General features: G+C 51.1%; 97 protein-coding genes, 5 tRNA genes and 1 pseudogene (1 of these 103 running past the window's edge). 92 read left to right on the plus strand and 11 right to left on the minus strand.

Annotation, left to right across the window (positions count from 1 at the left end):
• Positions 1–280: 280 nt before the first annotated feature.
• The 4 genes from hisC to FYJ78_RS09185 are packed head-to-tail and all read left to right on the plus strand — an operon-like array spanning position 281 to position 4,958.
• Positions 281–1,339 carry a histidinol-phosphate transaminase gene (hisC, locus tag FYJ78_RS09170; protein WP_154621102.1) on the plus strand — a complete coding sequence of 353 codons (1,059 nt, stop codon included), beginning with the start codon at positions 281–283 and terminating at the stop codon, positions 1,337–1,339.
• 46 nt (positions 1,340–1,385) lie between these two features.
• Positions 1,386–2,687 (plus strand): GspE/PulE family protein, encoded by a 1,302-nt coding sequence (locus FYJ78_RS09175; protein WP_235899976.1) that lies wholly within the window; start codon positions 1,386–1,388, stop codon positions 2,685–2,687.
• A complete protein-coding gene (locus FYJ78_RS09180) occupies positions 2,680–3,735 on the plus strand; it encodes a type IV pilus twitching motility protein PilT (protein WP_154621104.1) in 1,056 nt (351 codons plus the stop codon). Before FYJ78_RS09175 ends, FYJ78_RS09180 begins: the two co-directional genes overlap by 8 nt.
• A complete protein-coding gene (locus FYJ78_RS09185; protein ID WP_154621105.1) occupies positions 3,732–4,958 on the plus strand; it encodes a type II secretion system F family protein in 1,227 nt (408 codons plus the stop codon). The genes FYJ78_RS09180 and FYJ78_RS09185 overlap by 4 nt, the downstream gene beginning before the upstream one ends.
• Before the next feature lie 215 nt (positions 4,959–5,173).
• Here FYJ78_RS09185 and nadE read toward each other — a convergent pair whose 3' ends face one another.
• Positions 5,174–7,063 carry an NAD(+) synthase gene (gene nadE, locus FYJ78_RS09190; RefSeq protein ID WP_154621106.1) on the minus strand — a complete coding sequence of 630 codons (1,890 nt, stop codon included), beginning with the start codon at positions 7,061–7,063 and terminating at the stop codon, positions 5,174–5,176.
• Between the two features lie 291 nt (positions 7,064–7,354).
• Between nadE and thrC the strand changes: the two genes are divergently transcribed.
• The 16 genes from thrC to FYJ78_RS09270 all read left to right on the plus strand — a co-directional run bounded on the left by thrC (position 7,355) and on the right by FYJ78_RS09270 (position 24,384).
• Positions 7,355–8,842 carry a threonine synthase gene (thrC, locus tag FYJ78_RS09195; protein WP_154621107.1) on the plus strand — a complete coding sequence of 496 codons (1,488 nt, stop codon included), beginning with the start codon at positions 7,355–7,357 and terminating at the stop codon, positions 8,840–8,842.
• Between the two features lie 316 nt (positions 8,843–9,158).
• Positions 9,159–10,775 carry a phosphoenolpyruvate carboxykinase (ATP) gene (gene pckA / locus FYJ78_RS09200; protein WP_154621108.1) on the plus strand — a complete coding sequence of 539 codons (1,617 nt, stop codon included), beginning with the start codon at positions 9,159–9,161 and terminating at the stop codon, positions 10,773–10,775.
• A 210-nt stretch (positions 10,776–10,985) separates the two neighbouring features.
• On the plus strand, positions 10,986–11,384 hold the full coding sequence (locus tag FYJ78_RS09205; protein WP_154621109.1) for a hypothetical protein: 399 nt from the start codon (positions 10,986–10,988) through the stop codon (positions 11,382–11,384).
• Positions 11,385–11,534: 150 nt separating this feature from the next.
• Positions 11,535–13,619: a sensor domain-containing diguanylate cyclase gene (locus FYJ78_RS09210; protein ID WP_154621110.1), complete on the plus strand. Its 2,085-nt coding sequence runs from the start codon at positions 11,535–11,537 to the stop codon at positions 13,617–13,619.
• Complete coding sequence (locus FYJ78_RS09215) at positions 13,616–15,022, plus strand: protein O-GlcNAcase (protein WP_154621111.1); 1,407 nt, start codon at positions 13,616–13,618, stop codon at positions 15,020–15,022. Before FYJ78_RS09210 ends, FYJ78_RS09215 begins: the two co-directional genes overlap by 4 nt.
• The gene (locus tag FYJ78_RS09220; protein ID WP_154621112.1) at positions 15,023–16,339 is read left to right on the plus strand and encodes a C40 family peptidase; all 1,317 of its coding nucleotides are present in this window, start codon (positions 15,023–15,025) and stop codon (positions 16,337–16,339) included.
• Between the two features lie 74 nt (positions 16,340–16,413).
• Entirely contained in the window at positions 16,414–16,908 is a 495-nt protein-coding gene (locus tag FYJ78_RS09225; protein ID WP_154621113.1) for a hypothetical protein, read from the plus strand.
• A 199-nt stretch (positions 16,909–17,107) separates the two neighbouring features.
• Positions 17,108–17,184 (plus strand) — tRNA-Asp (locus FYJ78_RS09230).
• A 4-nt stretch (positions 17,185–17,188) separates the two neighbouring features.
• A tRNA-Gly gene (locus FYJ78_RS09235) sits at positions 17,189–17,263 on the plus strand.
• 7 nt (positions 17,264–17,270) lie between these two features.
• Positions 17,271–17,344, plus strand: a tRNA-Cys gene (locus FYJ78_RS09240).
• Between the two features lie 12 nt (positions 17,345–17,356).
• Positions 17,357–17,431, plus strand: a tRNA-Gly gene (locus tag FYJ78_RS09245).
• 7 nt (positions 17,432–17,438) lie between these two features.
• Positions 17,439–17,512 (plus strand) — tRNA-Cys (locus FYJ78_RS09250).
• Between the two features lie 112 nt (positions 17,513–17,624).
• On the plus strand, positions 17,625–18,932 hold the full coding sequence (gene miaB / locus FYJ78_RS09255; RefSeq protein ID WP_154621114.1) for a tRNA (N6-isopentenyl adenosine(37)-C2)-methylthiotransferase MiaB: 1,308 nt from the start codon (positions 17,625–17,627) through the stop codon (positions 18,930–18,932).
• Positions 18,933–19,021: 89 nt separating this feature from the next.
• On the plus strand, positions 19,022–21,631 hold the full coding sequence (gene mutS, locus FYJ78_RS09260) for a DNA mismatch repair protein MutS (RefSeq protein ID WP_154621115.1): 2,610 nt from the start codon (positions 19,022–19,024) through the stop codon (positions 21,629–21,631).
• Positions 21,628–23,547 (plus strand): DNA mismatch repair endonuclease MutL, encoded by a 1,920-nt coding sequence (gene mutL / locus FYJ78_RS09265; protein WP_154621116.1) that lies wholly within the window; start codon positions 21,628–21,630, stop codon positions 23,545–23,547. The genes mutS and mutL overlap by 4 nt, the downstream gene beginning before the upstream one ends.
• A 39-nt stretch (positions 23,548–23,586) precedes the next feature.
• Positions 23,587–24,384 carry a class I SAM-dependent methyltransferase gene (locus tag FYJ78_RS09270; RefSeq protein WP_408014444.1) on the plus strand — a complete coding sequence of 266 codons (798 nt, stop codon included), beginning with the start codon at positions 23,587–23,589 and terminating at the stop codon, positions 24,382–24,384.
• Positions 24,385–24,461: 77 nt separating this feature from the next.
• On the opposite strand, the gene FYJ78_RS09275 is transcribed toward FYJ78_RS09270, so the two are convergent.
• Positions 24,462–25,598, minus strand: coding sequence for a M20/M25/M40 family metallo-hydrolase (locus FYJ78_RS09275; protein WP_154621186.1), 1,137 nt, complete (start codon positions 25,596–25,598; stop codon positions 24,462–24,464).
• 33 nt (positions 25,599–25,631) lie between these two features.
• Complete coding sequence (dcuC, locus tag FYJ78_RS09280; RefSeq protein WP_154621118.1) at positions 25,632–26,906, minus strand: C4-dicarboxylate transporter DcuC; 1,275 nt, start codon at positions 26,904–26,906, stop codon at positions 25,632–25,634.
• 350 nt (positions 26,907–27,256) lie between these two features.
• Between dcuC and FYJ78_RS09285 the strand changes: the two genes are divergently transcribed.
• The 30 genes from FYJ78_RS09285 to FYJ78_RS09430 all read left to right on the plus strand — a co-directional run bounded on the left by FYJ78_RS09285 (position 27,257) and on the right by FYJ78_RS09430 (position 64,092).
• Positions 27,257–28,921: a ribonuclease J gene (locus FYJ78_RS09285; RefSeq protein WP_154621119.1), complete on the plus strand. Its 1,665-nt coding sequence runs from the start codon at positions 27,257–27,259 to the stop codon at positions 28,919–28,921.
• A 228-nt stretch (positions 28,922–29,149) separates the two neighbouring features.
• Positions 29,150–30,385, plus strand: coding sequence for an MFS transporter (locus FYJ78_RS09290; RefSeq protein ID WP_154621120.1), 1,236 nt, complete (start codon positions 29,150–29,152; stop codon positions 30,383–30,385).
• Between the two features lie 228 nt (positions 30,386–30,613).
• Positions 30,614–34,006 (plus strand): DNA polymerase III subunit alpha, encoded by a 3,393-nt coding sequence (locus tag FYJ78_RS09295; RefSeq protein WP_154621187.1) that lies wholly within the window; start codon positions 30,614–30,616, stop codon positions 34,004–34,006.
• Positions 34,007–34,097: 91 nt separating this feature from the next.
• Entirely contained in the window at positions 34,098–35,324 is a 1,227-nt protein-coding gene (locus FYJ78_RS09300) for a D-alanyl-D-alanine carboxypeptidase family protein (protein WP_154621121.1), read from the plus strand.
• The gene (locus tag FYJ78_RS09305; protein WP_154621122.1) at positions 35,324–36,052 is read left to right on the plus strand and encodes a pseudouridine synthase; all 729 of its coding nucleotides are present in this window, start codon (positions 35,324–35,326) and stop codon (positions 36,050–36,052) included. Before FYJ78_RS09300 ends, FYJ78_RS09305 begins: the two co-directional genes overlap by 1 nt.
• Positions 36,049–37,296 (plus strand): BaiN/RdsA family NAD(P)/FAD-dependent oxidoreductase, encoded by a 1,248-nt coding sequence (locus tag FYJ78_RS09310; protein ID WP_154621123.1) that lies wholly within the window; start codon positions 36,049–36,051, stop codon positions 37,294–37,296. Before FYJ78_RS09305 ends, FYJ78_RS09310 begins: the two co-directional genes overlap by 4 nt.
• Positions 37,297–37,346: 50 nt before the next feature.
• Positions 37,347–38,645, plus strand: coding sequence for a 3-phosphoshikimate 1-carboxyvinyltransferase (aroA, locus tag FYJ78_RS09315; RefSeq protein ID WP_154621124.1), 1,299 nt, complete (start codon positions 37,347–37,349; stop codon positions 38,643–38,645).
• Between the two features lie 45 nt (positions 38,646–38,690).
• Positions 38,691–39,344 (plus strand): (d)CMP kinase, encoded by a 654-nt coding sequence (cmk, locus tag FYJ78_RS09320; RefSeq protein ID WP_154621125.1) that lies wholly within the window; start codon positions 38,691–38,693, stop codon positions 39,342–39,344.
• A 9-nt stretch (positions 39,345–39,353) separates the two neighbouring features.
• Positions 39,354–39,968 (plus strand): lysophospholipid acyltransferase family protein, encoded by a 615-nt coding sequence (locus FYJ78_RS09325; RefSeq protein ID WP_154621126.1) that lies wholly within the window; start codon positions 39,354–39,356, stop codon positions 39,966–39,968.
• Between the two features lie 153 nt (positions 39,969–40,121).
• Positions 40,122–40,949 carry a 4-hydroxy-3-methylbut-2-enyl diphosphate reductase gene (gene ispH, locus FYJ78_RS09330; RefSeq protein ID WP_154621188.1) on the plus strand — a complete coding sequence of 276 codons (828 nt, stop codon included), beginning with the start codon at positions 40,122–40,124 and terminating at the stop codon, positions 40,947–40,949.
• A gap of 2 nt (positions 40,950–40,951) precedes the next feature.
• Positions 40,952–41,995, plus strand: coding sequence for a 30S ribosomal protein S1 (gene rpsA, locus FYJ78_RS09335; RefSeq protein WP_154621189.1), 1,044 nt, complete (start codon positions 40,952–40,954; stop codon positions 41,993–41,995).
• Positions 41,996–42,113: 118 nt separating this feature from the next.
• Positions 42,114–43,508 carry a DUF512 domain-containing protein gene (locus FYJ78_RS09340; RefSeq protein WP_154621127.1) on the plus strand — a complete coding sequence of 465 codons (1,395 nt, stop codon included), beginning with the start codon at positions 42,114–42,116 and terminating at the stop codon, positions 43,506–43,508.
• 56 nt (positions 43,509–43,564) lie between these two features.
• Positions 43,565–44,893 carry a ribosome biogenesis GTPase Der gene (gene der, locus FYJ78_RS09345; protein WP_154621128.1) on the plus strand — a complete coding sequence of 443 codons (1,329 nt, stop codon included), beginning with the start codon at positions 43,565–43,567 and terminating at the stop codon, positions 44,891–44,893.
• Positions 44,893–45,489, plus strand: a complete 597-nt coding sequence (gene plsY / locus FYJ78_RS09350) for a glycerol-3-phosphate 1-O-acyltransferase PlsY (RefSeq protein ID WP_195847939.1) — start codon at positions 44,893–44,895, stop codon at positions 45,487–45,489. The genes der and plsY overlap by 1 nt, the downstream gene beginning before the upstream one ends.
• Before the next feature lie 142 nt (positions 45,490–45,631).
• Positions 45,632–46,078 carry an ACT domain-containing protein gene (locus FYJ78_RS09355; protein ID WP_154621129.1) on the plus strand — a complete coding sequence of 149 codons (447 nt, stop codon included), beginning with the start codon at positions 45,632–45,634 and terminating at the stop codon, positions 46,076–46,078.
• Positions 46,079–46,095: 17 nt separating this feature from the next.
• The gene (locus FYJ78_RS09360) at positions 46,096–47,394 is read left to right on the plus strand and encodes a homoserine dehydrogenase (RefSeq protein ID WP_154621130.1); all 1,299 of its coding nucleotides are present in this window, start codon (positions 46,096–46,098) and stop codon (positions 47,392–47,394) included.
• Positions 47,395–47,398: 4 nt separating this feature from the next.
• Complete coding sequence (thrB, locus tag FYJ78_RS09365) at positions 47,399–48,337, plus strand: homoserine kinase (RefSeq protein ID WP_328597693.1); 939 nt, start codon at positions 47,399–47,401, stop codon at positions 48,335–48,337.
• Positions 48,338–48,473: 136 nt separating this feature from the next.
• Positions 48,474–49,748: a tRNA nucleotidyltransferase/poly(A) polymerase-related protein gene (locus FYJ78_RS09370; protein WP_154621131.1), complete on the plus strand. Its 1,275-nt coding sequence runs from the start codon at positions 48,474–48,476 to the stop codon at positions 49,746–49,748.
• A gap of 44 nt (positions 49,749–49,792) precedes the next feature.
• Positions 49,793–50,311: a gamma carbonic anhydrase family protein gene (locus FYJ78_RS09375; protein ID WP_328597694.1), complete on the plus strand. Its 519-nt coding sequence runs from the start codon at positions 49,793–49,795 to the stop codon at positions 50,309–50,311.
• Between the two features lie 37 nt (positions 50,312–50,348).
• Positions 50,349–50,786: a nucleoside-diphosphate kinase gene (gene ndk / locus FYJ78_RS09380; RefSeq protein WP_154621132.1), complete on the plus strand. Its 438-nt coding sequence runs from the start codon at positions 50,349–50,351 to the stop codon at positions 50,784–50,786.
• Positions 50,787–50,798: 12 nt separating this feature from the next.
• Positions 50,799–51,293 carry a cob(I)yrinic acid a,c-diamide adenosyltransferase gene (locus FYJ78_RS09385; RefSeq protein WP_154621133.1) on the plus strand — a complete coding sequence of 165 codons (495 nt, stop codon included), beginning with the start codon at positions 50,799–50,801 and terminating at the stop codon, positions 51,291–51,293.
• 200 nt (positions 51,294–51,493) lie between these two features.
• Entirely contained in the window at positions 51,494–52,597 is a 1,104-nt protein-coding gene (locus FYJ78_RS09390; protein WP_235899980.1) for a L,D-transpeptidase family protein, read from the plus strand.
• Positions 52,598–52,646: 49 nt separating this feature from the next.
• Positions 52,647–55,319, plus strand: coding sequence for a DNA polymerase I (gene polA, locus FYJ78_RS09395; protein ID WP_408014441.1), 2,673 nt, complete (start codon positions 52,647–52,649; stop codon positions 55,317–55,319).
• A 1-nt stretch (position 55,320) separates the two neighbouring features.
• A complete protein-coding gene (gene mutM / locus FYJ78_RS09400) occupies positions 55,321–56,181 on the plus strand; it encodes a bifunctional DNA-formamidopyrimidine glycosylase/DNA-(apurinic or apyrimidinic site) lyase (RefSeq protein WP_154621136.1) in 861 nt (286 codons plus the stop codon).
• Complete coding sequence (coaE, locus tag FYJ78_RS09405; protein ID WP_154621137.1) at positions 56,178–56,783, plus strand: dephospho-CoA kinase; 606 nt, start codon at positions 56,178–56,180, stop codon at positions 56,781–56,783. Before mutM ends, coaE begins: the two co-directional genes overlap by 4 nt.
• Complete coding sequence (locus FYJ78_RS09410; RefSeq protein ID WP_154621138.1) at positions 56,767–57,375, plus strand: lytic transglycosylase domain-containing protein; 609 nt, start codon at positions 56,767–56,769, stop codon at positions 57,373–57,375. The genes coaE and FYJ78_RS09410 overlap by 17 nt, the downstream gene beginning before the upstream one ends.
• 24 nt (positions 57,376–57,399) lie before the next feature.
• Entirely contained in the window at positions 57,400–61,224 is a 3,825-nt protein-coding gene (locus tag FYJ78_RS09415; protein ID WP_154621139.1) for a PolC-type DNA polymerase III, read from the plus strand.
• Positions 61,225–61,261: 37 nt separating this feature from the next.
• The gene (locus FYJ78_RS09420) at positions 61,262–62,599 is read left to right on the plus strand and encodes a threonine/serine exporter family protein (RefSeq protein WP_154621140.1); all 1,338 of its coding nucleotides are present in this window, start codon (positions 61,262–61,264) and stop codon (positions 62,597–62,599) included.
• A gap of 27 nt (positions 62,600–62,626) precedes the next feature.
• Complete coding sequence (locus FYJ78_RS09425) at positions 62,627–63,493, plus strand: 4Fe-4S binding protein (protein WP_154621141.1); 867 nt, start codon at positions 62,627–62,629, stop codon at positions 63,491–63,493.
• Positions 63,490–64,092 carry an acyloxyacyl hydrolase gene (locus FYJ78_RS09430; RefSeq protein WP_154621142.1) on the plus strand — a complete coding sequence of 201 codons (603 nt, stop codon included), beginning with the start codon at positions 63,490–63,492 and terminating at the stop codon, positions 64,090–64,092. Before FYJ78_RS09425 ends, FYJ78_RS09430 begins: the two co-directional genes overlap by 4 nt.
• A gap of 108 nt (positions 64,093–64,200) precedes the next feature.
• On the opposite strand, the gene FYJ78_RS09435 is transcribed toward FYJ78_RS09430, so the two are convergent.
• Both FYJ78_RS09435 and FYJ78_RS09440 read right to left on the minus strand, forming a co-directional pair.
• The gene (locus FYJ78_RS09435; protein WP_154621143.1) at positions 64,201–64,482 is read right to left on the minus strand and encodes an acylphosphatase; all 282 of its coding nucleotides are present in this window, start codon (positions 64,480–64,482) and stop codon (positions 64,201–64,203) included.
• A gap of 70 nt (positions 64,483–64,552) precedes the next feature.
• Positions 64,553–64,888 (minus strand): hypothetical protein, encoded by a 336-nt coding sequence (locus FYJ78_RS09440; RefSeq protein ID WP_154621144.1) that lies wholly within the window; start codon positions 64,886–64,888, stop codon positions 64,553–64,555.
• 281 nt (positions 64,889–65,169) lie between these two features.
• On the opposite strand from FYJ78_RS09440, the gene udk reads away from it, so the two are divergent.
• Positions 65,170–65,784: a uridine kinase gene (gene udk, locus FYJ78_RS09445; protein WP_154621145.1), complete on the plus strand. Its 615-nt coding sequence runs from the start codon at positions 65,170–65,172 to the stop codon at positions 65,782–65,784.
• A 4-nt stretch (positions 65,785–65,788) separates the two neighbouring features.
• Here the strand turns inward: udk and FYJ78_RS09450 are convergent, their stop codons facing one another.
• Entirely contained in the window at positions 65,789–67,132 is a 1,344-nt protein-coding gene (locus tag FYJ78_RS09450) for an MFS transporter (RefSeq protein ID WP_154621146.1), read from the minus strand.
• A gap of 200 nt (positions 67,133–67,332) precedes the next feature.
• Between FYJ78_RS09450 and FYJ78_RS09455 the strand changes: the two genes are divergently transcribed.
• A complete protein-coding gene (locus tag FYJ78_RS09455) occupies positions 67,333–67,623 on the plus strand; it encodes a hypothetical protein (RefSeq protein WP_195847940.1) in 291 nt (96 codons plus the stop codon).
• Between the two features lie 130 nt (positions 67,624–67,753).
• On the opposite strand, the gene FYJ78_RS09460 is transcribed toward FYJ78_RS09455, so the two are convergent.
• Positions 67,754–69,232, minus strand: a complete 1,479-nt coding sequence (locus FYJ78_RS09460; protein ID WP_195847941.1) for a DASS family sodium-coupled anion symporter — start codon at positions 69,230–69,232, stop codon at positions 67,754–67,756.
• Between the two features lie 351 nt (positions 69,233–69,583).
• Here FYJ78_RS09460 and FYJ78_RS09465 point away from each other — a divergent pair, with 351 nt between their 5' ends.
• The 3 genes from FYJ78_RS09465 to FYJ78_RS09475 all read left to right on the plus strand — a co-directional run bounded on the left by FYJ78_RS09465 (position 69,584) and on the right by FYJ78_RS09475 (position 71,294).
• Positions 69,584–70,456 (plus strand): DUF5131 family protein, encoded by an 873-nt coding sequence (locus tag FYJ78_RS09465; RefSeq protein WP_154621148.1) that lies wholly within the window; start codon positions 69,584–69,586, stop codon positions 70,454–70,456.
• Between the two features lie 77 nt (positions 70,457–70,533).
• The gene (locus tag FYJ78_RS09470) at positions 70,534–70,917 is read left to right on the plus strand and encodes a C-GCAxxG-C-C family protein (RefSeq protein ID WP_154621149.1); all 384 of its coding nucleotides are present in this window, start codon (positions 70,534–70,536) and stop codon (positions 70,915–70,917) included.
• Positions 70,918–70,928: 11 nt separating this feature from the next.
• A complete protein-coding gene (locus FYJ78_RS09475; protein ID WP_154621150.1) occupies positions 70,929–71,294 on the plus strand; it encodes an ACT domain-containing protein in 366 nt (121 codons plus the stop codon).
• A gap of 84 nt (positions 71,295–71,378) precedes the next feature.
• Here the strand turns inward: FYJ78_RS09475 and FYJ78_RS13140 are convergent, their stop codons facing one another.
• The gene (locus FYJ78_RS13140) at positions 71,379–72,155 is read right to left on the minus strand and encodes an AraC family transcriptional regulator (RefSeq protein WP_328597699.1); all 777 of its coding nucleotides are present in this window, start codon (positions 72,153–72,155) and stop codon (positions 71,379–71,381) included.
• A 111-nt stretch (positions 72,156–72,266) separates the two neighbouring features.
• On the opposite strand from FYJ78_RS13140, the gene FYJ78_RS09485 reads away from it, so the two are divergent.
• The 3 genes from FYJ78_RS09485 to FYJ78_RS09495 all read left to right on the plus strand — a co-directional run bounded on the left by FYJ78_RS09485 (position 72,267) and on the right by FYJ78_RS09495 (position 74,403).
• Positions 72,267–72,575, plus strand: a complete 309-nt coding sequence (locus FYJ78_RS09485) for a hypothetical protein (RefSeq protein ID WP_195847942.1) — start codon at positions 72,267–72,269, stop codon at positions 72,573–72,575.
• Between the two features lie 34 nt (positions 72,576–72,609).
• Positions 72,610–73,479: a histidinol-phosphatase HisJ family protein gene (locus FYJ78_RS09490; RefSeq protein WP_154621151.1), complete on the plus strand. Its 870-nt coding sequence runs from the start codon at positions 72,610–72,612 to the stop codon at positions 73,477–73,479.
• Positions 73,480–73,719: 240 nt separating this feature from the next.
• Positions 73,720–74,403, plus strand: a complete 684-nt coding sequence (locus tag FYJ78_RS09495; protein WP_154621152.1) for a TerC family protein — start codon at positions 73,720–73,722, stop codon at positions 74,401–74,403.
• Between the two features lie 47 nt (positions 74,404–74,450).
• Here the strand turns inward: FYJ78_RS09495 and FYJ78_RS09500 are convergent, their stop codons facing one another.
• Complete coding sequence (locus FYJ78_RS09500; RefSeq protein WP_154621153.1) at positions 74,451–75,830, minus strand: DUF389 domain-containing protein; 1,380 nt, start codon at positions 75,828–75,830, stop codon at positions 74,451–74,453.
• A gap of 359 nt (positions 75,831–76,189) precedes the next feature.
• A pseudogene (locus FYJ78_RS13175) lies at positions 76,190–76,366 on the minus strand (BCCT family transporter); the annotation flags it as partial.
• 561 nt (positions 76,367–76,927) lie between these two features.
• Here FYJ78_RS13175 and FYJ78_RS09510 point away from each other — a divergent pair.
• From FYJ78_RS09510 to FYJ78_RS09650, 30 genes are all read left to right on the plus strand, one after another.
• The gene (locus FYJ78_RS09510) at positions 76,928–77,512 is read left to right on the plus strand and encodes a DNA-3-methyladenine glycosylase I (RefSeq protein WP_154621154.1); all 585 of its coding nucleotides are present in this window, start codon (positions 76,928–76,930) and stop codon (positions 77,510–77,512) included.
• A gap of 41 nt (positions 77,513–77,553) precedes the next feature.
• Positions 77,554–77,676, plus strand: a complete 123-nt coding sequence (locus FYJ78_RS13095; RefSeq protein WP_268878435.1) for a hypothetical protein — start codon at positions 77,554–77,556, stop codon at positions 77,674–77,676.
• 19 nt (positions 77,677–77,695) lie between these two features.
• Entirely contained in the window at positions 77,696–78,586 is an 891-nt protein-coding gene (locus FYJ78_RS09515; RefSeq protein WP_154621155.1) for a 3-hydroxyacyl-CoA dehydrogenase family protein, read from the plus strand.
• Positions 78,583–79,275 carry a Crp/Fnr family transcriptional regulator gene (locus tag FYJ78_RS09520; RefSeq protein WP_154621156.1) on the plus strand — a complete coding sequence of 231 codons (693 nt, stop codon included), beginning with the start codon at positions 78,583–78,585 and terminating at the stop codon, positions 79,273–79,275. Before FYJ78_RS09515 ends, FYJ78_RS09520 begins: the two co-directional genes overlap by 4 nt.
• Positions 79,276–79,444: 169 nt before the next feature.
• Positions 79,445–80,173, plus strand: coding sequence for a pyruvate formate-lyase-activating protein (gene pflA / locus FYJ78_RS09525; RefSeq protein WP_154621157.1), 729 nt, complete (start codon positions 79,445–79,447; stop codon positions 80,171–80,173).
• 96 nt (positions 80,174–80,269) lie between these two features.
• Positions 80,270–82,549 (plus strand): formate C-acetyltransferase, encoded by a 2,280-nt coding sequence (gene pflB, locus FYJ78_RS09530; RefSeq protein ID WP_154621158.1) that lies wholly within the window; start codon positions 80,270–80,272, stop codon positions 82,547–82,549.
• A gap of 237 nt (positions 82,550–82,786) precedes the next feature.
• Positions 82,787–83,482 (plus strand): phosphatase PAP2 family protein, encoded by a 696-nt coding sequence (locus FYJ78_RS09535; RefSeq protein ID WP_328597696.1) that lies wholly within the window; start codon positions 82,787–82,789, stop codon positions 83,480–83,482.
• Positions 83,483–83,709: 227 nt separating this feature from the next.
• Positions 83,710–84,171, plus strand: a complete 462-nt coding sequence (locus tag FYJ78_RS09540; protein ID WP_154621160.1) for a UPF0158 family protein — start codon at positions 83,710–83,712, stop codon at positions 84,169–84,171.
• A 30-nt stretch (positions 84,172–84,201) separates the two neighbouring features.
• Positions 84,202–85,299, plus strand: a complete 1,098-nt coding sequence (locus FYJ78_RS09545) for a DHH family phosphoesterase (RefSeq protein WP_154621161.1) — start codon at positions 84,202–84,204, stop codon at positions 85,297–85,299.
• A 247-nt stretch (positions 85,300–85,546) separates the two neighbouring features.
• Entirely contained in the window at positions 85,547–87,004 is a 1,458-nt protein-coding gene (locus tag FYJ78_RS09550; RefSeq protein ID WP_154621162.1) for a nicotinate phosphoribosyltransferase, read from the plus strand.
• A 25-nt stretch (positions 87,005–87,029) separates the two neighbouring features.
• Positions 87,030–87,887 carry a shikimate dehydrogenase gene (locus tag FYJ78_RS09555; RefSeq protein ID WP_154621163.1) on the plus strand — a complete coding sequence of 286 codons (858 nt, stop codon included), beginning with the start codon at positions 87,030–87,032 and terminating at the stop codon, positions 87,885–87,887.
• A 147-nt stretch (positions 87,888–88,034) separates the two neighbouring features.
• Positions 88,035–89,162: a tRNA guanosine(34) transglycosylase Tgt gene (gene tgt / locus FYJ78_RS09560; RefSeq protein ID WP_154621164.1), complete on the plus strand. Its 1,128-nt coding sequence runs from the start codon at positions 88,035–88,037 to the stop codon at positions 89,160–89,162.
• 80 nt (positions 89,163–89,242) lie between these two features.
• Positions 89,243–89,479, plus strand: coding sequence for a preprotein translocase subunit YajC (gene yajC / locus FYJ78_RS09565; protein ID WP_235899983.1), 237 nt, complete (start codon positions 89,243–89,245; stop codon positions 89,477–89,479).
• A 1-nt stretch (position 89,480) separates the two neighbouring features.
• On the plus strand, positions 89,481–90,080 hold the full coding sequence (locus FYJ78_RS09570) for a 5-formyltetrahydrofolate cyclo-ligase (protein WP_195847943.1): 600 nt from the start codon (positions 89,481–89,483) through the stop codon (positions 90,078–90,080).
• A complete protein-coding gene (locus tag FYJ78_RS09575; protein ID WP_154621167.1) occupies positions 90,071–90,781 on the plus strand; it encodes a PP2C family protein-serine/threonine phosphatase in 711 nt (236 codons plus the stop codon). Before FYJ78_RS09570 ends, FYJ78_RS09575 begins: the two co-directional genes overlap by 10 nt.
• Positions 90,782–90,838: 57 nt before the next feature.
• Positions 90,839–91,192, plus strand: coding sequence for a hypothetical protein (locus FYJ78_RS09580; protein WP_154621168.1), 354 nt, complete (start codon positions 90,839–90,841; stop codon positions 91,190–91,192).
• Positions 91,193–91,260: 68 nt separating this feature from the next.
• Positions 91,261–92,514 carry a protein translocase subunit SecD gene (gene secD, locus FYJ78_RS09585; RefSeq protein ID WP_408014446.1) on the plus strand — a complete coding sequence of 418 codons (1,254 nt, stop codon included), beginning with the start codon at positions 91,261–91,263 and terminating at the stop codon, positions 92,512–92,514.
• Positions 92,507–93,421, plus strand: a complete 915-nt coding sequence (gene secF / locus FYJ78_RS09590; RefSeq protein ID WP_154621169.1) for a protein translocase subunit SecF — start codon at positions 92,507–92,509, stop codon at positions 93,419–93,421. Before secD ends, secF begins: the two co-directional genes overlap by 8 nt.
• Positions 93,422–93,643: 222 nt before the next feature.
• Positions 93,644–95,614 carry a single-stranded-DNA-specific exonuclease RecJ gene (gene recJ, locus FYJ78_RS09595; protein WP_154621170.1) on the plus strand — a complete coding sequence of 657 codons (1,971 nt, stop codon included), beginning with the start codon at positions 93,644–93,646 and terminating at the stop codon, positions 95,612–95,614.
• A 13-nt stretch (positions 95,615–95,627) separates the two neighbouring features.
• Complete coding sequence (locus FYJ78_RS09600) at positions 95,628–97,853, plus strand: RelA/SpoT family protein (protein ID WP_154621171.1); 2,226 nt, start codon at positions 95,628–95,630, stop codon at positions 97,851–97,853.
• Between the two features lie 161 nt (positions 97,854–98,014).
• A complete protein-coding gene (locus tag FYJ78_RS09605; protein ID WP_154621172.1) occupies positions 98,015–98,473 on the plus strand; it encodes a Fur family transcriptional regulator in 459 nt (152 codons plus the stop codon).
• Positions 98,463–100,013, plus strand: a complete 1,551-nt coding sequence (gene hemZ / locus FYJ78_RS09610) for a coproporphyrinogen dehydrogenase HemZ (protein WP_154621173.1) — start codon at positions 98,463–98,465, stop codon at positions 100,011–100,013. The genes FYJ78_RS09605 and hemZ overlap by 11 nt, the downstream gene beginning before the upstream one ends.
• A complete protein-coding gene (hisS, locus tag FYJ78_RS09615; protein WP_154621174.1) occupies positions 100,003–101,268 on the plus strand; it encodes a histidine--tRNA ligase in 1,266 nt (421 codons plus the stop codon). Before hemZ ends, hisS begins: the two co-directional genes overlap by 11 nt.
• Positions 101,268–103,079: an aspartate--tRNA ligase gene (aspS, locus tag FYJ78_RS09620; RefSeq protein WP_154621175.1), complete on the plus strand. Its 1,812-nt coding sequence runs from the start codon at positions 101,268–101,270 to the stop codon at positions 103,077–103,079. The genes hisS and aspS overlap by 1 nt, the downstream gene beginning before the upstream one ends.
• A 94-nt stretch (positions 103,080–103,173) precedes the next feature.
• Positions 103,174–103,899 carry a WecB/TagA/CpsF family glycosyltransferase gene (locus FYJ78_RS09625; RefSeq protein ID WP_328597697.1) on the plus strand — a complete coding sequence of 242 codons (726 nt, stop codon included), beginning with the start codon at positions 103,174–103,176 and terminating at the stop codon, positions 103,897–103,899.
• Positions 103,900–104,023: 124 nt separating this feature from the next.
• The gene (locus FYJ78_RS09630) at positions 104,024–104,656 is read left to right on the plus strand and encodes a phosphatidylserine decarboxylase family protein (RefSeq protein ID WP_154621176.1); all 633 of its coding nucleotides are present in this window, start codon (positions 104,024–104,026) and stop codon (positions 104,654–104,656) included.
• Positions 104,656–105,366 (plus strand): CDP-diacylglycerol--serine O-phosphatidyltransferase, encoded by a 711-nt coding sequence (gene pssA, locus FYJ78_RS09635; protein WP_154621177.1) that lies wholly within the window; start codon positions 104,656–104,658, stop codon positions 105,364–105,366. The genes FYJ78_RS09630 and pssA overlap by 1 nt, the downstream gene beginning before the upstream one ends.
• Before the next feature lie 33 nt (positions 105,367–105,399).
• On the plus strand, positions 105,400–106,635 hold the full coding sequence (locus FYJ78_RS09640) for a glycosyltransferase family 2 protein (RefSeq protein ID WP_154621194.1): 1,236 nt from the start codon (positions 105,400–105,402) through the stop codon (positions 106,633–106,635).
• A 55-nt stretch (positions 106,636–106,690) separates the two neighbouring features.
• A complete protein-coding gene (queD, locus tag FYJ78_RS09645) occupies positions 106,691–107,074 on the plus strand; it encodes a 6-carboxytetrahydropterin synthase QueD (RefSeq protein ID WP_154621178.1) in 384 nt (127 codons plus the stop codon).
• 7 nt (positions 107,075–107,081) lie between these two features.
• A complete protein-coding gene (locus FYJ78_RS09650; RefSeq protein ID WP_154621179.1) occupies positions 107,082–107,813 on the plus strand; it encodes a 7-carboxy-7-deazaguanine synthase QueE in 732 nt (243 codons plus the stop codon).
• Between the two features lie 94 nt (positions 107,814–107,907).
• Here FYJ78_RS09650 and FYJ78_RS09655 read toward each other — a convergent pair whose 3' ends face one another.
• Complete coding sequence (locus FYJ78_RS09655; protein ID WP_154621180.1) at positions 107,908–108,732, minus strand: tRNA 2-thiocytidine biosynthesis TtcA family protein; 825 nt, start codon at positions 108,730–108,732, stop codon at positions 107,908–107,910.
• A gap of 189 nt (positions 108,733–108,921) precedes the next feature.
• On the opposite strand from FYJ78_RS09655, the gene FYJ78_RS09660 reads away from it, so the two are divergent.
• The 4 genes from FYJ78_RS09660 to FYJ78_RS09675 all read left to right on the plus strand — a co-directional run.
• A complete protein-coding gene (locus FYJ78_RS09660; RefSeq protein WP_154621181.1) occupies positions 108,922–110,568 on the plus strand; it encodes a putative manganese-dependent inorganic diphosphatase in 1,647 nt (548 codons plus the stop codon).
• 102 nt (positions 110,569–110,670) lie between these two features.
• Positions 110,671–112,974, plus strand: a complete 2,304-nt coding sequence (pcrA, locus tag FYJ78_RS09665) for a DNA helicase PcrA (protein ID WP_328597698.1) — start codon at positions 110,671–110,673, stop codon at positions 112,972–112,974.
• Positions 112,975–113,007: 33 nt separating this feature from the next.
• Entirely contained in the window at positions 113,008–115,026 is a 2,019-nt protein-coding gene (gene ligA, locus FYJ78_RS09670) for an NAD-dependent DNA ligase LigA (RefSeq protein WP_154621183.1), read from the plus strand.
• Between the two features lie 58 nt (positions 115,027–115,084).
• Positions 115,085–115,343: the 5' portion of a DUF488 domain-containing protein gene (locus FYJ78_RS09675; RefSeq protein ID WP_154621184.1), read on the plus strand. It continues 161 nt past the right edge of the window; 259 of the gene's 420 nt are visible here — the first part of the coding sequence; its start codon is at positions 115,085–115,087; its stop codon lies off the right edge, out of view.

Below are 115,343 nucleotides of genomic sequence, written 5' to 3' on the forward strand. Positions count from 1 at the left end.
CTTCTGATGTGGTATGATAGACATGGCGATCGGGTCTCCTTTTGTAGAAGTTTGTTGCAACCAATATTCTACGGGATTCGGTCGCTTTTGTATATCCCTCCAGTCTCACATCTATTGTAAACCTACACTTTCGAAAAATATTTTTATTTCTTGTTGATGTTTACAGATGTATGTTATAAATTTTTTATTTCGATGAGAAATGTATTTTTTCTTCATGGATTGAGATGTTATAATAAAACAGGTATCCACGGAGGAAAATCAAGATCGGAGGAATTTTATCATGAGTTTTGAGAAAAATATTCGGACCGTTGTTCCGTATACTCCCGGCGAGCAGCCGCAGCGTCGGGTCATTAAATTGAATACAAATGAAAGTCCGTATGCGCCTTCACCTAAGGTGGCTGAAGTGCTTCATTCGTTTGATGCTGATTCGCTGCGGCGTTATCCGCAGCCGGACTGCCATGTGCTTACGGAAGCGCTGGCAGCATATCATCATGTGGAGGAGGATCAGGTTTTTGTCGGGGTTGGTTCGGATGATGTCCTGTCCATGTGCTTTCTGACGTTTTTTGCCGGGGAAAAGCCGATTCTTTTTCCGGACATTACTTATTCGTTTTATGAAGTTTGGGCGGCGGTTTACCGGATTCCCTTTATCAAGGTGCCGCTGACGGATCAATTTGAGCTTCGGCCTGAGGATTATCGGCGGGAAAATGGCGGGATTGTTTTTGCCAATCCGAATGCGCCGACTGGGAAAGCTATGTCACTGACTGGTGTCGAGCAGATCATAAAGGAAAATCCGGATTCTGTCGTGATTGTCGACGAGGCGTATGTTGATTTTGGCGGCGAATCTGCATTGCCTCTCATTTCGCGTTATGACAATCTGCTGGTTACGCGGACCATGTCCAAGGCGCGGGCTTTGGCAGGGATGCGTATCGGTTATGCGCTGGGAAGTAAAAAGCTGATCCGCTATCTTAACGATGTCAAATTTTCCGTTAATTCCTATACCATGAATGCGCCGTCGCTGGCCGTAGGCGTGGCATCACTGGAAGATGAAAGATATTTCCGCGAAACCACGGCGAAAACGATTGCGACAAGGGAGTGGACTAAGGAGCAGCTGAAGAAGCTTGGTTTTTTCTTTCCGGATTCCCAGACGAATTTTATTTTTGCTTCCCGTCCCGGCACTTCAGCGGAGAGGCTGTTTGAGCAACTGAAGCAGCGGGATATTTATGTCCGGTATTTCCGTCAGCCTGTGCTGGATCAGTATCTTCGTATTACGATCGGCACGCAGCAGGAGATGGAAACGCTGATTCGTGAGTTGGAGACGCTGTTGAAAAAGAATTTCTAAAAATTTTCAGTCATGGCAGGAAACCGTAATTGTTTCATAGAAATGGATGGTTAGTAAAAACATCTTCTGTGAGAGGACAGTGAGCGAAATGCCATCCGAGGAAAATGTATGGCAGCTGCTGGTCGGACGCGGGCTTCACGAGATCCGACAGTACGGCAGCGGAGTGCGGGGGCCTGCAAGACTGTCGGCGATCGCCGGCATAGCGGATTTTCTGCTGGAGTCTGCGGCAGAACGGAAGGCCAGTGATTTGCATCTGGAGCCGTTTGAAGGGAAGTTGCGCATCCGATACCGGCAAGACGGAATCCTGATCGCGGATGCGTTTTCTCCTGTGCCATCGGAGCTGGCTGCAGCGCTGCTTTCCCGTCTGAAAGTTATGGGCGGCATGGATATTGCGCAGCATCGGCGTCCTCAGGACGGACATATCCGTTATGAATATCAGGGAATAAAATTGGATATTCGTGTCTCGGTCATGCCGGCTGCAGAGGGCGAAATGATGGTTCTGCGCTTCATGGATTTGGGCGGATCCGTACGAACGATTACGGAACTTGGCTTTTCGAAAGAAAACCGGCGGCGTTTTGAATCACTGGTTCATCGGCCGTCCGGGCTTTTGCCGATCTGCGGCCCGATGAATTCAGGAAAGACTACCAGTCTCTATGCGGCATTGCAGGAATTGAATCAGCCGGATCGCAATTTGATTACCCTGGAAGATCCCATCGAGCGTCAGCTTTCAGGGGTCAATCAGGTTCAGCTCAATGAAAAGGCCGGGCTGGATTACGCAGCCGGTCTTCGCGCTATTTTGCGGCAGGATGCGGAAACCATTCTGCTCGGTGAAATCCGTGATGAACAGACCGCAGAGCTTGCCGTTCGCATCGCTTTGACGGGGCATCTGGTCATGACTACACTTCATACGGAAAATGCGGTATCGGCGATTTTTCGCCTGTTTGAGATGGGGATTCCGCCTTATCTTATGGCTGCGACCTTGTCGGGAGTGGTCGCGCAGCGGCTGGTACGCTGCCTTTGCCCGCATTGCAAAGAAACATGGGAAGTCCGGCCGGGGTCTTCAGAGGCTGCTCTTTTCGGTGAGTCATATGTTTCAGGGATGCGGCTGTGGCGCGGTATGGGCTGTCCGCATTGCCATGGGACCGGGTATTCGGGGCGGATGGCGATTCAGGAAGTTTTGGTCGTGGATGCTGCTCTGAGGGAGGCGATCCTGACGCGGAGAGACCGCCGGGAATTGAGCGATCTGGCCATTCGCGCCGGGATGAAAACGCTTTGGCAGGACGGGCTGGAGAAGGCCGCAGCAGGTGGAACTTCACTGGCGGAAGTGAGGAGAGTGCTCTATGGATGAAAAAAGTCAGGACTGGGAGCTGCTCATCCAAAACGGTATCGCCCGGGAGGTATCCGATGTTTATCTGACAAGCGGGCAGGCCCCGGCTTATCGTATGGAAGGTGAAGTGACGCATGTCTGGTCGTTTTGCCTGACGGATGAAGTGGTGGAGTCAGCCTTGAGGAAAATGATCACGGAGCATCAGTATCAGGTACTGCAAAATTTGCGGGAATTGGACTTTTCCTGGACGTTTTCGGGGCGCCGCTTTCGCGGCAATGCCTATTATCAGCGAGGGCGCCTGGCTGTTGTTCTCCGCCTTTTGCCAGCCCGTATTCCTGACATGGCAGAACTTGGATGCCCTATGGCCTTGAGAAACTTGATCGGTGCGGATCGGGGACTGATTCTTGTCTGCGGCCGGACGGGCTCTGGAAAAACAACGACATTGGCATCATTTATTGATGAAGTCAATCATCGGCGCGGCGCACATATCGTCACGTTGGAAGATCCGATTGAATATCTCCATCGGCCGGAGAGGTGCTTTATCAGTCAGCGGGAATGGGGCAGGGATTTTCTCTCTTTTCCCCAGGCGATGCGAAGTGCCCTGCGCGAATCTCCGGATATTATTCTGCTCGGTGAGATTCGAGATCAGGATACTATGCGTACGGCGCTGATGGCCGCCGAGGCAGGGATTTTAGTCCTAGGGACTCTGCATACCGGAACGGCGGCGGATACCGTCCGGCGTATTGAAGGCATGTTTCCGCTCAATCAGCGAGATACGATACGCGATGCTGTGGCCGGAGTCCTGATTGGAATTTTTGCGCAAAAGCTATTGCCGCGCCGTGGCGGCGGCAGGGTATGCCTGACCGAGGTGCTGCTGACAGGAAACGCTGTACAGAATCTGATTCGGCAAGGCAAGTATAATCAGCTGGATTCCGTTATGCTGTGTCATCAAAAGGATGGCATGCAGACGCGGGAGCAGGCGCTGGATCGGTTGTATGCCAGCGGATTGATCACCCGTACGACCAGAGAAGAAGAGGCCGGCGAGGGTAAGGGAGGGGGCTGCGTATGACTGTTTTTGCCTATAAGGCGCGCAATCGCAGCGGAGAATCGTTTGCCGGGCAGCTTGAGGCAGACAGTCGGGAACAGGCGGCCAGAAAGATTCGTCAGCGCGGACTATGGGTATCGGGACTGAGCGAAGTTCGAGATAAATCCCTGCAGTCTGCGGCGCATCACCGGCTTTTTTCCGTTTCCGGTTCGATTCAGCCGGAAGAGGCGGCGGTATTTTTCCGGCAGATGTCCGTTCTTCTTTCTGCCGGTTTTCCTGTACATGAAGCGCTGGCTGTGCTGTGTCATTCCGGCGGTCCACTGCGCGTTCGTCAGATGGCGGAAACCGTTCATGCTTCGGTCTTGAGTGGAAAAACACTGCATGATTCACTGGGGGAGTTCCCCAAGGTGTTTTCCCGGCGGGTGATTCGTCTGGTACAGGTCGGGGAAGCCGGTGGAACATTGGATCTTATTTTGGAAGAAATCGCAGATTTTTTGGAAGAATCCTACAGGTCCCGGGAACAACTAAAATCCATGATGCTGTATCCGATGATTCTGATGGGAGCGACGTTGGCGGCGATGGGCTTCATCCTTTGGTTTGTTCTGCCGACGCTCGTATCTGCTTTGACGGAGCTTCATGGCGAACTGCCTTGGCCGACGCGCTTTTTGCTAGGGGGTTCTGCTCTCTTGCAGGAGCATACCGGAATCGTTTTGGCGCTGGCCGCAGCGGTGGTTTTGCTTGGCCTTGTTCTTGGTAAACAAGAACTGTTCCGTCTGCGGCTGGACCGAGTACTGCTTCATATTCCAGTCTATGGCCGGCTGATTCTTTTTTCCGACTGGATGATTGCCTCCGGAACCCTGGCCGTTATGCTTTCTCATGGGGTGCAGCTGACGGCGGCGTTGGATTTGCTGGAGGATGTATTTATCAATCGCAGTCTGCGTCAGGAGATCCGTTTGGTGCGGCAGGCGGTATCACAGGGACGTTCTTTGAGCGAGGCATTGCAGCATGAGAGCTGCTGCCCTACTTTGCTTCGGCAGCTGTATCTGGCCGGGGAACGCTCCGGTGAACTGGAAAAAATGATGCAGAAAGGGGCGGAAGCATGCGCTGTGATTTCCGGCAATGAATCGCAGCGTATGAAAGCACTGGCCGAACCGGCCGCTATTCTGATGGTCGGGGGTCTGGTCCTGTTCTTTGTGCTGTCCATTATTCTTCCGCTTCTGAATACTATGGACATGCTGACCGGATGATAGCTTCAGATTTCTTTCATTTCTTTGTGCTACCCTGTGGAACATAGGGAGATGATAGCTATGGAAAGAAATGAAACACCGCTTTCTATTAACGATATTACGTCGGATATTCTCAAACAAGTACCTGACGGACAGAAATCACAGAAGAAGCGTTAAAACGGCAAGAAAAAAGAAGGCATCAGGGCCTTCTTTTTTCTTGCCGTTTTGTCGGGAACTTACTGCTGCAGCAATGTGTTTTTCAGCTGGAGATATTTGCGGGTGTAATAGGGGCCGTTTTGTGCTTCACGGTGATCAAATCCGTATGCCCGGCGGCTGATGGCCAGGACGGGCGGTGATTGGATGCGCTTGGCGACAGCCATCCCCGTAAACAAATTCCACCAGCGTTCAAGGTCTTCAATAAACGATTGTGCTGTCGGGAAGTATTGCCTGACCAATCCGGGACGGCAGCCGAGATTTTCCTCCAATGTTCCCGCGGCATACCATTCCAAAATGTCCTGCGGTGAAGCTTTTTGCCATCGTTCGACAAAAGAGCGGAACAGGTAGTCATGATAGGGGTATTTCAGCGGATCGCCTTTTCCTTCATCGACATTCTGCTTGCTGGATAATTCCGCGCTCGGAACGATATCCATAATGCCCTGAGGGATTACCTCGCGCTGATAAACCGTCTGATTCATATAATCGGCCAGTTCGTAGATTTGGTATTTCCACAGATCGGCTAATGCAGCCAAAAAACCGCTTTGGTCACCGTAGAGCGTGGAGTATCCAACGGTTGTTTCCGCTTTGTTGGCGTTGCAGGTAAATCCCCCTCCAAAGGCTGCCGCGGCGCCTGCAAGGATGCGGGCACTGCGATCCCGGGCCTGAATGTTTTCCGCGACAAAGGAGGAAACATGCAGATGCGATTCTGCACCGTTTTTGAGCAAGACAACCGGTGTGTTTTCCAGCTGTTCGATCGTGTGGTCGACAGACTGCTGAATCGGAACGACCATGTATTGACAGCCAAGGTTTTCGGCTAGTGTGCGGCTCAGACCCTGAGTGGTCTGCGAGTTAAAGACGCTGGGCATATTGACCAGCAGAAGATTTTCCGGGCCGATGATATCTGCATACAGGGCGGCGGCTACGGCAGAATCGATCCCGCCGGAGATGCCGATTACGACTTTTTTCATATGGATATTTTCAAGAAAACGCCGGATCCCGTAATGAAGGGCGCGATAAATATGAGCAATCGGCGGCTCTGGCGGTGCAGAGGCAGGACGCTGGTTTTGGCCGTCAAGAGACACGACGGCCAGATCTTCCTGATACTCTGGGCTGACGGCATGGATGGTTCCGTCTTTTGTGTATGCTGTACTGGAACCATCGAAGGTATAGATGGTCTTTCCGTTGTTTTGCAAACCGATAGCGTTGACGTAGAACAAGGGGGCAGCCGCAGTTTTTGCCTGCCATCCGAAAACGCGGTTTCGTTTCTCGTTTTTTCCCAGGGTATAGGGGGAGGCTGAGATGTTGACGAAAAAGTCGATCGGATTATTCTGCCGCAATACCTCGAACGGTTGAAGTTCGTAATTATCACTCCATCCATCCTCGCAGAGAAGACAGCCGATGCTGTAGCGGGTATCACGAATCTTCAGAGAGACAGGGGAAATCAGATGGTTTGGCGTTGTTCCCAGCTCTCTTGCCAGTTTCTGCAGGCTGAAGAAATGACGGGTGTCATCGAATTCACGGTAATTCGGCATCAGGGTTTTGATGACATACGGATAGGGCATATTATCCGGTTGGATCAGATGCCCGTTCTGTGCAGTAAAAAAGGCGTTGTATTTGCGCACGCGGCCATCGTTGTTTTTTCTGGACCAGTCAACGGCAATATTGCCGAACATGACGACGATGCCATGGGAGGCGGCGATGATGTCCCTGCCAAAGGACTCGCAGTCCTGCAGGAAGGAGGTTTGTTCCCATGTATCACCGAGAAGATAGCCGGGAACGGCCATTTCGGGGAAAATGACGATATCCGCCCTTTTTTTGCGGGCCTCTTCGATCAGAGAAAGGATCCGGGCTGTGTTTTTATCCGGGTGTCCGGGAAGGACTTCCATTTGAGCCATGGCGATATTCAACAAAATCAAGCACTTCCTTTTACATAATCATGGATTTTCTATTCATAATATGCGATTTGTGTAATTTTTGTATAAAAAAGTATTTCGTTGACCGACAAATTTGTGTTTTCTATAGGATTCCTTTTTAATCTATGATATAATAAACTGCAAATACAGTCCAGCGGGAATTTGCCCGACGGCTTGTGATTTCAAGGCGGCGCAATGGAACAAACCGGTCTGTGATGCTGTGATACCCGGCCGCAGAGACGTTGTTGCGTTTTCGTTACAGGTTAGGAAAAGAAAGAGGCGATTGGTTTGAAGTATAGCAGTACAAGAGGCAAGGGAGCAGAAATCGATTCGGCGGAGGCGATCATTCGCGGATTGGCAGATGATGGCGGGTTGTTTGTGCCGGAGGAGATTCCCGCAGTGGATGAAGCGTTCCTCGCCTCTTTGCAGCAGCTTTCCTATGAAGAACAGGCAGCCAGAATTCTGGGGCTTTTTCTTACCGATTATACAAAGGAGGAGATTCGGGGCTGTGTCGATCGTGCCTATGGACATCGCAAGTTTGATACGGAACGCCGCGCTCCGGTCCGTACGTTTGAGGATGTCAGTGTGCTGGAGCTTTGGCATGGTCCGACGAGTGCGTTCAAGGATATGGCACTGCAGCTGCTGCCGCAGCTCATGAGCACCGCGCTGAAAAAAACGGGAGAGACGGAAGAGGTTTTGATTCTGGTCGCAACGTCCGGTGATACAGGAAAGGCCGCGCTGGAAGGCTTCCGTGATGTGCCACAGATTCGGATTATGGTCTTTTACCCAGAGGGCGGCGTCAGCCGGATCCAGCAGCTTCAGATGCTGACGCAGGAAGGGAAGAATGTCAATGTTACCGCTGTAAAGGGAAATTTTGACGATGCGCAAAGCGGCGTCAAGAAGATTTTCGGCGATGCAGAATTCAGCCAGAAGCTGGCCGGTTACGGGGTAAGGCTCTCTTCCGCCAATTCGATTAACTGGGGCCGTCTTGTACCGCAGATCGTCTATTATTTCAGCGCATATACCGAGCTGGTGAAAGCGGGAAAGATTCAGTCAGGCGATTCGGTGAACTTTTCGGTTCCCACAGGAAATTTTGGCGATATTCTTGCCGGCTTTTATGCGAAGTGCATGGGTCTGCCGATCCACAAGCTGATTTGCGCGTCCAATGCCAATAATGTTTTGACGGATTTTTTGCGCACCGGCGTTTATGACCGCAACCGCGATTTCCATAAAACGATCACGCCGTCGATGGATATTCTGATCTCAAGCAATCTGGAGCGCCTGCTTTATCATATTACAGGGGATGCGTTCCGGACTGCAGGCTGGATGCGGGATCTGCAGCTGCAGGGGCGGTACGATATTGGTGCGGAGCTTTTGAAAAAGATTCAGCAGACATTCTGGGCGGATTGGGTTAGTGATGAAGAAACAAAGGAGCTGATCCATCGGGTTTTCCAGTCGAAGCACTATATACCGGATACGCATACGGCAGTAGCATGGAACGTGGCGGAAAAGTATCATCAGTCGACGGGAGACGACCGTGCCATGGTCATTGTTTCTACGGCCAGCCCGTATAAATTTAATGGGAGCGTACTGGAAGCGCTGGGAGAGACGACCGCAGGTATGGATGAATTCCAGCTTTTGGAAACGCTGCAGGACAAAAATGATGCGCCGATTCCGGAAGGACTTGCTTCCCTGCGCGCCAAGCCAGTCCTTCATCATGGCGTATGCAGGCGTGAGGAAATGGAACAGGCTGTGCTGGCTTTTATTCGTTCGTAAGGCGCGCCTGTGTTTTTGCCGGTTCTTGTCATGATGCTTAAAATAAGGAAAGAAAACGACGAAAAGATAAGGAAAAATAGCGTAGATTGTCGAGGAATACGATACATTTAAAGTAATAAATATTTTTCTTTTCTTTTCATTCGTTTCTTCGTTTTGACAAATAATTTTGATAAATAATAGTTTAAAAATTAATTACAGCGGATAGTTGACATTTATGGAAAAATAAGCTAATATAATGCTTGTGATGAAGGGAACACGGGAATGTGAAATCCTTCTCAAGTAATTTATCAGTATTATGAAAGAGGTTGAATGTAAAATGGCAAACATCGATCTTACTCAGTATGGAATCACGGGCGCAACGGAAATCCTTCACAACCCTTCTTATAAGACGTTGTTCGAGGAAGAAACAAAAGAAGGTCTGACGGGCTATGAAAAGGGTCAGATTTCTGAACTCGGTGCTGTTGATGTAAAGACGGGTATTTACACAGGCCGTTCGCCGAAAGATAAATTCATTGTTGATGATGCGACGTCTCATGATACGGTATGGTGGACCTCGGAGGAATATCCGAACGATAATCATCGTGCTACGCCGGAAGCATGGAAGGCAGTCAAGGAAATCGCTAAAAAGGAACTTTCGAACAAAAAGCTGTATGTCGTTGATGGCTTCTGCGGCGCAAATAAAGATACGCGCATGGCAGTTCGCTTCATTGTGGAAGTGGCCTGGCAGGCTCATTTCGTAACGAACATGTTCATCAAACCGACGGCGGAGGAGCTGGAAAACTTCAAGCCGGATTTCGTGGTTTACAACGCTTCCAAAGCAAAGGTAGAAAACTATAAGGAACTCGGACTGCATTCCGAGACGGCCGTTGTGTTCAACCTGACGGAGCGTGAGCAGGTTATCATCAATACCTGGTATGGCGGCGAGATGAAAAAAGGCATGTTCTCCATGATGAACTATTTCCTGCCGCTCAAGGGCATTGCTGCTATGCATTGCTCCGCGAATACGGACAAGCAGGGTAAGAATACGGCGATCTTCTTCGGCCTTTCCGGTACGGGCAAGACGACGCTGTCTACGGATCCGAAGCGTCTGCTGATCGGCGATGATGAGCATGGCTGGGATGATGACGGTATCTTCAACTTTGAGGGCGGCTGCTATGCAAAGGTAATCAATCTGGATCAGGAGTCCGAGCCGGATATTTATGGCGCAATCAAGCGCAATGCGCTGCTGGAAAACGTTACGCTCGATGAAAACGGCCGTATCGATTTTGCCGATAAGAGCATTACGGAGAATACGCGTGTATCTTATCCGATTGATCATATCAAGAGCACGGTCAAAGGTTTTGTCAATGACCGCAGTGCTGCACCGGCTGCCAAGAGCGTTATCTTCCTGTCGGCTGATGCCTTCGGCGTTCTGCCGCCGGTTTCCATCCTGACTCCGGAGCAGATGCAGTATTATTTCCTCTCCGGTTTTACGGCGAAACTGGCTGGTACGGAGCGCGGCATCACGGAGCCGACTCCGACGTTCTCCGCTTGCTTCGGTCAGGCTTTCCTCGAACTTCATCCGACGAAATATGCGCAGGAGCTCGTAAAGCGTGTTAAAGCAAACGGCACGAAAGCGTATCTCGTCAACACGGGCTGGAATGGTTCCGGCAAACGTATTTCCATCAAGGATACGCGCGGCATCATTGATGCTATTCACAGCGGTGCAATCAACAACGCGCCGACGAAGAAGATTCCGTATTTCGATCTGGAAGTTCCGACGCAGCTGGAAGGCGTTGACACGAATATTCTGGATCCGAAGGATACGTATAAAGATCCGGCTGAGTGGGACAAGAAAGCAAAAGAGCTTGCTGGAATGTTCATCAAGAATTTCAGCAAATATACAACGAATGAAGCTGGTAAGGCCCTCGTCGCTGCCGGCCCGCAGCTCTGATTTCTTCGTTGCAGAAAAAGAATATCTTCACCGTGAAAGAGGGCTCCTTGCGGGCTCTCTTTCTTTCTGTTCATACAGGGGGTCAGGTGATGAGGATGCCATCGGATGAAGCGGTTCTGCAGTTGACAAGGAAGTCGATATTCGTTATTCTGAAAAAGAAGGCTTTTGTATTTTGGCAGTCCGTTGACTGCATAGCTGGGAGATGGTTTTATGCAGTTCGCAACAGAACAAGGGTGCGCGCTGATGCATTTATATCTGACGATTCATCCGAAAAAATCGCCGGCTTATGCTCCGGCAGAAGAGGGATATCTTTCGGATGAAGAGGAATCGCGTCTTCATCATTTGGCCGAGTTCATTCGCTTGAGCGAGCGCCGAAGGTACGCTGAATCGTCGGCAGATCCAGATGGCGTGTCAGATCATACCGAGTGGTTTTTGGAGGGCTGGCAGGATTTTGTAGAGCATTTCACAGAAAATGTGAATGGCGCAATCGAATTTGATGATAAAACCCTTCCGGATACGTTTGCAAAATTTCAGAACGATATCCGCCGTATATCTTCCCGTCCTTGTACGCAATGGGAGATTGAACTCGCGAAATCCATGAAATCGTAACGCGGCATATTGCCGTTGCCTGATGGCTGTCATTCTGCTGCAACCATCAGGTTTTTTTATGACAGAACGAAAAGGAAATTCTGTGTATGGAGACGAAATAAAAGAATCATACAGGTGTTTCGTGAACAACGAATGAAGTGAGGCGAAGAAATGCGACGGTCTATCAAGACAAAAATACTCATGCTTTGTCTTAGTGCGATGGCTGCGCTGGCGATAGCGCTCGGCGGGGTTAGTATTTTGTCCATCAATCGTTTGACGGGACAGCATGAGGCGGAGAATATGAACCGGATTGCGGAGATCCATCGTGAAACGATCAACCAGCATCTGATTCAAACCGAGGATATCGCTCATTTTGTTGCCGGTTCGGTCGGCAGCCGCGTTAAAAATCCGTTGTACATTCAAGATCAGGTCGTGCGCCGCCAGTTATGCAGAGACATTCAGGAAACCTTTACGGATGCAATCGGCGAGGATACTACCGTTTGCGCGTACTATCTTTATTATGCTGAGGATCTTGCCGGAACAAAGGACAATCTTTATATGGTGAGAGAACGGGAAAGCGATTCGTTTTCCGCAAAGGAAAGGAAGCCGGTTTCTTCGTATGCCGCTTCGGAAACCGAGCAGGCTAAATGGTATCGGGAACCGGTGAAGGAGGGCCGGGCAGTATGGCTGGATCCGCATTATTCGGAGGAACAGCAGAGGTATCTGATCTCTTACGTTGTACCGGTTTTTAAGGATGATACGCTCATTGCTGTAGTCGGAGTGGATTTGGATTTCGAAAAGATGATGCAGTGGTTCAGCGATATCCGGATCTATTCCAGCGGTTTTTGCTATTTATCCAATCTTTCCGGCACCATTCATTATCGGGCGGATATTCCAGGCGGGATTTCTGCCGATCATAATGGCCGGATGAAACTCAGTACAGGACAGCTCTGGGTGCCGAATACGGACAGCCATGAACTGGTCCGCTATCGTCTGGACGGGCGCGAATACGATGTCGCATCTTCCATGCTGCGCAATAATATGGCGTTTATGGTCATTGCGCCGGTTCAGGAAATCTATGAACAGGCATATCTTAATATTGCGCAGATGGTGCTGCTGTTTTTGCTGATTTTGGGGATTTTCGCGGTGATCAGCTATAAGATAACGCAACGGATGACCCGTCACCTGAACCATATCACAGAAGCCGCGCATGCAATCGCTGATGGCAGTTTTGACATTCATCTGCCGGAAACGGGCAATGATGAAATTGGTGAGTTGAGCCGTGCATTGAATCATACGACAAGAGAGCTCAAGGAATCCATTCAGGAAATGGAGCGGATGACTTTTCAGGATGCACTGACCGGTCTGTATAATCGTTTGGGAATTGATCGTTATACCAAGGAGTGGATCGAAGCGCATCCGGAATCTCCTGCCGTGCTCATGAGTCTGGATTTGGATGATTTTAAGTTTATCAATGATCTTTATGGTCATTCGGTTGGTGATGCAGCACTGCGCAGTCTGGCAAACAGTCTGCTGGAATCTTTTGGACAAAACGGCATCCTTGGCCGGAATGGCGGTGATGAATTTGTCGTCCTGCTGACGAATACCCGGGAGAGCGAGGCAACGGATCAGATCCGTTCCTTTATGAAGAAATCCAAGGGCTTCTGGGTGAATGGTGAGGAGAAGACTTTTACGATTTCTGTAGGATACGCATCGTATCCAAAACCGGCAGAGACGCGCAATATGCTGTTTCATCAGGCTGACGAGGCTCTGTACGCGGTTAAACTGAAGGGGAAAAATAACTTTGGCCCATACCGCGCCGATCAGGAAACGTTGAACCGTTCCCATTTGGGCTTTAATTTAAAGGATATCGGCCGTTATTTGCCCGGCGCTATTCTGGTCTATAAGGCGGAAGAGGAGGGACGGATTCTGTTTGCCAGTGATGAACTGGTTCGTATGACCGGATGTCGTGATATGGATGAGTTTATGGAGTTTACCGGCGGCTCGTTTGGCGGATTAGTTGCTGAAGCGGATTCCGGACGGATGGGGGCGTTTATCCAAAAACAGCTGTCGCAGGAGGGAAGCTCGGAGTATGCACGCTATCATATCCGCTGCAGGCAGGAACCGTATGTGGCAGTTGCTTCCCGCGGACGACTGGTCAGAAATCCGATTTATGGTATGGTATTTTATGTTTCAATATTGGAGGATAACGGACAGTGGAATGGGGAAAAGAACGGCGATGGAAACAACGAATGAAAAAAGGAGCAGCGGTGGTGTCCGGCTGTCTGGCTGTTTTTCTGATGGCCGGCCGTGCGGAGGTATCTGCCGCTCCGATTCCGCTGCGCGGTGTCGTAGAGGGATTCTATGGGACACCGTGGAGTCAGGAAGACCGGGAGGATATGATCCGCTTCTGCGGCGGCCAGGGATTGAACGCTTATATTTACGCACCGAAAGACGATCCATATCACAGGGCGCGCTGGCGTGAACCGTATCCGGAAGAGAAGCTGAGCAAGCTGGCGTCTTTATCGAAGCTAGCGAAAACTCAGGGCGTCCGCTTTATTTTCGCTATCTCGCCCGGTCTGGATATCCGTTTTTCAGGATATCAGGGGTTTATGGACCGGCTGGCCATGCAGAAAAAAATAGAGGCGATGTACCGGGTCGGCGTTCGCGATTTTGCGATTTTTTTTGATGATATTCCGGAAAAGAACGGCAAGGGGCAAGCGGATTTTTTGAACTGGATTGAGGCCAATGTCCTTCGCAAATATCCGGATGTGAATCCGCTGATTACTGTTCCCACGGAATATTTCCGGGCAGATATGGTCCGGGAGGGGACGCTTACGGATTACAGCCGTGACTTTTCATCCCGGCTGAACCGGGATGTTTTGGTGCTCTATACGGGGGACGCGGTGGTGGGAGACGGTCTTTCTGATGCGCAGTACCGCGAAATGATCAGGATATACGGCCGCAGTCTGGGCGTATGGTGGAATTATCCGGTCAGTGATTATAAGGAAAGCAAGCTGGCTTTAGGGCCGGTGGAAAAACTTCCGACGATGTCCAGCCTGCCGGCGATTTTTTTTAACCCCATGAAATATGAAACGCTTTCCCGTATCGCATTGGCTACTGGCGCCGCGTATGCAAAAGATCCGGAACAATATATCCCGCAGCGTGCATGGGAAGCTGCGTTGTCCGAACAATATGGCCCTTTGGCAGAGGCTATGCAGCAGTTTGCCGGACAGTCTCAGCGCATGGAAAACGATTGGGCGCATGTCGGACGTCCGGATGGACCGGTGCTGCGCCGAATGATGGATTCTTATTGGAAGGAAATAGACTGCAGGGAGGGGGAGGCTTCGCAGGAAAGCCTCCGGGCAGAGCTTTTGGGCCTGCGTCACGCCTCGTCACGCCTCCTCGATGGCCTTCCCGCGGCAACGCGGAAAGAGTGCGAACCGCAATTGAAGCAGCTTATCCGCATTGTTGATGCCGATCTTGCCGGACTGGATGTTCTGGCGGCCAAAGGACAGGGCAGGGACACGGCATCGCTGCTTCGGATCTTTCGGACGCGCTGTGAAGAGGTGCGCCGCTATGACGGAACAGCTCTTATTGCTGAGAAGTCGGCCCGCCGTTTTATGGATGAACTTTTTGAACGGACAGGAGGCATGTGAATGTTTCGTCAGATGGCAGGCATGGCTATGCTGCTTTGTCTCGGTTTTGCGACATGGCCGTCAGCGGAAGCATCGATCGCTGCAGAGGGAGCAGTGGCTTCTTCTTCATACTGGTCGCTGCGACAGGCGCATGATGATTCGGTTCGTTTGAGTCCGGATGCGATACAGACATTGAATCGGAAGATTCGGGAGCGCAGCGGCTCGATGCAGGATTTGTCTTCGTTTCCGGAGTACTTGACCGGACAAGAGGTGAGCCGTCGCATTTATGCGGCTATGCAGGACTTTTGGCCGGCCGACAGACCGGATGTCTATGCACCGGATCATTTGCTGACTCAGGAGGCATGGGAATCGGTCCGCGCGAATTGTCACGCACCGATTTCGGAAAAGGATGTAACGCTTCGTTATGCTGTGACCGTAAAGCGCAGCGATATCCGTTTGCTCCCTTTGGCGGAAGGATGGTACAGCAGCCCGAATGATATTCATTATGATCTTTTGCAGGGAACGGCTGTTGATCCGGCTCAGGCCGTGCTCGTACTGCGTGACAGCCTGGATGGAAACTTTCAGTTTGTGCTTACCTGCGACTATGCGGGGTGGATCGATACCAGCCGGCTGGCCTTTACCGATCGGGCGACATGGCTGAATTATCTTTGTCCTGATGATTTTGCTGTGGTGACGGATCATAAGAAAAATATATCGGCCAACGGATGTCCGGCCGTGTATCAGATGGGGGCTGTGATTCCCTGCAGGGATCAGCCGGACGGCACCGCCCGGTTGATCCTTCCGTTGAAAGACAGAGATGGACGCCTGATCTCCTATGAGACGCCTGCTGTTTTTGATGAAACGCTGCACCATGGATATCTGCCATACAGCAGACAGCAGACGATCCATCAGGCGTTTCGTTTTTTGGGGGATGTCTATGGATGGGGCGGACAGGATGAGAGCGTAGATTGTTCTTCCTTTGTCCAAAACGTATACAAGAGCATGGGGATCTTTCTTCCGCGCGATGCAGATCAGCAGGAGCGGGCCATGCCGGTGAAGCATGATCCGGAGGGAATGACAACGGAGGAGCGGTATGCCATGGTCCGTGCGTCCGAGCCGGGAGACTTGCTGTTTAAACCCGGCCATGTGATGATGTATCTTGGTACGGATGATGGAGGGATTCCTCGCGTTATCCATGCGGCCAGCAGTTATTTCGATTATCGGATTGACAGGAAGAAGCATTATATTCGTCGCGTGATCGTTTCGGATCTGACCTATCAAAATGGTGAAGGGATTTCTTCGATCGACGGGCTGAGCTGCATTGGAAGCCTGCCATAAGCCGGGGAAGATTTTGCAGGAGCGATCGGATTGTGCGGGAAATGACAGCAATTTCGTGCAGGGGGTGGCGTTGTATGAGCAGAAAGAAAAAAATTGGCATTGTTTTGGTCGTTGCGGGGCTTTTTGCGGCCTTGATGATTGGGGCAATGGCAGGAAAAAACACAGAATCCGGAAGATATGATGCAGCGACTGCAGGCAATCCGGCAATGATCACAGAGGAGCAGTATTCTCCTGTTTCGCAGCCGGAAGAAGAAAAAAGGACTGCTTCTGAACCGGAATCTGCAATAGAGACCAGACCGGCAAAGGATGTTTTTGTTCTGAACTTTGAAGGGACAAAAACATATATTGTAGCGGGGTCGGTAACGGGAACCCGGGCCAGCGGGCATTGGACCGCCGCTGTGCGGAATGTGACAGCCAGCGGGGTGCCGGGCGATGTGATAAATGTGGAATTCCAACAGGCGGGGAACATAGTCCTGATGCGGACTCCGGGAGAAAGCTGGCGTGCAGTCGATGAGATGGATCAGTCGGTATTCCGGAAGGTTTATGACATTGCGGCAGACCATCCTTGATCGTCGGGATAGACAGCCGGCCATTCGGCCGGTTGTTTTTTGCAGCAGCTTCCTTTTGAAATAAGGTTTCCCTAGGGATTTTCCGGCGGCAAGCCCATCATACAATCCACCCGTTATAGTTTTTTATTTTCATGGTTGACAACGCCTTTTCTTATCCGTATAATAATATATGTTGCTGAACAGAAGCAGCACAGAGTATGGCCCGGTAGTTTAGTTGGTTAGAATGCCGCCCTGTCACGGCGGAGGTCATGGGTTCAAGTCCCATTCGGGTCGCCATTTTGCGGAAATAGCTCAGTGGTAGAGCACCACCTTGCCAAGGTGGGGGTCGCGAGTTCGAGCCTCGTTTTCCGCTCCATTATTTCGGCGACATAGCCAAGTGGTAAGGCCGAGGACTGCAAATCCTCTATCCTCAGTTCGATTCTGAGTGTCGCCTCCAATTTTATATTTTGCGGAAATAGCTCAGTGGTAGAGCACCACCTTGCCAAGGTGGGGGTCGCGAGTTCGAGCCTCGTTTTCCGCTCCATTATTTCGGCGACATAGCCAAGTGGTAAGGCCGAGGACTGCAAATCCTTTATCCTCAGTTCGATTCTGAGTGTCGCCTCCAAGATGGACAGACAGCCTGGAAGAGTTTCTTCCGGGCTTTTTCTTTTGCCGGGAAGTTGTGTTATAATAAAATGTTGTTGTGAACGGTAAGGAACAGGAGAAGGAATATCGATATGAAACAGGTTTATATAGGGGTCTATGGCTGCCAGATGAACATCAGTGATGCGGAGCGGATGGAAGGCCAGCTTCGGACCATTGGATATGAGAGGACCGTTGTCATGGAGGATGCGGATCTCATTTTGCTCAATACATGCTGCGTCCGTGAGACAGCAGAGGATAAAGTTTATGGAAAAATTGGCGAGATCAAGCATTTGAAACAGCAGAAGCCGAACATGATTTTCGGTATAACGGGATGTATGGCCCAAAAAGAGAGCGACAGGCTGATCAAGCGGGCGCCGCACATCGATTTCGTTCTCGGTACCAATAAAGTTCATGAACTCGCGCACGTCGTACAGGAGCTGGAACAGGAACATGGTCATATCATTGACACGCAGCTGGGGGAAACGGAGCTTCCGGATGATGTGCCGGTGGCGCGCGGCGGCAGGCTTTCTGCCTGGGTTCCGATTATGTATGGCTGCAATAATTTCTGTACGTATTGTATTGTTCCGTATGTGCGCGGCCGGGAACGCAGCCGTATGCCGGAAGATATTGTCCGGGAAGTGGAGCAGGCTGTCGAACAGGGATATAAAGAGGTCACTCTGTTGGGGCAGAATGTCAATTCCTATGGCAAGGATCATGGCAGAGCGGATTTTGCGGATCTTTTAAGCATGGTCGATGCCGTGCCAGGCATACGCCGCGTGAGGTTCATGACATCGCATCCGAAGGATCTGAGCGACCGGGTCATCGCTGCGATTCGTGATGGAGCGCATATCTGCGAACATATCCATCTGCCGGTGCAATATGGCAGTAATAAGATTCTCAAGGCGATGAACCGCGTCTATACCGTAGAGCAGTATAAGGCGCTGGTTCAGCGTATCCGCGCGGCGCTTCCGCATGTTTCGCTTACCACAGATCTTATCGTAGGGTTTCCGGGGGAAACTGAGGAGGACTTCGATGAGATGCTTGGTTTTCTCCGGGAGATTCGTTATGATTCGGCCTATACGTTTATTTACTCCAAGCGCTCGGGAACGCCGGCAGCGGTGATGGATCATCAGGTAGAAGAGGCGGTCAAAAAGGATCGGCTGAATCGTCTTATGGCCGTGCAAAACGAGATTAGTCTGGAGATCAATCAAAGCCTTCAGGACCAGATTATGGAAGTCATGGTCGAGGGGCCGAGTAAACAGGATGAAACCGTTTGGACCGGGCGGACGCGAACCAACAAGATTGTTCTTTTCCCGCATGCGGAGGAACAGCCGGGGGATTTCATTTCCATTCAGATCACGCACCCGCAGACGTGGGTACTTAAGGGCAGGCAGATTTAATCACTGAGCGGGTTCTGCAGAATGACGCGGCACTGCGGGCCGACTGCCCGTTTTTATGCCGGCGGATCTTTTCAATGGGAGGTACATACATGGAACTCACGCCAATGATGCAGCAGTATCTGGCAGCCAAGGAGCAGCATCCGGACGATATTTTGTTTTTTCGGCTGGGCGACTTTTATGAAATGTTTTTTGATGATGCCCGGCTGGTTTCCAAGGAGCTTGGCCTTACGCTGACAAGCCGGAGCGGCAATAAGGATAAAACGCCAATGTGCGGGGTCCCGTATCATGCAGCGGAAACGTATATCAACAAGCTTGTAGGCCGTGGATATAAGGTTGCGATTGCTGAGCAAATCGGCGATCCGAAAGCGAAGGGACTCACCAAGCGTGAAATTATTAAAATTATCACGCCAGGAACGGTGCTGTCGGAATCTGCTCTGAAGGATGCGCAGAACAACTATATTGCGTTGGTCTATGAGAAGCAGGAAGATATCGTGCTGGCAGGGGCAGACATTTCCACCGGCGAGTGTTTTTATGGAATGTATCGCGGCGGAAACCGCGTGCAAATGCTCTTGGATGAACTTTATCGTCTGGCTATGCCTGAACTTCTTGTGGTAGGCAGTCTGAGCTTTCTGCCTGCTTTGCGGGATTTCACCAATCTGCGCCTGCCGGGATGTTCTTATACGAATATCGATGAGATTTCCAGTCATGTGGACGACCGCATCGTCCAGCATTTCGATGCTTCTATGCGCCCGCAAAGTCAGGAAGCAAAAGAGGCTGTGGCGACTCTTTTGGATTATCTGCATGATACGGTCATGACGGACCTTACGCACCTGAACCGGCTTACTTACCTCGATGCTTCCGAAAATCTGGTCGTGGATACCTATACGCTGCGCAATTTGGAAATTACACGGAATCTGCGTGACGGCGGCAAGAAAAATACACTGCTCGATGTACTGGATTTTACGGAAACCGCGATGGGGAGCCGCCTGCTGAAAAAATGGCTGGAATATCCGCTGCTGGACGTTCTGGCTATCAATCGCCGTCTGGATGCGGTAGAGGAGCTGACGAAGAATTTCGCACTGCGCGAGGGATTGCGGAAGGACTGTCAGGAAATTCATGATTTTGAGCGTCTGTTGACGCGAATCGAAGTCGGTACGGCCAACGCCCGCGATCTGATTGCCCTGAAAATTTCCCTGAAATGTCTGCCGGGGCTTCGAACGCATCTGAAGGAAGTAAAATCTCTGATGCTGAGCCAGTGCCAGAAACGGATACAGTCCTTTGATGAATTGGTAGATCTTTTGACACGGTCTATTGTTGATGAGCCGGGGATCAGTCTGCGTGACGGCGGGATTATCAAGAACGGCTATAATGAAGAATTGGATGAATATCGTCGTGTAGCACATGACAGCAAGACGATGCTTCAGGAGATGGAAGAGCGTGAGCGGGAAGCCACGGGGATCAAGTCCTTGAAAATCGGCTACAATAAGGTATTTGGTTACTATATTGAAGTGCGGCACAGTGGAACGAATCTTGTTCCGGAACGCTATATTCGGAAACAGACGCTGGCAAATGCAGAGCGGTATATTACCGAAGAGCTAAAAGCGTTCGAAACGAAAATCCTCGGAGCGCATGAAAAAATCGTGGCCATCGAGTATAATCTGTTTACTGAGATTCGGGAACAAATCAAGCAATCGTTGGCTGCCATTCAGTCTACGGCGCATGAAATCGCTGTGGTCGATGTGCTGGCGAGTCTGGCGGAAGCTGCCAGCAATGGCAACTATGTCCGGCCGCGCATGACGACGGATGGTGAAATCAGCATCAAAGACGGACGACATCCGCTGGTTGAACGCATTTTGACCCGGGATCTGTTTGTGCCGAATGATGCAAGGCTTAACCATGAGGACTGTGAAATCATGCTGATTACCGGCCCCAATATGGCCGGCAAATCGACATATATGCGTCAGGTTGCCCTGCTGACCCTTATGGCGCAGATTGGCAGCTTTGTTCCAGCGCGGGAGGCGGCCATTTCCCCGGTCGATCGCATTTTTACGCGAATTGGTGCCAGTGATGATCTCGTCAGTGGTCAGAGCACTTTTATGGTAGAGATGAATGAGGTCGCTCAAATTCTCAAATATGCGACACGAAACAGTCTGGTTATTCTTGATGAGATCGGCCGCGGAACGAGTACGTTTGATGGGATGAGCATCGCGCGGTCCGTCATTGAATATATGGAGCAGAAAATTCATGCCAAGACGTTGTTTGCAACGCATTATCATGAATTGACTGACCTTGAGGATGATAAGATCCGAAATTATTGTGTTGCCGTCAAAGAGAGAGGCACGCAGGTGGCTTTTTTGCGCCGGATTGTGCCGGGGGCCGCAGATAAGTCCTACGGTATTCATGTGGCCCGCCTGGCTGGGCTGCCAAAGGCGGTAACCAGACGGGCGGAGGAGATTCTTTCTGAGCTTGAAAACGGATCCGGCGAATCTGTCCGGGGCGCGGAGAAGCAAAATATCGAGGGAAAGACGCCGGCATCAGAAATGGAAAAACAGCCCGGGGATATGATGCCGTCTTTGTTTGCCTCAAGTCTCAGTGAGACACTGTTGTCGCTGGACGTCATGACGATGACGCCGATTGAGGCCATGAATGAATTGTATAAACTGCAGGCGCAGGCGAAAAGGGAGGCAGGACAAGGATGAGCCAGATTCACGTTTTAGATGATGCTACCATCAATAAAATTGCTGCCGGTGAGGTGGTAGAGCGGCCGGCATCGGTGATCAAGGAGTTGATTGAAAATGCAATGGACGCCGGTGCGACTCGTATCGAAGTGGAGATTATGGCCGGCGGCACCAGTTTTATGCGGGTTACCGATAATGGCAAGGGCATGAGCATGGAGGATGCGAAACTGGCTATCCTCCGTCATGCGACCAGTAAAATACAGACTGCCGGTGATCTGACGACCGTCGGAACTTTGGGGTTTCGTGGCGAAGCATTGCCGACGATCGCATCCGTTTCCCGCTTTACTATGCTCACGCGGCGCAATGGAGATGATCTGGGAACACGCGTGGATATCTGCGGCGGGAAGGCTCCGGAAATTCAGGAAACGGGATGTCATATCGGTACCACGATCAAGGTGGAGGATTTGTTTTTCAATACGCCTGCCCGTAAGAAATTTCTTCGGACGAATCATACAGAGGCTTCCAAAATCAATGATTTTATCGTCAAACTGGCCTTATCCCGTCCGGATATCGCGTTTCATTTCATCAATAATAATAAGGTTTCAGTCGTTACGCCGGGCAGCGGCAACCTGTATGATGCGATACGGGCGGTATACGGTGAGGCAGTGGCCGATTCGTTGCTGGCTTTACAGCTGGAAGGGGAAAATATACGGATTTCCGGCTATATTACGAAGCCGTCTATGCTGAAAAGCGGACGCAGCTGGCAGACGTATATCGTCAATTCCCGTATCATACAGAATCGCGCGATAGCCAAGGCCGTTGACAATGCCTATAAGTCGTTGATTCCCAAGAGCGGGTTTCCGCTGGCTGTTTTGGATATTGAAGTGCCGCAGCGTACCATCGATGTCAATGTGCATCCGCAGAAAAGCGAGATGAAATTTGAAGATGAAAGTCTGGTGTTCCGGGCCGTTTACAAGGCGGTGCTCGATGCGATCCGCCCGGCTTCAGACCGTGCGTTGGGGGAAATCGCGGCTGTGGTTGAGAAGCCGAAGGTTCATTATGAGATGGAACCGATGCGTTTTGTCCCGGCTTCTCAGCCTGCCGATACGGTGCCTCCCGCACGACCAGAGGCATCCGGAATGCCAGCGGAAAGGCCGGCTCCCGGAACCATTTATGAAACGGTTCATCGCTTATCCGGGGAAACGGCTTCAATGAGTTTTGCGGAGGCACAGGCTGCGCGGCAAAATGAGCGGCAGATTCACTATTCTGCGGATGTTCATACCCGTCAGGTAGCAGACCCCGCGGAACCGGTGATGAAGCAGCATCCGGATGAGAGGAGTGACGGGAGGCAGCTGGACGGCGTTATCATGCCGATCGGGCAGGTCGATTTGACCTATATCATTGCGCAGGATGCGCGGGGGCTTTACATCATCGATCAGCATGCTGCACATGAACGGATTTTATTCGATAAATTCTCAGCTATGGCAGACGGCATCCCCTCGCAGCAGCTTCTGGTTCATCAGGTGCTTACGTTTGACCGGAAAGAGGCTGCGCTCATTGGGGAAAATAACGCTTTGTTTGCCTCGCTTGGTTTCCATATGGAGCCTGCCGGCGAGTTGGATTATCGGCTGACGGAAGTTCCTGCTGATGTTCCGGTCAGTGAGGCGGAGGATGTCATTCGTGAAATTCTTTCGGGACTAGGCGATATGCATGCAGCCACGGCGGCCGAGATCCGGCAGCATGGTCTGGCGACGACGGCCTGCCGGGCGGCGATCAAGGCCGGTGAGGAACTTAGTTTGCGCCAGATGCAGATTTTGCTGGAAGAACTCGCTCATACGAAATTTCCTTATACCTGTCCTCATGGCCGGCCGACAATCCTTAAATTCAGCAGTGGCGAATTGGCTAAAATGTTTAAGCGCACTGGATTTGGATTTTGACTGGCAGGGATAGAGAAAGGCTGGCTGGACGGAAGTATGATGAGAGAAAATGAGCGCTCTGCTGTTGTTACGACGGCGCGGAAATGGAACGATCAGACCATTGCGCTGGCCAGAGGGACAGCGGCGAAGCTTGGTTTGGCATATGTGCCGCGTCAGCGGCTTTCGATCGAGGAAGTCCGTGAGCGATGGCATACGGATATGGTACTTGTGGCTAAACGGGATATGCTGGTTCTTGAAACGCCGGCGGGAGAGCTGTTTTTTCATCCGAATATGGCGCATCTGCGCCTGAAAAATATTCGCAAGGGGGATGGCGATCGCATGGCGGAGGCTATGGATTTGCGGCCGGGCATGTCGGTGCTTGACTGTACGCTCGGATTCGGAGCGGATTCCATCGTCGCCAGTTTTGTCGTCGGCCCGGAAGGCTGCGTTACAGGCATTGAATCCCAGCCATTGGTCGAGGCTGTAGTAAGCTGCGGCCTGCATCATTTCTCAGGGGATACGGTCTGTATTCGCGAGGCTATGCGGCGAATACGGACGGTTTGCGATGATTCACTTCATTATTTGAAGAACCAGCCCGATCGTTCGGTCGATATTGTTTATTTTGATCCGATGTTCCGTCATCCTCTGATGGACAGTACGAGCCTTGACCCGCTGCGTACGGTAGCCAATCATCATGCGCTGACTCCGGAACATATTGCCGAGGCTCGCCGTGTGGCCCGACGGCGTGTGGTGTTCAAAGAAACAAGCCGGAGCATGGAATTTTCCCGGCTCGGTTTTACGAAAATTGAAGGCGGCAGATACAGCAAGGTTCATTATGGTGTGATGATTTTGGACTAAGCGTACTGTGTGCAAGAAAAAAGCTTCGGTTCACCGCACTGGCAGGCGCGGCGAACCGAAGCTTTTTCGTCTTGTATTTATTTTCCGGAATTTGCCCATTCGAGGAGAATTTGCAATGTCCAGCGGGCTGCATTGTAAAGATCTTTTTCTTTGATATATTCCTGTTTGGTGTGGCAGTTTTCCATGCCAACGGAAAGGACAACGGTGGGGATGCCGTATGCATTGAAGTGATTGGCATCGGATCCGCCGCCGGATTCTTCCAGATTTACCGGAAATCCGAGTCGTTCTGCTGCTCTGCCGGCCATTTGGATGGCGGCTGACTCTTTGGACAGCGTATAAGGAGCATAATCGGGGCTGATTTCCGTGGTGATGTGGCAGTTGGAGCGCTCTGCGCCGGCGAGAAAATGCTGGACGATTTTCTGTGTAATTTTTTCCAACTTGTCTTTGCTGCGGCTGCGGCTCTCATAATAAATATCGCAGGAGTCAGCGACGACATTGGTAGCGCTGCCGCCCAGGATCCGGCCGACGTTGCAGGTGGTTTCCTCGTCGATGCGCCCTTGCGGGGCGCTGGCGAGCAGCTGACCTGCCGCGATGATGGCGTTGACTCCTTTTTCCGGTGCAACGCCGGCATGTGCGGCTTTGCCCTGAATGTGAATGTGGATCTGATTTTTTCCTGGCGCCATGAAGGTCATGCAGCCGGGATGTCCATGTGTGTCCAGTGTATAGCCGTAGTCTGCATGGAGAAGGCTGGTATCCAGATTCTGCGAGCCGTGAACGCCGTTTTCTTCCGCTATGGTGAATACAACCTGAAGGGGGCCGTGCGCAAGCCGGCGTTCCTGTATTTGCCGCAGTGCTTCAAGAATCGCGGTGACGCCGGCTTTATCATCGCTGCCCAGAATCGTTGTGCCGTCGCTGCGAATGATCCCGTTTTCGAGAATGGGCTGAATGTTGCCGCAGGGTTCGACGCAATCCATATGAGCGGTGAGCATGATGGTCGGCATGTTTTGATGCGCCGGGTCCGAAGCGGGAAAATCCGCGATGAGATTGCCGCAGTTTCCGCCGAGTTTCTTCCCGGCATCGTCCTCGTGTACCGTGCCGCCAAGCTCGGTCAGGCGATGGGTCAGAAGATTTCCTATTTCGCGTTCATTATGTGTGGAGCAGCGAATTCGGATGAGTTCTAAAAATTCCTTTTTAACGCGTGCTTCATTGATCATATCCGGCATGGTAAGACTTCCTTTCCCTTGTGTTTATAACAGAAGCATCAGAACAACAGCAGATACCAGACAGGGAAGAGCGTTGCGCTTGGAGACTTCGATTGGATTGACTTTTGCAAGGCCCGCACAGATGATTGCGGCGCCTGCGACCGGCGACATCGATCGTCCCATGGCACCGGCAATCTGAGCCAGTGAACCAAGATCCATGATGCTCAGTCCAAATTGTTCGGCAAATGGCGTTACCGCACCGTTAAACGCAAATGCCGCTGCATCTCCCGAACCGGATATGACGGCGATAAAGAATGGACCAAATGTTCCGGCGGCAGCAGCGATGGACTCGGAGCCTTTCATCAGGTCGGTGAGTGCGCCGGTCAATCCGACGGCAGTCATACCTGTGGTAAAGACGCTGGCACAAACAATCAGACCGATTACATCAGCATAGGCATCTCCCATGCCCCGGAAAAAGCTGCGGCATATTTCCTGTGCATCGGCCCAGGTGACGATCAGGCCGAGTACAACACCGATGATCATAGAAAGAGGGACGCTGATTTCCGGAAGAATGCCGATTTGTTTCGAGCCGAGAATCAGTAGAAAGAGAGGAACGACAGGAACTAAGGCTCGCAGTGGATTTACCTTAAATTCACGCAGGGATGTATGCTCTTCTTCGGCGAGGCTTTTTAAATAGGCTTTGCTCCGTTCCTCAGAGGCGCCTTCGCGGAACAGGACGGCATAAGCGGTCATCACGGCAACACAGGCAATAGAGGCGATCACGGAGGCGGGCGCTTCGTTGAGGATGACGGTCATCATGTCGGTTCCCGCCAGATCGGCAACGAACGGATTGTGAGCATTGCCGGGGCTGATCGCGCTTCCCCAAGTGCCGGCCAGCACGGTGGCCGCAGCCATAGCCGGATGTACGCCGGCGGCAATCAGCGTCGGGATCAGGATGCTGCCAACGGCTGCAGAACAGCCGGAAGCGGAGGGAATGGCAAGGCTGATCCACCATGTGAGCAAAAAGGACAGCGGAACCAAAAGAGCGCGTCCTCTGTGCAATATGCCGGAGATGGACTGGACGAGATGCTGGTCGCAATGTGTGAGTTTCATGACGTAAGAAAAACCCATGACAGTACAGATTGTTGGTACCAGCGAATTGTTTACCATTGCTTTTGTGAATGCCTTCATGATCTCATTGGGCAGTCCGCCGATCAGGCACATGATGAGGCCGGCGCAGAACAGCACCAGCCGGGCTTCGTACTTTTTGACGATCAGTACAAAGGTAAGAATCACCAAAATGGCTCCTGCAAGTAACATAAATAAAACCTCCTAAAAGATAAAAATCTTTCGACAAATTTATTATATATTACTATTGTTTATTATACAATACTATATAATAATATCTATGAACACCGCGGAAAGATAGAAGAAAGAGTCAAAATGTAATTTTGTAAAATGCAGCCCATAGGAGACAAGATGGCAGTGCAGGAAGGAGAATAACGATATGGGAGACTTTTTATTTGCAATATAGAAGCGGGAATGCTAAAATAATAAGGAATGATTTGAGCGGACGGTTTTTTCAGGTATTTTTTCTTTTGGTTTTGATACGGATGATCATTGCATAGACGCAATAGGATATAAAACAATATATTTGGAGGTGTAATTTTTTGGCTAAATCAGCACAAAAACTACAAATTATTCCTTTGGGGGGATTGGGCGAGATCGGAAAGAATATGACCGTGATTCGGGTTGATGATGAGATACTGGTCATTGACTCCGGTCTCATGTTTCCCGAAGAAGACATGCTTGGCATAGATTTGGTTATTCCCGATATCAGCTATCTTTTGGAAAACCGGGATAAAATTAAAGCCATTGTTTTGACGCACGGGCATGAGGATCATATTGGCGCTCTTCCGTATGTTTTGAAGCAGATTCATGTGCCGGTTTACGGGACGCGCCTGACTTTGGGAATTCTTGAGGGACGTTTGAAAGAAAATGGCGTGGATTCCGGAAGCCTGCATTCGGTCATGCAGGGAGATATTATCAATGTCGGCTGTTTCAGTGTCGGGTTTATCCGCGTTAATCATTCGATTCCGGATGCAGTAGGCTTGTCGATTAAAACGCCGGTAGGCATGATTGTACATACCGGTGACTTTAAACTGGATTATACGCCTATTGATGGCAAGATGACGGATTTTCGGCGTTTCTCTGACCTCGGCAATAAAGGCGTGCTGGTCATGATGGCCGATTCGACAAATTCGGAGCGTTCCGGTCATACGCCGAGCGAGCGCACTGTAGGAGCAGCTTTTGACAAGGCTTTCCATAATGCCCGCGGAAGGATTATCGTGGCAACGTTCTCTTCGAACGTTCACCGGATTCAGCAGGTTATTGATACGGCGGTCCGCTATAAACGCCGCGTTGCTGTGTTAGGGCGCAGTATGGTAAATGTGGTGAATATTTCGCTGGAGCTTGGGTACATTCAGGCACCGGAAGGAACGATCATCGATATTGACGAGATCAATAATTTCCGCTCGGAGCAGCTCGTTATCGTTACGACGGGAAGCCAGGGCGAACCGATGTCTGCTTTGACGCGCATGGCGATGTCGGATCACCGCAAGGTGTCTATTGTACCGGGAGATACGGTGATTATTTCGGCTACGCCGATTCCTGGCAATGAGAAGATGGTTTCCAAAACCATTGATAATCTTATGCGTCTGGGAGCTAATGTGGTTTATGGGCGCGATAAGGGTGTTCATGTATCGGGACATGCCAGTCAGGAAGAACTGAAGCTTATGCATAATTTGGTGCGGCCGAAGTTTTTTATTCCGGTACATGGCGAATACCATCATTTGGTGCAGCATGCAAAGCTGGCTCAGGAGCTTGGCATGCCGAAGGATCATATTTTTCTTGGCGAGAATGGCCAGATTTTTGAGTTTACCCGCGATAAGGGCGTTATGGCAGGTAAAGTGACGGCTGGAATGGTTATGGTGGACGGTCTGGGAGTCGGTGACGTCGGCAACATTGTTTTGCGCGACCGGCGGCAGCTTTCTCAGGATGGCATACTTATCGTTGTGGTGACGATGGATAAGGCGTCGAACCGCGTCGTGTCCGGCCCGGATATTGTGTCGCGCGGTTTTGTTTATGTCCGCGAATCAGAAGCGCTCATGGATGAAGCCCGGGCGCGTGTCGAACAGGCATTGGAACGGTGTGAGGATGAGAACGTCAAAGAATGGGCGGCCATCAAATCGAATGTTCGTGATGCGCTGGGACGGTATCTCTTTGAAAAGACCCGTCGTCGTCCTATGATTCTGCCGATTATTATGGAAATCTGATCCGTCGGAGGGTGTTCTTTGCGGCCTTTTGTTTGTGATCAGGGGGCGGGCAGGAGCACTACAATGGGATGCATGCGTATCAGGAATAGCAGGCGCTATCGCTTTTTGCGATAGCGCCTATCTTTTTTATCGGCTATACAAAAAAAGATATAGCAACTATAATTACGAACTATCGGAATTCCATAAGATAATAATTTATAAGTTATAGAAAGGTTGTTGCTGAATTCAATGGAAGAAACAAACAGACTTTGGACCAAGGGCTTTATCTTGGACACACTCGTGAACTTTTTGATTTATATCATCTATTATATGTTGATGGTTATTATTGCCTCTGAGGCAATGACGGATCTTCATGCTTCGCTCAGCGAAGCCGGGCTGGCTTCCGGGATTTTTATTCTCGGAACCTTGCTGGCACGTATTTTTGCCGGCCGTTCGGTAGAACTCTATGGCCGGAAGCGGATGCTTTATGCGGGCATTGTTTTTTATCTGATTACTACGTTTATGTATTTTGGCATTCATTCTCTGTGGATGCTTTATCTGGTTCGCTGTTTGAATGGTATTGGCTATGGCATCGCTTCGACGGCTACCAGTACGATCGTTTCGGCGATGATTCCGGCAGCCCGGCGCGGGGAGGGAATCAATTATTATGCGCTTAGTATGAGCCTGGCTGCGGCAATCGGACCGTTTATCGGGATGGTCCTTCAGCAGATGATTTCGTTCCAGTATATTATCTGGTTTTGCATTGCGATGATCGCGGTTTGCCTTCTTTCAGTATTTGTTATGGATGTCAGGGAAATGGAGCTTACACCGGAGCATCGGGCAGAACTTGAGGAATTTCATATTGCGAATTTCCTTGAACCGAAAGTGGCGGCGATTTCGGTGGTGGCCTTCTTTGTGGCGGTATGCTATTCCAGTGTGCTGAGCTTTTTGGCGTCGTATGCAGCTGCGCTGCAGCTGATGACCGCAGGGACGTTGTTCTTTGTGGTATACGCGCTGACGATTACCCTGGCTCGTCCGGTGGCAGGCGTTTTGTTCGACCGTAAGGGAGAAGATTTTGTCATGTATCCGACTTATGTCTGTCTGGCGGTCGGATTGTTGATCCTTTCGATCACGACACAGAGCTGGATGCTGCTGCTGGCCGGCGTCTTTGTCGGACTCGGCTATGGGACGTTCATGTCGAACGGGCAGGCGATTTGTGTGAAGCTGGTGCGCGAGGTGCGCATCGGTGTGGCTGTTTCGACTTATTTTGTTGCGCTGGATCTGGGGCTTGGCGTTGGACCCTATCTGTTGGGAGCGCTTCAGGATACCGTCGGATTCAGTGGCATTTACGGAATCTGCGGTGTTGCAGCGGCAGGCTGTGCGTTGCTGTACTATCTGCTCTATGCGCGTCGCCGCGATGCTGCCGGGGAAGAAGAGATGTTGGAAGAGAACATTTCTGTATTGGAGAGCGATGCGGAAGTCTGAGGCCGTAAAAGAGAAGTAAGGAAAACGATACGGGATAGGGATTATCATACAGAATATCGCCGCGTGACCGACGGTATGACAGCTCCCGCTGCAGTAGGGAAACTGCGGCGGGAGCTGTTGTCTTTTTATGCGGGCATGAGGAAGGCCTTTTCGGTGTTTTTTATCTATGATATACTAAAAAATACGAGTCAATGAAATACGCGATGAGTGAAAGAAGTGATTGCAAAGATGGGCAGCAAAACCCCTTTCTGTCACCTGCATGTGCATACGGAATACAGCCTTTTGGACGGAGCAAGCCGCATTAAAGATCTGATTGCAGCGGTCAAAGAGCGGGGGATGGATTCCATTGCCATTACCGATCATGGTGCCATGTATGGTGTGATTGATTTTTATAAAGAGTGCAAGAAGCAGGGAATTAAACCGATTATCGGCTGTGAGGTGTATCTGGCGCCGGGAGCGCGTCAGGATCGGCAGGAGACCGGCGGGGTCAAATATTATCATCTGATCCTTCTGGCGGAAAATCAGACGGGGTATAAAAATCTCGTCAAACTGGTTTCTCTTGCCAATATTGAGGGGATGTATTATAAGCCCCGTATCGATAAAGAACTGTTGCGCAAGTATCATGAAGGGATCATCTGTCTGTCCGCCTGCATTGCAGGAGAGATACCGCGCGCTATCCTTCAGGATAATAAAGAAAAAGCCGAGGCACTGGTGCAGGAGTATTTGTCTATTTTCGGCAAGGATCATTTTTATCTGGAGATTCAAAATCATGGGCTTCCGGAGGAACGCAAGTCTAATGCCGGGTTGATTGAATTGGCGCAGAAGTATGGCATCGGTCTGGCAGCGACCAATGATTGTCACTACGTCAACCGGGAAGACAGCGAGTTCCATGATGTGCTTTTGTGCATTCAAATGGGGAAGACGATGGATGATCCAAACCGCATGCGGTTCAACAGCGATGATTATTACCTCAAATCCCCTGAGGAAATGGCGGAACTGTTTTCTGAATACCCGGAGGCGTTGGCCAATACGCAAAAAATCGCGGACCGTTGTCAGGTTGATTTTGAATTTGGTCATATTCAGCTGCCGTATTATCCGATTCCAGCCCCGTATGAAAACGATATGTCGTATCTTCGGGCTCTTTGCGATGAAGCCCTGCCCAAACGATACCCGGCAGCAGGATCGGAGGTACACAGCCGTCTGGATTATGAGCTGGGGATTATCCACCGCATGGGGTACGACAGCTATTTCCTCATTGTGTGGGATTTTATCAAGCATGCCCGGGAACAGGGGATATCTGTCGGACCGGGGCGCGGCTCTGCGGCTGGGAGCATTGTGGCCTATCTGCTGGGCATCACGAATCTGGATCCTCTGAAATACGATCTGCTGTTTGAACGCTTTCTGAATCCTGAGCGGGTCACCATGCCGGATATTGATGTGGATTTTTGCTATATTCGTCGTGAAGAGGTCATTGACTATGTCAAGGAGCGGTATGGTTACGATCACGTTGCTCAGATTGTCACGTTTGGTACCATGGCGGCCAAGGGAGCCGTACGCGATGTGGGGCGGGTACTCAATATGCCCTACAATCAAGTCGCGGATATTGCCCGACTGATTCCAAACGAACTCAAGATCACGTTGGACAAGGCGCTGAAGGAATCAACGGATCTGCATAACCTGTATGCGTCCCAGCCGGAAGTGCAGCGCCTTATTGATTTGGCCCGAAAGGTGGAAGGACTGCCGCGTCATTCGTCTACCCATGCAGCCGGCATTGTGATTGCCCGTCATCCGCTGACCGATTATTTGCCGGTATCGGTTTCTGATGGTACGTTGGTTACGGAATTTGATAAGGATCATGTGGAAGAGCTTGGGCTGCTGAAAATGGATTTTTTGGGACTGCGCACCCTGACGGTCATCAGTGATACCATTGAGAATATTAAGCGAAGCCGTGGCGAGCAGGTGGATATTGATGCGATTCCGCTGGAAGATGAGAAAACGGCCAGAATGCTTTGCGAGGGACGCACCGGAGCCGTGTTTCAGATGGAATCTTCCGGCATGACCGCATTGGTTCGCGATCTGGCACCCGAAGGCTTTGCGGATCTTATTCCCACCGTGGCCCTTTACCGGCCCGGACCTTTGGGAAGCGGAATGGTAGAAGATTTTATTGCCGGCCGCCATGGGAAAAAAGAAGTGACCTACATGCACCCGCTTTTGGAACCCATTCTCAAGGAGACGTTCGGCGTGGTGTTGTATCAGGAGCAGGTCATGCAGATCGTTCAGGTCCTGGCGGGCTTTACGCTTGGACAGGCGGATCTGCTGCGCCGCGCCATGGGAAAGAAAAAGCATGAGATTCTGATGGCGCAAAAGGAAAACTTTCTTCGCGGCTGTGCAAAGAATCAGATTGAGCCGGGGCTGGCCAATACGATTTTTGATCTGCTTACGCATTTTGCTGACTATGGATTCAATAAATCGCACAGTGCGGCATATGCGCTGGTGGCCTGGCAGACCGCCTATTTGAAGGCGCATTATCCTGCGGAATTTATGGCGGCTATGCTGACAAGCATCATGGATACGCAGAAGGTACCGACGTATATTGATCTTTGCCGTCGGATGGGGATAAAGATCCTGCCGCCGGATATCAATGCCAGCCTGGCCAATTTCAGCGTAGACCATGGAGCCATTCGCTTCGGGCTGGCCGCTGTGCGCAATATTGGAGAAGCTGCTATTGCGGACATTACGGCTGTGCGGCAGGAGAAGGGGCCGTTCCGGTCCCTGTCGGATTTCTGCAGCCGGGTCGATTTTGGAAAGGTCAACAAACGGGCAACGGAAAGTCTCATCAAATGCGGAGCCTTTGATTCTCTGCATGTCCGCCGCAGCCAGCTGCTGGCTGTGCTGGATTCGGCGGTCGGCGAAGCACAGCGCCGGCAGCGTGATGCGATGAACGGACAGATGGGATTGTTCAGCGATGAGATCATGGATGTTTCCGCTGATCTGCAGCTGCCGGATTTGAAGGAGGCGCCTCAGTCTGAATTGCTGAATTGGGAAAAGAAAACAACAGGCTTTTATATTACCGGGCATCCGTTGGATCAGTATAAGGAGAAGCTGAAAAATCTTCCTGATCTGACGGAATTGACGGCAGATCACATTCGGAATCGGCAGACCGTGCGTATCGGCGGTATTCTTTCAGACACGAAACGCATTACGACGAAAAAGGGAGAAACGATGTGTTTTGCCACATTGGAGGATTATACGGGAAGAATGGAAATTACGGTCTTCCCCCGCACGTTTTATCAGCATGTCAATCTGCTTGCTCCCGATACCGCAGTAGTCATTCAAGGAAAGGCGGATGTTGCAGAAGACGAGGTGAAAGTTCTGGCGGATAAAATCTGGCTGCTTCAGGACTATCTGCCGGAGTATTATTTGTGGCTTCCGTCCGGTGACGCACAGGAAAAAGCGGCGAGTGAGCTGCAACGGATACAGAACAATCATCCCGGCCGGCAGGCGGTGCATGTTCATTCTCAGACGGGCTGGAGCACGGAACCGCAGGGGTTGGACGGCAGTGCAGAAGTTCTGGAGGAACTTCGCAGCCTGTTGGGCAGTGAGTCGGTGAAAATACGCTGAACGGCGCGGGTCGTTGCCAGTTTTTTTTTCGAATGATACAATAAAAGAAAACCGTACTTCGGTGAAACTTACAGGAATAGGAGTGTTTTTTTTGAGGGGATTGCGTAGAAGGGATTTGGCGCTGACCGGATTACTTTGGACCGTCCTTTGCCTTTGCCCGAATCTGTCGGCTGTTGCACAGCCATCGGTGGATTCGCCGATACCGGCCGGCCAGCAGCTTCCGAGTCCTGCCTCATTGGGCGTGAAGGTGAGTCCGGACGATGCTCTCCCGCAGCTGACTGCACGGTCTGCTGTTCTGATGGATGCCCGCAGCGGGAAGATTCTCTATCAGCGTGACATGGATGCCAGAAGATTTCCGGCCAGTACGACAAAAATCATGACGTTGATCGTCGCATTGGAAAACAGCAGGCTGGATGATATCGTGACGATCGGATCGAATGCTGTCGGTATCGAAGGTTCTTCTCTAGGCCTCCGCGAAGGGGACCAGATTCGCATGGAAGAGTTGCTGACCGGGATGATGATGCAGTCCGGAAATGATGCAACAATTGCCGTGGCGGAGCATATTGCCGGTTCTATGCATGCTTTTGCTGATATGATGACAGAAAAAGCAAAGGAGATCGGGGCGGAGCATACGAATTTTGTGAATTCTCATGGGCTGCCGGATGATCGCCACTACACGACGGCATATGATTTGGCGAAGATCGCCGCTTATGGATATACGCTGCCCGATTTTGAAAAAATTGTCAGTACTTCTGAGGCGGAATATGATTGGATTCACGAGCCGGTCAAAAAAATTGTGAGTGAAAACAAACTGCTTTGGCAATACCGGGGCGGTAATGGAGTCAAGACAGGCTACACATCGAAAGCCGGGCGTTGTTTGGTATCGGCCGCTAAGCGCGATGGCATGCAGCTGGTGGCCGTGGTGTTGGATAGTCCATTTATGTGGACGGACTCCTATACGATGCTGGACTACGGATTTGCACATGCAGAACCGTTGGAATTGGTTCGGAAAAATGACGAGGTGACGAAGATCCGTGTGAAGAATGGAAGCAGGGACGAGGTCGCTTTGCAGGCTTCTCGTGATTCCGTGATTGCCTGCGATCACGGCGAGTCCCCGTCTGTCCGGAAAGTATTGGATATTCCGCCTTCGGTGAAGGCCCCGCTGCAGGCCGGCGAAGTCGTCGGACAGGTGGTCTATCGCTGTGACGGCAAGGTGGTCGACCGGGTAGACTTGATCGCGAGTGAGGACGTTGCCTATCATACACTGTTTTCGGATGTCAGGGCGTGGCTTTCCGGACTTCTGAAGGGATGGTTTTGATGCAGGAACGATTACAGAAAATCATCAGCCGCGCCGGGGTTGCATCCCGCCGGGCTGCTGAGAAAATGATTGCAGACGGCCGTGTTCAGGTGGATGGACAAGTTGTCACGGAACTCGGAGCAAAGTATGATGTATCTTCTGCGGATATCCGGGTGGATGGGCGGCGGCTGGCTGCGCCGGAACGGCATGTTTATTTTTTACTGAATAAGCCGAAAGGCTTCCTTTCTACCGTTCATGATGAGCGGGGGCGTCGTACCGTTCTCGATCTTCTCCCGGACGTTCGGGAACGTATTTATCCTGTGGGGCGTCTGGACAATAATACGGAAGGGGCATTGCTTCTCACGAATGATGGTGCCTTGATGAACGGCTTGCTTCACCCGCGCTATGAAATTGAAAAGACGTATATTGCCCGTGTTTCAGGCGACCTTGATGAAGCATCATTGGACCGTCTGAGAAGGGGAATTCGTTTGGAAGATGGCATGACTGCGCCGGCCAAGGTGCGTATGCTGGAGCAGAACCTCGGCATGAGCCGGGTTGCCATTGCGATTCATGAAGGGCGCAATCGTCAGGTGCGCCGCATGTTTGCGGCAATCGGCTGTGAAGTTCGGGCTTTGAAGCGAGTGGAATTTGCCGGGCTGACTTTGGCTGGGATAAAGCGGGGGAAGTATCGTCCGCTTACGCCGGAAGAATGTCGGAATCTTTATCGATTGGCGGGATTAAAGCAATGAGCAGACATGTTTTGGTTATAGGGGCCGGTCCGGCGGGAATGATGGCGGCAATTAAGGCGGCGGAAAACGGTGCCGAGGTGGAATTGCTGGAGAAAATGAAAAAACCGGGGCGGAAAATGATGATTACCGGTAAAGGTCGCTGCAATATCACCAATGCGGCAGATATAACAGAGATTCTGCGCAATATTCATGGGAATGGAGCGTTTCTGAACAGTTCGCTGAGGGCTTTTGATAATCAGGATGTCATCCATTTCTTTGAGGAGCAGGGCGTGCCGACAAAAACAGAGCGCGGTGGGCGTGTATTTCCAGTCAGTGATAAAGCGCAGGATGTTGTGGATGCCATGGTACACCGGCTTCATGAACTTGGAGTGAAGATCGAGACAGATATTGCTGTCAGGGATTTGCTTATACAGGATGGTCATATTGGCGGCATACGTACATCAGCAGGGGCTGCCGTTAAGGCGGATGCTGTTATTGTCTGCGTGGGAGGCGCGTCTTATCCCGGCACCGGGTCAACAGGAGACGGATATGCGATGGCTGCATCCGTGGGGCATACCATTGTGCCGATTCGTCCATCTTTGGTTCCTTTGGAAACGGAGGAAGAATGGGTAAAAGACGTACAGGGCCTGTCGCTTCGCAATATCCGCGGGACGCTTCTGGTGAATGGAGAAAAAATTCAGGAGTTGTTTGGGGAGATGCTGTTTACGCATTTCGGCGTGACAGGTCCGATCATTCTTTCCATGAGCCGTATGGCTTCACGCTATTTGTCCGGATCGGATGCCTTGGTGGAGCTTTGCCTGAATTTAAAACCGGCACTGACTCCGGAGCAACTGGACGCGCGAATCCAGCGTGACTTTGGAAAATATTCGCGCAAGCAGCTTCGCAATGCTATGATCGATTTACTGCCGCACAAGCTCATCGAACCGGTATTGGATTATGCGTACCTGCAGCCGGATAAGCCGGTGCATCAGGTTACGGTGAAGGAACGCCATCGCCTGGGTGATGCGCTTCAGCATCTGACACTGACCATTACCGAAACGCGTCCCATTGCGGAGGCGATCGTTACGGCTGGCGGCGTATCCGTCAAGGAAATCAATCCGAAAACCATGGAATCAAAGCTCGTATCAGGACTTTATTTTGCGGGAGAAGTGGTAGATGTGGACGCCTATACGGGCGGTTATAATCTGCAGGCGGCTTTTTCTATGGGAGCCGCTGCCGGAACGTGGAGTGCGTGGAACGATTAAAGGAAGCCCTGCCCAACAGACAGGATATGCTTGGAGAGGAAGCTGGTAGAATGGATAAGAAAAAGATAGCAAAAGCATCAGGCGGCCTGCATGGAACGATTGATATTCCGGGTGACAAATCGATCTCGCATCGCAGCGTCATGTTTTCCGCATTGGGGGATACGCCGGTTCATATTACGAATTTTTTGCATGCGCAGGACTGTTTGTCGACAGCGGCCTGTATGAAATCGCTTGGCGCTGAAGTCCGCTTTCTGAATGAGGGGGAACTCATGGTGACCGGCCATGGACTGCATGGACTTCAGGAGCCTGCCGGGATTATTGATGCCGGAAATTCCGGGACGACTTTGCGGTTGATGATGGGGATTCTGGCGCCGCAGCCCTTTTTGACTACGTTTACGGGGGATGCCTCTCTGCATCATCGCCCGATGGGCCGGGTTATCGAACCTCTGACACGGATGGGGGCCTGCATCTATGGGCGCCAGCAGAATCAGAAACTGCCGATCACGGTTGTACCGTCAGCGGAAAAACTTCATGGGATTACGTATCAAAGCCCCGTAGCCAGTGCTCAGGTTAAATCCGCTTTGTTGCTGGCTGGGATGTATGCCGATGGCAATACGACCGTCATTGAGCCGTTCCGGTCGCGTGATCATACTGAGCAGATGCTGGAAGCTTTTGGTGCAGAAGTGGAGCGCGAGGGGAATTCTGTTACGATTCATCCGGTCCGGACCTTTCGGACACCGGAATCCATTCATGTTCCGGGAGACATCAGTTCTGCGGCTTATTGGCTGGTAGCAGGGTCGATTGTGCCGGGCAGCAGCCTGCTGCTGAATCATGTCGGGGTCAATCCGACGCGTACCGGTATCCTTGATGTTCTGAAAGCGATGGGCGCAAAGCTTGAAATCCGGAACCGGCGGATAAGCGGAGGCGAAGAGGCGGCAGATATTCGAGTGGAGTCGAGTTTTCTGCATGGCGTTTCTTTTGGCGCAGAGATTATGCCGCGTCTGATTGATGAGATTCCGATCATTGCTGTGGCTGCTTTATTTGCTGATGGCGACACAGTGATTACCGGAGCGGGAGAACTTCGCGTTAAGGAGACAGATCGCCTGCAGGCCATCGTTGATCAGTTTAATCAGCTGGCACCGGGGGCGGCAGAGGGGGTTGAGGATTGTTTGATCATTCATGGCGGACGCCCGCTGCAGCAGGCGGAGGTGTTTTCTTATGATGATCATCGCATGGCTATGTCCCTGGCTGTGCTCGGTATGGCCGGGGAGGGCGCTGTCCTGCGCCGGCCAGAGTGTGTGAATATCTCGTATCCGCAATTCTATGAAACGCTGGCCGGATTGTGTTAAGTTTGTTTTATCTGCGGGTGGAATACTTCTTAGGGGGAAAGGATTTTGAAACGTTTAGTGGTTGCGATTGATGGGCCTGCTGGAGCCGGAAAAAGTACGGTGGCGCAGCTGGCTGCCAAAAAGCTCGGATATACTTATATCGATACAGGTGCGATGTATCGCGCTGTGGCATGGAAGGTCCTGCAACAGCAGGAAGTTACAGATGAACGAATACTGGAAGTGATCCGGGATATTGATGTCGATCTGCATTATGCAGAAGGAAGGACAACCGTTACGGTAGATGGAGAAGATGTCAGTGCGGCGATCCGTACGCCCGAAGTCAGTGCCGTGGTTTCACGTGTGGCAGCACTTGGTCCGGTTCGTACCAAGATGGTGGATCTGCAGCGAAAGATGGCGAAGCGGGGGGCTGTTCTTATGGATGGCCGGGATATCGCCACAAATGTCCTGCCTCATGCCGATGTGAAAATTTTTCTGACGGCATCGATTGAAGAAAGAGCGCGCCGCCGCTGGAAAGAGATGAAAGAAAAAGGGTATGACATCGCTTTAGAAACATTGAAAAAAGACATTGCCGCCCGCGATAAAGCGGACAGCGAACGTGAGATTTCTCCTCTGGTGCAGGCGGATGATGCGGTTTTGCTGGATACGACGGGGCTTTCTATTGATGAGGTGGTTGCACGTATCCTGAATCTGTGTCAGTGAGGTGGTATCATGATTTATTCGTTTCTTCGTGTTGCTTTTTCTTGTTTCTTTCGTGTGCTCTTTCGTGCAGAGATCAAAGGGCAGGAACATCTTCCCCGGGAGGGAGCTGTTATTCTTGCCGCAAATCATATGAGCAACTGGGATCCTCCTCTTGTGGCGTCCTTCCTGTCCCGTCCCGTTAGTTATATGGCAAAGGCAGAGCTTTTTCGCATCCCGGTCTTTGGCCGCGTCATTACCGCGTGCCATTCGTTTCCGGTCCATCGCGGTGCGGCGGATCGGGGTGCGATCAAAGCGGCCGTCAAAGTCCTGAAAGAGGGACGATGCCTTGGACTTTTTCCCGAGGGGACACGCAGCCGGGATGGGCATATACATAAAGCAGAGGCCGGGGTCGGACTTATTGCCGCTATGACAGGCGCTCCGGTGGTTCCGGCTGCCGTGATCGGAACCAATCAGATTTTTTCCTTCGGACATTTTTTGCCAAAGCTGCGCGTCATTTACGGTGAACCGATCCGTTTTCAGGGAGACCCGAGGAATAAGGAAGATTTGGCGGCGTTTTCCCAATCGGTTATGGATCATATTGCTGCGATGAAAGAGACAATCATTCATGGGAATGGATGTGTTTGAACTCTGTTTTTATGAATGGGAACGAAAAAAATCGATAAACCGCGAAAAATTGTTTGCCTGAATGAAGATAATATGTTAGACTGTATATTAGATTTGCGAAAACGGATCATTTTTATCCGGATTGGCGAAATATAAAACATGGTGGTTGATATATTGGAAGTCATCTTGGCGGATTATCTGGGGTTTTGTTATGGTGTGAAGCGCGCTATAACGATTGCCAGAGAAAATGCTTCTGCGGATGGCACTGCCTGTACGTTGGGACCGATTATTCACAACCCGCAGATGGTAGAACGTCTGAAACGGGAAGGGGTAGGGTCGGTTGATCGTTTGGACGAGCTGAGACATGGAACCGTGATTATTCGATCACATGGTGTCGGTCCTCAGGTTTATGACGAGGCAGAGCGCCGCGGACTGGGCATTGTTGATGCTACCTGTCCACATGTAAAAAAAGCACAGATTTCGGCAAAGTTGTTGGTTGAGGAAGGATATCATGTCGTCATTATTGGCGAACGGGAACATCCTGAAGTCAAGAGTATTTTTGAATGGTCAAACGGTCAGGCAGAAATTATTGAAACGACTGCAGAGGCTGATGCATTGAAGACGTGGGCAAAGCTGGGGATTGTGTGTCAGACGACGTTCTCGGGCGGTAAGTTTCGGGAAATCGTTACGCATCTCGTGGAGAAATCCAGAGAGATTAAGGTCCTGCGCACGATTTGCACGGCGACAGATCAGCGGCAGGCCGCAGCTATGGAACTGGCGGCAAACGTTGATGTGATGCTGGTTATTGGTGGGAAAAACAGCGCCAACACAACGAGGCTTGCACAGCTTTGTGCAAAACAATGCAAGACTTATCACATCGAGACGGCAGATGAACTGCAGCCCGGGTGGTTTGATAAAATTGAAAAAATTGGTATTACAGCGGGCGCTTCTACGCCTGACTGGATTATCAAGGAGGTATATAAAAAGTGTCAGAACAGATGAATATGGAAGAGTTGTTAGCACAGGAGTCCATGCCGGATATTCAGGAGCGCACCGTTGTTGAAGGTACGGTTATCCAGGTTAACCGTGATGAGGCTTATGTGGATATCGGATACAAGCAGGAGATTGCCATCCCCAAGCGCGAGCTGGCTTATCCGGCTCCGGAGTCGGCAGAAGATGTTGTAAAGGTCGGGGATAAAATCGATGTTTATGTTGTTTCCCTCGGCGGCGACAATGGCGGCATCCTCTCCAAAGTAAAGGCTGACCGCATGGTTGCCTGGAAGGAAATGGAAGCTGTTCAGGAGCGCGGCGAAACGGTACAGGCGCAGGTCAATCAGGTAGTAAAGGGCGGCCTGGTCGCTTCGGTTAACGGTCTGCGTGGTTTTATTCCTGCTTCTCAGATGGAACTTCATTTTGTGAAGGACTTGTCCGTATATGTCGGCCAGACTGTGGAATGCGAGATCATCGAAATTGATGTGCATAAGCAGCGTCTGGTTCTTTCCCGCCGCAAGCTGCTGGAAGCTGAGCGTGCAGAAAAAGAAGAAGAAGTTTTCTCTACGCTTGAGGCTGGAACGACGGTTCGCGGTACGGTCAAACGCATTGTGGACTATGGTGCGTTCATCGATATCGGCGGCGTAGATGGACTGGCACATATCTCTGATTTGGCCTGGCATCGCGTAAAGCATCCGTCGGATGTTCTGGAAGTAGGTCAGGAACTCGATGTGTATGTGAAGAACGTGGATAAGGATGCAAAACGCATTTCCCTCTCCGTGAAAGATACGATGCGCGATCCGTGGCTGGATAATGCAGAGAAATATAATGAAGGCGACATCATTGAAGGCAAGGTCATCAAGCTGACAGACTTTGGCGCATTCATGGAAATCGAGCCGGGCTTTGATGGCCTGATCCCGATGGGCGAACTCGCTGAGAAACGCATTGAGCGTGCAGATGAAGCGGTTCATGTCGGTGATATCGTCAAGGTGAAGATCCTGCGCATCGATATGAAGCGTAAGCGCATTTCGCTTTCTATCACGAAAGCGAAGGATTGATGGATTTTCAATCATCAATTAGATAGAAGAAACTCAGAGGAGTGATGATTATGCATCACTCCTTTGTTTTTGAATGAACGGGTTGACAGATAGAGGGCATAAAAGAGAGTATAAGAAGATGAGCAAGCAATATGCGGGAACTATCCTGCGTGTATATCCAGGCAGCCTGGCTGAAGAGCTGGGGCTGGTGCCGGGAGATAAAATTTGGTCAGTCAATGGACAGAATCTGCGGGATATTATCGATCTCAGCTTTGCCATGGCCGATGAGGAAATCGATTTGGAGATCGAGCATGGTGACGGGAGTCGGGAAGTGATTTCCTTTGATAAGGATTTTGATGAGGAACTTGGCGTAGAGTTTTCTTCTGCCGTTTTTGATGGGATTCGCCGCTGCGCCAATCATTGTTATTTTTGTTTTGTGGATATGATTGCCCCCAATATGCGCAGCAGTCTCTCCATCAAGGATGATGATTACCGATTGTCGTTCCTTTATGGCAATTTTGTAACCATGACGAATATGGGCCCCCATGATTTCAAGCGCATCGAACAATTTCATCTCTCTCCCCTTTATGTATCTGTGCAGTGTATGAATCCTGAACTTCGCGCACAAATGCTCCGCTGCCGTCAGGCCGCGGCGATCGCAGAGCAGCTTGATCGTCTGGAACAAGCTGGCGCGGATTATCATACGCAAGTGGTGCTTTGCAGCGGCTTAAATGATGGGGAAGAGCTGGAGCGCACCATCCGTGAAGTAGCGGCCCGCCGTCCGCATGCCTTATCCATGGCGGTGGTCCCTGTCGGCATTACAAAATATCGGAATGATCCGTTTCCCCTTGCGCAGTTCGATGCGGCCGGAGCGGCCAGGGTGATCGATGCCGTAGAACCCTGGCAGGAAAAAATGCGCCGGGAGGATGGCCGGACTTTTTTCTATCTTGGCGATGAATTTTATTTTTTGGCGGGGCGCGATGTTCCGCCGGCGGATTATTATGATGGGTTCCCGCAGCTGGACAATGGCATTGGCCTGACGCGGAACTTTATCGAGGAATGGGGAAAAACGGTTCCTTCTGAGTTGCCTTATGATGAGCCGATATGTCTCGATGTGGTAACGGGGACGGCAGTAGCGCCTGTGCTTCGGAAGCTGGCGGAATCGGTTGATAAACGCAATCTGACGATACGGATCATACCGGTAGCCAATGATTATTTTGGACATACAGTCAATGTGTCCGGGCTGCTGACGGCACGCGATATCATAGCCCGTCTGCAGGCCATGCCGGGCCGCCGGGATGGTATTTTGCTGCCGGAATCTGCACTGCGCTCCGGTGAAGATGTTTTTTTGGACGATGTTTCGTTGTCGGAGATGAAGGCGGCTTTTCCTGAGGCGCGGATTGAAGTGGTTCGGTCAGGCGGAGATTATCGCCGGGCATTGACGGATTGGCTTCATTATCACAAAGACCGCGGTGCGGAATGTTCCTATACCTGGCAGAGCAATGCCGGTTACACGAAACCGTCTGATGAATGACGGCGTTGTTCCATCAAAGCGTATGATACGACGATATAGGGAAAGAAGGTTATTTTATGAGCAAACCCATAGTGGCCATTGTCGGCCGTCCGAATGTTGGCAAATCGACGTTGTTCAATCAGATCGGCAAGAAACGGATTTCCATCGTGGATGATATGCCGGGGGTTACGCGTGACCGGATTTATCTCGATGCCGAATGGCTGAATCACGAATTCACGATGATCGATACGGGGGGAATCGAACTCGATGAAAGCGATCATATTCTGCGTTCCATGCGACAGCAGGCTCAGATTGCCATTGAAGAAGCGGATGTGATTCTTTTTCTGGTCGACGGGCGTACCGGGCTGACCACTGCGGACGAAGAAGTGGCACGGATGCTTCGCAGCGCGAAAAAACCGGTTGTCCTTGGAGTCAATAAAATCGACAGTCCGCAGCTGGCTGTGAATGCCTATGAATTCTATCAGCTTGGACTCGGCGATCCTATTGCGCTGTCTGCTTCCAACGCTATGAATCTAGGCGATCTGCTGGATGCTGTTGTGGCGGCTTTTCCGCAAACGAAGGCGGAAGAAAAAGAGGAAGATGAGATTTGCATTGCGGTGATCGGCCGCCCGAATGTCGGCAAATCTTCACTGGTCAATCAACTGTTGGGGGAAGAGCGCGTGATTGTCAGCGATATAGCCGGTACGACGCGCGATGCTATTGATACGCATTTTGTCAAGGATGGAAACAAATTCATGCTCATCGATACGGCTGGTATGCGCCGGCGCGGCAAGATCGATGAACCGGTGGAACGCTATAGCGTCATGCGTTCCCTGCGCGCCATTGACCGGGCCGATGTGGTTCTCATGCTGATTGATGCCTCGGAAGGGATTACAGAGCAGGATAAAAAAATCGCTGGATATGCGCATGAGTCTGGACGAGGCGTAATCCTTGTGGTCAATAAGTGGGATATTTATCCGGATAAAGATGATAAGTCCACGCTGCGGTTTACAGAGGAACTCCGCGAGGAGATCGGCTTCCTGCAATATGCACCGGTTCTTTACACCTCGGCGCTGACCGGCCAGCGCATCAATCGTGTGACCGAACTTGTGAGATATGTGGCAGAGCAGCAGTCTATGCGTATCAAAACCAGTGTACTCAATGATCTGATACGTGATGCCGTATCGGTCAATCCGCCTCCCATGCATCGCGGTCGGCAGCTGAAAATTCTGTTTATGACACAGGTGGACATCAAGCCGCCGAAGTTTATTCTCTTTGTGAATGACCCGGAACTCATGCATTTTTCGTATCTGCGTTTCATCGAAAACCGTCTGCGTGAAATGTATGGCTTTGAGGGAACGCCGATTCGTTTGATTGTACGTGCGCGCACGGAGGAGGATGAGTAATGGAGCTGGCATTTTTCAGCTGTCTTACGGCATATTTTCTCGGTTCCATTCCCAATGGGCTTTGGCTTGGCAAATTGATCTGGCATGTTGACCTTCGGGAGCATGGAAGCCATAATATCGGAGCAACCAATGCCTGGCGGACACTTGGAAAGGGGCCGGGACTGCTGATTTTTCTGCTGGATTTTTTCAAGGGCGCGCTGAGCGTCTGGGTCGCCTGTGCCATGGCAGGAACGCCGCTAGTTATGGTTCTGGCCGGTGTTTTTGCTATACTTGGTCATTCCTGCTCGATCTTTTTGAAATTTAAAGGTGGGAAAGGCGTGGCAACCGGCCTGGGGGTGATCGTCATGCTGATGCCGCTGACCGCACTGTTTGTCTTTTTGGTGTGGCTGGTGCTGGTAAAATGGTCGGGCTATGTGTCTCTGGCATCGATTGCCGCCGCGGCATTGGTTCCGATTCTGGCGGGCGTTGGCGGATATCCGTTTGAATACATTGCATTTGGCGCAGTGGCTGCATGTTTTGTCATCGTCCGTCATCATGCGAACATCCATCGTCTGCTGAATGGAACCGAGAGTAAGATCAAGGCGGGACATCATTGACATAAATTGTTACAGACAATCGATTTATGACTCCCTATTTTACAGATGTGATGGACATTTGTAAAAAAATATTGGCGCAAGTCCACATGTTATGGTATACTATCTTTTGTCAGTAGAATTTTATCCATTGGAGGCGTAATATATGAATGATCAGAAGAGCGGTTTTTTCCTTGTCCGTGAAGAAATCCTTCCGGAAGCGATAAAAAAAACCATCAAGGTCAAGGAAATGCTGAAGCGGGGCGACGCACGTACCATCAATGAAGCAGTGGAAAAGATGGAATTGTCCAGGAGTGCTTATTATAAGTATAAGGATTATGTTTTTCCGTTTTACGAGGCCAGCCAGAACAAAATTGTGACGCTGACCTTTCTGCTCGAGCATAAGAAAGGCGTTCTTTCCAGTGTGCTCAATACCATTTCCGCAGATTCGGGAAGCGTCATGACGATCAATCAGGGAATCCCGCTGCAGGGCGTGGCCAATGCTACGGTATCCATTGAAACGGCAAACCTGAGTGTTGATCTTGAGGCCCTGTTGGACAAGCTGCGCATGGTTGATGGCGTCAAGCGGCTTGAAGTTTTGGGGCAATCGTAAGAAGGGAGGTGCGCCGCATGGAAAAAGTTATTCAGATTGCCTTGCTGGGAGCTGGAACAGTAGGGTCTGGCGTGGTCAAGGTACTAGAAATGAATCGTCGGCAGATTACGGAGCGTGTCGGCGCACCGATCCAGCTGAAGACGGTGCTGGTTCGTACTTTGGGGAAAGCGCGCCCGGAGCTTGCATCCTATCAGGTAACGGATAAAATTGAAGATATTCTCAACGATGAGGAGATCGATGTCGTTGTGGAATTGATGGGCGGTATTCATCCGGCCCGTGAATATATGCTTCGTGCTATGGAAGCCGGAAAAAGCGTGGTTACGGCCAACAAGGATGTCGTCGCACAGTTCGGCAAGGATATGTTCGATATGGCAGAACGGCAGGATGTAGATTTCTTGTTTGAAGCCAGTGTCGGCGGCGGAATTCCTATCATTACGCCGCTCAAGCAGTGCCTGACTGCCAATAAGGTGACGGAAATTATGGGCATTGTCAATGGAACAACGAATTATATGCTTACCAAGATGACCGAGTGCGGCAGTGATTACAATACGGTATTGAAGGAAGCACAGGAAAAGGGATATGCTGAAGCTAATCCGTCGGCAGACGTCGATGGGCTTGATGCGGCCCGCAAGGCGGCTATTCTGGCTTCGCTGGCTTTTAATACGCGGGTGGAGCTCAAGGACGTTTCAGTGGAGGGAATCACGAAAATTACGCCGGCTGACATCGATTATGCGAAGAATTTGGGCTATGTCATTAAGTTGCTGGCGGTCGGCAAGGACTCTCCGGAGCATGGAGTGGATGTGCGTGTTCATCCGGTATTTCTGCCGGAGGATCATCCGCTGGCTTCGGTCAATGGCGTGTTTAATGCGATTTTTGTACGCGGCAATGCGATTGGAGAGGCTATGTTTTATGGACAGGGAGCCGGTTCCCTGCCGACGGCATCGGCTGTTGTATCGGACATTATCGACGTGTCCCGTGATATTCTTCATCACACCTTTGGCCGCGTCCGCTGTACCTGTTATGAGAAAAAGAAGCTGTGCCCGCTGAAGGAAACCGAATCGTCGTATTATGTTCGCTTGCTGGTCGATGATAAGCCGGGCGTTCTTGGCTTTGTTGCCACAGCGTTTGGCGATGCCGGCGTCAGTCTGAAATCGGTCATTCAGACTCAGCGCAATATCATCGAACATGCAGAAATTGTGGCGATTACCCATATGGTACGGCATGAACAGATGGAACAGGCGCTGGATGTGCTGAACGGGCTTCCTGTGGTTGATGAAATCCGCAGCGTGATTCGTGTGGAAAAGGAACGGGGGTAAGGCTGTGAGCAGTCAGAGTATTACGGTACGTGTTCCCGGCACCAGCGCGAATTGCGGACCGGGGTTTGATTCCATTGGACTGGCGTGTACCATTTATAACGATTTGGAGCTTACCTTGCTGAAGGAACCGGGATTAAGCATTACTGTCCACGGCGAAGGCGAAGAAAATATTCCCTGTGACAAGCGGAATATCGTCTGGCGTTCCGTTCGCTATTTGCTCGGAAAGGCGGGGCGCGATAAGGAATATCGGGGGGCGGTGATCCGCATGCGGAATCATGTGCCGTTGTCCCGAGGCCTGGGAAGCAGTGCAACCGCTATTGTAGCGGGGCTGAAAGCCGCCAACGTCCTGATTGGCAATCGGTTCAGCCGCCGGGAGCTTCTGCAGTTTGCGACGGAGATCGAGGGGCATCCCGATAATGTTGCGCCGGCGATTTTCGGCGGGTTTACGGTAAGTACAGTGACCGACGGAAGAGTGGAATGTTTCAGCTTTATGCCGAAGTCGCGTTTGCGCCTTGTGGTTGCCGTACCAGATTTTCCGCTCTCGACGCGCAAAGCAAGATCGGTGCTTCCCGCGCAGGTCCCGATGAAAGATGCTGTCCGGAATATTGGCAAGGCAGCGATGATGGTTGCTGCGCTTTGCCGGGGAAATGATCGCTTTTTGCACCATGTGTTTGACGATGCCCTGCACCAGCCGTATCGTGCGCGGCTGATTCCCGGAATGTATGATGTCTTTGCCGCAGCGCGTAAAGCCGGGGCTCTGGGAGCCAGTCTCAGCGGTGCAGGACCGTGTCTTATCGCCTATACCCTGGAGCGTCGGCACTGTGAAGAAGCGGTGGGAAAGGCCATGCAGGACATGTTTCATCGTCATGGCGTTCGTGCCAGAATCTTTACTTTGGATTTGGACAGCCGCGGAGCACATATTGTGAATAAGAATAATCATTGAAGGCCTTTCCCTTCGAGGATGAAACAGAGGAACCCCTCTGCAGCGTTCGGTTCAGATAGAGACGATGGCGTTTTCTGCTGATTCCCGGGCCATCCTTGGAGAGAAAGGCTGTTTCTTTGCGAAAGAAGGAACCATCATGACGGAAAACGAATTTGTGCGGAAGGTGCGCGACCGGGGAGGGCGGGCTTTTCTGGTCGGAGGCTGGGTGCGTGATCAATTCCGCGGAGAGGCGCCGCATGATAAGGATTATATGATATCCGGAATGGCCGAATCGGATTTTGCTGCACAATTTCCTGAGGCACGGAAGGTGGGAAGATCCTTTCCCGTTTACCTTGTGTATATAGATGGCAAGGAGTGTGAGGTAGCTTTTGCCCGGCGGGAATATAAAGCGGGGAGCGGGTATCGCGGTTTTGTAGTGGAAAGTGATCCTTCCGTAACGGTGGAGGAAGATTTATTTCGCCGGGATACTACGATGAACAGTCTGGCTATCGAACTTCCCTTTGGGCGATGCCTGGATTATTACGGAGGGCGGAAGGATATCCGGGCAAGGCGTATCCGCGCGGTTTCGGCGCATTTTTGTGAGGATCCGGTTCGCGCTTTGCGGGCTGCCCGGCAGGCTGCAGCATTTCAGTTTTCCATTACAGAAGAGACCATTGCTTTCATGCGGTCCTGTCGGGACGAATTGGCGCAGGAACCGCAGGAACGCTTGCTGGGCGAATTGAAACGCGCTCTGCAGACCGAGAAACCATCTGTTTTTTTTGAAATGCTGCGGCGCGCTGATTTGCTGTCGGTTACTTTTCCGGAGATTGCAGCTCTCATTGGCAGGACCCAGCCCGCTGCTTTTCATCCTGAGGGCGATGCCTATTGCCATACGATGATGGTTGTGGATCAAGTCGCTAAGGATACTCCTTCTGTACTGGCGCGATTTTGCGGGCTGGTTCATGATTTGGGCAAGGGAACAACACCGCGGGATATGGAACCGCATCATTATGGTCATGAACAGAGAGGGGTGGATGTGCTACAGAAATGGAACAGGCGGATGACGCTGCCGCGAAACTGGATGCAGGGCGGCGTTTTTCTTATCCGGCAGCATATGCGGGCGCCTCGTCTGACAAAGGCGGGGAAAATTGTCCGCCTTCTTTTGGACGCGGAACGATCCGTCCTGTCGCTGTCGGAGTTTTGTGCGGTCATTCGGGCGGACCATCATAGTCTTCCCATTTATCTTGAACGGGCAGAGGAGATAATAGAACGGATGCATACGGTTAACGGAAGAGATTGTCCGAGGGAAATACGCGGTCATGAAGTGGGGAAATGGCTCCTTGACCGTCAGATTTGCGTGTACCGGGATTTTCTGGTCCGGGAGGTATCCGGAAGAAATATTGATAAATCTTCGGAAAGTAGCTATAATTAAGACATCAGAACCACGCAATCTGAAATATCAAGGAGGCGATATTCGTGAGCAATATCATTCCCTATCGCTCGAAGAAGCCAGTTATTGATCCATCGGTTTTTCTGGCGCCCACGGCAACCGTGGTCGGTGATGTAGAAATCGGTGCAGGATCAAGTGTTTGGTTTAATGCAGTTATTCGCGGTGATTTTCAGAAGATCACCATTGGCAAGCATACCAATATCCAGGATAATGCTACGATCCATGTTATGGCGAATGTACCGACAAAGATCGGTGAGAGCGTCATCATCGGACATAATGCCATTGTTCATGCCAGTCGGATCGGTAATAACTGTTTGATCGGCATGGGATCGATCATTCTCGGTTATACGGATATTGGCGATAATGTGGTCATTGGAGCGGGAACGATGATTACGCAGCATAAAAAAATACCGTCGAATTCGCTGGTTTACGGCAATCCGGCACAGATCATTCGTTCGTTGCGCGATGATGAAGTAGAGGCATTGCATGATTCTGCAATGAATTATGAGCAGGTAGCTAAAAACTATCAGGCAGAATTGCTGTAATTCGTGATATCAATCAAAATAAGGGGATCTTATACGAATGGAAAAAACACTTGTACTTATTAAGCCCGATGCTTTCGCAAAACATTACAGCGGGGATATCCTGAAACGATATGAACAGGAAGGCTTCCGGGTCGTCGCCATGAAGCTTTTGAAGATGGATGAAAGGCTGGCCTCTATTCATTATGCAGAACATATCGGACGGCCGTATTATCGTGATCTTGTCGGGTTTATGACCTCAGCTCCCTTGATTGCCATGGTATTGGAAGGTGATCACGCGATTGCCCGTGTCCGTGAGATCAACGGAAAAACCAATCCGGCTGAGGCAGCGGAAGGAACGATTCGCAGGCAGTTTGCTGCCAGCGGCAGCCGCAATGCGGTCCACGCATCGGACAGTCCGGAAAGTGCAAAGCGGGAAATTTCCATTTTCTTTAATGAAACGGAAATCTTCGATGAAGATTATCATGTGAAAGACTGAGATGAGGATATTATGAGCGTTACCACGAAAACAGGAGACGGAGGAAAGACCAGCCTGTATACAGGAGAACGGGTGGATAAGGGATCCCTGCGGGTGGAAACGTATGGCACGATTGATGAGGTCGGCTCTGCTCTTGCCATGGCCCGCGCCTTTTCGGCCCGTCCGGAGATTCAGGAGCAGATTTACGTTTTGCAAAAAGAACTGACTTTGCTGATGGCGGATTTTGCCAGTCTGGGCAGCTCGCCCCGCATTACGGAAGAACATATCCGATCTATTGAACAACGCATCGATGACGCGGAAGCAACACTACCGCCGATCAAGGTATTCCTTGTGCCGGGAGATACGAAAGCGGGAGCTATGCTCGATCTGGCGAGGGCGACAGCCCGGCGCGCGGAGCGGTGTGCCTGCCGCCTTGCTGCGGAGGAAGAAGTGGCGGATACAGACCGTCGGTTCCTTAACCGGATCTCTGACTATTGTTTTCTGCTCATGCGCTTGGAAGAGCGCTGATTGCGTGATACAGCAGAATAGCGTCGAGAAAAAGAAGGATAGTCTGCAGGCAGGCTGTCCTTCTTTGCGGTTGCAAAAGCAGGGTAAAAATGATAAGCTAAGGAAGTAGTTGAAGTGAGCAAAGTCGCCTGTTTATGGCAGAAAAGAGATTGTGTATTATGTGGGGAAAATTATGCGCCGGAATTTTAGGAGTTTTAATCATGGCAGGATCGGCTGCCGGGATGCAGGCAGAGGCTGCTGGTACGGCACCGGCACAACAGGCCGCAGATCAGCGCAGCTCCACGGCGCAGCTGAAAATATCCATTAATCTGGCGGCCAGATCATTGGCACTCTATAGGGACACGGATAAGATACGGCTTTATCCGATTGGTCCGGGAGCTGCGGATACACCAACGCCGGTTGGGTATTATAAAATTCAGGAAAAAGACGTCAATCCGACATGGACGGATCCGGATACCGGAGTCTCGATCCCCTCAGGGCCGGATAATCCGCTGGGGTATCGCTGGATGACGCTGAAGGGCAATATTGGCATTCATGGCACAAATCGTCCGGATTCCGTCGGCCATCTGGTTTCGCATGGGTGTATTCGCATGCGTGAGAAGGATGTCGAAGCTTTGTTTGATTTGGTTCATGTAGGTACACCTGTTGAGATCACATATAACCGGGTCGTTGTGGAAAAAGCCCCTGATGATACGGTGGTATATTATGTTTATCCGGACGGATATGGTTGGCAGAAGCTTCGGCCGGAAGACGTTCAGAAATGGCTTTCCGGTTATGGCGTGGGGGATTTTGTTTCCGATTCAGATATTGAGGCAAAGATTGATGCTTCGGACGGAGAGCCTACCTTTGTGGCGAAGGTATATCCACTGTATCTCAATGGCATTCGGCTGAAGAAGCAGGCTGTTGTTCAGGATGGGATCACTTATTTGCCCGCCAACGATCTGGCTGAGGCATCAGGGATTGATCTTGGCTGGAATCCGGAAAGCGGTATGCTGATCAGCACGCTGGGACAGGCTAAAGGCTATGATAAACGCGACGTTCTGTATTGCCGGGCAGAGGATACGGCGGTTTTGTTTCATCTGGATGGTGCCATCGATGAAAACAAGCGTTTTGTTTTGACCGCAAAGAAAACAAGAGAAATGATGGATACAGCCGCAGAGGAAAAAGCGAAAACGGCAGAGCATGGTTCAGAGCCATACGCTGCCGGCGTCACGGAAGCCGCTTCTGCTGAGCAGCAAAAGCCGGCAGATGGCAGTGCCAGCCGAAAGACACTGGATCAGATCTATCAGGAAGCAACGAAATAATCAGGGGATATTCTTTAGAACTGTCAGGAATCGGGCTCAGTGAGTACAGATGCCTGGCAGTTTTCCGCTTTTTCTATGGCAGTGCGAACAAGAGGAGAGGATTGTTTTGAGTCAGCGTTTTGTGATCTTGGACGGCAGCAGTTTATTGTATCGGGCGTTTTATGCCCTGCCGATGCTTACGGATTCCCGGGGAGAGCCGACGAATGCCATCGTCGGTTTTTCGAACATGCTGACCAGACTGTTGGGGCAATGCCAGCCTGATGCGTTGGTTATCGCATTTGATAAAAGCAGAACAACATTTCGTACAAAAAAATATCCGCAATATAAAGGGACGCGTGATAAGACACCAGAAGAGCTGCTGGCACAAATTCCGCTGCTTCGTGAATATGCTGCCGCGTTCGGAGTGGCTTTTCTGGAAAAGGAGAACTATGAGGCCGACGATATCATCGGCACGTTAGCTTCATCCGCTGCGGCAGAAAAACATGATGTCATGGTGGTGACCGGCGACCGCGACGCCCTTCAGCTGGTGCGCCCGAATCTGCGTGTTCTTTTGACCAAACGGGGCATCACGGATATGAAGGAGTATGATGAAGCGGCATTCCGGGATGAATATGGAATGGATCCCATCCGCCTCATTGATCTCAAAGGGCTTATGGGCGATACATCGGATAATATCCCCGGAGTGCCAGGTGTGGGGCCGAAAACCGCTGCCAAACTGTTGCAGCAATATGGAACCTTGGAAAATGTATTGAATCATGTGCAGGACATTTCGGGGAAAAAGCTTCGGGAGAGGCTGGAGAGCAATCGCTCACAAGCTATTTTATCAAAGGAACTTGCTACGATTGAACTTCATGTTCCTGAATTGCCGCTGCAGGTGGATTCTTATATCATCCGTCCTGACCGGGATGAGATGCGGGCCTTCTGTGAGCGGTATGAACTGCGCGCTGTGTGGAAAAACTTCCAGAAATGGATGGGCTATGAGGAAGAAACTCGTGAAACAGCGGCTGGTCAGGGGAAGGCAGAAGCGGATCTGTCTTATCAGAAATGGTCAGCAGAGGATATCCATGCGTTTCTGGAGCAAACAACCCCATTTTCTCTCAGCGGTGTTTTCTCCGGCACGGCTCCCTTTGAGCAGCTGCAGGGGCTGGTTGTCTGCATGGATCAGGCAGGGCATGCTGGTTATATACCGGCAAATCATCCGGCATTTTCCCGTTTGCTGGCAGCGATCGGTGATTGCCGTCCTGTAACGGTTTTTAATCTGAAACGATATTATCATGCCGGGCTGCATGCCGGTACCGTTTATTTTGACGTCCAGCTGGCGGATTATCTGCTTCAGCCCGAATTGTCTTCCTATGACCTGAAGAAATTGTCACAGCAGTATCTTTCGGATCGTTCGGTGCCGGAAGCGTTTTCGGACGAAATCGAACAGGCCGTATGGGAGGCAAAGACTCTTTTTGCCCTGCGTGAAAAGATTGCGGCAGATCTGGATGAGCGCGGCATGAGAACGCTTTATGAGCAGGTGGAACTTCCGCTGGTTGAAGTGCTTTCGTCGATGGAACAAAACGGCGTATTTGTCAATCAGACACAGCTGGAACGCAAGGCTGCGGAGGTGGAGGCGCACATTCAAACCATTCAGCAGAACATTTACGAGCTGGCGGGGGAGGAGTTTAATATTCATTCGCCGAAGCAGCTTGGTGAAATTTTATTTGACCGGCTGGGGTTGCCGGCTGTTAAAAAGACGAAGACGGGCTATTCTACTAATGCCGAGGTTTTGGAATCCCTGCGCGATCAGCATCCGATCATCGAGCAAATTTTGGCTTATCGAATGTGGACGAAGCTGAAATCCACATATCTTGATGGGATCGGTGAACTGATTCATCCGGATTCCGGCCGTGTCCATACGAGCTTTAATCAAACGGTTACGGCGACGGGCCGGCTTTCCAGCTCCGATCCGAATCTTCAGAATATCCCGGTGCGTACGGAAGAGGGCAAGACGATCCGGGCGCTGTTTGAGCCGGGCGAAGGGTATGACTGTCTTGTTTCGGCGGATTATTCTCAGATTGAACTTCGTTTGCTGGCGCATATGTCGGGCGACGTGAATTTCATTGACGCCTTTCGCCGAAATCAGGACATTCACGCCAGAACGGCATCCGAAGTCTTTGGCGTTCCTTTGGAAGAGGTTACGCCGGAACTGCGCCGCAAGGCGAAAGCCGTCAATTTTGGCATTGTTTATGGTATCAGCGATTATGGGTTGTCACGCGATCTGCATATACCGAAAAAAGAAGCGGCAGGTTATATCCGCAGCTATTTTGAACGGTATCCGGATGTGAAAAAATTTTTGGACAGCATGGTAGAGCAGGCGCATAAAACCGGAAGCGTGACAACGTTGTTTGGACGCCGCCGGGATCTTCCGGCAATCAATAGCCGGAACTTTATGCAGCGTTCGTTTGCAGAGCGTATGGCAATGAATACGCCGATACAGGGGACAGCCGCCGATATCATAAAGCTGGCCATGATTTCGGCATACCGCAGACTCAGGGATTCCGGCCTGAAGAGTCGTATTCTGCTGCAGGTTCATGATGAGCTGGTATTGGAGTCCTGCCATGATGAACTGGCGCAGGTGTCCGATATTTTGCGGCAGTCTATGGAACAGGCAGCGGAGCTTTCTGTTCCTCTGATCATTGATATTCATGCTGGGAAAAACTGGGCGGAGGCGAAATGAGATGCCGGAGCTTCCTGAAACAGAGGTCATACGGAGGTATTTGGACCGACATCTTCGAGGGCGGAGAATCACTTCGGTGGAGGTTCGTTTGCCCCGTCAAATCAAGTGGCCGGATCCTCAATCGTATTGTGGCAAGGCGAGCGGCTCCGTAATCCGCTCCGTTGGCCGGCGCGGAAAATATTTGCTGATTGAGCTGGAACATGGCCGGGAACTGGTCTTTCATCTACGCATGACCGGGCGGCTGGTGCTGGAACCGGAGGGGATTAGTCATGATCCCTATGCGCGGATTCTTTTTTCGCTGGATAACGGAACCATGCTGGTATATGGTGATACGCGCACGTTAGGCAGGGTTTATGCGCTCGAGTCTGGAGAACGATATCGGATTCAGGGGCTGGCGGCAATGGGGCCGGAGCCTCTGTCGAAGAAATTTACTGTAACTTATTTTCGGAACGCCTTATATGGCCGGCATGTCTGTATCAAGACGTTTCTGCTCGATCAGAAAAAAATCGGTGGGATCGGTAATATTTATGCGGATGAGGCCTTGTTCCTAGCAGGGATTTATCCCCGCCGGCAGGCGGGAAGCCTCAGTGCAGAAGAATGCCGCCACCTTCATGCAGCGATCAATCAGGTTATTGCCGCAGGGATCCGGGACGGCGGAACAACTTTTCGCGATTATCGGAATGGAGAAGGAAGGCGGGGGCATCATCAGGATTTTCTTTACGTTTACCATCGTGAAGGTGAGCCGTGCCGCCGCTGCGGTACGCCTATCGTGAAAGAAACGGTCGGCGGACGCGGGACGCATTATTGTCCGCACTGCCAGCCGGGTCCAGCGGACAACAATGGAGGGAGAGCTTCCGTATGAATATTATTGGTCTGACTGGCGGGATTGCCAGCGGAAAATCCACGGTTTCCTCTTTTTTTCGACAAAAGGGGGCGGCTGTGTTGGATGCGGATCGGATTGCCCGGGAATTGTCTGAGCCGGGCGGAAAACTGCATGCAGAATATGTTCACCATTTTGGCGCGGAGGTTTTGCAAAGCGATGGCACGTTGAACCGCAGGCGTATCGGTCAGATTGTTTTTTCCGATCCCCAGCAGAAACAATGGCTGGATGCGGTATCTCATCCGGCTATCCGGGCAGAACTTCTGCGAAAGCTTGAACAGAAGCGAAACGAGAAGCAGCGTCTAATCCTGCTGGATATCCCCTTGCTCTTTGAGTCCGGATGGGATAAAATGGCAGATAAAACTTGTCTGGTTTATGTCGATGAATCCGTACAGCTGCAGCGTCTGATGAAACGCGACGGCTATACGCGCCGGGAAGCGCAAGACCGCATTGCTGCGCAGATGCCTCTGGAAGAGAAAAAGAAGCGTGCGGATTATCTGATCGATAACAATGGCAGCCTGATGGATACCGTTCAGCAGGCTGAAGAACTTTGGAAGGAGTGGATCCATGGGGGACTTTCGTGACAGAGTCCGGCAGAATCGGAGAGAGCAGCGCCGGATGGCCGTCTGTTTCTGTGTCGCGTTATTTATCTTTGTCGTCAGTCTTGGCGCTTATTTTGTTTTGCAGTTTGAACCGGTACAACGCAGTTATTTTTATGTGTATCCCTGGCATGAAACCATTATGAAATATGCAAAGTTGTATCATGTAGACAGTAATCTTACCGCGGCAGTCATTAAGAACGAAAGCAAATTTCGACAGACGGTGCATTCGCATCGCGGTGCGGTCGGTTTGATGCAGCTCATGCCGGACACTGCTGAATGGGTTGCCCGCCAGCTGGGCGATCAGGGATACAGTGAAGAAAGCCTGCACGATCCGGACCGTAATATCCGCTATGGTACATGGTATTTATCCGAACTTCAGCGGGAATTCCACGGGAATGACATTCTGGCGCTGGCTGCCTATAATGCAGGCCGCGGCAATGTCCATGAATGGATTCAGAACAATGGCTGGACGGATCATTTTTCCGATATCGATGCGATTCCGTTCCGGGAAACGCGCGATTATGTCCGTCAGGTTTTGTCGGATCAAAAGAAATATAGGGAGCTTTACCCGTAATGACCGGGAGAAGAGGGAATAACAATGCAAAAGTATCGGATTGTTCCACAAAAGGAGAATATGTTCTGGCAAATGGTCCAGGGTATGACGTTGGATGATGAGCAAAAAGTGCTTATGAAATCGGCGACAATCCGTCATGTTGAAGTATGTACGAAGACAAATAGCTGGGAGATTGCGCTGATAAGCCAGACACTGATCCCTGAGTCGCTGCTGAGCGAGGCCGCTTTGCAGATTCGGCGCAAATGTCAGCTGAATCAGGTGATATTCTATCAGGAAGTCATTGATATTGAAGATGGCATTCGGCGTTTATGGCCGCAGCTGGTTACCCAGACTGCTGAAGGGAATCCGACGGTTTTCCAGCTTTTAAAGCGTACGAGGTATACGGTCGACGGCAGCCGTTTGATTTTGGATGTCCCCGGTGAACTTGGAGGCGAAATCATGCGGGCGCATTCTGTCTCTCAGCTGATGAGCCGTGCCATCAAGCAAATGCTGGGATATCGCTGCCCGGTGGAATGCCATGCCAGTGAAGAGGTGCTGCAGTCACTGGAAGTAGATGACTGTTTCAATACGCCGGAATATCATCAGGCTGTGCAGCATGAGCAGGTCAGGGAAAAGAAAACAGCCGGAATGCCGCCGGCCCCGGAGAAAAAGCCTTCGCCAGCTCCGGTCATGCCGCGTCGTCATGAAAAGACGGGAGATGCCCCTATAGTGGTAGAAGGAACCGGAAGCCTGATTTTTGGACGCGGCGTTATGGGAGAACGGAAGAGCATTGCCGAATTGGATGGTGAGATCAAACAGGTGATTCTGGAAGGACGTATCGGCGAAGGTCCTGGCTCCGGAAGCAAGGTGATTGAATTCAAGACGGGCACCAAGCTCCTCACCTTTTGCCTGACGGATGAAACGGATGGAATCGCCTGTAAAAAATTCTTCAAACCTGGAAAAGGAAGAAATCATGCAGATGAAGATCCGGATCAGATCCTGAGCAAGCTGTCTGATGGCATGGAAGTACGTGTGCGCGGTTCGATCCGCTTTGATACATATATGAACGAATATGTATTATTTGTGGATTCCATGGCAAAAAAAGAAAAAGTTCTGAGAGAAGATCATGCAGAGGTTAAACGCGTAGAGCTTCACGCCCATACGACCATGAGTGCGATGGACGCAGTCGTGTCCGTTAAAGATCTGGTCAATACAGCGGCACGCTGGGGGTGGCCGGCCGTAGCGGTTACAGATCATGGCGTGGTACAGGCCTTTCCGGATGCGGCGAAAACCGTTAAAGAAAACAAGCTCGATATCAAGATCATTTATGGCATGGAAGGCTATCTGACCGGAGATGATTTTGAGCAAAAACGAGCCAATCACATCATTTTTCTAGCGAAAAATCCGAATGGTCTGCGTAATCTTTATCAGATGGTGTCTTTGGCTCATGTTAAGTATTTCCACCGGCAGCCGCGGCTGCCAAAACGGATTGTTCAGGAATATCGCGATGGCATTTTGATCGGCTCGGCCTGTGAAGCGGGAGAGCTGATCCGGGCGATCGTCGAGGGACAGAATGATGAACAGCTGATGGAGATTGCTGATTTTTATGATTATTTGGAGATCCAGCCGATTCATAATAATGATTTTTTGAAACGCAGTGATAAATATCCTCATATCAACACGGATGAAGATTTGATCCGAATCAATCAAAAAGTGGCTGAGATTGCCAAGAAGCTGGGGAAGCTTTTGGTAGCGACCTGCGATGTGCATTTTCTAAATCCGGAGGACAGCATCTACCGTGCCATTCTCATGAAAGGAAAAGGGTTTGACGATGCGGAAATGCAGCCGCCGCTGTATTTGCGCACCACGGAGGAGATGCTGAAAGAATTTGCATATCTTGGTCAAGAGGCTGCCTATGAGGCCGTGGTGACGAATCCACGCAAAATCAATGAGCAGATCGAAGCGTTTAAGCCGATACCGGACGATCTCTATTCACCAATGATTCCCGGTGCAGATGAAGAGATCCGTTCGATGTCTTATCGCAGGGCAAAGTCCATGTATGGCGAGAATTTGCCGCGTATTGTGGAAGATCGCCTGCAGCAGGAATTGCGTCCGATTATTGGCCATGGATTTTCGGTCTTGTATCTTATCGCGCAGCGTCTGGTCAAGAAGTCCAATGATGATGGCTATCTGGTCGGATCCCGTGGTTCTGTCGGTTCTTCGTTTATCGCCACCATGACCGGTATTACGGAAGTAAATCCCCTGCCGCCGCATTGGCGCTGTCCGCACTGCCAGTACAGCAAGTTTATTACAGATGGTTCATATGGCTGTGGCTATGACTTGCCCGATAAGCTTTGTCCGGTATGCGGCACTCCGCTGCTCAAGGACGGGCATGATATTCCTTTTGCCGTATTTCTGGGCTTTGACGGGGATAAAGTCCCGGATATTGATCTGAACTTTTCTGGTACGTATCAGCCGGTGGCGCATAAATACACGGAGGTTTTATTTGGCAAGGATAATGTCTATCGCGCCGGTTCTATTCAGACTGTAGCAGATAAAACGGCGTTTGGGTATGTGAAAAAGTTCTTCGAGGAAAAAGGGATCAAAAAACACATTTCCTATATTGATCGTCTGGCTCATGGCTGTATGGGCGTTAAGTCGACGACCGGACAGCACCCGGCTGGAATCATGGTTGTTCCCCGTAATATGGACGTCCATTTCTTTACGCCCATTCAGCATCCGGCTAATGATATGAATTGCGGGACGATCACGACGCATTTTGATTATCATTCCATCAGCAGCCGTCTGGTTAAGCTGGATATTCTTGGTCATGATGATCCGACGGTAATCAAAATGCTGGAAGATCTTACGCACCGCGATCCGAAAACGATCCCGTTTGATGATAAGGCGACGATGTCGATCTTTAATTCCACGGATGCACTGGGGGTCACCCCGGAGGACCTGGGAGCTACATCGGGAACTTTCGGGATTCCGGAGTTTCGCACTCCGTTTACACGACAGATGATCGATGATACCAATCCGGATGTATTTTCTGATCTGGTCCGTATTTCCGGTTTTTCGCATGGCACGGATGTATGGTTGGGCAATGCGCAGGATTTGATTCGCGGCGGACAGTGTACGATCAAAAACGCGATATCCGCCCGAGACGATATTATGATGTATCTGATCCATCACGGTATTGATCCGCTCCTGTCTTTTAAGACGATGGAGAAAGTTCGCAAAGGGCGGGGAATTGCCCCGGATGTAGTGGAGGTTCTTCGCAAGGGAGGTATTCCGGAATGGTTTATCGAATCCTGTCAAAAGATTAAATACCTGTTTCCTCGTGCCCACGCTACGGCCTACGTCATGATGGCATACCGGATTGCGTTCTGTAAGGTTCATTATCCGCTGGCATACTATGCGGCTTATTTTTCGATTCGCGCTGCGGAATTTGATGCGAATGTGGTGGCGCGCGGCAAAGAATATGTCAAAGACCAGATCCATCAGCTGGAATTGGCAGCGAAAGAGAAAAAGCTTGATGCCAAACAAAATGCTACATTGATCGTGCTTCAGTTGGCATGGGAAATGTATTTGCGCGGCTATATCTGCGAATATGTGGACATTTATCAATCGGAAGCAGAGGCGTTTGTCATCCATGAAAAATCCCTTTTGCCGCCGATCGCCAGCCTTAGCGGGATGGGCGCAAAGGCCGCGCAAAGTATTGTGGAGGCGCGGAAAGACGGCGAATTTACCAGCATAGAGGATCTGCGCCGCCGCACGGGGATATCGAAGACGAATATTGAGATTCTGCGTGAACACGGCTGCCTGGATGGTATGGGCGAAAGTGACCAGATCGCTTTGTTCAGTTGAGCTATGTCTGGTTTTCAGGGAAGGAGGAAGGAGAAGGATGAACGAAACCAATAAAAAAAGCAATGCGGTTCTGCAGGAGCCGTTTTCGGAAATTGGCCCGAAACTTCATCTGCTGCTGCACACAGGACAGCTGCTGATGGAAAACGGAGCGGACAGTGACCGCACAGTCCGCGATATGATGCGGGCTGCAGCGTTTATGGGAATCCCTAAGGACCGTATTCATCAGCATGTCATGTATACCACATTGATGCTCAATGTGAATGATGATACGCATACTTATACCGAGTTTCGGAAGTGTACGAAGCATGGGGTCAATATGACGACACTTTCTGCAGTAAGCAAGCTGACCTGGCGGGCGATGGCCCGAAAATACACTTTGGCGGAATTCAGTCGGCAGCTGGATCATATTCGCGATCTACCGCGGAACTATCCGGGTTGGATGACTGCGATGGGGGCAGGCGCAGCCTGCGGTGGTTTTTGCAAGCTTTTTGGCGGTACATGGGGCGACTTTTGGCTGACAGCGTCCTGTGCAGCGACGGGATTCTGGATTCGGCGCTGCTGCACAGGCTACGGGTTTAATCCCTATGCGGTCATCGCCATTACGTCTTTTATGACGACGATGATTGCCTGGGCTACGCAATTTCTGACCGGAGAGCTGAACTGGTATCCGCTGATTGCCTGTACTCTTTTTCTGGTTCCGGGGATTCCGCTCATCAATGCGGTAGACGATTTGTTGAATAATTTTATCGTATCTGGTATGACTCGGGCGATTCATACGCTGCTGGTTGTAGGCAGCATGACGTTTGGGATCATTACGGCAATCCGCCTGGGGGGCGTGACCGATTTTACCAGTGTCAGTCTCACGCCGGACACGATCTACGCATCACAGGCTCTTGCTGCGGCGATATCTTCAGTTGGTTTTTCCGTGATTTTTAATGTGCCGAAGCGCCTTCTTCCTGTGGTCGCAGTGGGCGGGATCATTACGGTTCTGGTTCGGAATGTGACGGTACTGCAATTCGGCTTTTCACAGGCAGCCGGGTCGTTTCTAGGGGCTGCTATCGTTGGCCTGCTGGCATTGAAAGCCATCCATTGGTTTCATGCGCCGAATATTGTCATGACAATCCCTTCAGCTATTCCGATGATACCGGGCGTTTTGCTGTACCGTCTTTTGTTTGCGCTGATCAATATTCGTTTTATCACATCTGCGGCTCTGCTGGATGGAATACGGAGCGGTGTGGAGGCGGTTATCATCATTATAGGGATTGCCGTTGGCGTAGCAATTCCGAATATCTTTATCCATCGATACATTCAGCAGCGGAAATTTGAAGATGAACAGCGTTTGCTGGCGCAGCGTGATGCCGAGTTAAGACGTTGAATAAGGAAAAGAGGACCGTATATTATCATGGGGAAAAGAACCATCGCTTTGAACCGTTGCCTGTGCCAGCAGGCGGGCGCCGACTGCCAGAAATGCCGTGATGTCTGCCCACGGGACGCCATTCAGGCGCATGAAGTCCTTGAAGACCGATGCGATGACTGCGGTCTTTGTACGGCGGTCTGTCCGACAGGCGCGATTTGTTCCGAGGTGGATTATGACCGCGCCTTGGAGAGGGTAGTTCATCTGACTCCTCCGGTGCTGATGTGCCGGAACATCGATCCGGATGGCATGATCTGTCTGGGGGCGATAAACGGCCGGCTGCTTTGGGGACTGGCTGCCGTTCAGCCTCTGTCCATCGATATTTCACGGTGCGCTTCATGCAAACCGGAGGTCTTTCGTCATTTGACACAGGAAATTTCTGACTGCAATGATGCGTTGCGGGCGGAGAAGCGAGAACCTGTCCGCTGCGTGCGTGTTCGGGGAATACCTGCGGAGGATCGCCAACCGGTGACGCGCCGGCGTTTTTTTTCTTCCTTTTTTTCTGCTGCGGCAGAGGGGCTCAGGGAAATTTCCGAGGCATCAGCCCGGCCGCTGTATGCTTTTGATCCGGTGAACTGGCTGACGCGACGGAATGCGCCAGCCGGGCCGGTTTTTCCTGATCTGTACATTCGTTCCTTTTGCAGCGGATGCGGGCTGTGTGCCGCGGTCTGCCCGGAGCATGCACTGGTTATTCGCCGACAGGAGAGCGGGTCGGTGGACTCGTCCTTCGATCCCGTCCGCTGTACAGGATGCGGCTTGTGCCAACAAAAATGCCCGTTGGGGGCGATTGAGCTGCATAGGCCCGTCATAAACGGCGGGAAGCGGGTATCTGAAAGAAAAGAGGCAGAGAGATGAATAAAAAACTTTTTCGTGCAGCTGCTTTTTTGACAGCTGGTGTTTTTTGGGCCGGAGCAGCAGGAGTTTCCTGTGCGGCAGATAAAATGCAAACGCCGGTATCGCCGGCCAAACAGGGAGAAAAGATTGAAATTCAGATGGAATATCTTGATGGACGCTATTTTAAGGAACGGGATATCGACCTGTATGATCTTCATCTTTACCGCCAATATTGCAAGGTTCATCATATTTCTCTGCACTATGGACTGACGGTGGAGCGGGCTGTCGGCGCGACGACCGAGCAAGGCATACGCCGCGATTCTCAGGCAGTGGGACTGGGACCGTCTTACATGATTCGCTGGGAAAAAGACTGGTCTTCCAAATGGTCCGGTTCGATTGATGGAACAGGAAGCATATTGGCGTACAATCACGCACATCCGGCCGGAGGAAGGGCGTTCGGTTTCCTTTGGCGTATTGGCCCGCGGCTTACCTATCATTGCAATGAATCGGATTCCGTCAGTCTGGCCTATTTGTTTCACCATTCTTCTAATGGCTTTAACTCGCATAATCCCGGATATAATGGTGTCGGATTCTCGCTTGGGTTTGCTCATCGCTTTTGAAAACGGGCTGCCCAGGATAGAAAAAACGGCTGCTCAGAATGGAAAAACCATTCCGGCAGCCGTTTTTATGTGCCGAGAGGATCTGTTTTCACCATATACCTCCGGTAATCAGAATTTGATGGAAAAGGTCTGTTCGTCCGGTACAAGCGGCATCTTTTCGACCTCGAGTTTTTCGACATTGATATAATAATTTCCCTTGCGGATTTCGTCGGCAAGAGACTGTACATTTTCTGCTGTCCCCTGAACTTCCATCCGCACACTGCCGTCTTCCATATTACGAATCCAGCCGGTTACATTGAGTTCATGGGCATGATCGGATACAAACTGGCGCAGTCCGACGCCTTGTACTTTTCCCGTTGCTTTGGCGGTATAACGTATTTTGTTTTCCATGAATAAAACCTCCTCAAGTGATAGATCAAAGCCTCCAACATGGTCAATTATATAACGAAATCGGTTAAAGTCAATGATGGAATGGGCGGTGTTTTTCTTTTTGGGGGGCTGACAGGCAGGTTTCATGCCACTGCGCGCATTTTTCTACAATCAGGCGGATCACCCAGGATGCCGGGCGCGTAGATTTTTCGTGAAACCATTGCTCAACGGTACGGCTGGGCGCGCCAAGGATCCGTTCACAATCGCGCGGTGTGATGCCCCAAAGTTCCCGCATCAGTTTCATCGGTTCATCGGCACAGGCGATCCGATCCAGTTCCACTGCTTTTTTCAGCTCATGAATGTCGACATCGAAGCCGGTCTTTCTCTGGAACCAGTTCGGCACGTCATCCCGTGTTACCTTTGGCATAGGTACGACCTCCTTCTTCCTTGCTTTGCGATATTCGACAGCCGCTATGGATATTCCTGCCGGCTGAATGTGCTGTTTTGAGCGCTGCTTTATCCGGCTTTGGACTTTTTTAGACAAGAGGTCAGAAGATATGTTATGATAAAAAGCAATGCGTGCATCGTTTATGCCATGATAAAATGAAACCGATGCTGACGGGTGCTTATCTCCTGCCTTAGAGGCGGGGGACTCAGAACCCGTTAGCATCGGTTAAAGCGAAAAATATGCTGGAGGGGTAGATCAGAATGGAGACAACGATTATCGGTATAGCAGGAGGAACTGGCTCCGGTAAATCGACTTTTACCAACCGATTGAAACAATACTTTGGAGATAACGTTACCGTGATATATCACGACAACTATTATAAACCGCATGATGACCTGCCGTTTTCCGAACGGCAGGATATGAATTACGATCATCCCGATGCACTGGAAACGGGATTGCTCGTTCGTCATCTGGAAGCTTTGAAGCAAGGCAAAAGCATTCGGTGTCCGGTCTATGATTTTACCCAGCACACGAGGTCGGATCGGACGATTTTGATCCAGCCAAGCCGTGTCATTCTTGTGGAAGGTATTTTGATTTTGCAAGATGAACGACTTCGGGAGCTCTTTGATATCAAGATTTTTGTCGAGGCAGACGCGGATGAACGCATTCTGCGCCGGGTCGTTCGCGATATGAACGAGCGGGGCCGGGAGTTGGAGAATATTATCGAGCAATATCTCATGACGGTCAAGCCCATGCATTATCTGTATGTTGCGCCGACCAAGAATGTTGCGGATCTCATCATCAACAGTGGGTTGAACGATGTGGCGTTTGACCTCGTAAAAACGAAAATCCAGCAGCTTTTGTCACAGGGATAACCTGTCATGATTCGCAGACAGGGTCTGTGATTTCCTCCAGTGTTTTTTGCTTGCTCTCTTTTCCAAGTATCAGAACGATTGCCGAGATTAAAACGAAAACGGAAGCAAACATCAGGAAAATGGTGCTCATATCCAGTGACTGGGCAAGCATCAGGCCAACGAGCATAGGCGCGATCATTCCGCCGATACGTCCGAAGCCGGCCGCCCAGCCGGAGCCAAGGGCACGAATTTTTGTCGGGTATTGCTCCGGCGTGTAGGTGTAAATAACGCCCCATGCACCGAGATTGAAGAAACTCATGGCAGCGCCCCAAATAAGAAGCGAGGACGCAGAATCCGCGTGCCCAAAGAAGAAACTGCAGATTCCGGACAGCAGCAGGAAAAGAGAAAGTGTGCCTTTGCGGCCAATGATGTCGACAAGCCAGGCGGCCGCATAATAACCGGGCAGCTGAGCGAGCGTCATGATCAGAACGTATTCGAATGTCTTGACCACGGCAAATCCCTGAGCAAATACAATGGAAGGAAGCCACATAAAGATACCGTAATAGCTGAATACAATGCCAAACCAGGCCAGCCATAGCATGATGGTACGCGTGCGAAAGGGCTTGCGCCACAGGGCGGCAAAACTGGCACCGGCTTTCGGCTGCTCACGTTCTGCCGGGCTCAGCTGAGCGGCAAAAGGATAACTTGCGACATGAAGCTTGCGTTCCAGCATGAGTATGATTTGTTTGGCTTCTTCGATGCGGCCGTGCGAAATCAGGAAGCGAACGGATTCCGGCATGTGGAGGCGGATCAGGAAGACGTAAAGCGCTGGCACCGTACCGATGACGAATGCAATCTGCCAGCCAAAGTGCGGAATCAGCAGATAAGCGATGCAGGCGGCAACGAGCCAGCCAATCCCCCAAAAGCTTTCGAGAAGGACAATAAAACGGCCGCGCAGATGACTGGGCGCATATTCACTCATGAGTGTGGCTGCGACGGGGAGCTCTCCGCCAAGACCGAAGCCGACCAAAAAGCGAAATACGAGCAGAGAGGAATAGTCCCAGGCCAACGCACATAATCCCGTTGAGACGCTGTATAAGATTACCGTGAGCGAAAAAACACGTTTGCGGCCGATCCGGTCAGCGATCGTGCCGGCGAGCACAGCGCCTAATGCCATGCCGATAAGACCGATAGATCCGATCCAGCCGGCCTGTGCGGGGGAAAGGCCCCAGTCTTTGGTCAGGACGGGAAGAACAAAAGCGATGAGTCCTGTATCCATCGAGTCAAAAAGCCAGCCGAGCCCGGTGACGATAAGAAGTTTGTATTGGAAGGAGCCTACTGGCAGCGCTTCCAGCCGTTCTAGAATCATAATAAGAATACCTCTTTTCCACATAATGGTTTTGAAACATGGGATATTACCGCATCGGACAGCAATGATTTTTTATCATCCTGTCATGACACATGTAATATATATTGTCTATTTTAAAGACTTTTGGAAATTTTTCAAGGAAAAATTTTCAAAAGTGATCGGAAGGGACAGATTTTCATCAAAATTATCGTCAGGAATTGGTGTTAATAAAAGACAGTCTTACCCCACAGGAAGAGGATGCGGATTATGAAGGATTCATGCAATACGAAGGCCATACACACCTTGGCAATTACGTCTTCTGCCATTTCCCGGTGAGCGAAGAGGGGCTGCGCGACTATCTGCGTGCAAAGCTTGCAGGGTACGATTGTCAGGCCGGCCTGACCCGTTTCAGGGAAGGAAATCTTTGCGTCAAGATACTGGCAAATGGCAGCGAACTCCTTGTCACTATGCAGGAGAGCATCAAAGGCTTTCAGAGGCAGCAAATCGGTTGATGTCCGAGCCCTGATGATGGCATTGGTCCTGTTGGCGGACGGGGTTCAAAAAATAGGGTCTATGACTTGTGCATCAGCACGAATCATAGACCCTATTTTTAGTCGGTTGATTGGCCCGGACGTTGCAGCATCAGAAGATACCGAGCACGTGCCAGTAGGTTTGAGCGAAGATGATCATCAGCAGGTAGCCGATGATGGTGAGCGGCAGGCCGACCTTGATGCAGTCCTTGGCCGAGAACGTCTCAGTCGAGAAGGCGAGGATGCCCTGCGGCGAGTTGACCGGCAGGATAAAGCCGAAGCTCACGGCGAACTGCAGGATCATGGTGATGCCGACGATGTTCAGCGCATCGTTGCCGAGTCCTTGCAGGACGGCAATCATGATCGGGATCATGGAAGAGGCTACGGCCGTCGCGCTCGCAAAGCCAAGGTGTACGATAATGAGGAACAGGGCGAGGATGGCAAAGACTATGAAGACGCTCAGGCCGGCCAGTCCGAAGACATCCGTGAGTTGATTGGCGAGCCAGGCGGCGGCCTTCGTCGAGAGCAGGGCAGAGCCCATGCTGATGCCGACGCCGAAGAGGATCAGCGTACCCCAGGAAATGTGTGACTGAGCTTCTTTCCAGTTCATGATGCCGATGCCCGGCAGCAGCATGAGTGTGACGGCGATGACCGTCGAGGTCGTCGTGTCGAACGGATGGAGCGTCTTCTCGGTCACCCAAAAGAATAGCAGCGCGAGCGAAATGACCATGAGTTTTTTCTCGGATGGTTTCATGGGGCCGAGGGCTGCGCGTTCTTTGCGGACGGTCTCATCGCCGCCCGCTACTTCCATCGTTTCCGGCGGAAGCATCTTGAGGCAGACGAAATAGAGGATAACGGACATGATGATGGCATATGGTGCCGCTGCGATGAACCACTCGGCCCACGAGATTGTCGCGCCGAGCTGCTTCTCGATGAAGCCGAGCGCGACCATGTTCTGGGCGGCCGCCGTCTTGATACCGATGTTCCAGATGCTGGCCGCCTGGATGGTCGCGACCATGAGCAGGGCGGCGAAGCGGCTGTCCTTTTTCATCTTAAAAGCTGAGATGATGCCGAGTACGATCGGCACGATGCAGCCAACACGTGCCGTGGTGCTCGGCACGAAGAACGCGAGGATGAAGCCGACGAAAATCATGCCGGCGAGGATGCGGTTCGTCTTCGCACCGACCTTCGAGAGGATGAAGAGTGCGATGCGCCGATCAAGTCCCGTATGCATCATCGCCGCCGCGAGGAAGAGCGCCGCGCCGACGAGTACGGCTCCATTGCTCGTGATGCCGCCGAATGACATGCCGACAGCTTTTGAGGTACCCAGCAGCTTTGCCGGGGCCTGTGGATTCGGACTCATGCCGAGGCAGAGAATCATCAGTGTCGCGATGATGGCGGCACTGACCGGGTAGCTGACCGCCTCCGTGATCCAGACGACGATAGCAAAGATCAGGATACCCAGCATACGATGACCGGCCGTCGTCAGATCTGTCGGCGTCGGCAACAGGAAGATGACCAGCATCGCCAGGATTGCGAAGAGCAGCCCGTACTTCTTAGAAAAAGAAACCGTACTTTTTTCATTCGACATGATATTCACCCCCATGTAATATAATCATACGAGATATTCTTTATAGTACTACTATTCATCGCAACGGGGGGATATTCCTTTTTGAACTGGGAAAGTGTATTGTATACAAGGATGATGTTTTTCCGATTACAGGCTTCGAATATGCTGAGTTCATGCAGAATCGGCATGAACTTCTTGCTATAACGTGTCAGACGTATGAGTGCGAGCTTGCTAGAATACAGAGACAGCGCAGGGATACGGTATATTTTCTTGTACAGGGGAAGAGGTCTGCGGTGTATTTTCTTTTTGCAGCATACCTGTTATGATAGTGATGCTGTAGGAAGACATGATGAGTTTGATTGGAGCAAGAGCATGCACGATATTTGGAATCCCTGGCATGGCTGTGTGCGCGTCAGCCCGGGCTGTGCCAATTGTTATATGTACTTCCTTGACCGGCAGCGCGGGCAGGACGGCTGCCGGATTTATCGTACCGGAACGTTTGATTACCCGCTGCAGCGTGATCGGAACGGGCGGTATCGCGTGCGGTCAGGTGAGCTCATCCGCGTTTGCATGACTTCGGACTTTTTTCTGGCGGAAGCAGACTCGTGGCGGGCGGAGGCTTGGAATATCATGTATCAGCGGCCGGATGTTATCTTTTTCCTGTTGACGAAACGGCCGGAACGTATCCGTGCGCATTTGCCGGATGATTGGGGCAGGGGATGGGATAATATCTGGCTCAATGTCACTTGTGAAAATCAGGAGATGGCGGATGTGCGTCTTCCTGTTTTTTTGAACATCCCCGCGAAGCACAGGGGCATCATGTGTGCGCCTTTGATCGGTCCTGTGAGCCTTAGACTGTATCTGGCGAGCGGTGCGATCGAGCAGGTTATTTGTGGTGGTGAAAATTACGGCGGTGCACGGCCCTGTCATTACGAATGGGTAAAAACGCTGCACGACGAATGTCTTGCGCATCAGACGGCGTTTTCTTTCATTGAGACGGGAACGCACTTTGTTAAGGATGGCCGTTTATATCATATCAGGAGCAAGCAGCGTCAGGCGGAGCAGGCATATCGTTCGGGTCTGAGCTTCGGCCATCTGCCGGCGTTTGCGCTGAAGACGCCACTCGGTTTTCCGTTGCAGTCTTCGGATTGTTATCAGCCTGTGTATGACGGTCCAAACTGCCCGCACTGCGGCAGCCGGCGCATCTGCAACGGATGCAGTCACTGCGGAAAATGCCATACGTGAAGATGGTTTGCAAGATGAGACAGATAGCTCTATAATTTAAGAGAATTATATGTTGCAAAGGAACAGGTGATCATATCATGGAAATGAACGACAGGGCTGAAAAGGCTGTGGGGTATAAACACGGGGACTGCAACTGCGCGCAGGCGGTACTGCTGGCTTTTGCGGATGAACTCGGAAGGCCGGAAGAGGAGCTTCGGGCGCTCGGCTCGGGCTTTGGCATGGGCATGGGCTGTACGGAGGCGACGTGTGGTGCGCTCTGCGGTGCGGGCATGGTCATGGGACTCATGAGCAAGAGCGGCAGGCCGACGGCGGCCATCATGCGCGATATCCTGCACGAGTTTGAGGAAAAAGCCGGTGCCACCATCTGCAAGGACCTCAAGGGCATCGAGACGGGCAGGATGCTCTGCTCCTGTGACGATTGCGTGCGCCACGCCGTCCGTGCCGTAGAGCAGCGCCTTTGAGGAGTGTACATATGGAACTGAAAAAGATTGATTTCCCGCTGACGGTATGCAAGCTGGATGCGATGGAGAAGGTAGATATGAAGGCAGACTTCTTCTTCCTGGCAAAGACGGATGAAGAGCTCTCACTGGTCTGCAAGACTGAGGATACGCCGGCTCAGACGACGGCGCGTGAAGATGGCTGGCGTGCCTTCCGCATCGAGGGAACGCTTGATTTCTCGCTTATCGGCATTTTGTCTAAACTTTCTACAACCCTTGCTGAGCACAAGATAGGACTCTTTGCCGTATCTACCTACAACACGGACTACATCCTGGTCAAGGAAGAGAACTTCGCGCGGGCGATGGCTGTCCTGCAGGAAAGCGGCTATGTGATCAAATGAACGAGGTTTGATTCGTGATGGATCCGTTCCGATAAAAATGACTCTCGTACAGATATCCCTTGAGGATATGGACGAGAGTCATTTTTATTTTTTGCGGTTGGCCGACCGAAAGTGCTGCGGTGCCATTCCCGTCGTCCGGTGGAAGATCTTGGTGAAGTAGCTGATGTCGTGGAAGCCTGTCGCTATGGCAATCTCGCTGGAGGTCATATCGGTGGACACGAGAAGAGACGATGCCCGTTGGATACGGTAGTTCTTCTGGTAGTTCATCGGCGAGGTCCCGACGGTCTTCTTGAAGCTCCGCAGCAAGACGCTTTCGCTGCAGGCGGAAAGATTCATCAAGGTCTGGTTCGAGATGGTCTCTGCGTAATGCTGCTCGATGTACTGCAGGAGCAGCTTCATCCGCTCGAGCAGCTGGGCGTCGCGCGGCGCCGGGGAAGGGGCGGAGGGAAGGTTCTGGCACAGGATGTGCAGTGCCTTGGAGAGCGCATAGCGCGCTTCAATCGCGTAGGCTTCGCTCTCCTGCGTGATGGCGTCCCAGGCATGCATCATCAGCTGGGCAATCGCCGTGTGCCAGGTTTTGCTGCCGTCCATGAGCAGAAAAGACAGGTCATGCCTGCCGTAGAAGGGGAGGATCAGCTCCTGCCAGTAGCACGATTGCGGTGAGTCTGCAATCAGGTCGGGGTGAACGACGAGAGAGCGCAGGACGCTCGGACTTTGTGGCGCGCGTTCTACCGCATGCAGCACGCCCGCGTTGATCAGGATGGAAGCGCCGGGCGGCAGTGAGAGGTCCTCTGTGCCGACACGAAGCTGGATGGTCCCCTTGACGGCAAGGATGTATTCGAATTCGTCGTGCCAGTGAATGGGGACATCGGTGCCCCCATGTCATCTTCGTAGCAGGCGACAGGGAAGAGCAGACTGCCGTGTTGCGTCTCTTCCTTTTTGTTTTGATCGGTATGCACATTGCAGAGCGAGATGGTCATACTCAGCAAGGGCATCTCGGCGGAACAGGCGGCGAGCTTCGGCGCGATGTTCTTTATCGGCATCACGGTGGGGCGCGCCATCAACGGCTTCCTCGCGATGCGCATGCACGACGAGAGTATGATCCGGATGGGGCAGGTGCTGATCCTGCTCGGCATCGTGACCGTGATGCTCCCTGCGAGCGACACGGTCGTGCTGGCCGGCCTGATTCTGATCGGCCTCGGCTGTGCGCCGATCTACCTGCTCGTGCTCTTAGCGCTCATGGTATTCATGCACGAGCGCCTCATCCAGAAGCCCCGCTGAGACAAGCGGCTGACAAGTGAAAGGAGACATACCATTGTACGCAGATTACCATTTACACAGCGAATTCTCCGATGATTCCCGAGAGAGAATGGAGAGTCAGGTTCGGAAGGCCATCGAACTGGGGCTGAATGAAATGTGCTTTACCGACCATGTGGACTACGGCATCAAGCGCGACTGGGATGACCCGCGCGGTATCGAGTGGCGGCAAGGCGACGGCATCTCTTCAGGGACTGCGGAGCGTGAACCACTCGCCAATGTCGATTATCCGCGCTATTTTGCCAAGTTGGCATTTATGCGGGCTGCCTATGGCAACAAGATCGTCATCCGCTCGGGGCTGGAGTTCGGCATCCAGTCCATCACGGTGGCCGATTATGAGCGCCTGTTTGCCAAGTATCAGGACGAGCTCGACTTCGTGCTGTTCTCCATGCATCAGGTCGACAATCAGGAATTCTGGTCGCAGGACTTTCAGCGCGGCCGCAGCCAGCAGGAGTACAATGAGGCGTATTACGAAGAAATCCTGAAGACGATGAAGGTCTTTAAACACTATTCCGTCCTGGCACACCTCGACCTTTTGGTGCGCTACGACAAAGCGGGCGTCTACCCGTTTGCCAAGGTGAAGGACCTCGTGGCCGAGATCCTCAGGCAGGCCATCAAAGATGGCAAGGGCATTGAGGTCAACACCTCGTCCTGGCACTATGGTCTCGCGGACACACAGCCGAGCCGTGATATCCTGCGCCTCTACAAAGACCTTGGCGGGCGCATCATCACGGTCGGCTCGGATGCGCATCAGACCTCCTATCTGGCGGACCACATCAAGGACGCCTATACGATTCTTCGCGATGAGATCGGCTTCAAAGAGATTGCGACGTTTGAGTATATGCAGCCAGTTTTTCACAAGCTTTGATGATTTCATGGATTGACAGCAGGCAGTTGTATCTGCTATACTGATATTGCAAACAAATAGCGAAGGGGAGTAATCTCTCGGCTGGCCTGTCAACAAGCATGCCGCGTGAGCGGCTGGCAGCAGCGTTACGCGTTTCATGATGTAACAGGTGAGACTTTCGCATGATACCCGGTTTCGGATACCATGCGGAAGTCTCTTTTTGTTTATGATGTATGTTTTAGGAAGAAAGGAATCTACACCATGGAAATCTTATCGATGCAATTCCTCATGGCTCTCGGGACCATCGTCCTGATGGACCTGCTGCTCGGCGGCGACAATGCCGTCGTCATCGCGATGGCGGCGAACAAGCTGCCGGAGAATCTGCGCAAGAAGGCAATCCTCATCGGCACGGCCGGTGCTGTCATCATCCGCCTCGTCATGACGCTCGTGGCCGTATGGCTCTTGACTATCCCCTACCTGCAGGCCATCGGCGGACTGATTCTTCTGCCGATTGCTGTGAAGCTGCTCGTGCCGGAGAAGAAGGACGAGCACGTTAAGGCGTCAGACAGCCTCATGGGCGCCGTCAAGACCATCATCATCGCCGATGCCGCGATGGGCGTTGACAATGTGCTGGCCATCGCCGGTGCATCGCACGGCAGCTTCGTGCTCGTCGTCCTCGGTTTCCTCATCAGCATCCCGATTATCGTGGGCGGCAGCACGCTGATTGGCAAGATCATGGACCGCTTCCCCGTTGTGCTCTACGCGGGCGCCGGCCTTCTCGGGTGGACGGCAGGCTCCATGATTGCCCATGACAAGATCTTTGGCACGATGATCACGAGCGCCATCGGCGACTGGGCAGGCATCGCCATCCAGACCGTCCTCGCCGCAGGCGTCATCCTCATAGGCTTTGCCATGAGCCGCCGCGCCAAGAGCCAGACGGCTTGAGCCTAGAGAAAAACCTGCCCTCACCTTGATGGTGAAGGCAGGTTTTTTTATGGCCAGGCGATACCGTCGCCATAGAAGTCACTGGGATGATCTGCAGTCTGGACGGTCATGAGGACAGGCATATCGACCTGTGCGGCAATCCACTTCTGCAAGCGGTCGGCTTCTTCTGGGCGGAGCGGCTCTTTGACGATGACTTCGACCATGAAGCGCTTGTGGTCCACTTTGTTCTCCGTTTTTGACTGATCCTTCTGGGGCGTTACGGATGTCAATGTGCCGCCCTGGATGGACAGGACCTCAGGGAAGAGAAGGGGGGCCTGCTGGGTGAGGAGCTCGATGGTCTGCTGGTCTGCGCTCGCGCGCTTGTAGGCCGGGTAATACTGCGCGGAGAGATTTTTGTAGGAGACTTTCTTTTCAGAAGAGTTTTGCTTTTCGAGCCGCGCATTGATGAGGTTTTGGACTTGCTCGCGGTCGAGTTCGCGCTGCCCCTGAATGACGACGAGCTCGAGGTCTTGGAGCCTGTTGCGCGCGTGCAGTTCGTCCTGAAGGGCATCAATCTCTTTCTCGGTCAGCAGCGTACCTACGAGATCGACGGTGAGGACGTGGTCCTTTACGGTGTAGGAGACGACGCTCGTCGTCTGGAAGTCCATGTCCTCGCTGATGAAGCTCTTGACCTGCATGTCGCGCAGATTCTCCTCGACCATCTGATAGGCGAGATAGATGCTCGGCGCCGTGATCAAGATGCCGAGAGCCGCCAGAATGATTCGCTGCCGCTGGAATTGTGAGGCTGCGACATCACCATGCGATGGGACACCGAGGACTTTGAAGACGAGGAAGGCTGCGAGTGCGATGAAGAAGGCATTGATGAAAAAGAGGTACATCGCGCCGAGGAAGAAGGGGTAATGGCCAGATGCCAGCCCGTATCCGGCTGTGCAGAGCGGAGGCATCAGAGCGGTAGCGATGGCTACGCCGGGGATGACATTGCTCTTTTCCTGACGCGTATTGCCGACGGCCCCTGCAATGCCGCCGCACAGGGCGACGATGACATCCCAGATGGTAGGCGAGGTGCGTGCCAGAAGTTCGTCCGTCGAGTAGGCCAGCGGCGAGATGGCGAAGTAGAGGGAGGCCGTCAGGATGGCGAATCCCACCTGGAAGGCGAGCTTGATCATGGACTGACGGATGAAGTGTACATCGTATGTGGCCATGCCGTACCCGATGGCCACGATCCCGCCCATGAGCGGGGAGATCAGCATGGCGCCGATGATGACGGCGACGCTGTTCATGTTCAGGCCGACACAGGCAATCATGATGGCCATGACGAGGACGATGAGATTCGTCCCCGATACCGTCGCATCCGCAAGGATGCGCTGGTTGATTTCTTGGATGGAGGCGGCGCCTCCCTTTAGATTGAATAGATCACGCCACATCATTTTCTCACATCACCTTTCACAGGAGAGATTACGTCTCATCGTTCTTCTTGTCGAATAGGTACAGATTATGCTTGCTGTTGGCAATCATGCGGATATAGCGCTCGTACTGGCGCAGGACATCGGTCAGCAGTTCCTCGCGGCGCATGCACTTGAGGCTGTAGCCGCGCCTGCCAGTGCTTGCCGTCCCAGTAGGCCGTACTCTTGGAGAGATTCCGGCTGAAATACGAGTCATCTACCCAGAGGCCGCGCAGCAGGCAGAAGGCCATGACGACCATGATGAGGGAGAACGGCAGTGCCATGATGACCGTCATCCAGAGCAGATTGAAGACGGTCGGGATCAGCAGGACACAGACGACGAATTCACGGATCGTGCGCCCGCGGGAAATCTTGGCGATGAACAGGCCGACGAACGGTGCCCAGGAAATCCACCAGACCCAGTACATGATGGTCCAGCTCGTGAACCACTCTTCCTTGGTGCTCTTATAGGCAAAAGTGCGGAAGGACAGCTCTACGATGTGCGTTAAGTAGTAGCCGATGTTCTCGGTAAAAGAAGGCCACGCTGAGAATGTAGATCCAGCTGAAGGAGTTGAACAGTTCCTGCTTGAGGAAGGTCAGGACGGCATTCGCGCCCTCAGGCACCATGATGCATCCCAGTGCAACCGATGCAATGATGATAAGACTCGGTATAACGATATTTTTCTGTAAATTCGTCCGATACAATAAAAAGCCCCCTTATAAAGAAATAGACGAAGCCTGTTGGTGAACAGACTCCGCCTTGTAATCCAATATGTTTTCTCTAGTATATCAGATTTACGGATCGAATGCAAATTGTAGTATTTATTTGGCATAGTGTAAATTTACAAGGCGTGGTGGATCGTATTCGCTGCTGTGATGGCCGCTTATCCAATCCGGGCATAGAGATCGTCGGCGAATAAAGGTGGTATAGTTTGATGCAAAGGATAAAAGCTGGGAGGATGACATAAAAAATTCTCCTCATGTAAAACGATGTAGTTCGTTCGATGTCTTGGTTTTGCTTTCATTCTATGATAGACTTCGAGATGAGGAAAATGGCAGGTAAGCGTGTTGGGAGGAGTAGTATGGACAAGATCATCTGGCCGGACGGCAAATGCCGCTGTTTCTGGGCCAATCCGAAGAATGAACGCTACGTGCGCTATCACGATGAGGAATGGGGGCGGCCCGAGCATGACGACGGCAGGCTTTTTGAGATGCTGCTCTTAGAATGCTTTCAGGCAGGACTCTCGTGGGAATGTATTTTAAACAAGCGCGAAGGCTTTCGACAAGCGTTTGCGGATTTTCATCTGGATGATGTCTGTGCGTTTACGGAAGAGGATGTCGAGCGGTTGATGCAGGATGCCGCCATCATCCGGCACCGCCGCAAGATTGAGGCGGCCGTCTGCAATGCGCGGGTGTTTCGCGAGATCCGGCAAGAGTTTGGAAGTTTTGACCGTTACCTCTGGCAGTGGACGGAGGGAGAGGTTGTGCATGAGCGCGGCCGGACCACCTCGGCCCTTTCTAATGTGCTGTCCAAGGATCTCAAGAAGCGCGGTATGAAATTCGTCGGCTCGACCACGATTTACTCGTACCTGCAGGCCGTCGGCGTCATCGAGTCGCACGAGCCGGACTGCTTTCTGTCTGGAGTTCAGGATGTTTATCAGACATAACTGGTGATGCAGTATCCATCGTGATATACTAAATATGGTATATGGATAGAAGGGGTGATGCGCATGGAATACTGGGACTTTACGGCAGCGAGAAGCGGGTTACGGGGCGCAGCCGCAAGAAATTCGTGAGATTGGCGGACGGGATGAGTTTCTCACTATCATAGAATCGAGGCGCTGTTAACCATGAATATCAGGAAAATTACCATCGCAGGTGCGGGAACCATGGGCTATTCCATGGCAGATATTTTTGCCCGGAATGGATACGACGTGATCTTATGGAATCATCGTCAGACTACGCTTGACCGGGTGCGCACAAAGATTTCTCCAGAAGCGGCGGATAAAATCAACTACACCACGGAAAAGGACGCCTTTAAGGGGCGCGATCTTATCGTGGAATCCATCGTGGAAGACTTGTCGGCTAAACTGGCTTTTTATCGGGAGATGAGTCCGCGCATCGATGCGGATGCTATTCTCGCCACAAATACCTCAGGCCTTTCTATCAATAAACTGGCCGAAGCCGTCACGCTGCCTGAACGCTTCCTTGGTATGCACTGGTTTAATCCTCCGACAATGATTCCTCTGATCGAGATCATCAAGAATGAGAAGACACGTCCTGATGTGGCGGAAACCATTTATCAACTGGCCCTGGATATTCATAAGAAACCGGCGCTCATCGAAAAGGATGTGCCGGGTTTTGCGGCCAATCGGGTTCAGCTGGCCGTGATCCGGGAAGTTCTGTCTCTGGTTCGCGATGGTGTGATCAGCGTGGAAGGCGCTGATGCCGTGATGAAATACGGTCTGGGCTTTCGGTGGGCCTGCCTTGGCCCGCTGGAAACGGCCGATTTTGGCGGCCTCGACGTATTTTACCATATCAGTGAATACCTCATGCCGGATCTTGAAGATTCTCACGATGTGCCGCAGCTGCTCCGGGAAAAGTTTCAGGCCGGGGATTACGGCGTCAAGACGGGGAAAGGCTTTTATGACTACAGTGGGGACAAGGCTAAGAAGGCGACTTCCGCCCGCGATCAAAAACTTCAGGCCATTTACGACGCGATCTACGGAGAACAGAAATGATCGGCAAGGATCCGGCTCCTTGCCGGAGCTGCAAGGGGGAGTGTCTGGCGGCGATGGATTTTCTCGAGGGCATGCCGCCGGATAAGGTGAAAGATCTGCTGCATTGCTCTGTTCGGCTCAGCTTTCCAAAAGGGGCATATATCTTTCATGCAGGGGATCCCTGCGATGCCATCTACATTGTCCACAAAGGAAGGGTGAAGCTTTGCGTCTATGATCAGGACGGGCAGGAACGAATCGCCGGCGTATTTGTGGACCGCGATGTAATGTGGGAGGGGGTGTTGGTGCCGGACAGCCGCTATTCCGCATCGGCCATCTGTATGACGCCTGTGACATGCTGCCGTCTGGTGCGCAGGGATTTTGAAAAAGCCATTCAGGAACCCGAGGTAGCCTTGCGCATCATCGGGCTTTTGAGTAAGAAACTCCACGATGCCAATCGACGCAATCTGCTTAAGAGCATTGCCTCGCCCAAAGAACGGGTGGCCGGCCTGCTTCTTTACCGATACCGGCGGCAGACCAGCGACACGATTACCATGCGTCTCGAGGAGATGGCCGGGAGCTTGTCCCTGCGGCCTGAGACTGTCAGCCGGAAAATCAAGGAACTCGAGCGCGAGGGTTACGTGAAAAAGACGGGGCAGAGCAGCATTCAGATTTTGGATGCCGACCGCCTCATGGAACTCGTGAATTATTGAGTCCGCCTGTGCCGTGCAGTCCCTGTTTCCATGTTCACATCATCCTTTTGTGCCCTTGATTGTAATCAAGAAATTTTTCAGCAAAATCCGATACAATGATCCTGTCAGGAAACGTGTTTATGCGGTTTCTGACAGGTTTTTTTGTTTCTTTCTGTTCGGGAGGCATTGCATGATAAAGGGACGCATTCATTCGATCGAAACCTTTGGTTCCGTGGACGGGCCGGGTACTCGCTTTATTCTCTTTTTGCAGGGATGCGCGATGCGCTGTCTATACTGCCACAATGTGGATACCTGGAACGGCAGGGGCGGTGAGCTGCGGACAGCAGATGAACTCTTGGATCAGGCGGAGCGTTATCGGCCTTATTGGGGACAGGACGGGGGAATTACGGTCAGCGGCGGCGAACCGCTGCTGCAGGTGGATTTTCTGCTTGAGCTTTTCGGGAAGGCCAAGGCCCGCGGTATTCATACCTGCATCGATACGGCCGGACAGCCCTTCACGCGGCAGGAGCCTTTTTTCGGCAAATTTCACGCGCTCATGAAGGTGACGGATCTGCTGCTGCTCGACATAAAGCATATTGACCCGCGGGAACATGAGAAGCTTACGGGTTGTACCAATAAGAATATTCTGGATTTATTTCGTTATCTGTCAGAAATAAAGAAGCCCGTCTGGATTCGCCAGGTACTCGTGCCGGGATATACGGACGATCCGGAATCGCTTGCGCGTACACGTGATTTTATCGATACGCTGACGAACGTTGAGCGTGTGGAAGTGCTGCCGTATCACAGTATGGGCCTTTACAAATGGGAGGAGCTGGGCATCCAAAACCAGCTCAGGGACGTGAAGCCGCCGACGGAGGAAGCTGTGCAGAAAGCCCGTGCTATCCTCGGCGCCGTCTGAAAACGGAAACCTTGATTCCAGTCAAGGTTTCGAAAAAAGAAAAATAGTATGATAAAGCCATCGATTGTGAAACCTTACACAAAAGGAGGAGCTTACATGAACGGCATGAATCGCGACGTTGCGTGGAGAGGATTTAAGGGCGTCAAATGGATGGAGGATGTGAATGTACGGGATTTCATCCAGAATAATTACACGCCTTATGACGGGGATGAACGTTTTCTCGCGGGACCGACAAAGGCCACAAACAAGCTTTGGAACAGAGTGCAGGAGCTGCAGAAGAAAGAGCGGGAGAAGGGGGGCGTGCTCGACTGCGAGACGGAGGTTGTTTCAAGCATTACGGCTTACGGTCCCGGCTACATCGATGAATCCCTGAAGGATCTCGAACAGGTCGTTGGCCTTCAGACGGACAAGCCCTTGAAACGCGCTTTCATGCCGTACGGCGGCATCAAGATGGCCGAGGAAGCTGCTGAGACGTACGGTTACAAGGTCAATCCCAAATTCCACAAGATTTTCACGGAGTACCATAAGACGCATAATCAGGCTGTTTTTGATGCTTATACGCCGGAGATGCGCCGGGCGCGTCATAGTCACATCGTTACGGGGCTGCCGGATACTTACGGTCGCGGGCGCATCGTCGGCGATTACCGCCGTGTGGCACTCTACGGGCTGGATTTCCTCATTGCCGAAAAGAGTGAGGATCTTGCAAACTGTGGCTGCGGGGTCATGACGGACGACATCATCCGCCAGCGTGAGGAGCTCGCCGAGCAGATTCGCGCATTGAAGCAGATGAAGGAGATGGCCGGTACTTACGGCTATGATATCTCGGCACCGGCTAGAAATGCCAAAGAAGCCGTCCAGTGGCTTTACTTCGGCTATCTGGCCGCCATCAAGACACAGAACGGCGCAGCCATGAGCGTCGGCCGCATTTCTACGTTCCTTGACATCTACATCAGCCGCGACCTTGACGAAGGTACATTGACGGAAGAGCAGGCACAGGAGCTCATCGACCATCTGACGCTGAAGTTCCGCATGGTGAAGTTTGCCCGTATCCCGTCCTACAACCAGTTGTTTTCCGGTGACCCGGTCTGGGCGACGCTTGAAATGGCTGGCATTGGTATGGACGGCCGCCACATGGTTACGCGCAATGATTATCGTTTTCTCCATACGCTCGAGAATATGGGCCCGTCTCCGGAACCAAATCTGACGGTGCTGTATTCCTCGGCGCTGCCGGACCCGTTCAAGAAGTACGCCGCCCGCATCTCTATTACGACGTCATCGATTCAGTATGAGAACGACGATGTCATGAAGCCGGTCTGGGGCGATGATTACAGCATTTGCTGCTGCGTTTCTGCGACGCAGACAGGCAAGGAGATGCAGTTCTTCGGCGCGCGCGCCAATCTTGCCAAGTGTCTGCTTTATGCCATCAACGGCGGCAAAGATGAAAAATTCCTGACGAAGGACGGCCGACATATGCAGGTGGGACCGGAGTATACGCCCATCACGTCCGAGGTGCTCGATTACGATGAGGTCCTGCACAAATTTGATCAGATGATGGATTGGCTGGCCGGGCTTTACGTGAATATTTTGAACCTCATTCAGTACATGCATGATAAATATTACTACGAGGCTGCTGAGATGGCTCTTATCGACACGGATGTACGCCGTACCTTCGCTACTGGCATTGCCGGCTTCTCCCATGTTGTGGATTCCCTCTGCGCGATCAAGTATGCCAAGGTATCTGCCGTACGCGACGAGTCGGGACTGGTGGTCGACTACAAGGTAGAAGGGCAGTTTCCGAGGTACGGCAACGACGATCCGCGTGCCGACAAGGTGGCGGTCTGGCTTCTTAAGACTTTCATGACGAAGCTGCGCAAGCACCATACGTACCGGAATTCTGAGCCCACGACATCCATTCTGACCATTACATCAAATGTAGTATACGGCAATGCCACAGGCGCACTGCCCGATGGACGCAAAGCCTATACGCCGTTCGCACCAGGTGCGAACCCATCCTATGGAGCCGAACAGAACGGTTTGCTGGCTTCGTTGAATTCCGTCGCGAAACTGCCGTATGAGTACGCGCTCGACGGCATCTCGAATACACAGACCATCGCGCCCGAGACCCTCGGCCATACTGAGGAGGACCGTATTGCCACGCTCGTGCGCGTCATGGACGGTTACTTTAATCAGGGTGCGCATCACTTGAATGTCAACGTATTTGGCGTGGATAAACTCATTGACTGCATGGAGCATCCTGAGAAACCGGAGTATGCTAATTTCACGATTCGTGTATCCGGCTATGCCGTAAAGTTTATCGATCTGACGCGCCAGCAGCAGCTTGATGTCATCGCCCGCCGTGCGCATCAAAAGATGTAAAGCAAATCGGATTCATGATATCATGATCGATGCATTAGTCATGGCTTCCAGGGAGGCTGCTCTTTCATGAATACCGGCTTGGAGGCGATAAAGCCTGCGGAGATTTGCCGCGGGCTTTTTTGTGTGTCGGGGCTGGGATGTCTTTTCGGCGTCGGGGGGGGGTTGCTTTTTTCTCTGATATGGAGGATAATGAGACGCGTTATCGATGCAGCTTGCTTACAGAAAGGAGGACCTCTTGTGAAAAACCTTTATAAAATCCTTTTGCTTAATATGGCCGGTATCCTGCTGTTCTTGAGCTGGTATCCGCCGCAGACCGGATACTGGTATGTTATTGACAGTCAGGTCTTTTTCTTTTTCAATCATCTGCTGACGGAGAGCCAGGCTTTTTTGTATCTGGTGGCGTTTACAAACCTGCGTCCGTTTGATGTGGCGGCGTTCCTGTTCATGCTTGGGATTTTCATCTATTATTACCGGCAGATGGACGCAAAGGGGCGTCACTGGATGCTGGCGATGGGAGCGACGATGCTGATTACGGCCGTCATTGCAAAGCAGTTTGACTTGTGGGTGCAGTTTGACCGGCCGAGTGCCACCAAGTTCTTTTCCGATGCCGGCGTTGCGGTCAATAGGGTCTCACAGCTCACGGGCTGGAATACTAAGGATTATAGCGCATCCAGTTTTCCCGGCGATCATGGCACGTTTCTCATGATCTTTACCTTTTTCATGTGGCGGTATCTGGGCCGGCGTGCTTTTCTGTCCGGACTGGCCGTTGTGCTGGCCTTTTCCCTGCCGCGCATCATGTCTGGCGCACATTGGTTCAGTGACGTCTATGTCGGTGCGGTGTCCGTGAATCTGATTGTCCTGAGCTGGATGCTGCTGACGCCGGCATCGGACTGGATCATCCATCGTCTGATGAAACTCAGGCACTGGGAGTGAAAAGAGGCTGCTTTTCGTGTCCTGTTGACAAGGTGCATACCAAACCTTCATTGCGGGAATGTTTTTCTTTGCGGACATCATGATATAATAAGAAGCAAAGCCGTGAGGAAGACGGAAAAAGAGCGGGATGATGCTTTCATAATAGTGTTTTGCGGATCTATGGAGTCTTGCCGTCTGCTTGATTTTAAAGGGGAAAAAACGGTACAATAGAAGGCGGAGGTTTAATCATGAAAATAAATTTGACGGAGCTGGCGGCTGCTATGGCGCAATCGGATGTCCGGCAGAGCTATGTAGACGTTGTAAAGGGGAAAGTTGTCCTTTTGGCCGATGATCTGAACGAAGAGGACATGCTGGAACATGTGCTTCGAATTGAGGATGATTGGGAACGGTATATTCCGCTGCCCAATGTGATGGATGAGAGTATACATGATCTCATGTATGGCTTTGCGGAATCCTGTCCTCGCGAAGATACCAGGCATCGTCTGTTAAATGCTTTGTCCGGCGAAGGGGCGGCATCCCGGTTTCGTTATCAGGTTCGCCGGCTTTTGCTGAAATCGGCCTGGGATACGTATCTGAAAAGCCGGCTTTTGGATTTTGCACGTGATTGGTGTGAAGAGAATGCGCTGGAATACGAACCAACAGTCGCAGTGAGTAAAAACGGAAATCCTGCAGATCAGCAATCGGAATAATAAGGATCGTTTAGCGGAAGGAGTTTTATCATGAACGGTATACATCGTGTAAAGACAAAATGGCTGGCGGCGGCCGTCGCTGCGATTTTGTCGGTGCCATGGGGAGCAGCCGCTGCGCAGCCGGCTTCACCGGAGAAACAGGGGGGCTCGTTCCAGTATCGTCAATTGTATGCGGGAATCGATTATCAGAATAAGACGACCTGTGTCATCGGGCCGGAGGATCAGAGTATGGATTCGGTGGCTGCATCGATCGGCTATGCCTATTTAAAGACGAAGCTGGGGATGTTTAGTGAACCGAGAATCAGCAGTCCTTTGAATCGCGATATGGCTTTTGTGCTGAATTATTTTCATGTGCCGGAGCCGCCGATTCTGAAAGATGCTGCTGGTCAGCAGATCATTCTGGTGGATCATGCGAGTTTGGATCAGGCCGTGGCGAATATGAAGAAGGCAAGGATTGTGGAAGTTCTTGATACGCACAAGGCAGGCGGTTTGGTGACGGAAGGCCCGATTTTTTACCGGGCTGTTCCGGCTGCCGCAACGTCTTCACTGGTCTGTCTGAGCTTTCAGGAAAATCAGGTAGATATTCCGTCATCGATAGCGGGGCTGCTTCTGGCCGGTATCGTATCCGATACGGGGAATATGACAAGCGGAACGGTTACTCCGCTGGATCGTCAGGCGTATCATGTGCTGCTGTCGCAGTCGGGAGTAAGCGATATTCAATCATTTTATAAAAAACTGGAAAAAGCTGCTTATACTCATGCCGATATGACGGATGAGCAGATTTTCCAATCCGATCTGAAGGAATATGTGGTCAAAGACTGGGCGTATTCCATTGGGCAGGTAGATTGTCTGGACAGCAGCGAATATCAGGCAGTGAGACAGAGGATGCAGTCTTATTTATCCAAGCTTCCCAATAAAGACCGCGGCGTTTTGCATTACCTGATCATCAGAAATCGCGGCACCGGCGAGGCGGAACTTCTGTATGCAGGAACGATGGCACAGGAAATTGCGGGAAAGGCTTTCGGTTTCACGGATGGACATCGTGTGCTGCTGAAGGCAGAAGCCGACCGAAGCCGTCTGGTTGAACCGGCTATCCGGACGGAATTGGAGCGTGTCATGCAGTATTGATGATCTGTGGAAAAATGAAGCGGGAGAAGGGATTTCGCTTTGTGGCTTGTACTTCGTTGCTTCCGGTCCGGAAATCATCATGAAGCGTTGCGGCTCGCCGAAGGGCGGGCCGCTTTTTGCGGGGAATTCACGATTAGTAACGCCATGGAGGGATTGTTCATTTTGCCATCGATGTGTTGAAATGGTATAATAAACAAGATATTGGTAATTTTAGGAAACAACGAATCCGATACGGGAGGGGTTTCTGTTGACGCAGTTTGATAAACGCAACATCACCATGATGATGGATTTTTATGAAATGACGATGGCCAACGGGTATTTTCAGGATCATGATAAAGATGTCCAGGTTGCCTTCGACGTATTTTACCGAGCGAATCCGGATGAAGGCGGGTTCGCTATTTTTGCTGGCTTAGAGCAGGTGATTGAATACGTTGAGAATATGGAATTTTCGGAGGAAGATGTTGCATATTTCCGGGAACAGAATATTTTTTCCGAGGAGTTTTTGCAATATCTTTCTTCCTTTCATTTTTCCGGGGATATTTATGCCATGCCGGAAGGAACCATCATGTACCCGAACGAACCGTGCATTACGGTTGTTGCGCCTTTGATTGACGCGCAGCTGGTGGAAACCGCTATTCTGGCACAGGTGAACCATCAGTCCCTTATTGCAACAAAGGCACGCCGGATCGTCAAAGCCGCGGACGGGCGTGCTGTATCGGATTTTGGCGCCCGCCGTGCGCACAATATGGATGCGGCTACTTATGGCGCCCGCGCTGCCTATATCGGCGGGGTGGTTGGTACGGCAACCGTCTCGGCCGGTCAGATGTTCCACATTCCGATTTCCGGGACGATGGCTCACAGCTGGGTTATGTTTTATGGCGACGAGTATGCGGCATTCCGGAAGTATGCGGAAACGTATCCGGATGCTACGGTGTTGTTGGTCGATACTTATGATGTGATTCATTCGGGCATACCGAATGCCATTCGTGTTGCCCATGAAGTTTTGGAGCCAATGGGAAAGCGGTTGCTCGGGATTCGCATTGATTCCGGCGATCTGGCCTATCTTTCCAAGCGTGTGCGCAGGATGCTGGATGATGCCGGACTGGAAGACTGTAAGATCGTGGTATCCAATAGTTTGGACGAATTTACCGTAGCTTCTTTGCTGGCGCAGGGAGCATGTATCGACAGCTTTGGTATTGGCGAACGCCTGATTACCGCCAAGTCCGAGCCGGTATTCGGTGCTGTCTACAAATTGGCCGCTGTCGGAGAAAAAGGCGATTTTGCACCGCGCATTAAAGTATCGGAAAATGTTGAAAAGATTACGAATCCGGGTCTGAAAGATCTTTACCGCATTTACGATGAAGGAGGTCATGCCGTGGCGGATCTTCTCGCGATCTGCGGAGAACCGGTCGATCTTTCTGCTCCGTACCGGTATATTGATCCGCAGAAGCCATGGAAGAATCGTTCTTTCCAGCAATGCACCTGCAGAAACCTGCGCCAGCTTTATGTGCGGCAGGGAAAACGCACGGGAGCGTTGCCGACGCTGGATGAAATTCGCGATTATGTTCGGATGCAGTTAACCGATGAGATTTGGGAAGAAGAGCAGCGCTTTGAAAATCCGCACCGCCATTATCTGGATATGACACCGGCTTATTATGAGCTGAAAATGGAGCTTCTGTCGAAAACACGTGAGGAACATGCCTGAGAAAGCAATGAATGGGAGAAATGTTATGATAACGGGAACGACAAAAAATCTCGGCGTTATGGGATGGCCGATTGTTCATTCGCTGTCTCCGGTCCTTCAGAATGCGGCACTTGCCCAGGCAGGGCTGGATTATGTGTATTTGTCTTTGCCGGTGCGGCCCGATCATCTTTCCACGGCTGTTGCCGGATTAAAGGCTCTGCAGTTTCGTGGCTGGAATGTCACGATCCCGCATAAGACGACGATTATGTCCCTGCTGGATGATGTGGATGAAGATGCCCGGATCATCGGGGCGGTGAATACGGTGGTCAATGATTCAGGCAGGCTGTCTGGCTATAATACGGATGTGACCGGGTTTGTGCAGGCTCTGCAGCATCGTTCCTTTTTGCTGGATGGATGCCGGGCTGTGCTCTTTGGCGCGGGGGGCGCCGCCCGTGCCGTGATCTGGGGGCTTTTAAAGTCAGGCGCTGCTAGCGTTTGCATCGGAGTGCGCAATCCGGACAAGGCGAGCGCATTGGAAACTGTCTTTCGTCCGTATGGATCGATTGAGATTCTGCATTGGGAGACGGAATCCTTTCAGTCGGCGTTGCGTGAGGCCGATTTGCTGGTCAATACGACACCGCTGGGGATGACGCCTCATACGGAAGCGATGCCGCCGGTAAATTGGGAGCAGGTTCCTGCGCACGCGCTGATCTATGATATTATCTATACGCCGGCAGAGACGCGGTTCCTTCGTGAAGCGCGTCTGCGCGGTCACGTTACGATCAATGGCGAGGAAATGCTGGCGGGGCAGGGGGCGGCGGCTTTTGAAAAATGGACAGGGGTCTGTCCGGATACCGCGCTCATGCGGAGGAAGCTTCGCGAAGCTTTGAGTCAGCAGGACTGAAAGGGGCCGGTCCCTTTCACTCCTGCTGAGAAGCCGGCGTCGAATCTTTGTATTTATGGCGCAATTATGATATGATATACACTTGATGGAAGTATGCGCTGATACTGCAACATATGCAATAATTAGGAGCAAACAGGAGGTTTTTGTTTGACTGCGATTACCTATGAGCTGATCAAAAAGGACGAAAAGACAGGAGCCCGCGCCGGCGTGATTCATACACCGCATGGCAGTTTCCCTACGCCTATTTTTATGCCGGTAGGTACACAGGCTTCGGTGAAAGGCGTATCGCCGGATGAACTCAGGGATCTGGGGGCAGGAATCATTCTTTCCAATACCTATCATTTGTTTTTGCGCCCGGGAATGGAACTGATTAAAGAGGCAGGCGGCCTGCATAAGTTTATGCATTGGGATCGTGCGATTCTGACGGACAGCGGCGGATTTCAGGTGTTTTCACTCGGCGATTTGCGCAAGATTTCCGAAGAGGGAGTCACGTTTCGTTCACATATTGACGGATCAAAGAAATTTCTTTCGCCGGAAATATCCATGCAGGTGCAGATGTGTCTCGGGTCCGATATTGTCATGGCGTTTGACGAATGTGTGCCATATCCTGCTGACTATGAATATGCCAAGGCCTCGACAGAGCGGACGCTGCGTTGGGCGGAGCGTTGCCAGAAGGCGATGACTGCTCCCAATCAAGGATTGTTTGGCATTGTGCAGGGGGGAATGTACAAGGATTTGCGCAAATGGCATGCGGAAAAGCTCGTATCCATGAACTTTCCCGGATATGCTGTTGGTGGTTTGTCGGTAGGGGAGCCGCCGGATCTCATGTATGAGATGCTGGAATATTCCACGTCGCTTTTGCCGGAAAACAAGCCGCGGTACCTTATGGGTGTGGGAACGCCGGATCATTTGGTTGAAGGCGTGAAACGCGGAATCGATATGTTTGACTGCGTTTATCCTACCCGCGTGGCACGCAATGGCATGGCAATGACATGGACGGGGCGCCTCGTCATGAAGAATGCGGCACTGACGCACGACCATCATGTAATCGAGGAGGGATGCGGCTGTTATGCGTGCCGCAATGGATATACGCGCGCTTATATCCGCCACCTCGTCCGGGCGGGAGAGATTTTTGGCCTTCGTCTGCTATCCCTGCATAATCTTTGGTTCCTGGAAGAATTTGTGCGGCGTATGCGTCAGGCAATTCTTGACGGACAGTTCAGCGAGTTCCGCCGTGCGTTTTTGGCTGATTATCATACCGGTTCACAAGGATAAGTTCATATTTTACAAAAGGAGTGTTGGAAATGAGTCCGGAAATGGCAGCGGCCCTGGGAACATGGGGGCCAATTCTTGTTATGATCGCAATTTTTTATTTTTTGCTTTATCGCCCGCAGAAGAATGCGCAGAAGCGTCGCCGCAGCATGCTGGAAAGCCTGAAAAAGGACAACCGGGTCATGACGATCGGCGGACTTTATGGGACGATTGTCGATATGGATGACAAGGTTGTAAAGCTGAAGATTGCTGAGCATACTGTTATTGAGGTGGCACGTTCCTCGATCAATGCGAATGTTTCGCAGGACAAACAGGCGTAATATGGGCGCTGCAGCGGAGATACAAAACGAGAAAAAAAAGCTGCGGGCCGCTATGCTGGCGGCACGCAGAAATTTGACGGCCTCTTACCGGGAAAAGGCCGGGCGCGTCATGATAGAACGGCTCTGCGCGACGGAATGGTTTCAGCAGGCCGACGCGTTGTTTTTGTATGCGTCCATGCCGGATGAAGTACCGCTTTACCCGCTCATGGCGCGCTGTCTGGCTGCCGGGAAACGGGTTGGTCTGCCCTGGATTACCGGCCCGGGCAGTATGGATGTGGTGAACCTCCCTGCCATGGATGCACTGGTTCCGGGAAAATTTGGCATTCAGACCGTGGATCCGGCACGGCGTACGATACTTCCGGCGGATTCGATTGATCTGATTATTGTACCGGGGGCTGCTTTTGATGATGCAGGAAACCGTCTTGGCCTTGGTGCCGGATATTATGACCGTTTTATGGCGGAACGCGCACCGCAGGCGCATCGTGTCGCGCTGGCATTTGAGTGTCAGATGGCAGCGCGGATTCCGGTTGAGCCGCATGATCAGCGGGTGGATTGTGTTATCACGGAAAAGCGAATGGTGAGTGATGAAATATGGAGATAAAAATCGGGCTGGCCAGAACGGCAAAATATGCTACGGAAGTATGCGGCGATACCTGTGATGTCATTGAACGGCCGCACGGAGGCCTTTCGGCGGTCATTGCCGATGGTCAGGGAAATGGCCTTTCGGCGCATCATACCAGCAGCTGGGTGGTGAATAAAGCGACGCAGCTGATTGCTGATGGCGCTCGTGACGGTGCAGTAGCAAGGGCGGTTCATGATTATCTGTATGCGATGAAGGATAAAAAAGTGTCCTGTACGCTGACTGTAGTGAGTGCGGATCTGGACACGGGAACCGCCGTAATCAGCCGGAATTCAAACTGCCCGGTTATCGTGCGGACGGAGGAATACGAATCCGTTTACGATGAATCGGTTGAACCGATTGGCGTAAATCGCCATATGAAGCCGTTGATGTATGAAATACCGCTTGAAGCCGGTATGGTGATTGTTTCGTACACGGACGGAATTGCCCATGCCGGTAAAAAGCGCACGGGACATCCGGCTGATTTTCGGAAAATCTTGGAAATCATCCGTCAAAATCCGGCCGAAGATGTATCTTTCATTGCCCGCAGTATCATGGATTATGCGCTGACGCTTGATGCAGACAAGGCATCGGACGATATGACGGTACTGGTCATGGGAATCACGGAAGAATCATCAGAAACACCGAAAATTGAGCAGATGGAAATTTCTTATCCGTATTAAGACAGCACTGGGATGATATACTGAGCTGTATTGTGCCATGTCAGGAGGGAACTGGTCTTGAAAATAGCAGTTGTCGGCGTCTGTGCCTCCGGGAAGACCACGTTGGTGGCCGGCCTTAAAAATGCGGGATATGATGCTTATAATGTAGCGCAAGAACATTCCTGCGTCCATGATTTCTGGGCTAAGCATCATCCGGATCTATTGGTCATGATTGATGCGACCATGGCGGCGATCCATAAGCGGCGCAAAGTCTATTGGGGGGAGGATCGTCTGGCGGTGCAGCATAAACGTCTGGCAGATGCGCGTGCACATGCGGATCTTTATATCCAGACAGATGCGTTCGATGCGGATCAGGTCCGCCGCAAGGTGATCGCATTTATCAAGGACTGGGAAGCAGGGCGTGGTGCCTGATAAGCCCGAGCTTTTCATCATAGAAGAAATCCGGGGGAACTATCCTCCGAAGGAAAGGGTTGAATCCGTTGAGAAAAGACAGTCTCATCAAACTGATTGCCTGTGTATTTGCTATCATCGGCATTTTTATCGCGTTCATCAAACCGTTGGCGTTTTCCATTCGTCAGGGGTTGGATCTGCAGGGCGGTACACATGTTGTGTTGGAAGCAGAGGATACAGACATTGCCAAGGTCAATGATGATGCCATGAATCGCGTCATCACTATTATGGAAAAACGCGTCAATGCATTGGGCCTGACGGAACCGATCATTCAGCGCGAGGGCGAGCGCCGTGTTATCATCGAGCTTCCCGGTGTTAAGGATCCGGATGCTGCGATTCAGACGATCGGCAAAACAGCTATGCTTGAATTTAAAGATGAAGAGGGGAATACCGTCCTCACCGGCACAGATCTCAAGGATGCGCAGGCAGCGACCAATCAGCAGAACGGTCAAAATGTCGTCAATCTTGAATTCACAGAGGAAGGCGCCAAGAAGTTTGCGGATCTTACGACGAAAAATGTCGGCCGTACGATTGCCATTCTTTTGGATGGTGAGGTGCTGACCGCTCCGAACGTCAGGGAACCAATCCTCGGCGGGAAGGCGGAGATTTCCGGACAAAAAACATTGGAAGAGGCACAGAATCTTGCTGTCGTGCTGCGCAGCGGCGCTCTGCCGGTCAAGGTGAATATCATCGAGACGCGTACTGTGGGGCCTTCTCTGGGACAGGATTCCAAGGACAAGTCGGAATTTGCCTTTGCTGTCGGTATTGGTGCGGTATTGATTTTTATGCTTCTTTTCTATCGCCTGTCGGGATTCATAGCTGATGTGGCTTTGATGGCATATACCATTATGCTGCTTGCCCTGCTGTATCTTCTTGATGCAACGCTGACGCTGCCGGGGGTAGCTGGTATTATCCTGTCGATTGGTATGGCGGTAGATGCGAATGTATTGATTTTCGAACATTTCAAAGAGGAATATCAGATTCAGGGGAAAACCTTGCGTTTGGCGATGGATTCTGGATTTAAGCGTGCTTTTACGACGATTTTTGATTCGAACGTCACAACCATCATTGCGGCTGGTGTGCTCTTTTTCCTCGGGACAGGAACGATCCGTGGATTTGCCATTACGCTTGGGTTGGGAACGATCCTTTCGATGTTCACGGCAATTACTCTGTCGCAGTATTTGCTCAAGCTTATGATCAAAGCCAGAATTTCAGAGAATCCGGGATCTTATGGCGCAACGGGCTTTATGCTTTGGAAGAAGGAGGACCTGAAACATGAATAAATTTAATCTTGCAGGCCACAGAAACTGGTTTTTCCTTCTCTCGCTTCTGATTATTCTTTCTGGACTTTTCTGTATGGTGACGAGAGGATTCAATTTCGGCATCGATTTTACGGGAGGGACGATTATTGACCTCAAGTTTGATCATCCGGTGACGATTGCGGAAGTTCGTACCAGTTTGGCAAAATACAGTCTGGAAGGTTCGACGATTCAGCTTTCCGGGACACAGTCTGATGTGACCGCTTCGGAAGATGTTATGATCCGTGCGGTGGATATGGAGGAAAATCAGCGCAAAGAGGTCATGGCTGCCCTTCAGGAAGATGTCGGACATTATACGGTTTTGCGGGAAGAAAAAGTTGGCGCCACGATCGGCGGCGAGCTCATCACGAATGCGGTTCTGGCTTTGCTGGTATCCTGGGCGCTGATTATCCTTTATGTCGCCTATCGGTTTGAGTGGCGTTTCGGCGTGTCGGCCGTTTTAGCCTTGGTACATGATATTTTGATCGTACTTTCGGTCTTTTCCCTGACTCAGCGTCAGATTGATTCATCGTTTGTGGCTGCGCTTCTGACCATCGTCGGTTATTCCATCAATGATACCATTGTTATTTTCGACCGGATTCGCGAGAACCTCAAGCTCCATTTCCGCCGCGGCGGCGATGTGGATCGGCTGGTCAATACGTCGATTTTCCAGACGCTGACGCGCTCGCTTTATACGGTCTTTACGGTTTTGTTTACGACGTTTTCCCTGTATTTCTTCGGCGGAGATACGACGAAGGATTTTGCCTTTGCTTTGCTGGTCGGATTCAGCGTTGGATGCTATTCTTCGATATTCATTGCCAGTCCGCTCTGGATTGTTTTCCGTGGCTTGGGCGGCGGTAAAGAACATGGCAAACCTGAAACGGCGCACTGAGATGAATCACGGAAACTGCTGCAGTTTTTCTGCGGCAGTTTTTTTATCCGATGCTAAGGGCGCTGGATCAGTTCGACTAGATTCAGAGGGAACCAAAACTCCCTCTGAATCTAGTTGAATTTTATCGAAAGAAATGCGTTAAAAAATCGACAGAGAAGAAGAGACGGGCTATAATATAAATCACCAAGTAAACCTAAAAAATTGCCAGGAGCTATCAGTTTTATGTGGAAACAATGGAAGACTTTTGATGTGGTGCCGGAACAGAAAAAACTGGCAGAACGGCTGGGCATCCAGGAATGGATTGCCGGCCTGCTGCTGCACCGCGGTATCTGCGGGGTGAAAGAAGCGGGATATTTTCTGCATCCGGAAACGCAACCGTTTCATGATCCTTTTCTTATGAAAGATATGGACACGGCTGTGCAGCGTATTCGTCAGGCGATCAACAATCATGAAAAGATTACGGTTTACGGCGATTATGATGTGGACGGGATGTCATCAACCGCTTTGTTGATACATAATCTGCGCCGGCTGGGCGCGGAACCGACGTATTATATTCCTGACCGCCACAGGGAAGGCTATGGTTTTAACCGGACTGCTTTGCAGAACCTCGCGGAAAACGGGACAGAGTTGCTTATTTCTGTAGATTGCGGGATTGCTTCTACTGAACTCGTTGCGGAGATGGCAGGATCGTTAGATATCATCATCACGGATCATCATCTGCCGGGATACAGTTTGCCCAAGGCTTTGGCGGTGGTGAATCCGCATCGTCAGGACTGCCCTTATCCGGATAAAAATCTTGCGGGGGTTGGCGTAACGTATAAGCTTTGTCAGGCCTTGTGGCAATCCATGCGAAACGAATCCTACACGGAGGATCAGGAGCTTGTTGCCTTGGGAACGGTGGCGGATATTGTTCCGCTTCTTGGAGAGAACCGGAGGCTGGTCTATTCAGGGCTGGCCAATATGCGGACTTCCTCATTTGCAGGAATACGCGCCCTGATTGATGTGGCGGATATACGGGAAGAAAAGCTGAACGCCAGTCATGTCGGATTTCGTCTGGCGCCAAGGCTTAATGCAGCAGGCCGGATCGGTACAGCACGTCTCGGGGTAGAGCTTCTGCTGGCAGACGAGGAAGGAAAAGCGGCACAGCTGGCCATGGAATTGGATCTGCTTAACCAAAAACGGCAGGCCATAGAGCAGGAGATTCTCCAACGGGCGGAAGAACAGCTTTCAGGGGAAGACCCGGAAAATATGCCGGCCATCGTTATCGCCGGGGAAGATTGGGATCCCGGTGTGATTGGTATTGTGGCCTCCCGGCTGGTGGATCGCTATTATAAACCGACGATCGTCATGAGTATTCAATCGGATGGAATATGCAGAGGCTCCTGTCGGAGCATCGAGGGACTGCATATGTATCATGCACTGGAATCATGTCGTGAACATATCCTGCAGTTCGGCGGTCATGCTCAAGCGGCCGGAGTATCTGTACGCGTCGGGGAATTTCAGGCCTTTCGTCAGGCGTTCCAGAGCGTGTCATCCTCCATGCTTTCCGACGAGGATTATATCCCGAAGATATCGGTGGAACTGGAACTGGAACCGGAAGCTTTAACGTTTGATATGGTAGAAGAACTGGAACAGCTGGAACCATATGGCATGGGAAATCCAAAGCCGTTATTCGGCTGCCGAAATATCCGCGGCACTGGCGCTGCGGCAATCGGCAGTCAGCGGCAGCATTTGCGCTTTCAGGTCGGCGGCCCCCAGGGGAAGATCCATGCGCTGTATTGGAATCGGAGCGATCTTGCCGGCATCGTAAATGCAGAGCATGTTGATATGGTGTACTCTCCGTCGATCAATGAGTGGATGGGCGTGCGCAGTTTGCAATGTATTGTGGAAGATTTGGAGCCGGGAAATCGGGAACGGATTTTTCCGGAACGCGAGCAGTTGGTTGAAATTTATCGTTTCCTTTATCAGATTCAGCAGACGGAAGGGAATATACCTTATTCGGCAGCGGAGCTTGCCGTGCGTTTTTCTGCCGCCGTGCATCATATTTCACTGTATACGATGAGTATGGGACTTTGTATTTTTCAGGAATTGAACCTGCTTCGCACGGACCTTCAGGAAAAAGGGTATTCTTTGCAGAAAACATCGAACCGTATGGAGCTGAACCATTCCCGGACATTTTTCCGCCATCATTGAGGAGGAGATTAGCATGAATGACAAAGATAAGGAGCCGGTGACCATTGCATCCATTATTGCGGCGGTAAAAAAATATGAGCCAAGAGCGAATACGCAGCTGATCCAGCGTGCATACGATCTGGCTCATGCCGCGCATCAGGGACAGACGCGGGTTTCCGGCGAGGAATATATTATTCATCCGCTGCATGTAGCGCAGATTTTGACGGAGCTTCATATTGATGATGTGACAATCAGCGCGGCTTTGCTGCACGACGTCGTTGAGGATACCATCTATACCAAAGAACAGATTGAAGAAATGTTCGGCGAAGAAGTGGCGATGATCGTCGATGGCGTTACGAAGCTGGGACGGATCAAATACAAATCAAAAGAAGAAGTCCAGCTTGAAAATTACCGCAAGATGTTTTTGGCTATGGCCAAAGACATTCGTGTTATCATGGTAAAGCTGGCTGATCGTTTGCACAATATGAGGACCTTGAAATACATGCGTGAGGATAAGCAGAAACGCATTGCCAAGGAGACCATCGAGATTTATGCGCCGCTGGCCAACCGGCTCGGCATTTCCAATATAAAATGGGAGCTGGAGGATCTATGCCTCCGGTATCTGGAACCGGATACGTATTATGAACTGGTTGAAAACGTCAAACAGAAACGCAGGGAACGGCAGGCGTTCATTGATACATCGATTGAACAGATTCGTCAAAAATTGGATGAAGCTGGAATTAAGGCGGATATTAATGGCCGGGCGAAGCATTTCTATAGCATCTATAAGAAAATGAAGCGGGATCATAAGGATATCAGCGAGATTTACGATCTGTCTGCTGTTCGTGTCCTGGTGGAATCCGTCAAAGACTGTTATGGTGTGCTGGGTGTCATTCATGCGATGTGGAAGCCGATTCCCGGTCGGTTTAAAGATTATATTGCCATGCCCAAGTCCAACGGGTATCAGTCCCTTCATACGACGGTCATGACACGGGGGTATCCGTTGGAGATACAAATTCGCACCTTTAAAATGCATCAGGTTTCTGAATATGGTGTAGCTGCGCATTGGAAGTATAAAGAAGCGGGAAAGGGCGCTACTGCTGGAAACGCCGTGGATCAGAAAATGAACTGGCTGAGGCAGATGGTCAGCCTGCAGCAGGAGCTCAGTGATCCGAAGGAATATTTCGAAGCCCTGAAAGTAGACATTTTTTCTGACGAGGTGTTCGTTTTTACGCCAAAAGGCGATGTGGTTGATTTGCCGAAAGGATCCAATCCCATCGATTTCGCCTATCGTATCCATACGGAGGTAGGACACCATTGTGTCGGTGCAAAAGTCAACGGTAAATTGGTCCCGCTGGAATATAAGCTCAAGAACGGAGATATCGTATCGGTTATTACCAACAAGGCAAATAACGGGCCGAGCAGGGATTGGCTGAATATCGTTGCTTCTTCGGAAACGCGCAGCAAGATTCGTTCCTGGTTCAAGAAAGAAAAACGGGAAGAAAACATTGAACGCGGGCTGGAAATGCTCAAGGAGGAGGCAAAGCGTCTCGGTTATGCACCGAAGGAACTCCTCCGCGAGGGACGGCTCATGGAGGTTGCCCGAAAGCTGAACATTCTCAATGAAGAGGATCTGCTGGCGGCTCTCGGTTATGGAGGCGTAGCCCTTCATGGTATTCTGACCAAGTTGATCGAAATTCATAAAAAGGAATTGAAGGAAAATACTCCGCTGGACGTATCCCAAATGCTGTCGGAGCTGAAGCATCCCAAGCATACCGGAAAAAAATCAAAATCCAGTCATGGTGTGCTGGTAGAGGGAGAGAGCGGTCTGATGGTCCGTCTGGCCCGCTGTTGTAATCCGATACCAGGAGATCCGATCACCGGTTATATTACACGCGGGCGCGGCGTATCTGTCCACCGGTCCGATTGCCCGAATGTACTAAATGGTACGGACTTTTCCCGCATGATCGAAGTGAGCTGGGATGTTGGTCTGGATAAACAGTATACAGTAGAACTGGAGATTGTTTGCAATGACAAGAGCGGAATTCTGGCGAATGTGCTGGCGGTGCCGACCGAAATGAAAATCAATATCCACAGTGTGAATGCGAGCCCGAACCGCAGCAATAAAACGTCGACGATTTTGCTGGGTCTCGAAGTGAATAATTCTTCACAGGTCACCCAGATCATGACAAAACTGCGTCGTTTGAAAGACGTATACTGCGTGACACGGGCAATGGGAGGCAGTCTTGGAGGAAACTGATGCCCGGAAAGGTAAAAAGGTATTTCTGGCGGCAGCGGGAAGAACGTTTGTATTTTGTCGGCAAGTAGGGTATAATGAACGTATTTGAATGAAAAACTCCATTCATGCGGAATTCGGGAAAAAGGCATGAATTGTGGGCATAGAAATGAGGAGAGGATTTTATGTCGCGGACTTTTACAATGGGGGATCTGAAACATCGTCTGCAAGAACGCCAGCATAAGATGACGCCACAGCGTCAGACGGTTCTTCAGGTCTTTCTGGATCACCCGGGGAAACACCTTTCAGCGGAAGATGTACACGGAATGCTCCGTGACAGCCATTCGGAGATTGGCTTGGCCACGGTATACCGCAGTCTCGAACTCCTGTCGGAGCTTGGCATCCTGCAAAAGATGGAATTCGGCGATGGATGCAGCCGTTACGAGGTGAATACAACCAATCCGTCCGAACATCATCATCATCATCTGATCTGTACAAAATGCGGCAGAGTGACGGAATTTGAGGATGATTTATTGGACGATCTTGAGGAGGATATTCGCCGAAAGATCGGGTTCAAGGTGGAGAATCATCAGGTTAAGTTCTATGGAATCTGCAAGGAGTGTCAACAGTCGGTTGAAGGTTAAGACATTTACGCTTAATTCCAAGCGGGAAATCATATCAAAGATCACCCGTGAGGTCCTGTGCCTTTTTAAGATCGAACTTGTCGGACGCCGCGGCGAGGCGGATTATGAGCAGCTTTCGGTGATCAATCGCCGTATTCCGCTGCCGGATTCAAAACAGAGAGTAACATCCGGAGCTGCGGTGCGCATGGAAACAACAGTGATGCTGTTTCATCATGACGGACGCTTTGACTCATGGCATCACACGGAGCAGGGAAAGGAAGATGAGCTGGAACGGGCAGCGGTAAACCGTACCATAAAGCTCAACTTATACCATATTTTCTGTCAGGAGCTAGGCTGCCCGGCGGCGCCATGGGGGGTCCTTCATGGTGTGCGTCCGACAAAAATCGTGCATCGATGGATTCGCGGCGGTTTGGACGAAAGGCAGATTGTGCAGCGGCTGATGCAGGATTATGCCTGCAGCAGGGAGAAGGCGGAGTTGATTACGCCTATGGCATTCCGTCAGATTCCCTTTCTTCGTACTTCCGGGGAGCGGACGATCAGTATTTATGTAGGCATACCGTTTTGTCTGACGCGTTGTCTGTATTGTTCCTTCCCTTCCAATCTTTTGCCGAAAACGGCGACATTGGATTCTTTCATGAAGGTTCTCCGACAGGATATTCAGGCAGCCAGATCGGCTGTAGAACGTTATCATTTTCAGGTGCAGAACATCTATATTGGCGGCGGCACACCAACGGCTCTTCCTGATTCTTATTTTGCGGATATGCTCCAGATGGTATATAATGCTTTTTATGGGCCTGAGGTGGAAGAATTTACGGTGGAAGCCGGCCGTCCGGACAGCATTACAACGGCAAAGATTGACGCCATGGTTCGTTTGCAGGTCAGCCGCGTCAGTGTAAATCCGCAGACCATGCAGCAGCGGACGCTGCATATTATCGGCCGTCGGCATACGCCGGAGGATGTCGTGCAAATGTATCATTCTTTGCGGCAGGCAGGCATCCGGCATATTAACATGGATTTGATTCTTGGACTGCCGGGGGAGAGCGTCAGCGATGTTCGGGATACGGTGGAAAAGGTTCTGGCCCTGCATCCCGATGACATTACGCTTCATGCGCTGGCCATCAAACGCGGTTCGAAGCTGAAGCATCTTATGGAAGATCAGCATGTAGATCTTCCGGATGATGAGGAGACGCGTCAAATGTCAGAGACAGCGATGGCGCTGCTCTTCCGCCGGGGATATCATCCGTATTATCTCTATCGTCAAGGTTACATGGCCGGCGATCTGGAGAATTTGGGCTGCTGCCTCCCCGGCGCAGAGGGTATGTATAACATTCAGATCATGGAAGAACATCAGACGATTTTGGGAATCGGCGGAGCTGCCGCAACGAAAGTGGTGGATTTTCGCCGAAAACGGATGAAGTCTGCGTTTCATGCAAAAGATCTGACCACTTATCTGCGAGATGCGGAGATTTATATTGAAAAACGCAGCAAGTTGATTGAAGAAGCTTACGGAGAACAGGAGGAAGCAACGAATGTTAACTAATGCTCCACGGGGGACAAAAGACATTCTGCCGGATACAGTGGGCGAATGGACTTATGTTGAACAGAAGATTCGTGATCTGTGCAGCCGTTATGGATATCGAGAGATTCGCACGCCGATGTTTGAGCATACGGAACTGTTTCACCGCGGCATCGGTGAAGGCACAGACGTGGTTGATAAGGAAATGTATACGTTCAAAGACCGCGGGGACAGAAGCATTACATTGCGGCCGGAAAATACAGCATCCGCCGTGCGTGCCTATCTGCAGAATAAACTCTATGGAGACAGCAGCCTGACGAAGCTCTTTTATATCGGCTCCATGTTCCGCTATGACCGTCCGCAGGCAGGGCGCATGCGGGAGTTTCATCAGTTTGGCATAGAGGCGCTGGGAGAAGAGAACCCGGCTGTTGATGCGGAAGTTATTTTGCTGGCAGTGGATTTTCTGCGCTCGCTGGGACTTAAAGATTTGGAACTTTCCCTGAACTCGGTTGGATGCCCTTCATGCCGTCCGGTTTATCGGAAGGCGCTTCAGGATTATTTCCGGGATAAACTGGATGATCTGTGTGATGACTGCAAAGACCGTTTTGATCGCAGTCCGTTGCGCATCCTTGACTGCAAGGTGGATGCGGATAAGCCGTTCATGAAGGATGCGCCGCGTATTACAGACTGCCTTTGCGATGCCTGTCAGGATCATTTTCATATGGTGCAGGAATACCTGTCGCATGCAGGAATTTCGTTTCAGCTGGATCCGCGCCTTGTTCGCGGGCTGGATTATTATACCAAAACGGCGTTTGAGATTAAATATGCGCCGCTTGGCGCCCAAAGTGCAGTGGCCGGCGGCGGCCGTTATGACGGGCTGATCGAAGAGATCGGGGGAAAACCGACTCCCGCCGTTGGTTTCGCGACAGGTCTGGAGCGCGTTCTGCTGGCTTTGGAGAAGCAGGGACTTCTGCCGGAGCAGGACCGGAAGACCGATGGGTTTGTGATTGCCCTTGGCGATGCTGCGCAGTTCCCTGCTTTCGGACTGCTGGAAAAATTGCGGCGGGCAGGGTTGAAAGTTGGCATGGATTATGCCGGCCGCAGCATGAAAGCCCAGATGAAGCAGGCGAATAAGGCAGGAGCTCGTTATGCGCTGATCATCGGTGAAGAGGAAGTCAAAGAATCTTGCGTGCAGCTCAAAAATATGGCAAACAGTGAGCAGCAGAAGGTTTCTTTTGATAATATTGTAGAAAAGCTATATGCTGAGGTGAAAGGTTAATGGAAACATTGCAAGGCATGAAGCGCGACCATCATTGTGGCGGGCTTCGAAAGGAAAACGTGGATCAGGAAGTCGTTCTGTGCGGCTGGGTTTCCCGTCGGCGTGATCACGGAGGACTGATTTTCGTCGATATGCGCGACCGCTCTGGATTTGTTCAGATCGTATTTGATGAAGCCGCGATGAATGAAGGTACATTCCACAAGGCAGAATCACTTCGCAATGAGTTTTGCATTGCTGTACGCGGTAAAGTCCGCGCGCGCAGTGAAGAAACCATCAATCCGAATATTGAAACGGGTGATATCGAGGTCGTCTGTACAGAACTGCGCATTTTGAATAAGGCGAAAACGCCGCCGTTCTATATTCAGGACGATGTGGATGTGGACGAAATGGTACGTCTTCGCTATCGTTATTTGGATTTGCGCCGGCCTGAAATGCAGAAGAACATCATGCTTCGCCATCGCGTGGCAAAGATCATGCGTGATTTCTTTGACCGCCATGGATTTTTGGAGATTGAGACGCCGATGCTTTGCAAAAGCACGCCGGAAGGCGCGCGGGACTTTTTGGTTCCAAGCCGTGTAAATCCGGGCGAGTTCTATGCGCTGCCGCAGTCTCCGCAGATCTTTAAGCAGCTTTTACAGGTTGCCGGATTTGAAAAATATTTCCAGATTGTTCGCTGTTTCCGCGATGAAGATCTTCGTGCGGATCGCCAGCCGGAATTTACTCAGCTGGATATTGAAATGTCGTTCATGGATCAGGACGATATCTTGACCATGATGGAAGAAATGGTCAAAGAGCTGTTCGAAAAAGCAATCGGCGCTGAAATTGCTACCCCGTTTGAACGAATGGATTGGGATACAGCGATGGATACGTATGGTTCGGATAAGCCGGATCTTCGTTTTGATATGCCGCTGATGGATATTTCCGAATACGTCAAGGGATCGGAATTCAAGGTGTTTAATTCTGTACTGGCCGGCGGCGGTATGGTTAAGTGCATTAAGGTGGACGGTTATGCAGATATTCCGCGCCGGCGTCTGGATGATCTGGTTAAATTCGTTCAGATTTATGGAGCGAAAGGGCTGGCATGGATTCAGTATACGGAAGACGGAATCAAGAGTCCGTTCAAGAAATTCTATAGCGATGAGACCTTCCAACAGATTGCAGAAGCGACGGGCGCCGCAACGGGAGATTTGTTGCTGGTGGTAGCGGATAAGCGCCTGATCGTCGATACAGCATTGGGGCAGCTTCGTCTGGAAATGGGCAAAGAACGCAATCTGATTGATCCGGATGCGCTGCGGTTCCTTTGGGTCGTAGATTTTCCGATGTACGAATGGAGCGAGGAAGAAAAACGCTTCAAGGCTATGCATCATCCGTTTACTGCGCCGCGTGATGAGGATATCCAGTATCTCAATACGGACAAGATGGGCGAGGTCAAGGCGAAAGCTTATGATATGGTTCTCAATGGCGTTGAAGTCGGAGGAGGTTCTCTGCGTATCTACAATGCAGAGCTTCAGGAGAAAGTCTTTGAGTCTTTGGGACTTACGCCGGAACAGGCTCATACGAAATTTGGCTTCATGATGGATGCGTTCCAGTATGGAACGCCGCCGCATGGCGGTCTGGCATTTGGCTTGGATCGTCTCGTCATGCTTATGGCGAAGCGCAGTTCGATTCGTGATGTCATCGCCTTCCCGAAGACACAGAGCGCCCGGGACGTGATGTCGAACGCGCCTTCTGAAGTGGACGCCAAACAGCTTCGCGAGTTGTCGATTCGCACTGCCGTTAAGAAAAAAGAAAACAGTCAGGAGCAGGGATAACCAGTTGCTCTGACAGAAGGGCGTCAGCCGTTGACGCTCTTCTTTTTTTGTAGTACACTTAAGCAATATGGTGCTATGAACAGGAGGGAACGTTGTGTCCAATAAGGTGAATATCCTGGGTGTTCGTGTGGACTCGGTCACGATGGATGAAGCTGTGTCTCGTGTCGAAGCATATATGGACCAGAGAGCTGGTGTAATGATCGCGACGGCGAATGCAGAAATGATCATGAGGGCGACGAAAGATGCGGAACTCATGCAGATCTTAAATGAAGCTGCACTGGTTGTTCCGGACGGAGCGGGGACCGTATGGGCGGCACATCATCTAGGTTATGCGATGCCAGAGCGTGTTGCGGGCTACGATATGGCGCAGCGCCTTATGGCTGATGCCCCGTCGCATCACCGCCGTATTTTCTTTTTCGGTTCGGCCCCGGGGGTGGCGGAGAAGGCAAAGATCAAGGCGGAGCATCTTTATCCGGGGATTGAGATCGTCGGCGTGCGAAATGGTTTTTTCTCCGCGCAGGATGAACCGGAAATTCTTGCACAAATTCGGGATGCCCGCCCGGATCTTCTGCTGGCAGCGCTGGGGGTGCCAAAACAGGAAAAGTGGCTTTACCGCCACCTCCAGGAACTGGGGGTTCCTGTCTCGATTGGTGTCGGCGGCACGCTCGATGTGATGGCCGGCGTCATGAAGCGAGCGCCTTACTGGATGCAAAAAGCCAGATTGGAATGGCTTTTTCGCGGCCTCCTGCAGCCCAAGCGGGCAGGGCGCTTAATGGCTCTGCCTAAGTTTGTCATGAAGGTGCATCGTTCACGAAGCTGAACGAGAATATCCTGTTCCATGGACAAAGCGGTAGTTATCGATTATAATTAGGATTGGTCAGTTTTTACTGACCCGTTTATCGTGTCATTCATGACAGGAAACATGAATAGCAGGAGGTGGGGAGTTGACTCCTATTATTTCCGAGGGTTATCCGTTTATATTTGGCTGTGCGGTGCTGACACTGCTTCTCGCTTGGTCAGCTCATCCTTATATTGCGGTAATCCCACTTGTGCTGATGTTTTATTTTTGTTATTTTTTCCGCAACCCAAACCGCCAGATTCAGCTGGATGATTCGGTGGTTCTGTCTCCCGCGGATGGAACGGTTACAGATATCATTCCTATGGATTCGGACGAATTTGTAAAAGAGCCCTGTACCAAAGTAATTATCTTTATGTCTGTGTTTAATGTGCATGTCAATCGCAGTCCGATACAGGGTAAGATCAAGCTGCAGAAATATTTTTGCGGACGTTTTCGTCCGGCGTATAAAGATACCGTGGGTTTTGAAAACGAACATCATTTGCTTGGTATTGAAAACGACAGGATTCGCATTAGTGTCAAGCAGATCGCCGGTATTCTGGCGCGCCGCATTGTTTCCTACGTTACATTGGACGATCAGCTGCAGCAGGGAGAACTCTATGGCATGATCAAGTTCGGGTCTTGTCTGGAGGTCGTGATGCCGCGCACCGTTGCCGTGACCGTGGAAAAGGGGCAGAAGGTGACTGGCGGGAAGACAATACTGGGGAGGATAAAAGACTGATGGATTATCGACGGTTTATTCCGAATTTGTGCACATCGATGAATCTGGTTTTCGGTGTGTGTTCGATTCTTTCGACGTTTTGCGGTGACCTGATATGGGGATCGGTGTTCATTCTTCTGGCGCTGGTGGCAGATGGCCTGGACGGCAGAACGGCGCGCTTTTTCGGCGTGGCAAGTGAGATGGGCAAAGAGATGGATTCTCTTTGCGATCTGGGTTCTTTCGGCATTGCTCCAGGGATACTTGCCTGGGCCTTTGTGCTGCATCATTACGGCGCGGTCGGCGCGGCAGTGGTGATATTCTTTGCCGTATGCGGGATGTGGCGTTTGGCTCGTTTTAATGTAAATGCTGACGTGGTGCATGGTTATTTTATGGGATTAGCGATTCCAGCGGGCGGAAACCTCGTTGCGATGTCTACTCTGCTGTTTTTATCGCTGCATATCGATCCGCTTTCCTTTGGCTGGGCTTATCCGGTATGTATGGCTGTTGTCGGTTATCTGATGGTCAGTCATGTGCATTATCCCAATTTTAAAGGGGACGGTGGAGAACCGGTATATGCTATTTCAAAGCTGTTTTCGCTTGTGTTTTTTGTGGGAATTCTCTGGTATGGTCATGCGGCGATTTTTCCGGCCGCAGCGGTCGCAGTTTTTGCTACCTATGCAGCTGCCGGGATCATCAATACAGTAATCGCCCGATTTGCAAAGGAAGGCTGATGATTTTTGTTTAATTATCCATTTGATATCATCATGGTCCCCATGCAGATCCTGATTTTTCTCTTTACGCTTTATTTTTTCGTCATTGGTTTTTGTGGAATGTGGCGCCGGAAAGAGACAAAGATCAAGACACCGAAAAAAACCTTTGCCTTGGTTGTGGCTGCGCATAATGAGCATGCGGTCATTGGCCAGCTGGTTCAAAACCTGCAGGGGCTGAATTATCCCAAGAATATGTATGATATCTATGTGATTGCCGATAACTGCTCCGATGATACAGCTCAAATCGCAGAAAAGGCAGGGGCTCTTGTTCATGTGCGTACACATCCGACTAAGAAGTCCAAGGGATATGCGCTGGACTGGATGTTCGCACGCCTGTTCAAAATGGACAAACAATACGATGCCATCTGTGTATTCGACGCAGACAATCTGGTTCATCCGCAGTTTCTGATGGAGATGAATAACCGGCTGTGCAAGGGGGATAAGGTTATTCAGGGATACATGGATGCGAAAAATCCATACGATACTTGGGTTTCGGGGACCTTTGCCATTGCGTTTTGGGTGATCTGCTATATCTCGCATTTGGCCAAGTCCAATATCGGTCTTTCCGCCTGCCTTGGCGGAACCGGGATGTGCTTTGATGCGGAGATTTTGAAAAAGCATGGATGGCAGGCTACTTGTCTGACTGAAGACATGGAGTTTACCATGAAATGTATGGCGGAAGGCATTAAAACGAGCTGGGCGCACGATGCGATCATTTATGACGAGAAGCCGTTGACCTTTCGTCAGTCCTGGAATCAGCGCCGACGCTGGGCACAGGGACAGTTTGATGTGGGAAACCGCTTTATTCCGAAAATGCTCAAGGCTGGATGGAAACATAAGGATATTCGCATGTGGGATGAGTGCATTTATCTGATGCAGCCGCATTTTTTGATGATCTCTACCTTCTTTATTATCATCAGTTATATTCAATTGGCTTTTCCACCGTTTTATACGAATATTTACAATTTTATGCCGTCGCAGCTTATGACTGCGATCATGCTGGGACAATATATTCTGCCTATGATTATTCTGATCAAGATTCGGGCGAAATGGAAATCCTGGCTTTATATGCTGCTCTATCCGGTATTCATTTATTCCTGGATTCCCATCATCTTCTTGGGATTCATCCACCGCAACGAGCATGAATGGAGTCATACCAAGCACACGCGGGCTATGAGTATGAATGATATTGTGGGCAATGTCAAAAATACGAAATCGATCGAGAAATAATATAAAGCCTCCCTCTATGAGGGAGGCTTTATACTGAGACAGGAGTGAGATATTGATGTATACATTGAAAGTAGAAGGTGCCTTCGAGGCGGCGCACCGCGTTGCGGGATACCCGGGGAAATGCGACCGCCTTCACGGACATAACTGGGTGGTGCAGGCGGTTATCCAGGGAACGGAACTGGATGAACTTGGCATGCTGGTGGATTTCAAACAGGCGAAACGGGCATTATCTGAGGTATTGGAACGTTTTGATCATCGCTTTCTCAACGAACTGCAGCCGTTTTCTGATGGGCTGAATCCGACGGCCGAAAATCTTTCCCGAGTGATTTTCGAGGAGTTAGCCGGGAACTCTGTTTTTGTACGTGACAGTTACTTGTCTGCCATTACCGTTTTTGAATCGCCAAAATCCAGTGTGACTTATACCAGAAATGAGCGGTGATGAAAACATGCAAAACAATTTGATTGAACTTTTTTCTTCGATTCAGGGCGAAGGAAAATATGTGGGCTGCCGTCAGATCTTTGTACGCCTTGAAGGATGCAACTTGGATTGCCAATACTGCGATACAGAAAACCAGCCGGGAACTCATGCGGCCGCACGAATTGAGACGAGGGCTGGGAGCCGCCGGTTTGAGGACTGGCCCAATCCGCTGTCTGCGGCTTTGGTGGCAGAAAAAATACGGGCCATGCTGAAAGAAATACCGCATCAGGCCGTAAGCTTTACCGGCGGAGAACCTCTCTTGCATGCGGCATTTATCCGGGAGATTGCGGAGCAAATCGATGCAAAAATCTTTTTGGAAACGAATGGGACATTATACCGTCCGCTGGCTGATATTCTTGATGTTCTTGATATCATCAGCATGGATATCAAATTGCCGAGCATCGTGAGCCGCCCCCAATGGGAAGCACACAGGGAATTTATTCGGCTGGCACGGGGAAAAGATCTTTATGTTAAACTGGTAGTAGCTGCTGAGACGGGGCCAGATGAATTTCATCAGGCGGTGAAACTGGTTGCCGAACTGGCTCCGGAGACGTGCTTCATTATTCAGCCGGTGACTCCGTCCGGGGGCTGTCAGGCCGCTGCTCCTGAACAGATTCTATGCGCTCAGGAGTATGCGCTGCGGTACCTGAACGACGTGCGGGTTATTCCGCAAACCCACAAAATGATCGGGCAGCTTTGATTGGATGAATGGCAGTCGTTTTGCCGCGGCCAACCTCTCTGACCAGATTGGTAAGAAACCGTTTCTTTTCGATCGATCAGAGAGGTTGTTTCGCTTATAAGCCGCTTTTTTGGGGGCCGGCGCATTTCATATAGTGGAAGTAGGTGTCCCTCATTTCTTTACGTGTTTTTGCTGCCGGCCAAAGCTGCCCGACGGCCCCCTGTCTCATAGCGGTGGCCAGATGATCGTAGACCGACGGATCTTTATGGCAAAGCTTGGCGATGAGTTCTTTGACGGTTTGCCGGCTGGTATATCCATCGTGCGGACAAGGGGAGGGTACCGGCCGGAATCCGTGATATTTCACGGCATCCCGGGTTTCCTCCTCGCGAAAATAGATGAGCGGGCGAATGACCGTGAGGCCGGTTCGGTCCAGATAGGTATTGGGGGTAAACGTGCTGAGCTGCCCGGAATACAGAAGCCCCATAACGAAAGTTTCAACCGCATCATCATTGTGATGTGCATAGGCAATCTTATTCATGCCGTGTTCCTTTGCGTACCGGTTGACTGCGCCGCGGCGGAAGAAGGCACAGGTGAAACAGGGACTTTTATCCTGCTGATCCGCGATGGCGCCGGCAATATCGACATCGATGACATCGTACGGGATATTCAGAGACTGCATAAATGTCCGGATGCGTTCCGTATCGAATGGTGCCGGCTGTCCCGTAGCTGTGTCGGTGAACATCGGATTGATGGTCAGCGCGTGCAGCTGAAAATCCTTATGCAGGCGCTCCCGCAGAACGGCCATGGCATAGGACAGAAAGATACTGTCTTTGCCGCCGGAAACGCCGATCAGGATGCGGTCGCCGTTTTTAATCATGTCAAATTCGACAACAGCGCGCAGTAATTTTGAAAAATAAAGTTGTGGAAGTCGTATATTCATGATAAACCTCTTTCTGGAACGATAAAAAAACCGTTTTCATTATAGCATAGCTATGAAACAGGGGAAAGGCAAAAGCTGGGAGCGTCAGGAAGCGCTGGACGAAAGCCTATATGTTGAAGTATAATAAAAAGTAATTATGTGAATACTGGGGCAGTCGCCCGTCAGAATATGAGGAGGAATTTTCTTACCATGAAGAGCACGAAACCCATTTACACGATTGGCCATCGCAATCCGGACACCGACTCGATCTGTTCGGCGATCGGCTATGCTCATTTGAAGCAGGCGATGGGACAAAATGTCGTCCCTGCGCGTGCAGGGAAAATCAATGCGGAAACAAAGTTTGCTTTGGAGCATTTCAAGGTAGAACAGCCGCTTCTTCTTACCGATCTGTATCCGCGGGTCAAGGATATCACGATGGATTGCAAGATCGTGGTCAAGCAGCATGATACGTTGCGTCATCTGGGCGAAGTCATGCGGGCACATGATCTGAAGTCTGTGCCGGTTACCGACAGTAAAGGTCTGCTCGTGGGTATCGTGACGGTTTCTGATCTTGCCAAGCGTTATTTTCAGGAGCTTGGTATGCAGAATTTGGCCGATATGCGTGTCCGCTACCGTGATATCATCGCGGCGACCGACAGCAAGGTGCTGGTATCCGGCGAAGAGGGCGAGTTTATTCGGGGCAATGTGCGCATTGCAGCCGGCAGTATCAATATGATCAAGAATGTGATCAATGAGGACGATATCGTTCTGGTCGGTGACCGGCACGATGAGACGATGATCGATATCGTGAATCAGGGGATTTCCTGCCTGATTATTACGGGAAGCGGCCGCGTTTCTGCCGATGTGATTGAAGCGGCGGAAAAACGGAACATTTTCGTGCTTTCGACCCCTTATGATACCTATACAGTGGCCCGTCTTATCAATCAGTGCGTTCCCATTCGCCGTATTATGCATGCAGATCCGGTGACGTTCAAGCCGCTGGATATGCTGTCTGATATCAAGGGAACCATGGAGGATACGAATTACCGGAATTATCCGGTTATCGAAAATGGACGTCTGGTGGGGGTCATCAGCCGTGATAACCTCATGGTTCCTGAACGGGAAAAGGTTATTCTGGTCGATCATAATGAGCGCGGTCAGGCGGTAGAGGGCATTGAGGAAGCCAAGGTGGTCGAGATCATCGATCATCACCGCCTTGGCGGGATTCAGACCAGCGAGCCGATTTATACTCATGCTGAGCCTGTTGGATGTACCGCGACGATTGTGGCAAACATGCACTGGCAGAATGATGTAGAGATTCCGGCATCCATTGCTGGACTGCTTCTTTCGGCAATTATTTCCGATACGGTTTTGTTCAAATCTCCGACTTGTACGGCTTACGACCGGAAAACAGCAGAGCGGCTGGCTGAAATTGCCGGTGTGGATATTCAGGCTTACGGCATGGAGATGCTGAAAGCGGGCTCCGGCATTGGCGACATGACTCCTGCGGAAATTGCGAAAAATGACTTGAAGGAATTCCAGATCGGCGATTATCGTATCATTGTCAGCCAGATTTCCGTCATGGATACAAAGGAAGTTCTTGATCTGGAACCGCAGCTGATTGATGCCATGACAAAGATCTGTGAAAAAGAAGGCTTCGATATGAGTCTTGTCATGGTCACGGACATTCTTGAGGAAGCTACGTATCTTCTTTATGCGGGTTCTCCGAAAACATTGATCGGCGAAGCATTTAAGAAAGATGCCAGTGGAACGCATGTGTATCTGCCGGGTGTCATGAGTCGCAAGAAGCAGATTATTCCGCCGCTTTCCGAGGCGGTCAAGCGTATTGCCCAATAAGAGATAAAGGCAGGATGGGGAGTGTTCAGGGATGCTGCTGCATGCTTTATGCGGACAGCATCCCCTTTCTTCTTATGGTCGGAAGAGTATCAGGAGGCCGATGTGAATATTTTTGAGGGATTGAATTCCGCACAGAAAAAGGCAGTAGAGCATATTGATGGACCCCTGCTGATTATGGCTGGGGCTGGTTCGGGCAAAACGAAGGTGCTGACCTGCAAGGTGGCCAACCTTTTGGCGCACGACGTAGCTCCGTGGAATATATTGGCCATTACATTTACCAACAAAGCTGCGACAGAGATGCGTGAGCGCGTGGACCGGATGATCGGAGAGCGCGCCAGGGATGTATGGCTCAGCACATTTCATTCGTTCTGCGCGCGCTTTCTGCGCCGGGAGATTGAAGAAACCGGCTTGTATAAACGGAATTTTGTCATTTATGACTCCAGTGACAGTCAGGTGGTTGTCAAGGAGTGTCTGAAAGAAATGAATCTGGATCCAAAACAGTATGCGCCGAATGCCATTCAGAACGCGATTTCTAATGCAAAAAATCAGATGATGGGGCCAAAGGCCATGGCGCGGGATGCCAGTCAGTTCTATCAGCAGAAAGTGGCGGAAATTTACCAGCTTTATACACAAAAACTGCGGGCAAACAATGCCCTGGATTTTGATGATCTTTTGATGATTTCTGTACTCCTGCTGGAGCAGAACAAGGAGATCCTTGAAAAATATCAGCAGCGCTTCCGCTACATCCTTGTCGATGAGTATCAGGATACGAACGGTGCGCAGTATCAGCTGACCAGGCTGTTGGCCGCAGGCCATCATAATCTCTGCGTTGTCGGTGATGCCGATCAGTCTATTTATGGATGGCGCGGAGCGGATATGCGCAACATCATGGACTTTGAAAAGGATTATCCGGAAGCAAAGACCATAAAACTGGAACAGAATTACCGCTCAACAAAAAATATCCTAGCAGCAGCCAATGCTGTGATCGAACATAATATTCACCGGAAAAAGAAAGCGCTGTGGACGGAAAATGTATCCGGAGAGAAGCTTACCTGCTATGAAGCGGGTGATGAGCGTGATGAGGCGCGGTTCGTCGCGGAGATGATCGAGAAGCAGCGCAGCCTTTTTCATGCGGCGTACGGTGACATGGCGATTCTGTACCGGACCAATGCGCAATCTCGTGTCATTGAGGAAATGTTTATGCGGTCAGGTATACCGTACAGTATGGTCGGTGGGCTGAAATTCTATGACCGCAAAGAAATTAAGGATATCCTTGCTTATCTTCGTGTGATTTACAATCCAATGGATACGGTCAGCCTGATGCGGATTATCAATGTTCCTAAGCGGGGAATCGGCGCGTCTTCGCTGAACAGGCTTACAGCCTATGCGGACGAAAATGGCTTATCCCTTTTTGACGTCATTTCGAATCCGGAAGCATTGGATGATATACCGGGACTTACAGCTCGAACAAAGAATCCGCTGGAACGTTTTTCTGCTTTTTTATTCCGTTTTATGGGCAGTCAGGCAGAGATGAAGCTGGATGATTTGATTGAAAACGTATTAGATGAGTCCGGTTACATGGATGAATTGAAGGCAGACAGCAAGCCGGAAAACGAGTCTCGTATTGAAAATCTGCGCGAGTTTATCGGCGTAGCCCGGGATTTTGAAAAAAGTGAGGAATCTTCCGATTTGGAAACCTTTCTGTCACAATTATCGCTGGTTTCGGATATCGATAATGCGGAGATGGATGAAGATCGTGTCACCCTTATGACGCTGCATTCCGCAAAAGGATTGGAATTTCCTGTTGTATTCATGATCGGAATGGAAGAGGGGCTGTTCCCTCATTCCCGTACGCTGATGAATGAAGAGGAAATTGAAGAGGAAAGGCGTACCTGTTATGTGGGTATTACGCGTGCACAGCGAAAATTGTATCTGACGAATGCCCGCCAGCGTACGATTTATGGGCGGACGAATGCGTTCCCTCCATCCCGGTTCCTGCGGGAGATCCCGGAGGAATATATCGAACGACTGATGATGGGCGTGTCTTTCAGGGGGAACGATGTGGGAAGAATGGGATCTTCTTCCTACGGGGCAGATGCATTCCGCCCCGCCCCTCAGCAGATGGGAACCGGCGGCGTGCGCTTTACCGGCAGGCCGCAGTCTGCATTGGAAGCGATGGAAGCGCTGCGCCGGCAAAATGCAGTGGAACGACAGGGTTCCGCGGTCATTCGGCCGGATACGAGTATCCGGTGGAAAGCCGGCGACAAAGCCCGCCATGCGAAATGGGGAGTCGGAACCGTGGTTTCTGTCAAAGGAACAGGGGAAGAAGTCGAACTTAAAATTGCTTTTCCGGGTCAGGGTGTCAGAGGGCTGATGCAGAAGTATGCGCCGATTACAAAAGTGTAATGCGCGGAATCGTCTTAGTAGGAGGAAAGGAAATTGCCAGAAAAGGATATCCGTTCCATCAAGAAGGAATTAACGACGCTCCGCAAGGAGATTCGGTATCATAATAATCGTTACTATAACGAAGATAGTCCGGAGATATCCGACTATGCTTACGATCAGCTTATGCGCCGCCTAAAAAAACTGGAGGAAGCGTATCCGGAGCTGATTACCAAAAATTCACCGACGCAGATGGTCGGAGGAAAGGCATTGCGGACAGCAGGTGTCCTCGTTCGTCATGACGTACCGATGCTTTCTCTTCAGGATGTATTTTCCCGGGAGGAAATATTTGAATTTATCGAGAGCTTGCAGGAACAGCTCGACGATCCGGAATTTGTGGTCGAGGAGAAAATTGACGGTCTGTCGATGGCTCTTCGCTATCAGGACGGCGTGCTTGTGCGGGCTGTGACTCGCGGCGACGGGATCCTGCAGGGAGAGGATGTCACGGAGAATGCACGCGTTATTCGGGATGTTCGGCAGCAGCTTAAAGAAAAGCTGCCTTATTTTGAAATACGCGGCGAGGTCTACATGGAAAAGGAGGCGTTTGAAGCTGTCAATGCAAGGCAGGAGCGTTTGGGGCTTAAACCGTTTGCCAATCCGCGCAACTGTGCGGCAGGTACCCTGCGGCAGCTGGACAGCCGCATTACGAAAGAACGGAATCTCTCCTTGTTCATTTTTAACCTGCAGGCGGTGACCGGGCGTTCTTTCAAAACGCATACGGAAGCCTACCGATTTATGGAACAGCAGGGAATCAAGGTCATCCATAATTATCAAGTATGTCGGACGGCTCAGGAGGTCTGGGATGCCATCCAGTCTATCGGTGAGAACCGCGGCGATCTTCCCTACGATATCGATGGTGCTGTGGTCAAACTGAACAATCTGGCAGATCGTGAAAAGCTCGGGGAAACATCCAAAGTGCCGCGCTGGGCGATTGCCTATAAATATCCGCCTGAGGAACGGGAAACCGTGATCCGCTCCATCGAGCTTTCCGTCGGCCGTACCGGCCGCATTACGCCGACGGCCGTTTTTGATCCGGTGCGCTTATGCGGGACGAAGGTCGAACGGGCAACCTTGCATAATCAGGACTTTATCGATAAATTGGACGTGCGTATCGGCGATACGGTTATGGTGTATAAATCCGGAGAAATCATTCCGAAAATCCGCTCTGTGGTCAAGGCACGCCGGCCGGAAGGAACGGTCCCGTTTCGAATTGGCCATACTTGTCCCGTCTGCGGCGGAAAGACCGTGCGTGAAGAGGCTACGGCAGATATAAAATGCTGCAATCCGAATTGTCCAGCCCAGCTGGAAAATCATATTCTGAACTTTGTCAGCCGCAATGCTATGAACATCAAGGGAATTGGTGAATCGGCAGTTCGTGGTTTGATCGAGGGAGGGTATGTTCATACCGTAGCCGATCTTTATCATCTGTCTGAACATCGCAGCGAACTTCTTGCAGAGGGAGTTATCGGAAGAGAAAAAAATACGGATAAGGTCCTTCTGGCTGTGGAGAATAGTAAAAAAAATGAACCGCATCAGCTGCTGACTGGTCTGGGGATCCCGGGTATCGGCCGGGCGGCGGCGCGTGAGCTGATGCTGCATTTTCGGTCTCTGGATCGTTTGATGGACGCGGATGAAGCGGCGATTCTTGAGGTTCGTGATATTGGAGAAATCAGTGCCAGAACCATTGCTTCTTATTTTTCGGATCCGGTGAACCGGCGCATTATAGAAGATTTCCGTTCCTGCGGGGTCAACATGGTTCTTACGCATAACGCTGCATCCGGCGGACAATTGGAAGGGCTGACGTTTGTTATCACAGGGACGCTTCCGGGAATGAGCCGAAAGGAGTGCGCGGAGTGGATTGAAGCGCACGGCGGCCGTGTCCTGTCATCGGTTTCGAAAAAAACCAGTTATCTGGTCGCCGGCGAATCTGCCGGAAGCAAATTGTCGAAAGCACAGGAACTGGGAATCCCCGTTTTATCCGAAGAAGATCTTTTGCATCTGGGGAAGGAGCGTTAACCAATCTTACAGAAAAACATGGCATTCTCCGTTATACTAAAACCGAGGAGATGGTTTTATGCAGCATATTTTTCTGCTCAGCGCCTATGAAATTACAGCGGCAGCGTTTTTTCAGAAATTGAAACAAGAACGGACAGACCTTGTTCTCGATATCCGACTGAACAATACGTCACAGCTCTGTGGTTTTACCAAAGAAAAAGATTTATCTTTTTTTGTTTCGCAGCTCACCGGCGCGGCGTATATTCATGATCTGGATTTTGCGCCGACCAAACAACTTCTTGACGGATATATCAAAGAACATCTGCCCTGGAATGAAT

The sequence above is a fragment of the Wylensekiella montiformis genome, from assembly GCF_009697385.1.
GTDB classification, from domain to species: domain Bacteria; phylum Bacillota; class Negativicutes; order Selenomonadales; family Selenomonadaceae; genus Selenomonas_A; species Selenomonas_A montiformis.

Coding starts and splice junctions, on each gene's coding strand:
- hisC (WP_154621102.1), top strand. CDS start 281: ATGAGTTTTGAGAAAAATATTCGGACCGTTGTTCCGTATACTCCCGGC.
- FYJ78_RS09175 (WP_235899976.1), top strand. CDS start 1,386: ATGGTTAGTAAAAACATCTTCTGTGAGAGGACAGTGAGCGAAATGCCA.
- FYJ78_RS09180 (WP_154621104.1), top strand. CDS start 2,680: ATGGATGAAAAAAGTCAGGACTGGGAGCTGCTCATCCAAAACGGTATC.
- FYJ78_RS09185 (WP_154621105.1), top strand. CDS start 3,732: ATGACTGTTTTTGCCTATAAGGCGCGCAATCGCAGCGGAGAATCGTTT.
- pckA (WP_154621108.1), top strand. CDS start 9,159: ATGGCAAACATCGATCTTACTCAGTATGGAATCACGGGCGCAACGGAA.
- FYJ78_RS09205 (WP_154621109.1), top strand. CDS start 10,986: ATGCAGTTCGCAACAGAACAAGGGTGCGCGCTGATGCATTTATATCTG.
- FYJ78_RS09210 (WP_154621110.1), top strand. CDS start 11,535: ATGCGACGGTCTATCAAGACAAAAATACTCATGCTTTGTCTTAGTGCG.
- FYJ78_RS09215 (WP_154621111.1), top strand. CDS start 13,616: ATGAAAAAAGGAGCAGCGGTGGTGTCCGGCTGTCTGGCTGTTTTTCTG.
- FYJ78_RS09220 (WP_154621112.1), top strand. CDS start 15,023: ATGTTTCGTCAGATGGCAGGCATGGCTATGCTGCTTTGTCTCGGTTTT.
- FYJ78_RS09225 (WP_154621113.1), top strand. CDS start 16,414: ATGAGCAGAAAGAAAAAAATTGGCATTGTTTTGGTCGTTGCGGGGCTT.
- miaB (WP_154621114.1), top strand. CDS start 17,625: ATGAAACAGGTTTATATAGGGGTCTATGGCTGCCAGATGAACATCAGT.
- mutS (WP_154621115.1), top strand. CDS start 19,022: ATGGAACTCACGCCAATGATGCAGCAGTATCTGGCAGCCAAGGAGCAG.
- mutL (WP_154621116.1), top strand. CDS start 21,628: ATGAGCCAGATTCACGTTTTAGATGATGCTACCATCAATAAAATTGCT.
- FYJ78_RS09270 (WP_408014444.1), top strand. CDS start 23,587: ATGAGAGAAAATGAGCGCTCTGCTGTTGTTACGACGGCGCGGAAATGG.
- FYJ78_RS09275 (WP_154621186.1), bottom strand. CDS start 25,598: ATGATCAATGAAGCACGCGTTAAAAAGGAATTTTTAGAACTCATCCGA.
- dcuC (WP_154621118.1), bottom strand. CDS start 26,906: ATGTTACTTGCAGGAGCCATTTTGGTGATTCTTACCTTTGTACTGATC.
- FYJ78_RS09290 (WP_154621120.1), top strand. CDS start 29,150: ATGGAAGAAACAAACAGACTTTGGACCAAGGGCTTTATCTTGGACACA.
- FYJ78_RS09295 (WP_154621187.1), top strand. CDS start 30,614: ATGGGCAGCAAAACCCCTTTCTGTCACCTGCATGTGCATACGGAATAC.
- FYJ78_RS09305 (WP_154621122.1), top strand. CDS start 35,324: ATGCAGGAACGATTACAGAAAATCATCAGCCGCGCCGGGGTTGCATCC.
- FYJ78_RS09310 (WP_154621123.1), top strand. CDS start 36,049: ATGAGCAGACATGTTTTGGTTATAGGGGCCGGTCCGGCGGGAATGATG.
- aroA (WP_154621124.1), top strand. CDS start 37,347: ATGGATAAGAAAAAGATAGCAAAAGCATCAGGCGGCCTGCATGGAACG.
- FYJ78_RS09325 (WP_154621126.1), top strand. CDS start 39,354: ATGATTTATTCGTTTCTTCGTGTTGCTTTTTCTTGTTTCTTTCGTGTG.
- rpsA (WP_154621189.1), top strand. CDS start 40,952: ATGGAAGAGTTGTTAGCACAGGAGTCCATGCCGGATATTCAGGAGCGC.
- FYJ78_RS09340 (WP_154621127.1), top strand. CDS start 42,114: ATGAGCAAGCAATATGCGGGAACTATCCTGCGTGTATATCCAGGCAGC.
- der (WP_154621128.1), top strand. CDS start 43,565: ATGAGCAAACCCATAGTGGCCATTGTCGGCCGTCCGAATGTTGGCAAA.
- plsY (WP_195847939.1), top strand. CDS start 44,893: ATGGAGCTGGCATTTTTCAGCTGTCTTACGGCATATTTTCTCGGTTCC.
- FYJ78_RS09355 (WP_154621129.1), top strand. CDS start 45,632: ATGAATGATCAGAAGAGCGGTTTTTTCCTTGTCCGTGAAGAAATCCTT.
- FYJ78_RS09360 (WP_154621130.1), top strand. CDS start 46,096: ATGGAAAAAGTTATTCAGATTGCCTTGCTGGGAGCTGGAACAGTAGGG.
- FYJ78_RS09370 (WP_154621131.1), top strand. CDS start 48,474: ATGACGGAAAACGAATTTGTGCGGAAGGTGCGCGACCGGGGAGGGCGG.
- ndk (WP_154621132.1), top strand. CDS start 50,349: ATGGAAAAAACACTTGTACTTATTAAGCCCGATGCTTTCGCAAAACAT.
- FYJ78_RS09385 (WP_154621133.1), top strand. CDS start 50,799: ATGAGCGTTACCACGAAAACAGGAGACGGAGGAAAGACCAGCCTGTAT.
- FYJ78_RS09390 (WP_235899980.1), top strand. CDS start 51,494: ATGGCAGGATCGGCTGCCGGGATGCAGGCAGAGGCTGCTGGTACGGCA.
- polA (WP_408014441.1), top strand. CDS start 52,647: ATGCCTGGCAGTTTTCCGCTTTTTCTATGGCAGTGCGAACAAGAGGAG.
- mutM (WP_154621136.1), top strand. CDS start 55,321: ATGCCGGAGCTTCCTGAAACAGAGGTCATACGGAGGTATTTGGACCGA.
- coaE (WP_154621137.1), top strand. CDS start 56,178: ATGAATATTATTGGTCTGACTGGCGGGATTGCCAGCGGAAAATCCACG.
- FYJ78_RS09410 (WP_154621138.1), top strand. CDS start 56,767: ATGGGGGACTTTCGTGACAGAGTCCGGCAGAATCGGAGAGAGCAGCGC.
- FYJ78_RS09415 (WP_154621139.1), top strand. CDS start 57,400: ATGCAAAAGTATCGGATTGTTCCACAAAAGGAGAATATGTTCTGGCAA.
- FYJ78_RS09420 (WP_154621140.1), top strand. CDS start 61,262: ATGAACGAAACCAATAAAAAAAGCAATGCGGTTCTGCAGGAGCCGTTT.
- FYJ78_RS09425 (WP_154621141.1), top strand. CDS start 62,627: ATGGGGAAAAGAACCATCGCTTTGAACCGTTGCCTGTGCCAGCAGGCG.
- FYJ78_RS09430 (WP_154621142.1), top strand. CDS start 63,490: ATGAATAAAAAACTTTTTCGTGCAGCTGCTTTTTTGACAGCTGGTGTT.
- FYJ78_RS09435 (WP_154621143.1), bottom strand. CDS start 64,482: ATGGAAAACAAAATACGTTATACCGCCAAAGCAACGGGAAAAGTACAA.
- FYJ78_RS09440 (WP_154621144.1), bottom strand. CDS start 64,888: ATGCCAAAGGTAACACGGGATGACGTGCCGAACTGGTTCCAGAGAAAG.
- udk (WP_154621145.1), top strand. CDS start 65,170: ATGGAGACAACGATTATCGGTATAGCAGGAGGAACTGGCTCCGGTAAA.
- FYJ78_RS09450 (WP_154621146.1), bottom strand. CDS start 67,132: ATGATTCTAGAACGGCTGGAAGCGCTGCCAGTAGGCTCCTTCCAATAC.
- FYJ78_RS09460 (WP_195847941.1), bottom strand. CDS start 69,232: ATGTCGAATGAAAAAAGTACGGTTTCTTTTTCTAAGAAGTACGGGCTG.
- FYJ78_RS09465 (WP_154621148.1), top strand. CDS start 69,584: ATGCACGATATTTGGAATCCCTGGCATGGCTGTGTGCGCGTCAGCCCG.
- FYJ78_RS09470 (WP_154621149.1), top strand. CDS start 70,534: ATGGAAATGAACGACAGGGCTGAAAAGGCTGTGGGGTATAAACACGGG.
- FYJ78_RS09475 (WP_154621150.1), top strand. CDS start 70,929: ATGGAACTGAAAAAGATTGATTTCCCGCTGACGGTATGCAAGCTGGAT.
- FYJ78_RS09485 (WP_195847942.1), top strand. CDS start 72,267: ATGGTCATACTCAGCAAGGGCATCTCGGCGGAACAGGCGGCGAGCTTC.
- FYJ78_RS09495 (WP_154621152.1), top strand. CDS start 73,720: ATGGAAATCTTATCGATGCAATTCCTCATGGCTCTCGGGACCATCGTC.
- FYJ78_RS09500 (WP_154621153.1), bottom strand. CDS start 75,830: ATGATGTGGCGTGATCTATTCAATCTAAAGGGAGGCGCCGCCTCCATC.
- FYJ78_RS09510 (WP_154621154.1), top strand. CDS start 76,928: ATGGACAAGATCATCTGGCCGGACGGCAAATGCCGCTGTTTCTGGGCC.
- FYJ78_RS13095 (WP_268878435.1), top strand. CDS start 77,554: ATGGATAGAAGGGGTGATGCGCATGGAATACTGGGACTTTACGGCAGC.
- FYJ78_RS09515 (WP_154621155.1), top strand. CDS start 77,696: ATGAATATCAGGAAAATTACCATCGCAGGTGCGGGAACCATGGGCTAT.
- FYJ78_RS09520 (WP_154621156.1), top strand. CDS start 78,583: ATGATCGGCAAGGATCCGGCTCCTTGCCGGAGCTGCAAGGGGGAGTGT.
- pflA (WP_154621157.1), top strand. CDS start 79,445: ATGATAAAGGGACGCATTCATTCGATCGAAACCTTTGGTTCCGTGGAC.
- pflB (WP_154621158.1), top strand. CDS start 80,270: ATGAACGGCATGAATCGCGACGTTGCGTGGAGAGGATTTAAGGGCGTC.
- FYJ78_RS09540 (WP_154621160.1), top strand. CDS start 83,710: ATGAAAATAAATTTGACGGAGCTGGCGGCTGCTATGGCGCAATCGGAT.
- FYJ78_RS09545 (WP_154621161.1), top strand. CDS start 84,202: ATGAACGGTATACATCGTGTAAAGACAAAATGGCTGGCGGCGGCCGTC.
- FYJ78_RS09555 (WP_154621163.1), top strand. CDS start 87,030: ATGATAACGGGAACGACAAAAAATCTCGGCGTTATGGGATGGCCGATT.
- yajC (WP_235899983.1), top strand. CDS start 89,243: ATGATCGCAATTTTTTATTTTTTGCTTTATCGCCCGCAGAAGAATGCG.
- FYJ78_RS09570 (WP_195847943.1), top strand. CDS start 89,481: ATGGGCGCTGCAGCGGAGATACAAAACGAGAAAAAAAAGCTGCGGGCC.
- FYJ78_RS09575 (WP_154621167.1), top strand. CDS start 90,071: ATGGAGATAAAAATCGGGCTGGCCAGAACGGCAAAATATGCTACGGAA.
- secF (WP_154621169.1), top strand. CDS start 92,507: ATGAATAAATTTAATCTTGCAGGCCACAGAAACTGGTTTTTCCTTCTC.
- recJ (WP_154621170.1), top strand. CDS start 93,644: ATGTGGAAACAATGGAAGACTTTTGATGTGGTGCCGGAACAGAAAAAA.
- FYJ78_RS09600 (WP_154621171.1), top strand. CDS start 95,628: ATGAATGACAAAGATAAGGAGCCGGTGACCATTGCATCCATTATTGCG.
- FYJ78_RS09605 (WP_154621172.1), top strand. CDS start 98,015: ATGTCGCGGACTTTTACAATGGGGGATCTGAAACATCGTCTGCAAGAA.
- hisS (WP_154621174.1), top strand. CDS start 100,003: ATGTTAACTAATGCTCCACGGGGGACAAAAGACATTCTGCCGGATACA.
- aspS (WP_154621175.1), top strand. CDS start 101,268: ATGGAAACATTGCAAGGCATGAAGCGCGACCATCATTGTGGCGGGCTT.
- pssA (WP_154621177.1), top strand. CDS start 104,656: ATGGATTATCGACGGTTTATTCCGAATTTGTGCACATCGATGAATCTG.
- FYJ78_RS09640 (WP_154621194.1), top strand. CDS start 105,400: ATGGTCCCCATGCAGATCCTGATTTTTCTCTTTACGCTTTATTTTTTC.
- queD (WP_154621178.1), top strand. CDS start 106,691: ATGTATACATTGAAAGTAGAAGGTGCCTTCGAGGCGGCGCACCGCGTT.
- FYJ78_RS09650 (WP_154621179.1), top strand. CDS start 107,082: ATGCAAAACAATTTGATTGAACTTTTTTCTTCGATTCAGGGCGAAGGA.
- FYJ78_RS09655 (WP_154621180.1), bottom strand. CDS start 108,732: ATGAATATACGACTTCCACAACTTTATTTTTCAAAATTACTGCGCGCT.
- FYJ78_RS09660 (WP_154621181.1), top strand. CDS start 108,922: ATGAAGAGCACGAAACCCATTTACACGATTGGCCATCGCAATCCGGAC.